The organism is Salegentibacter sp. BDJ18 (assembly GCF_017579965.1).
Classification (GTDB): Bacteria; Bacteroidota; Bacteroidia; order Flavobacteriales; family Flavobacteriaceae; genus Salegentibacter.
Window position 1 is genome coordinate 1 of the sequence record NZ_JAFLQX010000002.1, and the last position, 115,343, is coordinate 115,343.

The 115,343-nt window shown below is 37.5% G+C and carries 101 protein-coding genes, 2 tRNA genes and 2 CRISPR repeat arrays; of the genes, 56 read left to right on the plus strand and 47 right to left on the minus strand.

Annotated elements, in window-relative coordinates:
* Positions 1 to 349: 349 nt before the first annotated feature.
* From J0871_RS00680 to J0871_RS00730, 11 genes are all read right to left on the minus strand, one after another.
* Positions 350 to 1,411, minus strand: coding sequence for an NAD(P)/FAD-dependent oxidoreductase (locus tag J0871_RS00680; RefSeq protein WP_208222769.1), 1,062 nt, complete (start codon positions 1,409 to 1,411; stop codon positions 350 to 352).
* Positions 1,404 to 1,997, minus strand: a complete 594-nt coding sequence (locus J0871_RS00685) for a bifunctional precorrin-2 dehydrogenase/sirohydrochlorin ferrochelatase (protein WP_208222770.1) — start codon at positions 1,995 to 1,997, stop codon at positions 1,404 to 1,406. Before J0871_RS00685 ends, J0871_RS00680 begins: the two co-directional genes overlap by 8 nt.
* Before the next feature lie 7 nt (positions 1,998 to 2,004).
* Positions 2,005 to 2,787 (minus strand): uroporphyrinogen-III C-methyltransferase, encoded by a 783-nt coding sequence (cobA, locus tag J0871_RS00690; protein WP_208223155.1) that lies wholly within the window; start codon positions 2,785 to 2,787, stop codon positions 2,005 to 2,007.
* Positions 2,780 to 4,873: a HEPN domain-containing protein gene (locus tag J0871_RS00695; protein WP_208222771.1), complete on the minus strand. Its 2,094-nt coding sequence runs from the start codon at positions 4,871 to 4,873 to the stop codon at positions 2,780 to 2,782. Before J0871_RS00695 ends, cobA begins: the two co-directional genes overlap by 8 nt.
* 181 nt (positions 4,874 to 5,054) lie before the next feature.
* Positions 5,055 to 5,684, minus strand: coding sequence for a phosphoadenosine phosphosulfate reductase family protein (locus tag J0871_RS00700; protein WP_208222772.1), 630 nt, complete (start codon positions 5,682 to 5,684; stop codon positions 5,055 to 5,057).
* Between the two features lie 66 nt (positions 5,685 to 5,750).
* Positions 5,751 to 6,002: a DUF2061 domain-containing protein gene (locus J0871_RS00705; RefSeq protein WP_075324805.1), complete on the minus strand. Its 252-nt coding sequence runs from the start codon at positions 6,000 to 6,002 to the stop codon at positions 5,751 to 5,753.
* Between the two features lie 128 nt (positions 6,003 to 6,130).
* A complete protein-coding gene (locus J0871_RS00710; RefSeq protein WP_075327842.1) occupies positions 6,131 to 6,547 on the minus strand; it encodes an Rrf2 family transcriptional regulator in 417 nt (138 codons plus the stop codon).
* 95 nt (positions 6,548 to 6,642) lie between these two features.
* Positions 6,643 to 7,806, minus strand: coding sequence for an aminotransferase class I/II-fold pyridoxal phosphate-dependent enzyme (locus J0871_RS00715; RefSeq protein ID WP_208222773.1), 1,164 nt, complete (start codon positions 7,804 to 7,806; stop codon positions 6,643 to 6,645).
* Between the two features lie 22 nt (positions 7,807 to 7,828).
* Positions 7,829 to 8,902 (minus strand): aspartate kinase, encoded by a 1,074-nt coding sequence (locus tag J0871_RS00720; RefSeq protein ID WP_208222774.1) that lies wholly within the window; start codon positions 8,900 to 8,902, stop codon positions 7,829 to 7,831.
* Positions 8,865 to 9,878 carry an alpha/beta fold hydrolase gene (locus tag J0871_RS00725; RefSeq protein ID WP_208222775.1) on the minus strand — a complete coding sequence of 338 codons (1,014 nt, stop codon included), beginning with the start codon at positions 9,876 to 9,878 and terminating at the stop codon, positions 8,865 to 8,867. Before J0871_RS00725 ends, J0871_RS00720 begins: the two co-directional genes overlap by 38 nt.
* Positions 9,879 to 9,963: 85 nt before the next feature.
* Positions 9,964 to 11,256, minus strand: coding sequence for an O-acetylhomoserine aminocarboxypropyltransferase/cysteine synthase family protein (locus J0871_RS00730; protein WP_208222776.1), 1,293 nt, complete (start codon positions 11,254 to 11,256; stop codon positions 9,964 to 9,966).
* Between the two features lie 920 nt (positions 11,257 to 12,176).
* Between J0871_RS00730 and metK the strand changes: the two genes are divergently transcribed.
* The 5 genes from metK to J0871_RS00755 all read left to right on the plus strand — a co-directional run bounded on the left by metK (position 12,177) and on the right by J0871_RS00755 (position 17,441).
* The gene (metK, locus tag J0871_RS00735; RefSeq protein ID WP_208222777.1) at positions 12,177 to 13,433 is read left to right on the plus strand and encodes a methionine adenosyltransferase; all 1,257 of its coding nucleotides are present in this window, start codon (positions 12,177 to 12,179) and stop codon (positions 13,431 to 13,433) included.
* Positions 13,434 to 13,569: 136 nt separating this feature from the next.
* Positions 13,570 to 14,934: an acyl-CoA dehydrogenase family protein gene (locus J0871_RS00740; RefSeq protein WP_208222778.1), complete on the plus strand. Its 1,365-nt coding sequence runs from the start codon at positions 13,570 to 13,572 to the stop codon at positions 14,932 to 14,934.
* Between the two features lie 29 nt (positions 14,935 to 14,963).
* The gene (locus J0871_RS00745; protein WP_075324811.1) at positions 14,964 to 15,893 is read left to right on the plus strand and encodes a glyoxylate/hydroxypyruvate reductase A; all 930 of its coding nucleotides are present in this window, start codon (positions 14,964 to 14,966) and stop codon (positions 15,891 to 15,893) included.
* Between the two features lie 15 nt (positions 15,894 to 15,908).
* Complete coding sequence (locus J0871_RS00750; RefSeq protein ID WP_075324812.1) at positions 15,909 to 16,361, plus strand: universal stress protein; 453 nt, start codon at positions 15,909 to 15,911, stop codon at positions 16,359 to 16,361.
* A gap of 141 nt (positions 16,362 to 16,502) precedes the next feature.
* Positions 16,503 to 17,441, plus strand: coding sequence for a pyridoxal-phosphate dependent enzyme (locus J0871_RS00755; RefSeq protein ID WP_208222779.1), 939 nt, complete (start codon positions 16,503 to 16,505; stop codon positions 17,439 to 17,441).
* 325 nt (positions 17,442 to 17,766) lie between these two features.
* Here the strand turns inward: J0871_RS00755 and J0871_RS00760 are convergent, their stop codons facing one another.
* A complete protein-coding gene (locus J0871_RS00760) occupies positions 17,767 to 18,294 on the minus strand; it encodes a DinB family protein (protein WP_208222780.1) in 528 nt (175 codons plus the stop codon).
* A 150-nt stretch (positions 18,295 to 18,444) separates the two neighbouring features.
* On the opposite strand from J0871_RS00760, the gene J0871_RS00765 reads away from it, so the two are divergent.
* The 3 genes from J0871_RS00765 to J0871_RS00775 all read left to right on the plus strand — a co-directional run bounded on the left by J0871_RS00765 (position 18,445) and on the right by J0871_RS00775 (position 22,627).
* Complete coding sequence (locus J0871_RS00765; protein ID WP_208222781.1) at positions 18,445 to 21,738, plus strand: amidohydrolase family protein; 3,294 nt, start codon at positions 18,445 to 18,447, stop codon at positions 21,736 to 21,738.
* Between the two features lie 115 nt (positions 21,739 to 21,853).
* Positions 21,854 to 22,195: a DUF202 domain-containing protein gene (locus tag J0871_RS00770; RefSeq protein ID WP_075324816.1), complete on the plus strand. Its 342-nt coding sequence runs from the start codon at positions 21,854 to 21,856 to the stop codon at positions 22,193 to 22,195.
* 63 nt (positions 22,196 to 22,258) lie between these two features.
* Positions 22,259 to 22,627 (plus strand): DUF6122 family protein, encoded by a 369-nt coding sequence (locus J0871_RS00775; RefSeq protein WP_075324817.1) that lies wholly within the window; start codon positions 22,259 to 22,261, stop codon positions 22,625 to 22,627.
* Between the two features lie 135 nt (positions 22,628 to 22,762).
* Here J0871_RS00775 and J0871_RS00780 read toward each other — a convergent pair whose 3' ends face one another.
* Positions 22,763 to 23,122: a DUF779 domain-containing protein gene (locus tag J0871_RS00780; RefSeq protein WP_093302822.1), complete on the minus strand. Its 360-nt coding sequence runs from the start codon at positions 23,120 to 23,122 to the stop codon at positions 22,763 to 22,765.
* A 2-nt stretch (positions 23,123 to 23,124) separates the two neighbouring features.
* Positions 23,125 to 24,624, minus strand: coding sequence for an aldehyde dehydrogenase family protein (locus J0871_RS00785; protein WP_075324819.1), 1,500 nt, complete (start codon positions 24,622 to 24,624; stop codon positions 23,125 to 23,127).
* Positions 24,625 to 24,735: 111 nt separating this feature from the next.
* On the opposite strand from J0871_RS00785, the gene J0871_RS00790 reads away from it, so the two are divergent.
* On the plus strand, positions 24,736 to 25,653 hold the full coding sequence (locus J0871_RS00790) for an AraC family transcriptional regulator (RefSeq protein WP_208222782.1): 918 nt from the start codon (positions 24,736 to 24,738) through the stop codon (positions 25,651 to 25,653).
* On the opposite strand, the gene J0871_RS00795 is transcribed toward J0871_RS00790, so the two are convergent.
* A complete protein-coding gene (locus tag J0871_RS00795; protein ID WP_208222783.1) occupies positions 25,650 to 26,543 on the minus strand; it encodes a DUF302 domain-containing protein in 894 nt (297 codons plus the stop codon). The genes J0871_RS00790 and J0871_RS00795 overlap by 4 nt on opposite strands.
* Positions 26,544 to 26,720: 177 nt before the next feature.
* On the opposite strand from J0871_RS00795, the gene J0871_RS00800 reads away from it, so the two are divergent.
* Complete coding sequence (locus tag J0871_RS00800; RefSeq protein ID WP_208222784.1) at positions 26,721 to 27,335, plus strand: deoxynucleoside kinase; 615 nt, start codon at positions 26,721 to 26,723, stop codon at positions 27,333 to 27,335.
* Positions 27,336 to 27,346: 11 nt separating this feature from the next.
* Positions 27,347 to 28,012 (plus strand): sterol desaturase family protein, encoded by a 666-nt coding sequence (locus tag J0871_RS00805; RefSeq protein WP_208222785.1) that lies wholly within the window; start codon positions 27,347 to 27,349, stop codon positions 28,010 to 28,012.
* Between the two features lie 12 nt (positions 28,013 to 28,024).
* Here the strand turns inward: J0871_RS00805 and J0871_RS00810 are convergent, their stop codons facing one another.
* The 4 genes from J0871_RS00810 to J0871_RS00825 all read right to left on the minus strand — a co-directional run bounded on the left by J0871_RS00810 (position 28,025) and on the right by J0871_RS00825 (position 32,706).
* Positions 28,025 to 29,059, minus strand: coding sequence for a phosphatase domain-containing protein (locus J0871_RS00810; RefSeq protein WP_208222786.1), 1,035 nt, complete (start codon positions 29,057 to 29,059; stop codon positions 28,025 to 28,027).
* Between the two features lie 157 nt (positions 29,060 to 29,216).
* Positions 29,217 to 31,676, minus strand: coding sequence for a DNA ligase D (gene ligD / locus J0871_RS00815; RefSeq protein WP_208222787.1), 2,460 nt, complete (start codon positions 31,674 to 31,676; stop codon positions 29,217 to 29,219).
* 3 nt (positions 31,677 to 31,679) lie between these two features.
* A complete protein-coding gene (locus J0871_RS00820; RefSeq protein ID WP_208222788.1) occupies positions 31,680 to 32,456 on the minus strand; it encodes a Ku protein in 777 nt (258 codons plus the stop codon).
* Position 32,457: 1 nt separating this feature from the next.
* Positions 32,458 to 32,706, minus strand: coding sequence for a Rho termination factor N-terminal domain-containing protein (locus J0871_RS00825; protein ID WP_208222789.1), 249 nt, complete (start codon positions 32,704 to 32,706; stop codon positions 32,458 to 32,460).
* A gap of 212 nt (positions 32,707 to 32,918) precedes the next feature.
* Here J0871_RS00825 and J0871_RS00830 point away from each other — a divergent pair, with 212 nt between their 5' ends.
* Positions 32,919 to 33,401 carry a ferritin-like domain-containing protein gene (locus J0871_RS00830; RefSeq protein ID WP_208222790.1) on the plus strand — a complete coding sequence of 161 codons (483 nt, stop codon included), beginning with the start codon at positions 32,919 to 32,921 and terminating at the stop codon, positions 33,399 to 33,401.
* Between the two features lie 185 nt (positions 33,402 to 33,586).
* Here J0871_RS00830 and J0871_RS00835 read toward each other — a convergent pair whose 3' ends face one another.
* The 4 genes from J0871_RS00835 to J0871_RS00850 all read right to left on the minus strand — a co-directional run bounded on the left by J0871_RS00835 (position 33,587) and on the right by J0871_RS00850 (position 40,366).
* Positions 33,587 to 36,022, minus strand: a complete 2,436-nt coding sequence (locus J0871_RS00835) for a sodium-translocating pyrophosphatase (RefSeq protein WP_208222791.1) — start codon at positions 36,020 to 36,022, stop codon at positions 33,587 to 33,589.
* A gap of 113 nt (positions 36,023 to 36,135) precedes the next feature.
* Positions 36,136 to 36,654, minus strand: a complete 519-nt coding sequence (locus J0871_RS00840; protein ID WP_075327845.1) for an inorganic diphosphatase — start codon at positions 36,652 to 36,654, stop codon at positions 36,136 to 36,138.
* A gap of 65 nt (positions 36,655 to 36,719) precedes the next feature.
* Complete coding sequence (locus tag J0871_RS00845) at positions 36,720 to 39,215, minus strand: DUF5686 and carboxypeptidase-like regulatory domain-containing protein (protein WP_243870360.1); 2,496 nt, start codon at positions 39,213 to 39,215, stop codon at positions 36,720 to 36,722.
* Between the two features lie 170 nt (positions 39,216 to 39,385).
* Positions 39,386 to 40,366 carry a pyruvate dehydrogenase complex E1 component subunit beta gene (locus J0871_RS00850; protein WP_208222793.1) on the minus strand — a complete coding sequence of 327 codons (981 nt, stop codon included), beginning with the start codon at positions 40,364 to 40,366 and terminating at the stop codon, positions 39,386 to 39,388.
* Between the two features lie 309 nt (positions 40,367 to 40,675).
* Here J0871_RS00850 and J0871_RS00855 point away from each other — a divergent pair, with 309 nt between their 5' ends.
* From J0871_RS00855 to egtD, 9 genes are all read left to right on the plus strand, one after another.
* Complete coding sequence (locus tag J0871_RS00855) at positions 40,676 to 41,422, plus strand: electron transfer flavoprotein subunit beta/FixA family protein (RefSeq protein WP_208222794.1); 747 nt, start codon at positions 40,676 to 40,678, stop codon at positions 41,420 to 41,422.
* A gap of 96 nt (positions 41,423 to 41,518) precedes the next feature.
* On the plus strand, positions 41,519 to 42,481 hold the full coding sequence (locus J0871_RS00860; RefSeq protein WP_208222795.1) for an electron transfer flavoprotein subunit alpha/FixB family protein: 963 nt from the start codon (positions 41,519 to 41,521) through the stop codon (positions 42,479 to 42,481).
* Between the two features lie 83 nt (positions 42,482 to 42,564).
* Positions 42,565 to 43,188 (plus strand): bifunctional nuclease family protein, encoded by a 624-nt coding sequence (locus J0871_RS00865; protein ID WP_093302808.1) that lies wholly within the window; start codon positions 42,565 to 42,567, stop codon positions 43,186 to 43,188.
* Positions 43,189 to 43,199: 11 nt separating this feature from the next.
* Complete coding sequence (locus J0871_RS00870) at positions 43,200 to 44,900, plus strand: nucleoside transporter C-terminal domain-containing protein (RefSeq protein WP_208222796.1); 1,701 nt, start codon at positions 43,200 to 43,202, stop codon at positions 44,898 to 44,900.
* Positions 44,901 to 44,979: 79 nt separating this feature from the next.
* Positions 44,980 to 45,804, plus strand: a complete 825-nt coding sequence (locus J0871_RS00875) for a thymidylate synthase (protein WP_208222797.1) — start codon at positions 44,980 to 44,982, stop codon at positions 45,802 to 45,804.
* A 32-nt stretch (positions 45,805 to 45,836) separates the two neighbouring features.
* Positions 45,837 to 46,214, plus strand: a complete 378-nt coding sequence (locus tag J0871_RS00880; protein ID WP_208222798.1) for an energy transducer TonB — start codon at positions 45,837 to 45,839, stop codon at positions 46,212 to 46,214.
* Between the two features lie 33 nt (positions 46,215 to 46,247).
* Positions 46,248 to 46,658, plus strand: coding sequence for an energy transducer TonB (locus J0871_RS00885; protein ID WP_243870361.1), 411 nt, complete (start codon positions 46,248 to 46,250; stop codon positions 46,656 to 46,658).
* Positions 46,659 to 46,760: 102 nt separating this feature from the next.
* A complete protein-coding gene (gene egtB / locus J0871_RS00890; protein ID WP_208222799.1) occupies positions 46,761 to 47,924 on the plus strand; it encodes an ergothioneine biosynthesis protein EgtB in 1,164 nt (387 codons plus the stop codon).
* Positions 47,925 to 47,937: 13 nt separating this feature from the next.
* On the plus strand, positions 47,938 to 48,906 hold the full coding sequence (egtD, locus tag J0871_RS00895) for an L-histidine N(alpha)-methyltransferase (protein WP_208222800.1): 969 nt from the start codon (positions 47,938 to 47,940) through the stop codon (positions 48,904 to 48,906).
* Between the two features lie 5 nt (positions 48,907 to 48,911).
* On the opposite strand, the gene J0871_RS00900 is transcribed toward egtD, so the two are convergent.
* Positions 48,912 to 49,997, minus strand: a complete 1,086-nt coding sequence (locus J0871_RS00900) for an aminotransferase class V-fold PLP-dependent enzyme (RefSeq protein ID WP_208222801.1) — start codon at positions 49,995 to 49,997, stop codon at positions 48,912 to 48,914.
* A 63-nt stretch (positions 49,998 to 50,060) separates the two neighbouring features.
* Between J0871_RS00900 and J0871_RS00905 the strand changes: the two genes are divergently transcribed.
* The 5 genes from J0871_RS00905 (at position 50,061) to fabD (ending at position 53,463) form a co-directional block, all read left to right on the plus strand.
* Complete coding sequence (locus J0871_RS00905; RefSeq protein WP_208222802.1) at positions 50,061 to 50,558, plus strand: 2TM domain-containing protein; 498 nt, start codon at positions 50,061 to 50,063, stop codon at positions 50,556 to 50,558.
* Positions 50,559 to 50,561: 3 nt separating this feature from the next.
* A complete protein-coding gene (locus tag J0871_RS00910; RefSeq protein WP_208222803.1) occupies positions 50,562 to 51,044 on the plus strand; it encodes a dihydrofolate reductase in 483 nt (160 codons plus the stop codon).
* Positions 51,031 to 51,882: a fructosamine kinase family protein gene (locus J0871_RS00915; protein ID WP_208222804.1), complete on the plus strand. Its 852-nt coding sequence runs from the start codon at positions 51,031 to 51,033 to the stop codon at positions 51,880 to 51,882. The genes J0871_RS00910 and J0871_RS00915 overlap by 14 nt, the downstream gene beginning before the upstream one ends.
* A 101-nt stretch (positions 51,883 to 51,983) precedes the next feature.
* On the plus strand, positions 51,984 to 52,487 hold the full coding sequence (locus J0871_RS00920; RefSeq protein WP_208222805.1) for a pyridoxamine 5'-phosphate oxidase family protein: 504 nt from the start codon (positions 51,984 to 51,986) through the stop codon (positions 52,485 to 52,487).
* A gap of 94 nt (positions 52,488 to 52,581) precedes the next feature.
* Positions 52,582 to 53,463 (plus strand): ACP S-malonyltransferase, encoded by an 882-nt coding sequence (fabD, locus tag J0871_RS00925; RefSeq protein WP_208222806.1) that lies wholly within the window; start codon positions 52,582 to 52,584, stop codon positions 53,461 to 53,463.
* Between the two features lie 209 nt (positions 53,464 to 53,672).
* Here fabD and J0871_RS00930 read toward each other — a convergent pair whose 3' ends face one another.
* Together J0871_RS00930 and J0871_RS00935 are read right to left on the minus strand one after the other, a co-directional pair.
* A complete protein-coding gene (locus J0871_RS00930; RefSeq protein WP_208222807.1) occupies positions 53,673 to 54,953 on the minus strand; it encodes an amidohydrolase family protein in 1,281 nt (426 codons plus the stop codon).
* A 9-nt stretch (positions 54,954 to 54,962) separates the two neighbouring features.
* Positions 54,963 to 56,096, minus strand: coding sequence for a DegT/DnrJ/EryC1/StrS family aminotransferase (locus J0871_RS00935; protein ID WP_208222808.1), 1,134 nt, complete (start codon positions 56,094 to 56,096; stop codon positions 54,963 to 54,965).
* 191 nt (positions 56,097 to 56,287) lie between these two features.
* Between J0871_RS00935 and J0871_RS00940 the strand changes: the two genes are divergently transcribed.
* From J0871_RS00940 to J0871_RS00955, 4 genes are all read left to right on the plus strand, one after another.
* A complete protein-coding gene (locus J0871_RS00940; RefSeq protein WP_208222809.1) occupies positions 56,288 to 57,535 on the plus strand; it encodes a glycosyltransferase N-terminal domain-containing protein in 1,248 nt (415 codons plus the stop codon).
* Between the two features lie 72 nt (positions 57,536 to 57,607).
* Positions 57,608 to 57,841, plus strand: coding sequence for a hypothetical protein (locus J0871_RS00945; RefSeq protein ID WP_208222810.1), 234 nt, complete (start codon positions 57,608 to 57,610; stop codon positions 57,839 to 57,841).
* A gap of 129 nt (positions 57,842 to 57,970) precedes the next feature.
* On the plus strand, positions 57,971 to 58,270 hold the full coding sequence (locus J0871_RS00950) for a hypothetical protein (RefSeq protein WP_208222811.1): 300 nt from the start codon (positions 57,971 to 57,973) through the stop codon (positions 58,268 to 58,270).
* Positions 58,271 to 58,300: 30 nt separating this feature from the next.
* Complete coding sequence (locus J0871_RS00955) at positions 58,301 to 58,462, plus strand: hypothetical protein (RefSeq protein WP_208222812.1); 162 nt, start codon at positions 58,301 to 58,303, stop codon at positions 58,460 to 58,462.
* 63 nt (positions 58,463 to 58,525) lie between these two features.
* Here the strand turns inward: J0871_RS00955 and J0871_RS00960 are convergent, their stop codons facing one another.
* From J0871_RS00960 to J0871_RS00975, 4 genes are all read right to left on the minus strand, one after another.
* Positions 58,526 to 59,299, minus strand: coding sequence for a LexA family transcriptional regulator (locus J0871_RS00960; protein WP_208222813.1), 774 nt, complete (start codon positions 59,297 to 59,299; stop codon positions 58,526 to 58,528).
* A gap of 78 nt (positions 59,300 to 59,377) precedes the next feature.
* Entirely contained in the window at positions 59,378 to 59,755 is a 378-nt protein-coding gene (locus J0871_RS00965) for a response regulator (RefSeq protein WP_208222814.1), read from the minus strand.
* A gap of 9 nt (positions 59,756 to 59,764) precedes the next feature.
* Positions 59,765 to 62,416 carry a PAS domain S-box protein gene (locus J0871_RS00970; RefSeq protein ID WP_208222815.1) on the minus strand — a complete coding sequence of 884 codons (2,652 nt, stop codon included), beginning with the start codon at positions 62,414 to 62,416 and terminating at the stop codon, positions 59,765 to 59,767.
* 194 nt (positions 62,417 to 62,610) lie between these two features.
* On the minus strand, positions 62,611 to 63,357 hold the full coding sequence (locus J0871_RS00975) for an SDR family oxidoreductase (protein WP_208222816.1): 747 nt from the start codon (positions 63,355 to 63,357) through the stop codon (positions 62,611 to 62,613).
* Between the two features lie 111 nt (positions 63,358 to 63,468).
* Here J0871_RS00975 and J0871_RS00980 point away from each other — a divergent pair, with 111 nt between their 5' ends.
* Positions 63,469 to 64,146 carry a M15 family metallopeptidase gene (locus J0871_RS00980; RefSeq protein ID WP_208222817.1) on the plus strand — a complete coding sequence of 226 codons (678 nt, stop codon included), beginning with the start codon at positions 63,469 to 63,471 and terminating at the stop codon, positions 64,144 to 64,146.
* 24 nt (positions 64,147 to 64,170) lie between these two features.
* Here the strand turns inward: J0871_RS00980 and J0871_RS00985 are convergent, their stop codons facing one another.
* The gene (locus J0871_RS00985) at positions 64,171 to 64,437 is read right to left on the minus strand and encodes a hypothetical protein (protein WP_208222818.1); all 267 of its coding nucleotides are present in this window, start codon (positions 64,435 to 64,437) and stop codon (positions 64,171 to 64,173) included.
* Positions 64,438 to 64,445: 8 nt separating this feature from the next.
* A complete protein-coding gene (locus J0871_RS00990; protein ID WP_208222819.1) occupies positions 64,446 to 64,628 on the minus strand; it encodes a hypothetical protein in 183 nt (60 codons plus the stop codon).
* Positions 64,629 to 64,814: 186 nt separating this feature from the next.
* On the opposite strand from J0871_RS00990, the gene J0871_RS00995 reads away from it, so the two are divergent.
* A complete protein-coding gene (locus J0871_RS00995) occupies positions 64,815 to 65,213 on the plus strand; it encodes a hypothetical protein (protein WP_208222820.1) in 399 nt (132 codons plus the stop codon).
* Between the two features lie 105 nt (positions 65,214 to 65,318).
* Here the strand turns inward: J0871_RS00995 and J0871_RS01000 are convergent, their stop codons facing one another.
* Together J0871_RS01000 and J0871_RS01005 are read right to left on the minus strand one after the other, a co-directional pair.
* Positions 65,319 to 67,772, minus strand: coding sequence for a zinc-dependent metalloprotease (locus J0871_RS01000; RefSeq protein WP_208222821.1), 2,454 nt, complete (start codon positions 67,770 to 67,772; stop codon positions 65,319 to 65,321).
* Positions 67,773 to 67,960: 188 nt separating this feature from the next.
* Positions 67,961 to 68,722, minus strand: a complete 762-nt coding sequence (locus tag J0871_RS01005) for a sterol desaturase family protein (RefSeq protein WP_075324858.1) — start codon at positions 68,720 to 68,722, stop codon at positions 67,961 to 67,963.
* Positions 68,723 to 68,877: 155 nt separating this feature from the next.
* Here J0871_RS01005 and J0871_RS01010 point away from each other — a divergent pair, with 155 nt between their 5' ends.
* From J0871_RS01010 to cas2, 12 genes are all read left to right on the plus strand, one after another.
* On the plus strand, positions 68,878 to 70,644 hold the full coding sequence (locus J0871_RS01010) for a mechanosensitive ion channel family protein (RefSeq protein ID WP_208222822.1): 1,767 nt from the start codon (positions 68,878 to 68,880) through the stop codon (positions 70,642 to 70,644).
* Between the two features lie 279 nt (positions 70,645 to 70,923).
* Positions 70,924 to 72,264 carry a phage integrase SAM-like domain-containing protein gene (locus J0871_RS01015; protein WP_208222823.1) on the plus strand — a complete coding sequence of 447 codons (1,341 nt, stop codon included), beginning with the start codon at positions 70,924 to 70,926 and terminating at the stop codon, positions 72,262 to 72,264.
* 45 nt (positions 72,265 to 72,309) lie between these two features.
* Positions 72,310 to 73,173: an RteC domain-containing protein gene (locus J0871_RS01020; protein WP_208222824.1), complete on the plus strand. Its 864-nt coding sequence runs from the start codon at positions 72,310 to 72,312 to the stop codon at positions 73,171 to 73,173.
* Positions 73,174 to 73,276: 103 nt separating this feature from the next.
* Positions 73,277 to 73,564, plus strand: a complete 288-nt coding sequence (locus J0871_RS01025; protein ID WP_037319485.1) for a helix-turn-helix domain-containing protein — start codon at positions 73,277 to 73,279, stop codon at positions 73,562 to 73,564.
* Positions 73,565 to 73,601: 37 nt separating this feature from the next.
* Positions 73,602 to 74,408, plus strand: coding sequence for a hypothetical protein (locus tag J0871_RS01030; protein ID WP_208222825.1), 807 nt, complete (start codon positions 73,602 to 73,604; stop codon positions 74,406 to 74,408).
* A 148-nt stretch (positions 74,409 to 74,556) separates the two neighbouring features.
* The gene (locus tag J0871_RS01035) at positions 74,557 to 75,066 is read left to right on the plus strand and encodes an ATP-binding protein (protein WP_208222826.1); all 510 of its coding nucleotides are present in this window, start codon (positions 74,557 to 74,559) and stop codon (positions 75,064 to 75,066) included.
* Between the two features lie 525 nt (positions 75,067 to 75,591).
* Positions 75,592 to 75,945 (plus strand): BfmA/BtgA family mobilization protein, encoded by a 354-nt coding sequence (locus J0871_RS01040; protein WP_208222827.1) that lies wholly within the window; start codon positions 75,592 to 75,594, stop codon positions 75,943 to 75,945.
* Between the two features lie 250 nt (positions 75,946 to 76,195).
* Positions 76,196 to 76,456, plus strand: coding sequence for a helix-turn-helix transcriptional regulator (locus J0871_RS01045; protein ID WP_208222828.1), 261 nt, complete (start codon positions 76,196 to 76,198; stop codon positions 76,454 to 76,456).
* Between the two features lie 5 nt (positions 76,457 to 76,461).
* Entirely contained in the window at positions 76,462 to 77,724 is a 1,263-nt protein-coding gene (locus tag J0871_RS01050; RefSeq protein ID WP_208222829.1) for a HipA domain-containing protein, read from the plus strand.
* A gap of 260 nt (positions 77,725 to 77,984) precedes the next feature.
* Positions 77,985 to 82,145 carry a type II CRISPR RNA-guided endonuclease Cas9 gene (gene cas9 / locus J0871_RS01055; protein ID WP_208222830.1) on the plus strand — a complete coding sequence of 1,387 codons (4,161 nt, stop codon included), beginning with the start codon at positions 77,985 to 77,987 and terminating at the stop codon, positions 82,143 to 82,145.
* Between the two features lie 9 nt (positions 82,146 to 82,154).
* Entirely contained in the window at positions 82,155 to 83,051 is an 897-nt protein-coding gene (gene cas1, locus J0871_RS01060) for a type II CRISPR-associated endonuclease Cas1 (RefSeq protein WP_208222831.1), read from the plus strand.
* Between the two features lie 43 nt (positions 83,052 to 83,094).
* Positions 83,095 to 83,439 carry a CRISPR-associated endonuclease Cas2 gene (gene cas2, locus J0871_RS01065; protein ID WP_208222832.1) on the plus strand — a complete coding sequence of 115 codons (345 nt, stop codon included), beginning with the start codon at positions 83,095 to 83,097 and terminating at the stop codon, positions 83,437 to 83,439.
* Between the two features lie 108 nt (positions 83,440 to 83,547).
* A CRISPR array of direct repeats spans positions 83,548 to 85,261; the repeat unit is 46 nt; unit sequence CCTGTGAATCCTAATTAAAAATACAATTCTGAAAGCAATTCACAAC.
* Between the two features lie 30 nt (positions 85,262 to 85,291).
* A CRISPR array of direct repeats spans positions 85,292 to 86,399; the repeat unit is 46 nt; unit sequence CCTGTGAATCCTAATTAAAAATACAATTCTGAAAGCAATTCACAAC.
* Between the two features lie 88 nt (positions 86,400 to 86,487).
* Here cas2 and J0871_RS01070 read toward each other — a convergent pair.
* Entirely contained in the window at positions 86,488 to 86,811 is a 324-nt protein-coding gene (locus J0871_RS01070; RefSeq protein ID WP_208222833.1) for a hypothetical protein, read from the minus strand.
* A 194-nt stretch (positions 86,812 to 87,005) separates the two neighbouring features.
* On the opposite strand from J0871_RS01070, the gene J0871_RS17245 reads away from it, so the two are divergent.
* From J0871_RS17245 to istB, 3 genes are all read left to right on the plus strand, one after another.
* On the plus strand, positions 87,006 to 87,227 hold the full coding sequence (locus J0871_RS17245) for a helix-turn-helix domain-containing protein (protein ID WP_243870367.1): 222 nt from the start codon (positions 87,006 to 87,008) through the stop codon (positions 87,225 to 87,227).
* An 83-nt stretch (positions 87,228 to 87,310) separates the two neighbouring features.
* On the plus strand, positions 87,311 to 88,441 hold the full coding sequence (istA, locus tag J0871_RS01080; RefSeq protein ID WP_208222834.1) for an IS21 family transposase: 1,131 nt from the start codon (positions 87,311 to 87,313) through the stop codon (positions 88,439 to 88,441).
* Positions 88,442 to 88,465: 24 nt separating this feature from the next.
* Positions 88,466 to 89,194, plus strand: a complete 729-nt coding sequence (gene istB, locus J0871_RS01085) for an IS21-like element helper ATPase IstB (RefSeq protein WP_208222835.1) — start codon at positions 88,466 to 88,468, stop codon at positions 89,192 to 89,194.
* A 34-nt stretch (positions 89,195 to 89,228) separates the two neighbouring features.
* On the opposite strand, the gene J0871_RS01090 is transcribed toward istB, so the two are convergent.
* The 9 genes from J0871_RS01090 to J0871_RS01130 all read right to left on the minus strand — a co-directional run bounded on the left by J0871_RS01090 (position 89,229) and on the right by J0871_RS01130 (position 101,374).
* A complete protein-coding gene (locus J0871_RS01090; RefSeq protein WP_208222836.1) occupies positions 89,229 to 89,465 on the minus strand; it encodes a hypothetical protein in 237 nt (78 codons plus the stop codon).
* Positions 89,466 to 89,865: 400 nt separating this feature from the next.
* A tRNA-Leu gene (locus J0871_RS01095) sits at positions 89,866 to 89,950 on the minus strand.
* Positions 89,951 to 89,968: 18 nt separating this feature from the next.
* A tRNA-Gly gene (locus J0871_RS01100) sits at positions 89,969 to 90,041 on the minus strand.
* Between the two features lie 237 nt (positions 90,042 to 90,278).
* Positions 90,279 to 92,870: a DNA mismatch repair protein MutS gene (gene mutS, locus J0871_RS01105; protein ID WP_243870362.1), complete on the minus strand. Its 2,592-nt coding sequence runs from the start codon at positions 92,868 to 92,870 to the stop codon at positions 90,279 to 90,281.
* A gap of 123 nt (positions 92,871 to 92,993) precedes the next feature.
* Positions 92,994 to 94,241, minus strand: a complete 1,248-nt coding sequence (locus J0871_RS01110; RefSeq protein WP_208222838.1) for an ATP-binding cassette domain-containing protein — start codon at positions 94,239 to 94,241, stop codon at positions 92,994 to 92,996.
* A 14-nt stretch (positions 94,242 to 94,255) separates the two neighbouring features.
* Positions 94,256 to 96,088, minus strand: a complete 1,833-nt coding sequence (locus J0871_RS01115) for an ABC transporter ATP-binding protein (protein WP_208222839.1) — start codon at positions 96,086 to 96,088, stop codon at positions 94,256 to 94,258.
* Between the two features lie 82 nt (positions 96,089 to 96,170).
* Complete coding sequence (locus J0871_RS01120) at positions 96,171 to 96,500, minus strand: DUF4377 domain-containing protein (protein WP_208222840.1); 330 nt, start codon at positions 96,498 to 96,500, stop codon at positions 96,171 to 96,173.
* Positions 96,501 to 96,643: 143 nt separating this feature from the next.
* Complete coding sequence (locus tag J0871_RS01125; RefSeq protein WP_208222841.1) at positions 96,644 to 98,038, minus strand: amidohydrolase family protein; 1,395 nt, start codon at positions 98,036 to 98,038, stop codon at positions 96,644 to 96,646.
* A 75-nt stretch (positions 98,039 to 98,113) separates the two neighbouring features.
* The gene (locus J0871_RS01130) at positions 98,114 to 101,374 is read right to left on the minus strand and encodes a S41 family peptidase (protein ID WP_208222842.1); all 3,261 of its coding nucleotides are present in this window, start codon (positions 101,372 to 101,374) and stop codon (positions 98,114 to 98,116) included.
* Between the two features lie 162 nt (positions 101,375 to 101,536).
* Between J0871_RS01130 and J0871_RS01135 the strand changes: the two genes are divergently transcribed.
* Positions 101,537 to 102,103: an RNA methyltransferase gene (locus J0871_RS01135; protein ID WP_208222843.1), complete on the plus strand. Its 567-nt coding sequence runs from the start codon at positions 101,537 to 101,539 to the stop codon at positions 102,101 to 102,103.
* A gap of 32 nt (positions 102,104 to 102,135) precedes the next feature.
* On the opposite strand, the gene folK is transcribed toward J0871_RS01135, so the two are convergent.
* Positions 102,136 to 103,269, minus strand: a complete 1,134-nt coding sequence (folK, locus tag J0871_RS01140) for a 2-amino-4-hydroxy-6-hydroxymethyldihydropteridine diphosphokinase (RefSeq protein ID WP_208222844.1) — start codon at positions 103,267 to 103,269, stop codon at positions 102,136 to 102,138.
* A 106-nt stretch (positions 103,270 to 103,375) separates the two neighbouring features.
* On the opposite strand from folK, the gene J0871_RS01145 reads away from it, so the two are divergent.
* Together J0871_RS01145 and J0871_RS01150 are read left to right on the plus strand one after the other, a co-directional pair.
* Complete coding sequence (locus tag J0871_RS01145) at positions 103,376 to 104,074, plus strand: queuosine precursor transporter (RefSeq protein ID WP_208222845.1); 699 nt, start codon at positions 103,376 to 103,378, stop codon at positions 104,072 to 104,074.
* 101 nt (positions 104,075 to 104,175) lie between these two features.
* Positions 104,176 to 106,869 carry an AsmA-like C-terminal region-containing protein gene (locus J0871_RS01150; protein WP_208222846.1) on the plus strand — a complete coding sequence of 898 codons (2,694 nt, stop codon included), beginning with the start codon at positions 104,176 to 104,178 and terminating at the stop codon, positions 106,867 to 106,869.
* A 135-nt stretch (positions 106,870 to 107,004) separates the two neighbouring features.
* Here the strand turns inward: J0871_RS01150 and J0871_RS01155 are convergent, their stop codons facing one another.
* Complete coding sequence (locus J0871_RS01155; RefSeq protein WP_208223159.1) at positions 107,005 to 107,799, minus strand: DUF2797 domain-containing protein; 795 nt, start codon at positions 107,797 to 107,799, stop codon at positions 107,005 to 107,007.
* Positions 107,800 to 107,908: 109 nt separating this feature from the next.
* Here J0871_RS01155 and J0871_RS01160 point away from each other — a divergent pair, with 109 nt between their 5' ends.
* On the plus strand, positions 107,909 to 109,423 hold the full coding sequence (locus J0871_RS01160; RefSeq protein ID WP_208222847.1) for a GH3 auxin-responsive promoter family protein: 1,515 nt from the start codon (positions 107,909 to 107,911) through the stop codon (positions 109,421 to 109,423).
* A 117-nt stretch (positions 109,424 to 109,540) separates the two neighbouring features.
* On the opposite strand, the gene J0871_RS01165 is transcribed toward J0871_RS01160, so the two are convergent.
* Complete coding sequence (locus J0871_RS01165; protein ID WP_208222848.1) at positions 109,541 to 111,379, minus strand: T9SS type B sorting domain-containing protein; 1,839 nt, start codon at positions 111,377 to 111,379, stop codon at positions 109,541 to 109,543.
* Between the two features lie 131 nt (positions 111,380 to 111,510).
* Here J0871_RS01165 and folE point away from each other — a divergent pair, with 131 nt between their 5' ends.
* Genes folE through J0871_RS01190 form a run of 5 tightly spaced genes read left to right on the plus strand, consistent with a single transcriptional unit; the run spans position 111,511 to position 115,340 of the window.
* Positions 111,511 to 112,188 carry a GTP cyclohydrolase I FolE gene (gene folE, locus J0871_RS01170; protein WP_057482339.1) on the plus strand — a complete coding sequence of 226 codons (678 nt, stop codon included), beginning with the start codon at positions 111,511 to 111,513 and terminating at the stop codon, positions 112,186 to 112,188.
* 37 nt (positions 112,189 to 112,225) lie between these two features.
* The gene (cysS, locus tag J0871_RS01175) at positions 112,226 to 113,710 is read left to right on the plus strand and encodes a cysteine--tRNA ligase (RefSeq protein ID WP_208222849.1); all 1,485 of its coding nucleotides are present in this window, start codon (positions 112,226 to 112,228) and stop codon (positions 113,708 to 113,710) included.
* A gap of 21 nt (positions 113,711 to 113,731) precedes the next feature.
* A complete protein-coding gene (gene yidD, locus J0871_RS01180) occupies positions 113,732 to 113,977 on the plus strand; it encodes a membrane protein insertion efficiency factor YidD (protein WP_208222850.1) in 246 nt (81 codons plus the stop codon).
* 50 nt (positions 113,978 to 114,027) lie between these two features.
* On the plus strand, positions 114,028 to 114,849 hold the full coding sequence (lgt, locus tag J0871_RS01185) for a prolipoprotein diacylglyceryl transferase (RefSeq protein WP_208222851.1): 822 nt from the start codon (positions 114,028 to 114,030) through the stop codon (positions 114,847 to 114,849).
* The gene (locus J0871_RS01190) at positions 114,846 to 115,340 is read left to right on the plus strand and encodes a DUF192 domain-containing protein (RefSeq protein WP_208222852.1); all 495 of its coding nucleotides are present in this window, start codon (positions 114,846 to 114,848) and stop codon (positions 115,338 to 115,340) included. Before lgt ends, J0871_RS01190 begins: the two co-directional genes overlap by 4 nt.
* Positions 115,341 to 115,343 lie beyond the last annotated feature (3 nt).

A 115,343-nucleotide genomic window follows, 5' to 3' on the forward strand; every position in this document is an offset into this window, starting at 1 on the left:
CTTCAAAAATTCATCGTTAAATAAATCCTCTTTTTTCATACTGTGTAAAATTTAAAATTAGACAAAAAAATAACAGGGGTCGCGACCCCTGTTATTTTTCTATTTACACAGTTTATGAGATAGTCCTGAATCAAAAAAAGTATACCTACACGAGGCTATCTACTTATAGCCGAAAACCGTTAAATTTTTAAGGCTCCTTCTCTTCTCAAGGGAAGGTGGCATTCCGTAGGAATGACGGAAGGGTTCAACCTCAACGGCTTAACCACCCCGGCCTACCGGCCACCCCTCCTTAAAAAGGAGGGGAGCTTAATAAGCTTAAAAAAACATTTATTTTATTCCCCCTTCGGGGTTATCCAATACTCTGCACCACTTCTTTTTTGGCTTCTTTTTTACTACCGTCAAATCCGGTTACGCCGCCAACGGTGGTGTATTTAAGCACATACTTTTTATCGGGAAAAATACGGCTGTAAGCACTTTGGCACATAATCGCAGCTTCGTGAAACCCGGAAAGGATCAGTTTTAATTTTCCTTTATAGGTATTTACATCGCCGATGGCGTAAACGCCGGGAATATTGGTTTGATAATCGTAAGAGTTATCAACCTTGATCGCGTTTTTCTCGATTTCAAGTCCCCAGCTTCCAATTGGGCCAAGTTTAGGCGATAATCCGAATAATGGAATAAAATCGTCCACATCTTTAAATTCTTCCCCACGAGCTTCATCTTTATGTCGAATCACCACTTGTTCAAGATTATCTTCACCTCTTAAACCAACCACCTCAGCATTAGTGATCATCTCGATCTTACCGAGTTTTGCCAGTTCTGAAACCCTTTCTACAGAATCCAAAGCACCACGGAATTCAGCTCTACGGTGTACCAAAGCAACTTCAGAAGCAACATCGGCCAGGTAAATAGCCCAGTCTAAAGCTGAGTCTCCACCACCGGCAATCACTACTTTTTTATCGCGATATACTTCAGGATCTTTAATAAAATAAGAAACGCCTTTATCTTCAAAATCGGTAATATTAGCGATTGGGGGTTTTCTTGGCTCAAAAGAACCCAAGCCACCGGCAATTGCTACCACCGGCGCGTGGTGTTTTGTGCCTTTATTGGTAGTTACTATAAAAGTACCGTCGTCCAGTTTTTCCAAAGTTTCTGCGCGTTCGCCCAAAGTGAAGCCTGGTTCAAAAGGTTTTATTTGTTCCATTAAATTTCCAACCAAATCTCCCGCTAAAATTTCAGGAAATGCCGGAATATCATAAATTGGTTTTTTAGGATATATCTCAGAACATTGCCCGCCGGGTTGTGGCAGCGCGTCTATTAAATGCGTTTTTAGTTTTAATAATCCCGCTTCAAAAACGGTAAACAAACCGGTTGGGCCAGCCCCAATTATCAGGATATCTGTTTTAATCATCACTCTTGTTTTTAACTTTTAAAGATTCGGTTATAGAATTCATTTGATCAACTTTCGCCTCAAAATCACCTTTTATATTACTTCGGTATTCATTTAAATTTTCTACCATTTGGTTTACATTTTCGGGTATTACCTCCTCAAAAAATTCACGTAAACGCTTTGCCGCGGTAGGCGATTTTCCGTTGGTGGAAATCGCGATTTTTACGTGGCCTTTATTTACAATGCCGCCCATATAAAAATCGCAGAGTTCAGGTGTATCAGCTATATTCGCAAGCAAATAGCGCTTTTTGGCGTGTTTATAAACTCGTTTATTCAATTTTGCATCGTTGGTAGCAGCAATTACAAAATGACGGTTTTTAAGGTATTTTTTTCTATACCTGCCCTTAGTCAATTTTGCGCCGTGTTTTTTTGCCAGTTCTTCTGTTTCCGGTAAAAACCATTTTGCGACCACTTCTACATTAGCATTCGGACTCGATTTAAACAGGAAATGCAATTTTTCGTGACCCACCTGTCCGCCTCCAACTACCAGAATATTCAGTTTATTGACCTTTAAAAAGACCGGATATAATTCGTTTCTTTCTTCCATAGGCCCCCTAGTCCCCAATGGGGGAATTTTTAAATTCAAACTCCTTGACGTTTTCAAAAACTGCTTTAAGCTGTCCGCTTTCTTTTACTACTTCGCCAATCACGATAATTGCCGGGGCGGTAAGTTGTTTTTCGGCAACTACTTTTTCTATACTTTTAATGGTTCCAAAACCTGATTTTTCATTATTGGTAGTTCCATTCTGAATAATCCCCACCGGAGTATCTTCTTTGCCGTAGTGACTAAAAATGTCCACGATTTCGGCGAGTTTCGCCATTCCCATCAGGATCACCACCGTAGCGGTAGATTGCGCCGCCAGCCTAACATCTTCTGAAAGTTTCTTTTGAGTTGTGGTTCCTGTGATTACCCAAAAACTCTCGGAAGTACCACGTTGCGTAAGCGGAATTCCAACATTGGCAGGTACCGCAATAGAAGAAGTAATTCCCGATACCACCGCGGTTTCCAAACCTTTACTTTTGGCATAATTAATTTCTTCAGATCCTCTTCCGAAGATAAAAGGATCTCCTCCTTTTAAACGAACCACGTGACCTCTTTCCAGGGCATATTTTACAATAAGCTCATTTATTTCGTCTTGAGAATATCTATGCTTATCCTTTCGTTTTCCAACAAAAATATGCTCGGCTTGAGGTGCATATTCCAGTAATTCGCGATTAATAAGGGCATCAAAAAGCACTACTTTCGCATCTTTTAAAGTATTTAGTGCTTTAATTGTTATCAATTCCGGGTCTCCGGGACCAGCGCCTACCACGCTTAGTTTTGGTGAATTATACATTTTGTACCTCCTTTGTTCTAAATGCATCCACTCTTTTTAAGAACAAATGCGCGTCTTCTAAATATTTATTGGCAAAAGCTTCGGTGGGCTCGTGCTTGTTCATTTGATAAACGAATTCTTTAAAGGAAGTCGATAATTCAATTTTACCGGTATCTACAAACAACTCATCAAACTGAGAAATAATTCCCGCCTGGGTATTGGTTTTTACATCCTCAGCAAGTAATAAAGCCTTAGCAGAATTTACGATTGAGGTATAGGAATGATAAATACTATCGGCCCAGGCTTTTCTTTCCAATGCGCTTTTTGCGTTATCAATTTTCTCTTCACTTTCAAATAAAAGTGTTGCGATAAGATCTATAACCACGCCGGCACATTCGCCTACTCCTACAGCTTTTATATATGGCTCTTCGTGTCCCCAATCTACAAATTCGTTTTCTGTAAGGTTTGAGGTATCGGCCAGTTCTTTCAATAAATCGTAGAAATATGTTTTTCCCTGCCGGTCGTAATACTCTGCAAATTTTTCTTCGGAAGTTGAATTTGCTTCAAAGTCATTTAGCAAGAAACGTAGGGCTTCCGGACCTCGTTTACTGGGTATCTTCACCACTTTATCGGCAAATCGGCCCTGGCCATCTCCCAGGGTTCCACCGCCCAATAACACCTGAAGTGCCGGTGCCACTGTTTTACCAACTTTAACCGACATTCCCTGGAAGCCAATCTCAGCCATATTATGCTGCCCGCAGGCATTCATACAACCGCTTATTTTTATGGTAATATCTTTTCCGTTTATAAACTGCGGATATTCTTCTTTTAAAACATCTTCCAGTACATCGGCAATTCCTGTACTGCTGGCAATCCCCAGGTTACAGGTGTCGGTACCAGGGCAGGCTGTGATATCTACGGTTTTATCATAACCGGTATCAGCATATCCCAGTTTCTTTAATTCTGAATAGAAAAATGGCAAAATTTCTTCCCGAACGTGACGAATTAAGATATCCTGTCTTAAACTCAGCCTGATCTCATTTCCGGCATATTTTTTCACCAAATCGGCAAGTTTTCTCGCACCACCGGTATAAAAATCGCCTAGCGGAACACGAATTCCAACTGCAAATAAGCCTTCCTGTTTCTGCGGAATTACATTTGTGCTTTTCCAGGTATTAAAATCTTTCTGATCTTCAATTGTTACTGCGGGAACTTCAACATCCTGAAGCGGCGGTGCAGTTTCAAATTTTTCAACTTCAAATTCTGGATGATTTTTAGAAAGTGCGGTATCTTGTTCGGAAACTAATTCCATAAAGGCATCTTTTCCTATATCCTTTACAAGAAATTTCATCCTGGCTTTTAAACGTTTTGCTCGTTCGCCATACCGATCAAAAACCCGTAGTACACCTTCAATTAATGGAAGGGTTTCTTCCACCGGTAGAAAATCATACAATTCATCAGCGTGTCTTGGTTGAGAACCGAGTCCGCCACCAAGCATTACTTTAAATCCGCGCTTTCCGTCTTTTAATTTTGCGATAAACCCAAGATCGTGAATGTAACTTAAGGCCGTATCCTCATCTGAAGAAGAAAAAGAAATTTTAAATTTTCTTCCCATTTCCTGGCAAATTGGATTTCGAAGAAAAAACTGAAAAGTTCCGTGTGCGTAAGGCGAAACATCAAAAGGTTCGTTTTTATCGATTCCCGCGATTGGGGAAGCAGTTACATTTCTTACTGTGTTTCCGCAGGCTTCACGCAAAGTAATATCGTCTTTTTCTAACTGCGCCCAAAGCTCCGGGGTTCTATCTAAACTCACATGGTGAATTTGGATATCCTGGCGCGTTGTAATATGCAAACGGCCTTTGGAATATTCATCGGAAACATCGGCTATTCTGTGAAGCTGTTCTGAAGTTACTTTTCCAAACGGAAGTTTTATTCGAACCATTTGTACTCCCGCCTGTCTTTGCCCATAAACTCCACGCGCTAAACGCAGACTTCGGAATTTCTCTTCATCGGCTTTTCCCTCACGAAACAACCTGATTTTCTTTTCTAAATCAAGAATATCCTGCTCTACGATTGGGTTTTCTATTTCGGTTCTAAAACTTTGCATTATCGATAATTTTTAAATTGAAACCTGAAAAACAGGTATTAATAAAAAAGTCCTTTTTTGATTTTTTCATTTAAAAGGACTTCCTATATTTTTTTATAAAAAGTTTCCTTTAAGGGCAGCGAATACACATTTTTGAACGGTACATCTCGGTATAGCTCTGCTCTTTTTTCATTGGAATTCATTAAGCGTGGAGACCACATTCACGGTTTTCCAAAACTTTGGTGGGATCAAAATATTTAAACTCGTTTGGCAGTTCATGTTGCTCTAAATAAGTATCCAGTTTTTCATCACTCCAGTGGTAAAAGGGACTTACCTTTAAAATTCCGTCTTTGCTATAGCTTAAAATATCTATACTATCCCTAAAACTGGTTTGGCCCTTTCTAAGATTTGTAAACCAAACATCTGGATTTTGCTGACGCATAGCGCGTAAAAAAGGTTCCAGTTTTACCTGTTTGGTAAATTCGGCGTGCTGCGGATTATTAATATCTGGGATTCCTCCAAAAAGCGCATCTCGGTAAGCAGCAGTTTGCTTTGGGGTGTAAAGCTTAACATTAAGTGATAGCTGGTCTATCACCTGCTTTGCGTGTTTATAAGTTTGCGGGGTATTGTAACCGGTATCGCACCAAATTACTTTTATTACCGGGTCTATCTCTGAAACTGCGTGTAAAATTGCAGCTTCATAAGGTCTAAAATTAGTGGTAATCACCGGCCTGGCCGAATTGGATACTACCCACTGTACAATCTCAGCCGGCGTAATTCCCTTAAACTGCTGGTTGAGGATCTTTAATTCTTTTTCGCTGTACCGTTTCATCTTTTACAAATTTTTTGGCCCTGCCCGAGCCTAACTTTACTCTATATACTTTTCTAAAAAATATTCTTATTCTTTTCCAAAACTTATCATATTCCAAAGCCGCTCGTGGCCAAAATACAGGATCATTTTAGTGACTAATTCTACCGACCCAATGGCCAGTGCAGTTTCAATTTCTCCTGTTAGGACCCACGAAATAACTATGGTATCTACGGTTCCTACAATTCTCCAACTCACTGTTTTTAAAATACTGCGCAAGGGTTTTTCTGAAGTCCTGTCTTTTTTATAAGTGGTTTTAGATTTTGCCTGATCCAGTATCATACTCTCTTTGTTTAAATTCCATTAACCTATCGGATTAGTAGGTTATAAAACAAAAGTAACTTTGTTTTTTTATCAGACCAACTATTAAAGGCCTAAATTTCAGTATTTAACATTTAATTTTTGAATTCTTATTTTTTCGCAGAAATATCAGCTAAAGTGTTATCGCCCAGCACTTTTAATGTGCTATCCCTAACCTGGATCATTAAACTATGAACAGAACAGGCTTCTTCACTGGGGCAATCGTCGCACTTTTCGTAATAATTTAGGCTCACACAGGGCACCATCGCTATAGGACCTTCCAGTACTCTAATTACCGAAGTCATTCGGATATCTTCCGGTTCTTTTATTAAATAATAGCCGCCGCCTTTGCCTTTTTTAGACCCCAAAAATCCCGATTTTCGCAATTCCAGAAGTATGCTTTCAAGGAATTTTTGCGAAATATTCTCACTTTTAGAGATTTCTGAAGTTTGTACCGGTTTTCTATCCCCTTTTTTTGCGATAAACGCCAGGGCTTTAATACCGTATTTAGTCTTTTTAGAAAGCATACTGCGAATATACTTAAATATTGACTTTTTCGCATTTATAATTGAATTCTCTATGGAAAAATCAAAAAGCCCTACGTCTGCTGAAATTACCATAACTAAATTGAGTTTAGAGCCTGTTTTAAATCTGCTATTACATCCTCTGCGTGTTCCAATCCTACTGAAACTCTTACCAGACCTGGCTTTATCCCGGCTTCTAACCTGTCTTCTTCACTTAATTTACTATGCGTTGTAGATGCCGGATGCGTAACAATACTGCGTGTATCGCCAAGATTTGCCGATCTTGAACAAAGTTTTATAGCATCTATAAACTTTCTACCCGCTTCAATCCCTCCTTTAATCTCAAATGAAACAATATTCCCACCTTTTTTCATCTGTTTTTTAGCAATTTCGTATTGCGGATGCGACTTTAAAAAAGGGTATTTCACATTTTCAGCATTGGCTTCGGTTTCCAGAAATAGAGCAACTTTTTCTGCATTTTCACAATGTTTATCTAAACGTACCGCTAAAGTTTCCAAACTTTTAGAAAGTACCCAGGCATTAAAAGGTGACAAAGCCGGTCCTGTATTTCTTGAAAACAGGTATATTTCCCTTATTAAATCGGCATTTCCTACTGTTACACCGCCCAGAACTCGGCCCTGACCGTCAATTAATTTTGTAGCCGAATGTATCACCAAATGCGCCCCAAATTTTATAGGATTCTGAAGCCAGGGCGTGGCAAAACAATTATCTATAATTAATATAAGATTGTGTTTTTTAGCTATTTCACCCAAAACTTCTAAATCCAATACATCTACACCTGGATTAGTAGGTGTTTCAGCAAAAATAATTTTGGTTTCGGGCTTTATTAAACTTTCAATTTTATCAACTTCATTCACATTAAAATAGGAATGCGAAATATTCCATTTTGGAAAAAACTTGGTAAACAAACTATGCGTAGAACCAAAAACCGATCTAGCCGAAATAATATGATCTCCACTATTTAAAAGAGCCGCCAAACTTGAAAAAACAGCACTCATTCCCGTTGCAAAAGCAAAACCCGCTTCTGCTCCTTCCATCTTCGCTATTTTCTCAGTAAATTCTGAAGTATTGGGATTGGTAAATCGGCTGTAAATATTGCGTTCCTTTTCTTCAGAAAATGAAGCTCTCATATCTTCGGCATCATCAAAAACATAACTGGACGTTAGGTACAGGGGTGTAGAATGCTCCTGGAACTGTGTACGTTCGTTTTGTGTTCTAATGGCTTCGGTTTCAAAATGCATAATTGTTGGTTTTGTTGGATTTTTAATTAAGTCTTTGCGATAATTTAAGCACATCGCTAACTACACCGCGCGCGGTTACCGCTGCTCCTGCGCCAGCTCCCTGGATTACCAGTGGCTGGTCGCCATAAGACTCGGTATAAATTTCAAAAATATTATCGGCCCCTTTAATTTGGCCCAGTGCGGTATTCTTAGGTTCAGAAATAAGTTTTGCCTCCAGGTTGGCGCTTCCTACTTCAATTTCCCCAATGTATCGTAGCACATGATCTTTGTTTTGTTCCTTTTTATGCTGAAAAAATATCTCATCCAGCTCCCCTATTCTTCGCTGAAATTCTTCTGCGGAAGTTTGTCCGTTTAATTTTTCGGGAATTAAAGATTGAATTTTAATCTCCTGGAATTCCTTTTCTAACTGAAGCTCACGAGCCAGGATCAATAATTTTCTTCCCACATCGTTTCCTGATAGATCTTCGCGGGCATCAGGCTCGGTATATCCTAATCGTCCGGCTTTTCGCAATACATCAGAAAACTTCTCTTTATTTTCAGAATAAGTATTAAAAATGAAGCTCAACGAACCGGAAAAGACCCCTCGAATTTTGGTTACCTTTTCTCCCGCCTGGTGCAAGCCCTGTACGGTTTGTACAATTGGCAAACCTGCGCCCACATTGGTTTCATAATAAAAATACTTGCCGTGGTAATCTAATTCTTTTCGTAGTTTGTTGTAGAAATCGGCAGAAAGTGTATTCGCAACTTTATTGGCGGCTACCAGGTTAAAGCCATTTTGAATTAACCGAATATAAATTTCAACAAATTCCTTGCTGGCCGTGGCATCTATTGCTATAAGATGTTCCAGGTCGTTTTCTTTTGTAAAATCCAGGATATCTTCCAGTTTATATTTTTCGGAAGATTTTTTAAAATCTTTTTTCCAATTTTCTGAAATTCCTTCAGCATTAAAAAGCGCTTTTTTTGAATTAGCAATCACAGGAATATTTACAGAAACCCCCGAATGCTTTTCCCATTGTTCTTTTGCGTTGAGTAATTGCTGAATTAGGGTACTTCCTACATTACCTATTCCAAACAAGATGATGTTCACTTTTTTCATTTTTTTTATTGTTGGTTTTAAATACGGGTTTTAAAAATCTGGACAGTTGTGAGGCTTCTATTAAAAAAGCATCGTGCCCGTGAATTGATCTTATTTCGTGAATACTTACATTATTTTTAATCAGGGAAAGGTTTACATAAGTTTCCCAATTCTCATCGGCCAGGAAAAACCAGTCAGAATTCACTGTTACAATATGAATATTCCCCTCAATTTTCTTTGCGGCTTCCAGGTAATTACCGCTGCCCTTGCTAATGTCTATGGTAGTTAGCAAGTGGTTCATAAATTTATAGGAAGCCAGTTGAAAACGTTCTTCCAGTTTAACACCATGATACTGCAACCAGCCTTCTACTTTATAACAAGGTTTTATTTCTTCTTTTGTTCTGTTAAATTTCTTACTTAAAGATTGCGGAGTACGATAAAAGGTCATTGCATGCATTCTTGCATCTTTCACGGGCTCTTTAGAATTATTCAGAATTTGCTCCTGCACTTTACAGTTTGCCAAAACCCAATCTGTGGCTTTATAATCTGTGGCAATAGGGATAATATTTTCAGCTAGATCAGGTTTTAAAGCGGCCAGTTCCCAGGCGAGTGCGCCGCCTATTGAACCTCCAATTATGGCAAAAAGTTTTTCAATTTTTAATTGCTGAAGTGCTAAATCCTGGATTCTTGCAATATCTCTAAGCGTAAATTCTTTATAATTTTCAATTAAATGTTCTTTTTTTCCGTTGAAACCATTTCCCGGAATATTAAAAGCCAGAATGCTGAATTTTTCGGTATCAATACATTTTTGAGGTCCCACAATTTTGGTCCACCAGCCAAGCTTTCCCGTAATTTGAGAGTTACCCGTAAGCGCGTGATTTATTAAAACCACCGGCGCCGTTTCCGGGTTTTCACCAAATTGCTGAAAGCTCAAATAAATATCCTGAACCGTTCCCGCGGAATTTTCAAAATCTTTTAAACAGAGTTCCTGAAGCATTTTTTTCGTTTTTTGATTTAGAAAGAGCAAAAGGAAAAAGACTTAACCTGGCTGCTTTTTCCTTTGCCTTTCCACCAACAATAAATTATACCAGAGCTTTTTTCTCAATTTTAGCAAAAGCTTCTTTTAAATCTGTTTTTAAATCTTCAACATCTTCCAGCCCAACCGATATACGAATAAGGTCTTGTGTAACTCCAGCAGTTGCCTGTTGTTTTTCGTCCAGTTGCTGGTGTGTAGTACTTGCCGGATGAATAATTAGCGATTTCGTATCTCCAATATTGGCAACGAGGGAGAAAAGTTTGGTTTCATCGGCTACAACTTTAGCCGATTCAAAGCCTCCTTCAACTCCAAAAGTCACTACACCACTTTGCCCTTTAGAAAGATACTCTTTAGCGAGTTTATTGTATTTACTGCTCTCCAGCCCAGGGTAGTTTACCCATTTTACTTCTTTTTGCTGCTCCAGCCAGGTGGCCAGTTCCAAAGCATTTTGACTATGCTGTTTTATTCTTATTTCAAGAGTTTCTAAACCCTGTAAAATCTGGAAAGCATTGTACGGACTCAATGCCGCGCCGTGATCTCGAAGCCCTTCAATTCTCACTTTTGCAATAAATGCGGCTTCTTTTAAGGCTTCGTGGTAAACAAGCCCGTGATAACCCGGTGAAGGTTCAGTGAATTCGGGGAATTTCCCATTTGCCCAGTTAAAATTACCGGCATCTATAATGGCTCCTCCAAGCGAAGTTCCGTTACCGCTAATATATTTAGTAAGCGATTCAATAACAATATCGGCGCCGTGTTCTATAGGTTTTAGCAAAGAAGGTGTAGCCACCGTATTATCTACTATAAATGGAACTTTAAGCGCGTTTGCTTCAGCAGAAATTGCTTTAAGGTCCAGAACATCAAGCTTCGGGTTCCCAAGCGATTCTACAAAAATGGCACGCGTGTTTTCTTTTGCGGCCTTTTTAAAATTCTCTGGATATTCAGGGTCTACAAAGGTTGTTGTAATTCCAAATCTGGGTAAAGTTACACTTAGTAGATTATAAGTTCCTCCATATAAACTGCTAGATGCTACAATATGATCTCCAGATTTTAAAAGCGTTAAAAGGGTGGTATTAATTGCAGCTGTGCCTGAAGCTGTAACTACAGCTGCTATCCCGCCTTCCAATGCGGCAAGACGTTGTTCTAAAATATCGTTAGTAGGATTATTTAATCGGGTGTAGATATAACCGGGTTCTGCAAGGGAAAAGAGATTGGCAGCGTGATCTGAATTATTAAAAACATAAGAAGTTGTTTGGTAAATTGGTACTGCCCTTGTTCCTCCGTTTTCTTTTGTATCGTGACCTGCGTGTAATGCGTTTGTTGAAAATTTTTGAGTACTCATAATTTCTAATTTTTTAAAGTTTTGCTCCTATTTTGGAAGCTTGATTTGTTGTATTTTGATTTCCGCCTTCGCGGAAATGACAATGTTTTAAATAAAAAAAGTCCCCTTAAGTAGCTATTACCAAGGGGACCTTTTAATTGAACTCTAAACAAACTAAGTTACATTCGGTTTTGGCAATAGCATTTCATGTGTTGCATACACATACACATCATCATAGTGCGCATCATCATTTTATTTATTGCCTTAATCATCATATTTGTTTTTGTAATTCCCGTACGGACGGGAATCTAATTTTTACTAACCTATTTTCTTATTCTGTATTTCCGCCTAGGCGGAAATGACTAAGTTTTAAACAAAAAAAAACCGCTGCGAGTTGGCAGCGGCTTTTTGCAATTTATATCTTTTCAGAATTAAGCAATTGAGCGCGCTGCGGAGGTTTTCCACATCATCATACGCATCATATTGCAAATTATCTGGTACATTTCGTTGTTTTGTTGGTTACAAAGATAAGGGCAGAAATTTTTAATAACCAAATCAAAACTTCACTTTTACGAAAAATAAATTTTTATTCCTTTAAATTGATTAATCAATAATTTAATAGCTGTAAAATTATTTATAATTTATTTTTATCTAAAACACAAACCTAATTAGCTATTTTTCAGAGGTATAAAACTATAATTTTATACGCTACAAATTGAAGTCGATATTTTAAAGTCTTCAACCCTATAAAAAAGAAAGTTAAAGAAAGTATGAGTTTGGGTTATTTTTATACATTTGTAACCGAATTATTAAAGGGAAGGATTTGACTGATTGCAACCCTTTTATGCTTTTTAAAGTATAAGAAAAATGCTAAAGCAGTATCACTACTCCCTTAGCTTTTCGTCAAATTCAACCCGTATTTTTTAAAACAAATTAAAAATATGGCTTATTTATTTACTTCAGAAAGTGTTTCTGAAGGACACCCCGATAAAATCGCCGATCAGATTAGCGATACCTTACTCGATAATTTCCTTGCTTTTGATGAAAACTCTAAAGTCGCCTGCGAAACCTTAGTAACTACCGGCCAGGTGGTACTTGCCGGTGAAGTAAGAAGCGACACTTATTTAGATGTACAAAACATTGCGCGGGAAGTTATTAATGATATTGGTTATACTAAAGGAGCATACAAATTTAGTGGTGATTCATGTGGCGTTATTTCTTTAATTCACGAACAATCCCAGGAAATTTACCAGGGTGTAGATCGTGAAAATAAAGAAGAACAGGGCGCGGGAGACCAGGGAATGATGTTTGGTTATGCCACCAACGAGACCGAGAATTATATGCCGCTGGCTTTAGATATTTCTCACAAAATACTTATTGAGCTGGCCAAATTAAGACGCGAAGGCAAAGATATCCCCTACTTACGTCCCGATTCTAAAAGCCAGGTTACCATAGAATATAGTGACGATAATGTGCCGCAGAAAATTGTGGCCATTGTGGTTTCTACCCAGCACGACGATTTTGATGAAGATGATGATGCTATGCTGAAAAAGATCAAGAAAGATATTCTTGAAATCCTTATTCCGCGGGTAAAAGAACAATTGCCAGAATATGTTCAGAAACTTTTTAATGATGATATTACTTATCATATAAACCCTACCGGGAAATTTGTTATTGGTGGGCCTCACGGCGATGCCGGACTTACCGGAAGAAAAATTATCGTAGATACCTACGGCGGAAAAGGCGCTCACGGTGGTGGTGCTTTTTCCGGAAAAGATCCTAGTAAAGTTGATCGCTCGGCAGCCTACGCATCACGTCACGTTGCCAAAAACCTTGTTGCTGCAGGCCTTGCAGATGAAGTTTTAGTGCAGGTTTCATATGCGATTGGGGTGGTAGAACCTACTTCAATTTCAGTAGAAACTTATGGTACTTCTAAAGTTGACATGAAAGATGGAGAAATTGCAAAAAAAGTAGCACAGATATTTGATATGCGTCCCTGGGCCATAGAAAATCGTCTAAAACTTAGGAGTCCTATCTATCGTGAAACTGCTGCTTACGGGCACATGGGAAAAGAACCAAGAACCGTGACTAAAATCTTTAAAAGTCCATATTCCGGGGAAGTAAAAAAAGAAGTAGAACTTTTTACCTGGGAAAAACTGGACTATGTAGATAAGGTTAAAGAAGCCTTTAATCTCTAAATTTTTAAGCCATAATTACTATTTAAAATACCGCTGTTCTTCAGCGGTATTTTTTTTTGACGTTTTCTTCGGAAAGCTTTAACAACCGGACGCAGTTTTAATTCCTAATTTTAGAATTCCACCAATCAAACACCGTATGTCCGTTTTTAGAAAAGTAAGAAACACCATCAACCTATTAAAGTCGGTTGATATGGATCAATTAGCGAAAATTAATGAGCAGATAGACCTTTCGGAAGCGATGAAAAGTTTAGGCCAGTTAGATGAGCGTCAACTCAAGGGTTTGATGAAAATGTTAAAAACCAAACAGAAAAAAGGCCAAAGTGATCTGCCTCCCATTACCGGCGATTTTTACAATTTAGATCTTAAACTTACAGAGGAGCAGCGCAAGCTTCAAATGGAGGTGAGAAATTTTATGGAAGATGAAGTTCGCCCTTTGGTAAACGACCATTGGAATCGTGCTAAATTTCCTCACGAAATTATTGAGAAATTCAAGAAACTAAATATTACCGGTGTGCCTTACGAAGGTTATGGCTGCCCAAATCTTCCTTTTTTAATGGAAGGTATTATAGCACAGGAAATTGCACGTGTAGATGTTTCTATTTCAACTTTTTTCGGCGTACATAGCGGCCTGGCAATGGGATCTATCTACCTATGCGGAAGTGAAGAACAAAAGCAGGAATGGCTTCCGAAGATGCAAAAATTAGATGCTATTGGTGCCTTTGGATTAACAGAACCCAATGTTGGCTCTGGTGTGGCCGGCGGACTTGAAACTACATGCAAGTTTGACGGTGAAAACTGGATTTTAAACGGACAGAAAAAATGGATTGGGAACGCCACTTTTGCTGATGTAATTATTATTTGGGCGCGGGATGTAGACAGCAACCAGGTTAAAGGATTCCTGGTAAGAAAAGGAAATCCTGGTTATAAAGCAGAAAAAATGGAAGATAAAATGGCCTTGCGAATTGTGCAGAATGCCATTATAACTTTAACCGATTGTGTAATACCCGAAAGTGACAGGTTACAAAAAGCAGATTCCTTTAAAGATACTGCAAAAGTACTTAGAATGACTCGTGCTGGAGTAGCCTGGCAGGCGGTTGGTTGTGCCCGGGGCGCGTATGAAAGCGCTTTAAAATACACCAGGAAAAGAGAACAGTTTGGGAGACCAATTGCTTCTTACCAGTTAATTCAAAATCATTTAGTAGAAATGGTTTCCAATCTTACCGCAATGCAAACACTGGTTTTTAGGCTTTCTGAAATGCAGGATGCCGACTTACTAACAGATGAACACGCATCTTTGGCGAAGGTTTTTTGTAGTATGCGTACCAGGGATGTGGTAAGCCGTGCCCGCGAAGTTATGGGCGGCAATGGTATTCTACTAGAACACGATGTTGCCCGTTTTGTAGCCGATGCCGAAGCCATTTATAGTTACGAAGGAACAAAAGAAATTAATTCGCTAATTGTAGGCCGTGCCATTACGGGATACAGTGCTTTTGTAAGTTAAATATTAACCATTCAAAAATAAAGAATAGAATGTCATTATTAATTGTTAGTCCGGGTAAAGACCCGAAAGCTTGGGTTGAAGCTTTAAAAAATCAACATCCGGGTTTAAATATTTACGTGTATCCAGAAGATCACGATAAAGAAGAGGTAGAATTTGCCTTAACCTGGAATCATCCCCGTGGAATCTTTCAAAATTATCCCAATTTAAAAGTCGTTGCTTCTATGGGCGCCGGGGTAGATCATATTACCAGCGATCAGGAACTTCCCGAAAATATAAAAATCACTAAAGTGGTAGACGATCGGCTGGAACAAGATATGGGAACCTTTGTACTTACCCTTATTCTTGCGCACCAAAGAAATTTACTCCATTACAGGGAAAGCCAAATAAACGAAAAATGGGAACCTGTTTCTTATACTCGCAATAACGATGTAAAAGTTGGGATCTTGGGGATAGGTAACCTTGGGCAAAGCGTGGCCAATAATTTACTAAAAAATGGCTTCCAGGTAATAGGATTTTCCAGGCATAAAAAAGAATTTGAAAACGTAGAAAGCTTTGCCGGAGAAGATGAATTTGATGAGTTTTTGGAGCAGTCTGATATCTTGGTAAATATGCTTCCTTTAACTCCCGATACCGAAAAAATACTCAATAAAGAATTATTCGAAAAATTACCCAAAGGCGCATACGTAATTAATGTTGCCCGTGGTGAACATTTAGTGGAGCAGGATTTACTGGCAAAAGTAGACGATGGCCATCTTTCTGGTGCGGCATTAGATGTATTTTGGGAAGAGCCAATAAGAGACGAGCATCCATTTTGGAAACATCCAAAAATAAGGATAACACCACATATTGCCAGCGTTACTCATCCAAACTCTGTAGTGCCGCAAATTATTGAGAATTATGAAAGATTGCAGGATGAAGAAGAACTTAAGAACGTGGTAGAACGAGATAGAGGTTATTAATTAAAATATCAGCGTATGAAAACTTTCAAAAACATTTTGGTTGCAGTAGATTTTAATGATGCCGTTGGAGAACTTATGGCATACGCTGAAAGTATAGCAGAAAAATTCGGGGCTAAGATCTGGGTGGTTCACGTAGCCGCCCCAGATCCCGATTTTGCCGGTTTTGATGCCGGCCCGCAATATATTAGAGATATGCGAGCCGATGAATTAAGAGACGAGCACAAAGAATTACAGCAAATTCGCGATATGTTTATTGATAAAAATATAGAATCTGATGCGCTTTTAATTCAGGGCTCTACTGTGGAAACCGTATTGCAGGAAGCCAAAAAGCTTAAAGCCGATATTTTAATTGTAGGTACCCACAAACACAGTTTCTTCTATAATCTTTTTGCCGAAAGTGTTTCGGTAGAATTGTTTAAAAATGCCGAAATCCCTGTGCTGTCCATTCCTATTGAAGAAGAAAAATAATTTTCTCTATAATTCAAAATCTTGCTTCTGAAATTAAGCACTAAATTTTTTATTAAATCACTTCAGGATAGATTACTCAGCTGGATTATACTTTTTTACTGAATTAATTTCTTTTAATTTTATTGATTGAAATAAGTCACAATGATCAGTAAAGAAGATTTTACCAAACTACATTTAGAAATTTCACCATACATACACCGCACCCCGGTATTAACTTCAGATTTATTAAACAAATTAGCCAAAACTGAAATTTATTTTAAGTGTGAGAATTTTCAGAAAATGGGTGCTTTTAAAATGCGAGGTGCAACCGCTGCAATCCTGGCTTTAAGCAAAAAGGAACGAGCGAAAGGCGTGGTAACACATTCGTCTGGTAACTTTGCGCAGGCAGTTTCGTTATCGGCTAAAAATTTGGGAATCCCGGCTTATATCGTGATGCCTTCTTCTGCTACACAGGTTAAAAAAGACGCGGTAAAAACTTACGGCGGACAAATTACCGAGTGTGAACCCAACATAAAAGCTCGCGAAACCGCGGCCGAAAAGATTCAAAAAGAAACCGGTGCTACTTTTCTTCATCCTTCAAATGACCTGAATGTAATTTATGGCCAGGGAACCGGGGCAAAAGAACTCCTTGAAGATTTTCCTGATCTGGATATAATTATTACACCCGTTGGTGGCGGTGGACTTATAGCCGGAACCGCGCTGGCAGTAGATTTTTATACTAAAAAATGCAAAACCATTGGTGCCGAACCTTTTGAAGTTGACGATGCTTATCGATCTCTGAAAACTGGAAAAATCGAAACCAATTCCAGCACCAATACAATTGCCGATGGATTAAAAACCCAGCTTGGAGATAAGAATTTCCCTATAATTCAAAAGTTTGTTTCTGAAATTATACGAGTTGAAGAGGAGGAAATTATCAATGCTATGAAACTCATCTGGGAACGTATGAAAATTGTAGTAGAACCTTCCAGTGCGGTGGCTTTTGCTGCGATTTTACGCGAAAAAGAGAAATTTCGAAATAAAAAAGTTGGAATTATTATCTCCGGTGGGAATGTAGATTTAAGTAATTTGCCTTTTTAATCATCATTGAATTGCTTTTTCTGCGAGTTTTTTATACCTCGCAGGTATAATTTCTAATTAACCAAAGACCTACAAGGCTTGCTAAACCTTGTAGAAAATTAAAATGCCGAATCAATAGCGGCATACCGAAAATTTATCGTGAAATTTGAAGTGATGGCACCGTAAAATTTTAGGCTGTTTGAGCTAAATGAATTCCTTAATTTACTTTAATTCCTCTTGCGAGTTCCTAAAATTTAGGTGACGAACGATAAATTTAGATACAGTTTCGTAAGCCTAGATTTTTTGGTTCTTTTTTATCAATGGAAAAAGAACAAGTATATATTATTTAGGACTGTAACGAATCTGAACTATCTTTCAAAACACTCACCGTTACCAAAAGTTGCCCCACGTGTCGCTGACTATGTTCTGCAGCGTGAAAAAGCAATCCGATTATCGTTGAAGGCAGTTCCTTTCTTCCTACCGGTCTATATTCGGTTAAAATATTTTCAGGTGTAATTTTAAGAAAATCGATTGCTTCATTTACTTTTTCCTGAAATTTCTGAACAAGAAATTCTACAGAAATATCGTCATTTGGTTTTCCTTCATCTTTTAAATACCGAAATTGAGATTCAGATAATTTTTTGGCTTTAGCATAGGTTAGCATTCTATCGGTTACTCCGGTTAAATGCTGTAAATGAAATCCAACTGAAGCTCTTCCTGCAGGCTTTTTCCATAGCAATTCTTCAGAAAAATCGATCATATATTTCTTTACTTCTTCGCTAGATTGTAATAAAGCGTGGGCAGCAGGTTGTAGTAAATCTGGAATATCAGGAATTTTTCCCCGTAACCAAACTTCAGGTCTATTTTTATTCATTTTTCAAAAATTAAATTTCAGACAATCTTAAATCAAACTTACTTTAAAAGACGCAATTAGATAAAATAATCTCCAAATATTAAATCCCTTAATGCAATTAGAGCTTTTGAGCTTTTCATAGTATATTTAGCCTCGTTAAAAAATCACACTATGTTTAAAAAATTCCTCCCGGCCTTATTTATTTTATTGGCCGCTCCAAACCTATTTTCACAAGAAAAAGAAGAAGAAAAGAAATGGGACGTAAATGATCCTTATTCTGATGACTGGAACATTAAAGAAGTTCCGCTTAAAACTGATGAAGGCACCTGGATGAATCTTGATGTCTCTCCCGACGGAAAAACCATAGTTTTCGATCTTTTAGGTGATATCTATAAAATGCCAGTTAGTGGTGGAAAAGCAACACTTTTAAGAAGCGGAATGGCTTATGAAGTTCAGCCGCGATTTAGCCCAAATGGTTCTAAGATCTCTTTTACCAGCGATGCCGGTGGAGGCGATAACATTTGGATTATGGATGCCGATGGAGAAAATGCCAGCCAACTTACTAAAGAAAATTTTAGATTGCTAAACAATGCGGTTTGGACTCCAGACGGAAATGCCATTGTAGCCAGGAAACATTTTACTTCTGGCCGTTCTCTTGGGGCCGGAGAAATGTGGCTATACCACATTGGTGGCGAAGGAGGTTTACAACTTACCGAACGTAAAAACGACCAACAGGATGTAAACGAACCCAGCATTTCTCCAGATGGGCGCTACCTTTATTACAGCGAAGATATGTACCCTGGCGGAATGTTTCAGTACAATAAAGATCCTAACAAGCAAATCTATGTTATAAAAAGATACGATTTTGAAACCGGTGAAAACACTACTATTACAGGTGGTCCCGGCGGAGCAGCAAGACCACAAGTTTCACCTGATGGGAAGAAGCTTGCTTTTATAAAAAGAGTGAGAACAGAATCGGTTTTATTTATTCACGACCTGGAAACCGGCGAAGAATGGCCGGTTTATGATAAATTGAGTAAAGACCAACAGGAGGCCTGGGCGATTTTTGGGGTTTATCCCGGATTTAGCTGGATGCCTTCGGGAGAAGAAATCGTTTTTTGGAGTGAAGGAAAGATCAATAAAGTAAATATTGAAGATTATTCCTCTGAAATTATTCCTTTTGAAGTTGAAAACACCATAGAGATTGCAGAAACCCATAGAAGCGAACACCAGGTATTTTCGGAAGAATTCAATCCTAAAGTGATTCGTCACGCGGTAACTTCGCCAGATGGGAAAACCCTTGTTTTTAACGCGGTAGGTTATTTATGGAAAAAATCCTTACCAAACGGAAAACCTCAGCGAATCACCAACGGCGAAAATTTTGAATTTGAGCCCGCTTTTTCTCCTGACGGAAAAGAGATCGTTTACGTTACCTGGAGTGACTCCAAAATGGGCGCTTTAATGAAAGTAGGTTTGAGTGGTAGAAATCCGCAAAAACTCACTTCAGAAAAAGGTATTTATAGAAACCCTGCTTTTTCCAACGATGGCGAACAAATCGTTTTTGTAAAGGAGCGCGGTAACAGTGACCAGGGACAAACTTTTAGTAAAGAACCGGGTATTTATACGATTAGTGCTTCCGGAGAAAATAAAAAGAAGATCTATGATTCCGGAGATTTCCCAATATTCAGTAAAGACGATTCCCGAATTTTCTTTCAAACCGGTGGCGCGCTTATGGGCAGTCTGGAAAAAAGTTTAAAAAGTATTGATCTAAGCGGAAACGACGAGCGTACGCATATCAATTCAAAACACGCCAATAGATTAGTGCCAAGCCCAGATAATAAATGGGTTGTTTTTAGTCATTTGCACCAGGCTTATTTGGCACCGCTTACTATGACGGGGCGACCATTGGATTTAGACAATAACACCAAAACTATCCCGGTAACACAAATCACTAAAGATGCGGGGATGAACCTGCACTGGTCGAACAACAGCCAAAATGTACACTGGACTTTAGGTGACGAATATTTCACTAATAAAGTTTCAGAGCGTTTTACTTTCCTGGAGAGTTCTCCTGATTCTATTCCTGATATTACCGAGGAAGGAACCAAAATCGGACTTAAACTAAAAACCGATATTCCGGAAGGGCAAATTGCTTTTACCAACGCCAGGATTATTACTATGAATGGTGATAAGGTTATTGAAAATGGAAGCATTGTAATTAAAGAAAATAAAATTGTTTCTGTAGGTGAAACTTCCGAAGTAAATATTCCGAATAATGCGAAAGTTTATGACCTGGAAGGAAAAACAATAATGCCTGGAATTGTTGATGCCCACGCGCATATTGGCGCTTTTAGATATGGCTTAACGCCAGAAAAGCACTGGCCTTTATATGCAAATATGGCATTTGGAGTTACCACCGTGCACGATCCTTCGGCTTTAAGTGAAAGCATTTTTAGTATGGCTGAAATGGTAAAAGCCGGTGAAATGGTAGGCCCACGAATTTATTCAACAGGAATTATTCTTTACGGTGCTGAAGGCGATTTTAAAGCAGTAATTAATAGCCTGGAAGATGCTAAATCGGCTTTAAGGAGAACGAAAGCCTTTGGTGCGACTTCGGTAAAAAGTTATAACCAACCTCGCCGTGAACAGCGCCAGCAAATAATGCAGGCGGCAAAAGAACTGGAGATGAATGTGGTTCCCGAAGGCGGAAGCACCTTCTTACATAATATGAATATGATTGTAGACGGGCATACCGGGATAGAACATAATATTCCCGTGGTTCCGGTTTATAAAGATGTAAAAACGCTTTGGGGAAACAGCAATACTGGCTATACGCCAACACTGATTGTAAATTATGGCGGAATAAACGGTGAGTATTACTTCTATCAAAAAGATAACGTTTGGGAAAATGAACGTTTGCTCAATTTCACACCGCGACAAATTGTAGATTCCAGATCAAGACATCGTACCAAACTTCCTGAAGAAGAATATAAAAACGGACCTATTTTGGTTTCAGAAACCGCCAAAGAACTTTCTGATATTGGCGTAAAGGTAAACCTTGGTGCACACGGACAGCTACAGGGACTTGGCGCTCACTGGGAACTTTGGTTACTGCAAATGGGCGGAATGACCAATATGGAAGCTTTACAGGCAGCTACAATTAACGGTGCCGAATATATTGGAATGGGTAGCGAAATTGGATCTTTAGAAGAAGGAAAACTAGCGGACCTGATTGTTTTGGAAGAAAACCCATTAGAAGATATTCGTAATTCTGAATCGGTTATTCACACGATGGTAAACGGCAGATTATATGATGCTGAAACGATGAACGAAATTGGAAATAACCCGAAAGAACGCGGTGAATTCTATTGGGAAGACAACAAATACAATGCAGCTTTCCCGTGGCACGAAAGCACCCAGAGCTTTACCGCTCCCGGTTGTACTTGCCATAGGTTGACTAATTAAAAAACCAAAAAACACAAACTGGATAGTTAAATTTAAGTCTTGCTTAAACAAACCGAATTTGGTAACTTTTAAAGCAAATTAACTATCCAGTTTCTATGCTGAAATATGAAATTTTATGAGAAGGGTTAAATTTGGAAAGCTTTTCACTCACAGAAAGATAGATGAAAGCATCATTCGTGAACATCTGGCGCTGGAAAGAACTAAGCTTGCCAATGAACGTACGTTGTTATCCTATACCCAAGCGGCTATGTATTTTCTTTTGGGTGGTTTGGCATTAATTCAGCTAAAGGAATACGAAGAGATGCATTATATTGGCTATCTGGCCCTGGTCATTTCTGTATTGTTTCTTACTATCGGTATATGGCGATTCATCGTACTAAAAAATAAGATGAAGGATCTTTTAAAGGGCAAAATAGAGTCTTCAGCTGAAGAGGAAGAAGAGCCTGAAAATAATTAATAATTTTACTGAGGTCCAGGGTTTGATATTTTTTTAGAAGCTTCAATTTTTTAAAAACTTCAATTGCAAACATTCACCCATTATTTTCTTCATTTTATAGCTATTGCCGCTATTGCCTGGTTTTACGACAAAAAGAACTGGAAAAGGAACTGGCTTATCTTACTCGCCACTATGGCCGTAGATCTGGACCATGTTTTTGCCAATCCTCTATTTGACCCCATGCGCTGTGGAATTGGCTATCATCCTTTACATTCTCATTTTGCAATTATCGGCTATGTTTTAGGGGTTCTTTTTATTAAAAATAAGCTTCTGAAGTTAATATTCATCGGTTTGCTCTTTCATATGCTTACCGATTTTATAGACTGCCTGTGGATGTTTTCTAAATGCAATGAATGCTATACTTCTTCTGAAATTTATAAGTGGTTTAATTAAATTTTTCAGAAAAATTAAGACATCAAATTTTAGAGTCAAGCCTCGGAGCATTAAATCTCGATTATCGAGTAAAAAAACCTGAAAAACTGAATATTTAGGGTATAAACAGTTTTCAGGCATTGCTTAAGCAACAATTTAAGGGTTTAAATTCTTGTTTTCTTCATCATTCAGCATTCTTGATTTTATTAGAAAACGATAACCGGTAGGAATATCAAGCGAAAAACTGCCACCTCTACCTTTTACAATATCTACAGTTAAATGGGTATGTTTCCAATATTCAAATTGGTCGTGGCTCATATAAAAATTTACACCGCCAACTTCCCCCAGTAGAAAATCATTATCATCAATATAAAAATCCTCTTTTGGCAGTAACATAGGTGAAGACCCGTCGCAACAGCCACCGCTTTGGTGAAAAATCACCTCACCGTGCTGTTGCTTAAGTTCTTGCAGTAGTTTTTCTGCTTCAGGAGTTATTTCTACTCTTTTATAGTCCATTTCTAAAAGAATCCTAATTTATTCTTATCATAAGAAATTAGCATATTCTTGCTTTGTCTATAATGATTCAGCATCATCAAATGATTTTCCCTTCCGAAACCAGATTTTTTGTAACCTCCAAATGGCGCGTGTGCGGGATAATCGTGATAACAATTTACCCAAACCCGCCCGGCTTTTATAGCGCGCGGAATTTGATATAATTGATGCGCATCTCGGGTCCAAACTCCGGCACCCAAACCATACATCGTATCATTTGCAATTTCAATGGCTTCGGCTTCATCTTTAAAGGTGCAAACCGCTACCACAGGTCCAAAAATTTCTTCCTGAAAAACCCTCATTTTATTATGGCCTTTTAAAATAGTCGGCTGAATATAAAATCCGTTGGCTAAATTTCCCTCAAGTTTTGCTGCATCACCACCGGCTAAAACCTCAGCGCCTTCATCCTTACCTATCTTAATATATTCCAGGATTTTCTGATGCTGATCACTGGAAGCCTGTGCGCCCATCATCGTAGACTCCTCAAACGGATTACCCATTTTTATAGCTTTGGTGCGCTCTATCACCCTTTTAATGAATTCATCATAAATATCTTCCTGGATTAAAATCCTGGATGGTGCGGTACAAACTTCACCCTGGTTAAACGCGAAAAGCACAGCGCCTTCAATACATTTATCAAGGAAAGCATCGTCGTGATCCATAATACTATTGAAAAAGACATTAGGCGATTTCCCTCCAAGCTCCATGGTTACCGGGTGCAGGTTTTTTGAAGCATATTGCATAATTAACTGCCCGGTAGTGGTTTCTCCTGTAAAGGCCACTTTATCTACATTTGGGCTGGAAGCCAAAGGTTTCCCTGCTTCAGGACCAAAACCGTGAATAACATTAAAAACTCCCGGAGGTAAAAGATCTGCAATTTTTTCAGCTAAAAATGTTGCAGAAGCAGGCGTTTGTTCTGCAGGTTTTAAAACTACGCAGTTTCCAGAAGCTAATGCGGGTGCCACTTTCCAGGCAAGCATTAATAGTGGAAAATTCCAGGGAATAATTTGAGCAACCACGCCAAGTGGCTCGTTGATAATTAAGGAAAGGGTATTTTCGTTAAGTTCTGTAGCCGATCCTTCTTCTGCTCTAATAGCTGAAGCAAAATATCTAAAATGATCTACCGCCAGGGGAACATCAGCATTCATTGTTTCGCGTATAGACTTCCCGTTATCGGCGGTTTCCATTTGCGCGAAAGTTTCCAGGTTTTCCTGTATCACATCGGCTATTTTATGCAAAATCGCAGCCCGTTCTGAGGCCGAAGTTTTGCCCCATTCATCTTTAGCATTGTTAGCAGCTTCTATCGCGCTTTTTACATCCTTATCGTTAGATCTTGGATATTTGGCTAGTAATTTATTATCTACCGGCGAATGGTTCTCAAAGTATTTCCCATCTATGGGATCCTGAAATTTCCCGTTAATAAAATTGCCATATTTTTCTTTAAATTTTGGTGCTGAATAGCTCATAGAAATATTTTTTAAATTACATTCCTAATATCCCTAATTTTAAGAGTAAATAATTGAACTTTTCTACAAATAAGTATTACATTACTATTAACTTATTAAATTAAACGGGTTTTGAATACCAATATATCAAACTATAATCGCAATTTAAAGCTGAATACTTCTATTGAAAACAGGACGATTTACAGTGCTGATTATGCTGAACTAAACGTTTTTGAAACGCGGCAGGTAGCAGAAAGTGTGAACCTTCAGTTTAGCTTTCCAATTATTGCAAGTATGCTTACGGGAAAAAAAATAATGCACCTGGAAGGAATGAAATCTTTTGATTTTTTCCCGGGAGAATCTGTAGTGTTACCTTCAGATAAAAAGATGGTCATTGATTTTCCCCTGGCCAATTCAAAAAATCCTACGCGATGTCTCGCCCTGGGAATTGATCCCGATAAAATAAAAGAAACGGTAGAAATCTTTAATGAAAACACACGTATAGATTTCGAAAACGATCAACATAGCTTTGATGCCAGCGCGGTACACCTGGCTAATAACCAGCAGGTACAATTTGTGTTAGATCGTATTTTTAGCACTTTCCTGGAAGATGGTAAAGCTAAAGATGCTTTGTTAGATTTAATGGTAAAGGAACTAATTATCAGGTTACTTCAAACTAAAGCAAAAGTAATGCTCCTGGATAATGAAACGCTTTTTGATAATAATAGAATGGCGTTTATCGTAAAATATATGCGAGAACATCTTACCGAAAACATTCAGGTAGATAAGCTGGCAGATAAAGCCTGTATGAGTACTTCAAATTTTTACCGAAGTTTTAAAAATACGCTTGGTGAAAGTCCTATAGATTATCTAAACGGGGAACGAATTAAATTTGCGAAGAAACTAATCCAAAGAACAAATAGCAAGTTTGCCGACATCGCTTATAAGAGCGGATTTAACAATACCAGCTATTTTAACCGTCAATTTAAACGTTTCGAGAAAATAACACCAAATCAATACAGAAAACTGGTTAAAGATAATCTCACTTAATATTTCGCTGCATTTTTACTCAAATTCTCTAAAGCATTTTTCATAGTTTCCAATTGCGAAATATTTTGAGTTAGTTTAAACCTTTTGGCTAAAAAAGCAGGATCGTTATAAGAAATCTTTACTATCCCGGCCTCGTCCCGCCAAACCAGAAATTTAACCGGAAACTCCAGTGCAATTCGGGAGTTCTCCTGCATAATTGGTGTACCAACTTTAGGATTGCCAAAAATGATTAACCTGGTAGAACGTAATCCCACACCCACCTGCTCTGCATTTTTAAAATGATCTATTTCTGAAAAAATTTTTAGATTAGGATTTTCTTCAATAGCAGTGATCAGTCGGTCGTAAGTAGTTTTAAAATCAAATTCGCTTATTTCTGAAATAATGCCTTCATGGGTATCTACTTTAAATTTTCCCGATTTTTTAACCTTTCCTCCTGAAGCTTTTGAAGCCATATCTTTAAGCCCCTTTTTCACCTTAGACAGGTTCCTGACTCCTTTAAATTCAAACCTTGATTTCAGGTAATTTACACTACTGTATGTGACTTCGGTTATATCACCATTTTTATACACCAACATTTTAAGCGGAAGATCCAAACCGGCAAGCTGATCTTTTTGTATAAGTAAACTTCCCTGCTTAGGGTTTCCAAAAATTAGAACACTGGCTTTGTTAAGTTCTAAATTCGCATCTTCGGCATTTGCAGAATGATCTATTTTAGCAAAAAGTGAAAGGGCTTCATTTTGCTTCACCACCGATTCTAATCTGGATACGGTACTTTCAAAACCATACTTACTTTCAGTAATCATAAGATGGTCGTTTTGCTTTTCCTGCGCCGAACCGATAAAAATTCCGAAGAAAAATAAAAAGAAAATAAATTTTAACATTGATGTCATAAGCCGTAATTCTTGTTTTAATTTAATCAAATTTAGGGAGATATAGATTCAATTCCTTTAGCTTTTCAAGATTTATGAGTATTTTGACAGGGTGTAAAATACAGGCCGCCTTAATTCTTGTATCTTTACACCCGCGCTTTTTTAGCGCCCCAAATAACTATCTAATTTAATGAATTTATGCACGTAGCGATTGCAGGGAATATAGGAGCAGGTAAAACCACGCTTACTAAATTATTGGCAAAACATTACAACTGGGAAGCGCAGTATGAAGATGTATTGGAGAATCCCTATCTCGAAGATTTTTATAATAAAATGGAACGCTGGTCTTTTAACCTGCAGATCTATTTTTTAAATAGCAGGTTTAGGCAAATCTTACAAATTCGTGAAAGCGGAAAAAAGATAATACAGGACAGAACTATTTATGAGGATGCCCATATTTTTGCACCAAACCTACATGCTATGGGTTTAATGACCAATAGGGATTTTAAAAATTACAGTTCGCTTTTTGACCTTATGGAAAGCGTGGTGCAGGGACCCGATCTACTTATCTATTTAAGAAGTAGTATTCCTAATTTGGTGTCTCAGATACATAAACGAGGTCGGGACTACGAAAACTCGATTTCAATAGATTATTTAAGCAGGTTAAATGAAAGATATGAAGCCTGGGTACACAATTATACCAAAGGAAATTTGTTAATAATAGACGTCGATAATATTAATTTTGTAGATAACCCCGAAGATTTGGGAGATATTATCAACCGTATTGACGCTGAAATTCATGGTTTATTTTAAATCTATTAAAAATGGAATCAACAAAACTTAAAAGACCAAAACATAAGGGTTCTCCAAAGTTATTTGACAACCCAATTTTAGAAAAACTTACGCACACGCATATTTCTTTTCCGTTGATTATTTTTGGAGTAATTGCTGTGGCATTAATTTACTATGGAATTATTGAAAAAGGGTTTGAAACACCAATAATGGTAGGCCTCTTCGTATCCGGACTTTTCTTTTTCACTTTTGTAGAATATATTATGCACCGGTATTTGTATCATATTCCCGCAACGAGTGAACGTAAAAAGAAGATTTCTTATACTATGCACGGGGTGCACCACGATTATCCTAAAGATAAATCACGATTGGCAATGCCTCCGGTTTTAAGCCTTATAATTGCTACTGTACTCTTTATAATTTACCGGGCAGTTTTAGGCGATTATGTATTCGGATTTTTGGCCGGATTTCTAATAGGATATGCAGGTTACCTGGCGGTGCATTATTCGGTACACGCTTTTAAAGTGCCCAATAATTTCCTAAAAACTTTATGGCACCATCACAGTATTCACCATTATCGTGAATCAGATAGGGCCTTTGGGGTTTCCTCTCCGTTATGGGATCATATATTTAGAACTATGCCAAGAAAAGCGCCTGCAAGTAGAAAAACAGCAGTTGGGCAAAGTATAGATGATTAAATTTTCAGTTTTCTAAATAAAACCATGTTCCCTGACATGTTCTACGGCTTCCTGCGAAGTCTCAACCATTAGCACCGGCGTGGTTTCAAAATTATCTATGATACTGCGTACGCGGCTCATTTGTTTTTTATGCTTTACGCTTCTTAAATAAATTGCCAGAATTCTATCTGGGTACTGGGCAGCGATTTCGGTGTAAATAGATGCATCGTGCTCGCCACTATCACCAATAAGAATAAAATTCATTTCAGGATAAGTCTTTAAAATATTGGCGATCTCTTTTTGTTTATGAGGTTTTTCAGGTTTTATACTTCCATCAAAAGGCGTTCTGAATTTTCGAAGCAAAATTGGTCCCTTCGGGAAAGCATTATGATCTAAAAATAGTTTGAGGTATTCGTATAAATTCCACGGACTGTTACTTAAATAAAAAATAGGATTATTAGGCGTCCCATCTCTACCGGTGTGCAGTTTTTGGTAAAATTCAGCCGCACCCTTTAATGGAATTCTATTATAAGCATTGGTAAGCAGTGAATTTTTTAGCAACCGCAGTTTTAAAAATGAAGTTACGCCGGTGTGCAAAATAGTATCGTCTATATCGCTAATTACTCCATATTCAGCATTTGGATCGGGAATTAAAAAATCTCCTTTAAAAGGATCTTCCAATAATTCTGTCTTTTTTCCTAACGGACCTTTATAAAAAATATCATAATCCAGCCAGCCCTCTTCGTCGGCGTGTTCTGCCAGGTTTTGTTCTATGGTATTATCAAATAAAAAGAAACCTTCGTCATCACTTTGTGTGGTGGCCTGTACTTTTTCCGGAAGACTTAAATCTACCTGCGCATCAGGAATTTCAAACGTATCAAATTGTTTATAAGTGGTTTTTATCGTTTTAAAAATATTCGCATCCTGGGTAATTTTTAAGGGTTCATTATCCAACACGCGCCCTTTTATATAAAGGTGTGAATGGGTTCCATAGCTTCTATAGGGCGTAATTAAAACCTGGTCTATGAGCTTATACCGGCCAGCAAGTTTGCGTAATCTTTTCTTCATTAATTTGCACTTTAAATAAATTTGCCCCCGAGCAACCTCAAGAAGTATTTATAGAAAATATATTTTAATTTCGAGGTAAGCCTGGGAGCTTTCAAGACTCGATTATCCAGTCAATTTAAAAATTATAAAGAAGCCCTGCCCTGCTTTTAAATAAACTTTAGGAAGATTCCAGGTTTTGCATGGCCTTTTCCATATCAATCTCCTCTTCTAGTACTTTGGTAAACAAATCTCCTTTTTTCTGAATTCGCTGCGGCATATCTTTAATGGTAAAATCAAGAATTTTAAGTCCGCTTTTCACTTCTTTCCATTCTAAAGGAGCTGAAACCGGCGCACCGGGTTTTGGGCGTGCGCAATAGGCAGAAGCTAAAGTTTGGCCTCTTCGGTTTTGTAAATAATCCAGGTAGATCTTGTCTTTTCGCTTCTTTTTAGCGCGATCCATACTGGTTATTTTCGGGACTTTATCTGCGATATAATAACACAGCAATTTGGTAAAATCCCGTGCTTCATCATAAGAATAATTTCCGCCCAGCGGAATATAAATATGAAGTCCGCTGGAACCTGAAGTCTTGCAGTAACCTTCTATTTTTGCTAGGTCCATGACTTCTTTTGCGGCCTGGGCAACTTCAATAACCTCTTCAAAAGTATTTTTATCTGAAGGGTCTAAATCTATCACCGTATAATCGGGAAAATCTAGATTTTCCACCCTGGAATTCCACGGATTGATCTCTATACAACCCAAATTAGCCATATATAAAAGCGTGGGCTCATTCTGGCAAAGCAAATACTCAATATCTTTTTCAGAAGATTCCGAATAAATTTCTGTGGTTGCTATCCAATCGGGTAAATTTCCTTCGTTATCTTTCTGGTAAAAGCCTTGTTTTTTAATGCCGTTAGGATGCCGGTGCAAATTTTGCGGGCGATCTTTTAAGTAGGGCAACATGACTTCTGAAACCTGGATATAATAATCTATTAAATCATATTTTCTAAACCCGGAATCAGGCCAGTATACTTTGTCCAGATTAGTAAACGGAACATCTATCCCATCTATTTCCAGGCTTTCTCCAGACTTTCTTTTAGAAGTTGATTTCTTAGATTTATTTTCTTCGGAAGCTTTATTTTCAATAATTTCTTCAGCTGAAATTTCTTCCGGGTCCTTATCTTTTCGCAAAGTCTTAAAAACCGGATGCCTTAATTTACCGGTTTTTGTAATTTCTGAAAACTTTACTTCAGCAATCAAATCGGGGCGCATCCAAACCGGTTCTCTTCCTTTTAAATTTATTTTTCCTGAAAAAGGAGAGGTTTTTCGTTCCCGGCTTTTAAACTTTTTCAACAATGCTTTCTGTTCGTCGTTCGAAAAACCGGTACCGCAATTTCCTATATATTTTAAATCTTCATCTTCATAAGCGCCCATAATCAATGAACCAAAAACAGCACCTTCTGAAGTAGTATATCCGCAAATAAGCACTTCCCGGGTGTTTTCACCTTTTAATTTCAGCCATTTTTCAGTTCTATACCCGGGAGAATAGGTAGCATCGGCTTTTTTGGCGATCACACCTTCCAATCCCAGGTCTATAGCTTTATTATAAAATGCGGTACCCATTCCTTCTATATGATCGCAATATTGGACCAAATCCAAATTTTCCACCACCTCCGGAATTAAACTTTTGCGCTCTAAAAGTGGTAAATTCAGCATAGAATGCCCATTGAGAAAAAGCATATCAAAAACATAAAAACGCAAGGCTCCCGGGGTGTTTTCATTATAATTTTGCAAAGCCTGGAACTGTGGAATTCCCTCTTTATTCAATACCACGATTTCACCATCTAAAATCACATCGTGCTCAATCTGTTCTAAATCTTTAACCAATTTTGAGAACTTAGAATTAAAGGAAATCCCATTGCGGGAATAAAGATCTACCTTGCCGTCTTCAATATTGGCCAGCGCTCTGTAACCGTCCCATTTTAACTCGTAAATCCAATCGGGATCGTTAAATATTTTTTTGCCGGTGGTGGCCAGCATAGGCTTTATAAATTCTGAAGGTTTTATTTTCCTGACTTTCCCTTTAGATTTATCGGAGCTCTTACTTTTAGAAGATTTTTCAGAAAAAACTTCCGCATCATAATCCAGATCGGTAGAAAAATCGTCTTTCTTTTTAATAAGCAGCCACTGATTTTTCTTATCACCGCGTTTGGTTTTTACCAGGGCAAATTCTCCTTTTATCTTTTTTCCGCTAAAAACGATTTTTAGGTTGCCATCTTCCCATTGTTCTTCAAGATTATCATTGGTTTTTGAAGCGGCTTTAAAAGTTCCTTTATCCCAAATTTGCATTTCCCCGGCACCATAATTTCCTTTAGGAATTGTGCCTTCAAAATGTAGATATTTTACGGGATGATCTTCGGTTTCTATGGCAAGACGTTTGTCTTTCGGGTTCATGGAGGGACCTTTAGGAACGGCCCAACTTTTTAAAACGCCTTCCATTTCCAGGCGTAGGTCGTAGTGCAGGCGCGTAGCCTCGTGCCGCTGAATAACAAACCTTCCCCGGTTTTCGGTAGAAAAATCGGCACCGGGTTCTGGTGTGTTATTAAAGTCACGTTTCTTTTTATAATCTTCTAAACCCATCGCTTAGGATGCTTTAGATTTTTTCTTTTTATCTAAACTGGCTTTTAGTTTAGCCATAAGATCTTTGGCCTGGGTAGGTTCATCTTTAAATTTTTGCGGCTTCGGCTTTTTACCGGTGCTCTTTGATTCAATGATCTTCATTAATTGATCGTTATAAACATCTTTAAACTTATCTGGATCAAATTCTGTAGTGTACTGTTCTATAAGGGAAATAGCCATATCTACCTCTTTTTTGGCGACTTTAGTTTTTGGCAACTTCAGGTCTTTGGTTTCCCTAATTTCATCTGAAAATCTTATTACGTGAAGTACCAAAGCTTTATCGTAAACACCAACCAGGCTTAAGTACTCTTTTTGGCGCATTACAAAAGTAGCCACGCCCAGTTTCCCGGTTTTTTTCAAAGCATCGCGGAGTAAATTATAAGATTTACCGCCTTCTTTTTGAGGTTCCAGAAAATAGGGCTTTTTATAAAGAACTTCGGCCACATCATCTTCGGCCACAAATTCTTCAATATCTATAGTTTTACTCTTTTTAAGGTTCGCATTTTCAAAATCCTCTTTCTCGAGTACAATATAATCTTCATCCTTTTTAAAACCCTTTACAATATCTTTCCACTCCACTTCTTTCCCGGTATCTTCATTCACACGTTTATACCTTATGCGGGCATTATCGTGCTTATCCAGCATATCCAAATCCAGTTTTCTACTTTCTGAAGCAGAATATAATTTTACCGGTATAGAAACCAGTCCGAAGCTAATAGAGCCATTCCATATAGATCTCATTCTAGTGGTTTCTAAGGGCTTTAATTAACTCATCTTTACTCATATCACTTCTACCTTCAATTCCAATCTCCTGGGCTTTCTCATAAAGTTCCTCTTTAGTACGTTCTTCGTATTTATCGGCTTTTCCTCCTTTTTCACCAGAGTTAGAATCGTTTGCAATTCTCGCGGCTTTAGATTTGCTCATTCCTTTATCGCGAAGTTCCTCATACTGTTCATCATTCTTAATTGATGGTCCATGATCTTTAGCCATAATATTCAATTTTTGGTTAATAAAAAAGTTTCCAATTAAAATTAAGGGAATTACCGCGTAAGCTTAGTTGTAGCTTTGTTAAAATTAAAATGAAGATTACTTGCTTAAAAAATTTAAGGAATAAACAACAAAGCTTTATCACTCATTTAACTTGCTCCAGTTCAGTTTGCTTATAAATTTATCTAACAATTTTAACCATTAAATATTTAATTATGAAAAAGTTAGAAGATCTATTTGAGCACCAATTAAAAGACCTTTACAGTGCCGAAAGCCAGTTAGTAAAAGCTTTACCGAAAATGGCAAAAGCTGCAAATGATGAAAAACTGAAAAAGGCTTTTGAAAATCATTTGGAAGAAACCAAAGAGCACAAAAAACGATTGGAAGAAGTTAGTAAAGATTTAGGGTTTAAACCAACTGGCGAAGAATGTAAAGCTATGAAAGGCCTTATTGAAGAGGCAGAGTCTTTTCTAAAAGAAGATGCGGAAGATGATGTGAGGGACGCCGGTCTTATCGCAGATGCCCAGCGGGTTGAGCATTATGAAATTTCAGGCTACGGTACCCTGGTGAGATACGCCAAAGAATTAGGCCATAAGGATGCAGCAAAAACATTGCAGAAAACCCTTGATGAAGAATACACTGCAGATGAAGACTTAAACAAGCTCGCTGAAAAACGCGTAAATAAAAAGGCTAAATAGGTCTATTTAAAAGAAAAGAGGCTGTTTGATTTTCTCTGTTTTCGCCAAGCGTCCCGACGCTTCGGGATTGTTTCAGCTTCTAACATGAAGTAAATTATAATCATGTTAGATCCTGAAATAAATTCAGGATGACGTTTTATAAGGATTTCAAACAACCTCTTTTTATTCTATAATCCGAAAAACGATCAGACTTTATCTTTTAAATCCTGTACTTGTTTTTCAACTTCAGCTTTAGTACCTGTAAAGGTTTTTTGCTGAACTGTGGTTTTCCCTTTTATCGTGGTGGTTATCCTCACTTTTGCAATGGTTTTATTTCCTTCCGAAGTCATATTTACCTGAATTTCTTCTGAAAGATTTTCAGCTACATCTTCGGCATTTATATTTTGTTCCATCTCTATAGAAGCCCCTTCGTTAGGAATATCGCCTTCGGTATGGCCTCCAAGAATTGGTGCGATCACCAAACCAATTAAACAGGTTAATTTTATTAAAATATTCATCGAAGGTCCTGAAGTATCTTTAAAAGGATCACCAACGGTGTCTCCGGTTACTGCCGCTTTATGTGCCTCAGAACCTTTGTACGTCATTTCCCCATTAATCATTACTCCTGCTTCAAAAGACTTTTTAGCATTATCCCAGGCACCGCCTGCATTATTCTGAAAAATTGCCCAAAGCACTCCGCTTACCGTAACCCCGGCCATATAACCTCCAAGCATTTCAGCGATCAATACATTTTCATATCCAAAAAGCATTGGGATAAGGGCGATCGCGATAGGGAAACCAATGGTTAAAACTCCTGGAAGCAGCATTTCTTTTAAAGCCGCTTCAGTAGAAATCGCCACACATTTATCATATTCAGGTTTCGCGGTTCCTTCCATAATTCCGGGAATAGTTTTAAACTGTCGTCTAACTTCTTCCACCATTTTCATCGCTGCTTTCCCAACAGATTTCATTGCTAATGCCGAAAATACGACCGGCACCATTCCGCCGATAAACAACATCGCTAAAACTGGAGCTTTAAAAATATTGATCCCGTCTATTCCTGTAAAAGTCACATATGCAGCAAAAAGCGCAAGCGAAGTAAGTGCTGCTGAAGCAATCGCAAAACCTTTCCCTGTAGCCGCGGTAGTATTTCCTACGGAATCCAGGATATCTGTACGTTCTCTAACCTCAGCGGGAAGTTCACTCATTTCAGCAATTCCACCGGCATTATCGGCTATAGGGCCAAAAGCGTCAATTGCCAATTGCATTGCCGTAGTCGCCATCATTGCAGAGGCTGCTAGCGCAACACCGTAGAAGCCGGCAAAAGCGTAAGATGCCCAAATTGCAATTGCAAATAATAAGACGGAAAGAAATGTTGAGATCATCCCGGTAGCTAAACCGGCAATAATATTGGTTCCGGCACCCGTACTTGAGTTTTGTACGATAGAAAGCACCGGTTTTTTACCAAGACCTGTATAATATTCTGTTACTGCTGAAATTACACCCCCAACAACAATTCCTACTAAACAGGCGTAAAACACCCTGATGGATGAAATATCCATATATTCAAAACCTTCGGCTCCGCCAACAAAAAAGCCCATAGTTAGGGTTTCTTTAGGAAGCATCCAGGTTACCAGAAAATAACTGGCCACGGCTACAAGAATTATAGCTGTCCAGTTTCCAATATTTAAAGCTTTCTGAACCTCAGCTTCTTTAGCCGAGTTACTGCTAATTTTCACTAATAAAGTTCCGATTATAGAAATGATAATTCCCGCACCTGCAATAGCCATAGGTAATAAAATAGGGCCAATTCCACCAAATCCGGAATCAACGATATTTCCACCCATATCTTCAATAATGTAGTTTCCTAAAACCATCGCCGCAAGAACGGTGGCTACATAACTTCCAAAAAGATCGGCACCCATTCCGGCTACATCTCCAACGTTATCGCCCACGTTATCGGCAATGGTGGCAGGGTTACGAGGGTCGTCTTCAGGAATTCCTGCTTCAACTTTACCTACTAAATCGGCTCCAACATCGGCCGCTTTAGTGTAAATACCGCCACCCACACGGGCAAACAAGGCTATAGATTCGGCACCCAAAGAGAAACCGGCAAGGGTTTCCAGGACTACCGTCATTTGTGTAGTATTTGTCCATTCGCCTCCCATGAAATAATGAAAGAAAAGAATAAAAAAACCAGTAAGTCCCAATACGGCAAGACCGGCAACGCCAAGTCCCATGACGGTACCGCCACCAAAAGAAACTTTTAATGCTTGCGGCAAACTTGTTCTGGCCGCCTGGGTGGTTCTAACATTGGTTTTGGTAGCGATTTTCATTCCCATGTTTCCGGCAAGGGCAGAGAAAAACGCACCAAAGATAAAAGCAACGATAATCAGGTAATGCGTGGTTGGCACTACATAAGCAATAGCAGCTAGTGCAATACTGGCTCCTACTACAAAAAAACTAAGTAATTTATATTCTGCATTTAAAAAGGCGAGCGCCCCTTCGTAGATGTGTGAAGAAATATCTTTCATCTTGCCGTCTCCGGCATCCTGTTTTAAGACCCACGAACGTTTGGCCCACATAAAAACAAGGCCAACGACTGCAAGTATTGCAGGCATATAAATCATCATTGATTCCATATTAATTGTTAAGTTTTAGTTAATATGGCTAATGTAGTAAATCAATGATAATTAAAAAAGCAATAACTTTTTAAGGTTATTGCTTTTAAATTATCAAAATTATATGATTGAAATTAAGGTTGTATTCCAAACTGGCCTTTATCACCATCAAAATTCTCAAAACGCTCTACACATTGTTTTATAATTTCTCGAGCTTCTTTTGCATCGCCCCAACCACCAACATCTACTTTTTTCTTCTCAAGATCCTTATAAACTTTAAAGAAATGTTCAATTTCTTTAACCATGTGACCGTTCAATTCATTTAGATCATTCAATCTATTCCAAATAGGATCTGAAACCGGCACACAAATAATTTTCTCATCGGGTCCTTTTTCATCGGCCATGTGGAAAACGCCAATTGGCTTAACTTCCATTACTACTCCAGGGAAAGTTGGTTCACTTACCAACACCAGGACGTCTAATGGATCACTATCCTGCGCAAGGGTATTTGGTATAAAACCGTAATCGGCCGGGTACATCATAGAAGAAAAGATCATCCTGTCGTAACGGACTTTCTTTAGCTCAAAATCGTACTCATATTTGTTTCTACTCCCCTTTGGGATCTCTATTAATACATCAAAACTTTCTGACATTTTTCTTTCTTTTTTCTCATTTAAGGGCGGCAAATATAGTGAAAATCAATATTAATTCGGCGTATTTAGAAGTGAAAACCAAAGGAAGCTGTTACCGCAAAAGACCGCGACTCTGGAACATCAAAATAATTTCCTCTAAAATGAGCTTCAATACTTAGAAATTTAAGAATATTTCCTACTCCAACGCTATATTCATAATAAGGTGCTTTATTTGGTGCTCGCAGCGGAATTCCGGACGCATTTAAAGCTTTATTTTCTTCTGAAATTTCTCCCCAAACCGCTCTGGCGCCTATCAATTCCCGTAAATTTAATTCTCGTAAAACCGGAATTCGGGCAAATAACCGTCCATTGAAATTATGATCAAAATGCGCGGAGACATAAGTATCGGTTACAAATTCATAGAAATTAAGCACGGGAAACGAATTATACATAGCGAAATAAGTTTGGTTTCCCGGCACCACGTTTAAAAGTCCCAACGGAACTTTCCCAAAGGTTTTTCCGGCTTCCAAACTGGCATTTGCCCTCCCAAACCCTCCAATCTTAAGTGGCTGATCGTAAAAAAACTGTACTTTCTTGTAATTGAAATCGCTATTTAATACGTTTTTTAAACCCAATGTGTAATTAAGGAAAAAGGTAGGGAATTCCTCTTCGTTCACTACATTTCGTTCAACCCCAAATCCTGAAGTTTGCCTGCCGGGAGTATACGTGAACGTGGAAGAAATTTCGGTTTGTTTTATGATTGAAGCAGTTTCGGTTCGAGCTTCATTAGTATAATAATCTAAACTAAACGCCGGCGAGGCCGAACTTAACTCGCGGTAAGAAGCACCAAACCGAACATTAAAATTATACCAGGGCTCAATTTCAAGATTTACGGTACTTAAATCTATATTACTCAATTTATCGTTATCGCCCACGCTTACCAAACCAGATGATGCCAAACTGCGACCCAAAACATCTGTTGTATTATTGGTTAAGCTTGCGCCCAGTTGTTCTATATCGCGTCTTTTTCCGCCAGATATAATTAGGCATGACTTTGAATCTAAAAGCCATTTTCCGGAAATTCCATATTTAAATTTATCATCTTTAAAACCATAGGCTAAATAACCTTCAATTCGCCAGGGATCGTGCTGTCCAAAATAAGTTCTACCACCCACCCGGGTTCTAAAGCCTTCTACCTGATTATAATCGAACAAAGAATAAACAGGACCAAAATCCCAGCCGTTAAATTCTACATAACCAGATTCTGCGATGGTGGCGATATCGTAAATTCTATTAAAGGCGGGAACATTGGTTAAGCTATCCAGCATCACATAAATATCTTCCTCTTCCTTATTTAGCTCTTCCAGACGGTTTTCTTTCCAAAATTCCTGATCCCGTTTATAGACCTCTGCGTTGAATTTATAAGCTCGCTTATCGTAAAAATCTTCTGCTTTCTTTATGTTGAATTGATATTCCCCAAAAACCCGGGTACGTTTTGCGTAAACTCCTTTTGAACTTTCTTTTTTTGTTAATGAGAAATTAGCCTGGAAATAATCTTTAGAAATCAGAAAAACAGAATCGTTTAGCACTTCAAATTCCTGTTCTATATACAGTTCTTTTACCCAGTTTATATTGGCATCACGCGAAGCTTCAAGATTAATTTTCTTTACCGCCCAGGTAGTATCGTTTACCCAAAAATCTCCTTTAAAAGTAAGCTCGCTCTCGCGCCGTGGATAATAAATAATATTGTAACACCATTTATCTTCTATATAAGTACTATCGTTCAATACATAATTATAGTTGTTGATACCGGTTGTGGAAAGCGGACTTACAAAACTCTTATCAAAAACCTTGATATAATTGTTGTAGACATTATATTCATCATACACATCTTTTACCGCAGCAATTAGGTTTTGATTTTGCTCAAATCCGGAATTCTTATTTCCTAAAAGATCTTCGCGTTTTTCATTTTCAATATTATCGCCATAAACCTTGGAAACCGATTCATTAATAAAAACAGGAAGAATGGTTTTCCCCGAAATTCTATTGGTATCAGAATAGTCAAAAATGAATTCCATACCATTAAAAACCGGGTTTTTCACTACAGAGCTATCAATCCCATCTAAATCGAATTCCAGCTTTTCGTATTTTTTATACTCATATTGTTTAAAAGCAGAAACCCCATTATCGCGTTTATTTTCCCAGATCTTCTTTAGAATATCTATAGCGGGATTATTCTTTTTTGAAGTTTTTCCCCTAACTATTTTTACTTCACCAAGACTGGAAGCCTCTTCATGTAATTCAATTTCAAGAGATAGATTGGTTTTGTGCTGAAGCGGGATTATTTCAGTTTTATAACCGATAAAAGAAATTTTGAGTTCGGTATGGTTATTTTCACTTTGCAAATAGAACTTCCCGTTTTCACTAGAAGTGGTTCCTTCCGAAGAATTATTAAAGATCACATTTACAAATGGAAGTGCTTCGCCGTTTTGGTCTTTAACCACACCGCCAACTTTGGTTTGTGCCATAAGCATGGTACAGCACATTAATAAGAATAGGGAAAGAAAATTTGCTTTCGTCATCTTCATTCTTCAGGGCAAAAAAAAACTTCATCGAATCAGCATCCGATGAAGTTTCAAATTTATAAGGATTTTCTATCTATTTGTAAGTTTGTTCCAATAATGGAATTACTCACAGACTTATAATTAGCTGACTGTTTATTACTAATTTTTGCGTCCAGCATCATGCTGGTTTAGTCAATATACATAACCTGTTTCACTGCTTTAATTACATCGTCGCTGTTTGGCAACCATTCTTTAAGCAATACAGGAGAATAAGGTGCCGGAGTATCGGCAGTGTTTATTTTTACAATTGGCGCATCTAAATAATCAAAAGCCTTGGATTGCACCTGGTAAGTAATTTCAGTAGCAATATTTCCAAAAGGCCAGGCTTCTTCTAAAATCACCAAACGATTGGTTTTCTTAACCGACTCTAAAATGGTCTCGTGATCCATTGGACGAATTGTTCTAAGATCTATGATCTCACAAGAGATATCGTCTTCCGCTAATTTATCAGCTGCTTTGTAAGCTTCTTTTATAATTTTTCCGAAAGAAACAATTGTTACATCGCTACCTTCTCTTTTAATATCGGCTTTACCAATTTCAATTACATACTCATCTTCAGGAACTTCTCCTTTATCACCATACATTTGCTCGCTTTCCATAAAGATCACAGGATCGTCATCTCTAATTGCAGCTTTAAGCAAACCTTTAGCATCGTAAGGGTTTGAAGGAACAATAACTTTTAAACCCGGGCAGTTAGCAAACCAGCTTTCAAAAGCCTGCGAGTGCGTTGCACCTAATTGACCTGCAGAAGCGGTTGGCCCTCTAAAAACGATGGGAATATTAAACTGCCCACCACTCATTTGCCGCATTTTGGCCGCATTGTTTATTATCTGGTCAATTCCAACTAAAGAGAAGTTAAAGGTCATAAATTCAATGATTGGCCTGTTACCATTCATTGCTGAACCTACTCCAATTCCCGAAAATCCAAGTTCAGCAATTGGGGTATCTATTACGCGCTCAGGGCCAAACTCGTCCAACATACCTTTAGAGGCTTTGTAAGCACCATTATATTCTGCTACTTCCTCGCCCATTAAATAAATAGACTCGTCTTTTCGCATCTCTTCGCTCATCGCTTGCTGAACGGCTTCCCTAAATTGAATTGTCTTCATTATATGCTATACTATTTATATATCTTGAAAGAACAAAAATAGTAATTCAATAAAGTTTTCACCACTAATAATCCACAAAAATTTGCAAGCAGGCTATATCAATTAAAAATACACGCCTTTCAATTAATAAATAAGGAATTTTACTATTATTTTATGCTGTTAAATTATATTATTTGCTGTTTATTTAAGAATTCAATAAAATTTCAAGAATTAAAATTCCTGAATTTTATTATGCGTGCATAGCATTTTCTGAATTAAATTATGTAACTTCGTAAACGAAATCGTTATAAATTTAAAAAACTCGCTATAATGAAAATATTAGTATGTATTAGTCATGTTCCTGATACTACCTCAAAAATCAATTTTACCGACGGCGATTCGAAATTCGATACCAACGGAGTGAATTTTGTAATTAACCCAAATGATGAATTTGGACTTACCCGTGCCATGTGGTTTAAAGAAAAACAAGGCGCAAGTGTAGATGTAGTAAATGTAGGTGGCGCTGAAACTGAACCAACTTTAAGAAAAGCCCTGGCTATTGGAGCCGATAATGCTATAAGAGTAAATACTCCTGCAACCGATGGTTTCCAGGTAGCAAAACAATTGGCAAAAGTTGCTAAAGAAGGTGGTTACGACCTTATAATTGCTGGCCGCGAATCTATTGACTATAATGGTGGAATGGTACCGGGAATGCTTGCCGCAATTCTTGACGCTAACTTCATTAATACCTGTATTAGTTTAGAGGTTGAAGGTGATAAAGCTACAGCAATTAGAGAAATAGATGGTGGTAAAGAAACCTTAACCGCTTCCCTTCCATTAGTTATTGGAGGACAAAAAGGTTTGGTTGAAGAGAGCGATCTTAAGATTCCAAATATGCGTGGAATTATGCAAGCCCGTAAAAAGCCGCTTAATGTTGTAGAACCCGATGAGGCAACTACTCATACCGAAGCTGTGAAGTTTGAAAAACCAGCTCCAAAAGGAGATGTAAAACTGGTAGATCCTGAAAATCTTGATGAATTGATAGATTTACTTCATAACGAAGCCAAAGCGATATAAATTAGAAAATAAAATTTCCGCTTTTATTAAAATAAATGTGGAAAGGAGTATAAAATAGATTTCCGCATGCGCGGAAATGACAAAAAAATAAATAATATGTCAGTTTTAGTATATACAGAAACCGAAGATGGCAAGTTTAAAAAAGCTGCTTTTGAAGTTGCTTCTTACGCAAAAGAAGTAGCCGGTGGCGATGATGTAGTAGCGGTAAGCTTCAATGCAACCGATGCTTCTGAACTTGGCCAATATGGTGTTAGCAAAGTGCTGAACATCCAAAATGATAAATTAAGCAAATTCAACGCTGAAGCTTATGCCGATGCCTTGAAACAGGCTGCAAAAAAAGAAGGAAGTAAAATAGTTGTAGTAAGCCAAAGTGCGAACAGCAAATATGTGGCTCCACTTTTAGCGGTACACTTAAATGCCGGTTATGCCTCTAACGTAATGGCAGTACCAGAAAGCACAGATCCTTTTACAGTAAAAAGAAGCGCTTTTACCAATAAAGCTTTCAACTTTACCAAAATCACTACAGATGTTAAGATCGTGGGATTATCTCAAAATGCTTTCGGCTTAAAAGAAAATGCAGGAGATGCTACTGTTGAAGATTTTTCACCAGAATTAAAAGAAGGTGATTTTACTGTAAATGTAGAATCGGTAGATAAAGCAAAAGACAAGGTAACAATCGCCGATGCTGAGATCGTAGTTTCTGGTGGCCGCGGACTTAAAGGTCCGGAAAACTGGGGAATGATTGAAGAAATGGCCGATATACTTGGTGCAGCTACTGCTTGTTCTAAACCCGTAAGTGATATGGGCTGGAGACCACATAGCGAACACGTTGGGCAAACAGGAAAACCTGTAGCTTCTAACCTTTATATTGCTGTGGGAATTTCTGGCGCTATTCAGCATTTAGCCGGAATTAACGCTGCCAAGACTAAAGTAGTGATTAACAATGATCCTGAAGCACCTTTCTTTAAGGCCGCAGATTACGGTGTTGTTGGTGATGCTTTTGAGATCGTACCTAAGCTAAACGAAAAACTAAAGGAATTTAAAGCGAAAAACGCATAATTTTTATAACTTGCACCCCTTAAAAGGGCTGTCTAAATACGGTGAAAGTCCTGCTTTAGACAGCCCTTTTTAATTGATGATATATGAGTTTAGTGCGCCTTAATATTAAAGGAATTTCTTATAGTCAAACCCAGAACGGAGCTTACGCTTTAATCTTAAGCGAGGTAGAGGGAGAACGTAAACTTCCCATAGTTATTGGAGCTTTTGAAGCGCAATCTATTGCGATTGCCCTGGAAAAAGAAATTAAACCTCCACGCCCGTTAACCCACGACCTTTTTAAAAATTTTGCCGACAGGTTTGAGATCACCGTTAAACAGGTAATTATTCATAAACTGGTAGATGGAGTTTTTTACTCCAGCCTTATTTGCGAACGCGATAAGATTGAAGAAATTATAGATGCGCGTACCAGCGATGCTATTGCTCTAGCGCTAAGGTTTGATGCTCCTATTTTTACTTATAAAAATATTCTTGATAAAGCTGGAATTTTCCTAAAAGGAGATGAAGCAGAACAGGAAGCCGCAGAAAAGCAGGAAGAGGAAATAATTTCTGAAGAATTACTTCCAGATGATATTGATATAAAATCTGACGATACCAATTACAAAAAATTATCTTTAGACGAACTAAAAACTTTGCTCTCCCAGGCCGTAAATAATGAAGATTACGAAAAAGCGGCACGTATACGGGACGAAATCTCCAAACGCAAATAATGCCCGACTTTATGAATAAAACCTGGTTTTGCCTGATTTTAGTTCTATTTAGTGTGACCAGCACTTTTTCTCAAGACATTTCAAAAACCTGGACTTTAGACCAAAACCAGCAGGAAGCTTCACAGGAAAACTTTATTAATGGCAACACCTTAAACTTAGACGAGGGAATATTTAGCTTCATTAAAACCGATGATACGCTTGCCAGGGGAAATTATATTTTTCAAAATAAACTGCTCGTATTATTTTACAACACCCCTAAGGATAGTATTGTAAATTACCGCGTTTCTACGCTTACAGATTCTAGCCTGGCAATTAACCACGCCAATAGAGAATTTCATTTTAAGGATACCTCATTTAATGATCCAAAAGAGGTAATCCCGGCACCAATGGTAAAAGAAATGATTCCCAGTGCGGGACTTTCAGTTAGCAGTATTGCCCGTGGAGCTTTAGGAATGCTCACCTTGCTTATTATCGCTTTCTTATTCAGTAATAATCGTAAAGCCATAAACTGGAAAACAATTGGTATTGGTCTTGGAGCCCAATTATTATTAGCAATTGGAGTTCTAAAAATTACTTTTATCCAGAATATATTTGAATTCGTAGGAAATATCTTCGTGCTAATCCTTGATTTTACCGCCGCAGGAAGTGAATTCCTCCTGGGGGGAATGATGGATGTCGATAGTTTCGGCTTTATTTTCCTTTTCCAGGTTTTACCCACCATTATTTTCTTTTCAGCATTAACCTCGGTGCTATTTTACCTGGGCGTTATCCAAATTGTAGTAAAGGGAATGGCGATGATTCTTACCCGGTTATTAGGAATTTCGGGAGCCGAAAGTTTAAGTGTAGCTGGTAATATCTTCCTGGGACAAACCGAAGCACCCCTCATGATTAAAGCTTACCTGGAACGAATGAACCGTTCTGAAATTTTACTGGTAATGATTGGTGGTATGGCAACGGTGGCCGGTGGTGTACTCGCCGCGTATATTGGTTTTTTAGGTGGTGACGATCCCGAACTTAGACTTCAATTTGCAAAACACTTATTGGCAGCATCGGTAATGGCGGCGCCGGGAGCGATTGTAGTTTCCAAAATATTATATCCACAGCAGAATAAAATTAATACTAACGTTGATGTTTCTTCAGATAAAATCGGCTCCAATATTCTTGATGCCATTGCCAATGGAACTACAGAAGGTTTAAAACTTGCCGCCAATGTAGCAGCAATGCTTTTAGTATTTATTGCATTTATCGCGATGATTAATTATATATTGAACTGGACAGGTTCCTGGACGGGTATAAATGCATTTTTAGCTGAAAACACCCCTTATTCAGGATTTTCCCTGGAAGCTATTTTAGGAACCATTTTCGCTCCTTTAATGTGGCTTATTGGCGTTGCAAAAGAAGATATGATGCTTATGGGGCAATTGCTGGGAATTAAACTGGCCGCAAGTGAATTTGTGGGCTACGTTCAGCTGGCCGATCTTAAAAATACCGCAAACGCGCTTAGCCTTACCTACGAAAAATCGGTAATTATGGCGACATATATGCTATGCGGATTTGCAAACTTTGCATCAATAGGAATCCAAATTGGAGGAATTGGCTCGCTAGCACCGGGGCAAAGAAAAACTTTATCTGAATTTGGGATGAAAGCTTTAATTGGCGGAACTATTGCATCGCTACTTTCGGCAACAATCGCCGGAATGATCATTGGATAATTTATAAAAATACCTTTCAGAATTTTATTTAAGAAGCTTTTGCTATTTTTGCAAAACTAATCTTCTGCACCCTAAACTTATGAAACAATATCACGAGCTTTTACAACATATTTTAGATAACGGAACCGATAAAGGCGATAGAACCGGCACGGGCACAAGGAGTATTTTTGGGCATCAGTTACGGTTTGACCTTAGTGAAGGTTTCCCAATGGTTACCACCAAAAAACTACATCTTAAATCTATTATTTATGAATTACTGTGGTTTTTAAAAGGTGATACCAACGTTGAATATTTGCAGGAAAACGGGGTAAGAATTTGGAATGAATGGGCCGATGAAAATGGTGATCTGGGCCCTGTTTACGGTAAGCAATGGCGTAACTGGAATGGCGAAGAAATAGACCAGATTAAAGAAATTATTGAAACCCTGAAAAAGAATCCCAATAGCAGGAGAATGTTGATTTCTGCCTGGAACCCTTCTGTTTTACCAGATTCTTCTAAATCTTTTTCAGAAAATGTAGCGAACGGTAAAGCTGCCCTTCCGCCCTGCCACGCTTTCTTTCAGTTCTACGTGGCCGATGGAAAACTATCCCTTCAGCTTTATCAAAGAAGCGCCGATGTTTTCCTTGGGGTACCTTTCAATATAGCTTCCTACGCGCTTTTAACAATGATGATGGCGCAGGTTTGCGGTTACGAAGCAGGAGATTTTATTCACACCTTTGGTGATGTTCATATTTACAGCAACCATATGAATCAGGTAAAATTGCAGCTTTCCAGGGAGCCAAGAGCCTTACCAATAATGAAAATAAATCCTGAAATAAAAAATATTTTTGATTTCGACTATAAAGATTTTAAATTAGAAGATTATAATCCGCATCCCGGCATTAAAGCAAAGGTGGCGGTGTAACCCAAAATAATTTAATTAAAATTTTAAAGTTTATGAAAAAGTTAATGCTTATCGCATGTTTTGTAATTGGAGGCTTAACCAGTGCCCATGCACAACAAACTTCGCCGGTTTGGCCGGGTTGTGAAGATGCCGAAGACGTAAAAGCCTGTTTTAATCAACAACTCTCACAACACGTAAGAGAAAATTACGAATACCCGCAAACCGAAGACGGTGATTATATTCGCGGCAAAGTAAAAATCTCTTTTACAATTACAGAAGAAGGAAAAGCAGTAGTAAATTCGGTTGACGGTCCTGAACCTAAAGTAAACGCTGCCGCTAAGAAAATGATAGAGAAAATTCCTGATATGGAACCTGGAACTTTAGAAGGCGAACCAGACGACCGTAATTTTACCGTGCCTTTTAATTTCTAGAGAACCAGTAAGGAAACCCACATCCCCCAAGCTATGAAAAAATTAATGTTTTGCTTCTTTCTTTTAACCGGCAGTTTTGCATTTGCTCAAGACGATATAAATGTAGAAGGAAATACGGTTACCGTACGAGAAAAAGCACCGGTATGGCCTGGGTGTGAAAGTAGTGAAGACCTAAAAAACTGTTTCAACCAAAAATTAATGGAACACGTTAAAAACAATTATAAATACCCAAGAAATGATAAAGGGGAATTTATAAGAGGAAAGGTTGTAGTAAAAATGCACGTAGACGAAGAAGGGAAAACGGTGGTAAATTCGGTAAAAGGTGATCAAAAACCGGTAATCGCAGCTGTAGAAAATATGCTGAAAAAGATTCCCGAAATGAAACCGGGAACCCGTGGCGGAAAACCTACAAAAATAAGTTACACCCTTCCATTAAATCTTTAGCAAGCAAGTTATACTTTAACTTGGCCTTAACTAGCGTTGGTTTCAGACCGCAAGAAAAAATTGTAAATTTGAGTGGTACCCAAAAAAGTACCACTCTTTTTTATGCAGTCACAAGAACAATTACTCGATTTTTTTAAGAAAACCAGGGCACATTCTGAATTGATTTGTTCCTTTCTGGAAACCGAAGATTATGTGGTACAATCCATAGAAGATGTTTCTCCTCCAAAATGGCACCTTGGCCATACCACCTGGTTTTTTGAAGAATTTGTTTTAAAACCCAATGCTAAGAATTATAAACTTTTTGATAAGAATTCAGCTTACGTTTTTAATAGTTATTACGAAAGTGTTGGCGATAAGGTAATTCGCACCAATCGGGGAAATTTATCGCGTCCCACCGTTGCCTGGGTTTATGAGTACCGAAACTATGTATCAAAGGCAATGCAGAAATTTCTAAAAGAAGAGAAAATTTCAGAAGAACTTTGCGGGGTAGTAGAAATTGGTTGCCACCACGAGAAACAACACCAGGAACTTTTATTAACCGATATTAAATATATTCTTGGAAATAATCCTTTATTTCCTGAATATAACGATCAATTTAAAGAGAATCCTATCCAGGATTTTAAACAGGAATGGATCTCTATTTCTGAAGGCGTTTACGAAGTTGGCCATAAAACCGATGATTTCTGCTACGACAATGAACAAGGGGTTCACAAGGTTTACTTAAACGATTACCAAATTTCAAACAAACTGGTTACCAATGCCGAGTTTATAGAATTTATAGAAGCCGGAGCTTATAAAGATGTTTTGCTTTGGCACGCCGAAGGTTGGGATTGGGTAAACAATAACAATATTGAAGCGCCTTTTTACTGGCATAAAATAGATGGAGAGTGGCATCAATATACATTAAACGGACTTACAAAACTAGTGCCTGAAGCCCCATTAAGTCATATTTCCTATTTTGAAGCTTTTGCATTTGCCCAATGGAAAAACTTAAGATTATCCACCGAATTTGAATGGGAAACCGCACAGCAATATTTTAACTGGGGCGCCCGCTGGGAATGGACAGAAAGCGCCTATTCCCCCTACCCTAATTACACTAAACCCGAAGGTGCACTTGGCGAATACAATGGTAAATTCATGGTAAGTCAAAAAGTGCTTCGCGGTTCCTCAGTTGCCACATCACCAAATCATTCCCGCCCTACTTATCGCAATTTTTTTCATCCACATTTACGCTGGCAATTCACCGGCTTAAGATTGGCTAAATAACCAACAAATTTAAATGAAAACCACACCAACCACATTTCAGTCGGCTTTTGAAGAAGACGTGTATAAAGGCTTAACCAGCTTTCCGAAATATTTACTTTCAAAATATATTTATGATGAAAAAGGAGATAAACTTTTTCAGCAAATAATGGCGATGCCAGAATATTATCTCACCAATTGCGAGTTAAATATTCTGGAAAAACATAAATCGGCTATTGCTGAAATCATCAATAAAAAAGGCGGATTTGACCTTATCGAACTCGGCGCCGGAGACGGGAAGAAAACCAAAGTTTTATTGAAAGAACTGGTAGAAAAGGAATACGATTTTAATTATTTACCTATAGATATTAGTCAGAGTGTTTTGGAAGAATTGGAAAATTCTTTAAAAAACGAAATCCCCGAAGTGAATGTTAAAATCCAACAGGGCACCTATTTTAAAACCCTGGAAAACCTGGCCGATTATAGTAGCCGCAGGAAGGTAATTTTAGTTTTAGGCTCTAATATTGGAAATCTTTTACACGAAAACGCCATTGAATTTCTTCGGAATATTCAGGAAGCAATGTCATCAGAAGATATGCTTTTTATGGGCTTTGATCAGAAAAAAAATCCTCAGAAGATTTTAGATGCTTATAACGACGCAGCCGGTATTACGGAAGCTTTTAATAAAAATTTATTGAGCCGAATCAATAAAGAATTAGATGCAAATTTTAATCCCGATAATTTTATTCACTGGGAAACCTACGATCCCGAAAGCGGAACTGCAAAGAGCTTTCTTGTAAGTAAGGAAAATCAAAAAGTGGCTATCAATAAAATGGATTTAGAAGTGAGTTTTGATGCCTGGGAAAGTATTCATACCGAAATCTCTCAAAAATATGATGATGCAGTGGTAGAATGGTTAGCCAAAGAAGCCGGATTAGAAATTCAAACCAGTTTTGAGGATAGTAATAAATATTATAAAAATTATATTTTCAGGAAAAAAGTATGAAAATTTCAGATCCCAAAATTCCTCAATTCCTTTAAAAGCACATTCAGCTCTTTTTCAGTATTAAAATAATGAAAACTCACGCGTATTCCTTCTCCGCGTTGTGAGACAATAATTTGTTTGCTTCTTAGGTATTCAAACAATTTATTGTTGCCTTTTATATTAAAGATAGATGAATGTTCAGCGCGATTTACCACGCTTTCTTCCAGGAGATTCATTTTGGTAAATTCAGATTTAGCTTTGCTACTTAAAGCCTTAATTCTCGATGAAATTTCAGCTATTCCTATCTTTTTAATCAGTTTTAAAGCTTCGGCCAAACTTCCATAATTCAGCGTATCCTGGTGGCCGGGCTCAAACTTTCCTATAAAATTTCCCTCGTGAGCTTTATATTTTCCCTGTAAAGAACCAAAACCTAAAGCCTTTGGAGCAATCTTTCCTTCCACTTCTTTTTTAAAGAGCATAAATGCATTTCCATACCCGGCGTTTAGCCATTTATAGGTGCTGCAAATTAGAATATCAATAGCACTCTCATTAAAATTATAAGCTTCAGTGCCGCAAAACTGGGTTCCATCGGCTATAAATAATGTTTCAGGATATTCCTTTTTTAGGTTTTGAAGAAATTCCAGGTTTATTTTAATTCCGTTGATGTATTGCACAATACTGAAGGCAAAAAAATCTGGTTGTTGGTTTTTAAAAGCTTCAGTGATATTCTTCTCTAAATTTTCATTAATTTCAGCATAAGAAATTTCAAAATTCCTGGACTCTACCGCCCAGTTCAGTGAAGGATAATCATTTTTTAGCAGTAATGCTTTTTGAGGTTTTTCAAGCCCTTCCATTAAAGTATTAAATCCGTAAGAGAAATTGGGCACTAACGCTACCTGAGCAGGCGGGCAACCAAAAGTTTCGCCAACAAGCTCCCGGGTTTTGCTTAAAATCCCGTCTTGCTTCTCTTTAAAAACGCTTGCTCCAAGAAGAAAATCTAAATCGTGATTTTGCCTGAATTCCCAAACTGCCTCCGGCAATAACCCAGAAGCCGCGGTATTTAAATAGGTGTACTGTTCTAAAACTGGAAAGCCTTTTCTTAAAATCTCCATAATCCGCTGCTAATTGTTAACAAAAACTGTAAATTTGGAATAGACACTAAAGTACTTCTAATTATGTTTTCTAAAAAGAAAAACACTTCCAAACTCGATGCAGAACAGCGTGAACTCTATGAGTACGCCCGCAAACGTACGTTACAAAAAAAGAGGTTGTTTCAACATTTTATTATATTTCTCATCGGCGCCGTTTTTCTCATCGTTTTAAATGTTGGGATTGGCTACAAGGAGAATTTTATGCCGCTTGGCTATAATTGGTTTGTTTGGGCCATTTTACTTTGGGCATTTATCTTATTAGCGCACGTTTTTAATGTGTTTATCACCAATAAATTCCTGGGCAAAGAATGGCAGGATAAGCAAATGGCGAAATTAGTACAGAAACAGAAAGAAAAAATTGCCAAAATGCAAACGCAGGTTGAGAAAGATTTTCCTGCAAATCCGCCGCAAAAAGAAACTACCCAAAAACCAGAAAATACGCCGGAATTAAAAAGCGGAAACGAGCGTTTTAAACCAAAGACTAACGATCCCGAAAAGCCAGATCAACCATACAATACTTAAAATATGATAACAATGATTGCCGCTGCCGCGGAAAATAATGCGCTGGGAAAAGATCAGGATTTGGTGTGGCACCTGCCAGACGATTTTAAGCGTTTTAAAAGACTTACTACCGGGCATCACATTATTATGGGAAGAAAAACTTTTGAAACTTTCCCTAAACCACTTCCTAATCGCACCCATATTGTAATTACCCGAAAAGATAATTATCTAAACAAAGATGCCACCGTGGTTTCTTCTTTAGAAAAAGGGCTGGAATTTGCCAGAAAAGATGATCAGCCTTTTATAATTGGCGGAGGTGAAATTTATGAATTAGGAATGGATGTGGCCGATAAAATTGAGCTCACAAGAGTGCACGGTACTTTTGAAGCCGATACTTTTTTTCCGGAAATAGATGAAGAAAAATGGAAGTTAATAGCTGAAGAATTTCACCCAAAAGACGAAAATCACGATTACGCATTCACTTATCTTACCTATGTTAGAAAATGAAGCGCTGCATAAACTAGCAGAAAAAAATAATCTTAAAAATCCAAAATTCAACCGACTTACAGGCGGTGATATTAATGATGTTTTTCTTATTACTGCTGAAGGAAAAAAGCAAGTTGTAAAAATAAATAATGCTGAAAAATTCCCTGGAATGTTCGCGGCCGAAAAAGCGGGACTGGAAGCACTACAGCAACCAAATGTAATTGATGTTCCCAGCGTATTAGGACTTGGCAAAATTGGAAATACCGCATATTTACTTTTAGAATACAAGGAAAGTACCGCGAAATCCTCCACATTCTGGACTGATTTTGGGAAGCAAATGGCTGCTTTACACAAGACCACTTCCAAAGAATTTGGATTTCATCAGGATAATTATATTGGGAGTTTACCCCAACAAAATAATAAATCAACTTCAGCTGCAGATTTTTATATTTCAGAACGCCTGGAACCTCAATTGAAACTAGCAAAAGACAAAGGCTATGAGCTTGGTGTCACTAATTCATTTTTCAGAAATATTTCAGCAATAATTCCAGATGAAAAACCTTCGTTAATTCACGGTGACCTTTGGGGAGGCAATTATTTGGTTAATGAAGAAGGAAATCCCTGCCTTATAGATCCAGCCACAGCTTTTGCTCCAAGGGAAATGGATCTTGCAATGATGAAACTATTTGGCGGATTTGATAATCAACTTTTTGAAGTTTATAACCAGGAATTTCCGCTAGAACCCGGTTTTATAGAGCGAATTCCGCTTTGGCAACTTTACTATTTACTGGTTCATCTCAATCTTTTTGGCGTAGGTTATAAAGCTCAGGTTACCAGCATACTTAAGCAATTCGGTTAATTTCACAATTCTTAACAGCCCCTGTTATTCTTTTAGGAGTTTATTAGCGCAGATAGGCACAGATACTCATTAAATTCAATTTCCAACTTAAACTTAAAAAAATGAGTACTGAAAATTTAAATAAGAATGAGGCTTTAGACAAAATGAAGTCTATGGTGAAAGATATTAAAACCTGTATGTTTGTTACAGATTTTGGCAACAAACCCTTAAGCGCGGTGCCAATGACGACCAAAGAAGTAGATAAGGAAGGAAATCTTTGGTTTTTTAGCAGGTTAGATAGCGATCACAACGGTGATATTGCGAAAGATAATGACGTACAATTGTTATTTAGTGATACCTCAGATATGGAATTTATAAGCATTTACGGGAAAGCCACTATAGAAACCAATAAAAATGTTTTAGAAGAATTCTACGGAAAAATGGATGACGCCTGGTTTAATGGGGTAGATGATCCTAATTTAACCGCAATAAAAGTAGTTCCAAAAGAAGCTTATTTTTGGGATAACAAGCAAAATAAATTTGTAACCTTTTTAAAAATAGGAGCGGCAGCAGTAACCGGTGACAAAAAAGGAGATATTGGAGAAAAAGGAAAATTGAATCTTTAGATTTAGAAATTCTCAAGGAAAGACCTCGTAACAGCGCATTTGTTATGAGGTCTTTTTTATTATTTCTATTTTAGCCGAATCTAAATTGAATATTATGAACGCATATATTTTTCCCGGGCAGGGAGCCCAGTTTTCAGGAATGGGATTAGACCTTTTTGAAAAATCTACCAAAGCACAGGATCTATTTAAAAAAGCCAACGCAATTTTAGGTTTTTCAATTACCGATATTATGTTTGAAGGTACTGCTGAAGACCTCAAACAAACCAGGGTTACACAACCAGCCGTATTTTTACACTCAGTTATTTTAAGTAAGGTTTTAGGCGAAGATTTTAAACCAGATATGGTTGCCGGACATTCCCTGGGTGAACTTTCTGCACTCGTGGCCAATAACACCCTTTCTTTTGAAGACGGATTAAAGTTGGTTTATAAACGTGCTATGGCAATGCAGCAAGCCTGCGAATTAGAACCTTCTACTATGGCCGCTGTTTTAGGCCTAGAAGATGAAGTTGTTGAAGCTGTTTGCGCCGAAACAGAAGGAATTGTAGTAGCTGCCAATTATAACTGCCCGGGCCAATTAGTGATTTCGGGAGATATAAAAGCGGTTGAAGCTGCTTGTGAAACTTTAAAAGAACGCGGTGCCAAAAGAGCAATGATCTTACCTGTAGGCGGTGCTTTCCACTCCCCATTAATGGAACCAGCCCGACAAGAACTTGCTGCTGCAATAGAAAATACAAGCTTCAATACCCCAACTTGCCCAATTTATCAAAACGTTAGTACCTTTGCGGTAACCGATCCCGAAGAGATTAAGAAAAACCTGGTTTTTCAATTAACCGCACCGGTAAAATGGACGCAAAGTGTTCAAAATATGATAAAAGATGGCGCCACTAATTTTACAGAAGTAGGTCCCGGAAAAGTTTTACAGGGCCTTGTGAAGAAAATAGACCGACAAATGGAAACTGCTTCAGCTTCTATATAGGACTGATAAATTTCATAAATAAAAAAGGAATTTTTTAGAATTACTCGTCATCCTGAAACAAGTTCAGGATGACGGTCGAAACTTGGATTTCAAGAGACCGGAGAAAATTCCTGAAAATAAAAAATCCTGAAGTTGTGAACTTCAGGATTTTTTATTCCTATGTAGCTACAGACAAACCTTCTCGACTCCGCTCAAAGTGATAAAGGAATTTACTTTTTATAGATCTTCCCTTCTTTCATTACAAATTTCACTTCTTTTAAAGTCTCAATATTTTCGGTGGGATCTTCGTCTACTGCAATAATATCGGCATAAAAGCCTTCAGCAATCTGACCAATTTCATCCTCCATTTTTAAAATTTTAGCTGCCGTAATTGTAGCACTTTGAATTGCTTCTATTGCCGGCATTCCGGCTTCCGTCATATAAACAAACTCCCGTGCATTTTCACCGTGTTTAAAAACTCCGGCATCAGTACCAAAAGCAATACCTACTCCCCTTTTATAGGCGCGCGCAAACATATCCTGAATTTGAGGTCCAATTTCCTTTGCTTTTGGTACTACGAGCTCAGGATAGTAATTTTCAATTTCGGCATTTTGAGTCACCTCTTTCCCAGCTGTAATTGTTGGTACCAGGTAAGCATCGTGTTCTTTCAATAAATCCATTGTTTCGTCGCTCATCTTTGTACCATGTTCAATGGTTTTTACACCGGCTCTAATGGCGCGCTGCATTCCCTCATCACCATGGGCGTGTGCTGCTACGTGAAAATCATAATCATTGGCAGTTTCTACGATTGCTCGTATTTCGTCTTCGGTAAACTGCGGATTTGAACTGCTTTTAGCTACACTTAGAACTCCGCCGGTAGCTGTAATTTTAATTAAATCGGCGCCATTTTTGTAACGTTGCCGAACAGCTTTTGCAGCATCTTCAGGACCGTTAACCACACCTTCTTTTGGCCCGGGGTCTCCGGTTAGTTCCTTATTCATTCCGTTGCTGGGATCGGCGTGACCTCCTGTAGTTGCTAAAGATTTTCCGGCGGTAAAAATTCTAGGACCTTCAATTTTTCCTTTATTTATAGCATCGCGAAGCGCTATATTTACCCCGCTGCCGCCTAATTCCCTAACTGTAGTAAAACCGGCCATTAGCGTGGTTTTAGCAAAACCAACCGAGTTAAATGCCGCATCTTCTGGATCGTTTATAAAACGCTCCATATATTTTTGCGGATTTGTTTCACTTTCCAGATGCACATGCAAATCGGTTAGCCCCGGAAGCACGGTTTTATCACGTAGATCTATTAGCGAATCATTCTCGCTCTCGGGATTTACAAATCCGTTTTCTATACTTTTAATCCTTTTTTCAGAAACAATTATTGTTTTTTCAGTTAGTACTTTTCCTGATTTTATATCTACCAATTTCCCGGCCTGTATGTAGAAATCCTGCGCCTGAAGCCCTGCAGATAAGAATATTCCGAAGCAAAAAATTAAAAGTTTTTTCATATTAAAATTTTAAGTGTTTAAAAAATCCTTGATGGTAGCGGTAATATACTCAATTTGCTCATCATCCAATTCGGTATGCATTGGTAAGGAAAGTACTTCCTGAACCAATTGATTGGTTACCGGGAAATCGGCTTCATTATATCTTGAATCTGTGTAGGCTTTTTGCTTATGTAGGGGTATTGGATAATAAATTCCGAATGGAATTCCCTTCTCTTGCAGGTGCTTTGCCAGGGCATCACGTTTTCCGTTTTTAATTTTCAAGGTATATTGGTGATAAACGTGAGTATCTTCTTTGTCTAGTAGTACCGGTGTAATTATATCTTCATGGTCTTTAAAAGCTTCAGAATATTTATTGGCAGATTTTCTTCTGGCTTCATTATAAGAATCCAGTTTTGGAAGTTTTGCTCGTAAAACCGCCGCCTGCAAACTATCTAACCGGGAATTAACTCCCACTACATCGTGATGATAACGCTCGTACATACCGTGATTTACAATTCCTCGAATAGTGTGCGCCAAATCATCATCGTTGGTAAAAATAGCCCCACCGTCACCGTAGCAACCTAAGTTTTTAGAAGGAAAAAAAGAAGTAGCACCAATATGGCCAATTGCACCGGTTTTTTGAGTTTCGCCGTTTATAAAATGATAATTCCCTCCAATGGCCTGCGCGTTATCTTCAATTACATAAAGATTGTGCTCTTTGGCAATTTCCATAATCGCATCCATATTGGCAGCCTGACCAAAAAGATGAACCGGAACAATAGCTTTGGTTTTTGGAGTGATTGCCTTTTTTATGGCTTCGGGGTCTATATTAAAACTATCGGGTTCAACATCTACAAGCACGGGGGTTAACTGAAGAAGCGCTATCACCTCAACGGTAGCCGCAAAAGTGAAATCGGCAGTAATTACTTCGTCTCCCGGTTTTAGATCAAGACCCATCATCGCAATCTGTAGGGCATCGGTCCCATTGGCACAGGGAATTACGTGCTTAACCTGGAGATATTCTTCTAAATCTTTTTGAAATTGCTGAACTTCAGGACCGTTAATAAATGCCGCATTTTCTATCACTTCCTGAAAAGAAGAATTTACCTGATCTTTTATTCCATCATATTGACCTTTAAGGTCAACCATCTGTATCTTTCTCATCTATCTATATTTTTTCTTCCCAATTTTAAATTAGCAGAGACTAAAAATTCTATTCATATTACTGCCAATATTTGGGACCCGCATAATGCCGGTTTCATGTATTTTTTTAGAGTCACGAAAATACGAAATAAGCTCCCTATTGCCAATCAATTTTAATTAAAGACCTATTTTCGCATAAGAAACAAGTTATTTTGAAGTCACTTTACAACTTAGCTACGAAAATTGCCGAAAATGCATTACCGCTGGCCGGCAGGTTTAATCATAAACTCAAATTGTTTACCGAGGGCAGAAAATCGGTTTTTGATAAATTAGAGGCTGAAATAGATCCTGCTTCCCAATACTTATGGTTTCATGCGGCTTCCCTTGGCGAATTTGAACAGGCTTTGCCCATTATTGAAGAGGTAAAAAAGGAATTTCCGAAGTATAAAGTATTGATTACTTTTTTTTCTCCTTCGGGTTACGAAAACAAAAAAAACCATCCGCTGGCAGATGTAATTACCTATCTGCCGCTGGATACCCCGGGCAACGCAAAACGATTTCTTGAGCTAGTTAAGCCAAAAATTGCATTTTTTATTAAATATGAGATCTGGCCAAATTTCTTAACCGAATTGGGTAACCGAAATATTAAAAGTTTACTGGTTTCCGGAGCTTTTAGAGAAAACCAAATATATTTTAAACCTTATGGCGGACTTATGCGGAAAGCCCTCTCAAGATTTGATCATTTTTTTGTGCAAAATGAAGCTTCAGTAGAATTACTTAAATCTATTGGTTTTAATAATATTACCCTAAGCGGTGATACGCGATTTGATCGCGTATCAAGGCAAATACAATATGATAATAAGCTCGATTTTGCCGAAGAATTTATAAATAATGAAACCTGCCTCGTTGCTGGAAGTACCTGGCCTGAAGATGAAGAAATCTTGCTTCCATTTATCAATAAAACCTTAGCCGAAATAAAGATAATAATCGCACCTCACGAGATTAAGGAAGAAAAAATCAAGGTGCTGGAGCAAAAAATTAAGAAGAGAACTATTCGATATTCAAAAAAGGAAAACCACGACCTGGCAAATTTTGAGGTACTAATTTTAGACACTATAGGTTTGTTAGGCAAGGTTTACAGTTATGCCAATATTGCATATGTAGGCGGCGCCGCGGGAACTTCGGGACTTCATAATATTTTAGAACCTGCAACCTTCGGAATTCCTGTTATTATAGGGAAGAATTATAAAAACTTCCCGGAAGCTATTCGGTTAAGACAGCTTGCCGGTTTATTTTCAGTAGAAAATTCTTCAGAATTTAACGAGGTATTAGTAAAGTTAGTTGCCAATAAAGACTACAGAGAAAAAACCGGAATGATTGCCGGACACTTTATTAATAGTAATACCGGGGCTACCCAAACCGTGATTAATTACCTAAAGCGCTTACCCGGGTTTAGCTAAAGTTTCCTAAAAAATAAATACAGCTAACATTTATATTGTAATTTCGACATATAAATTAATAAACTAAACATTATGAAACGAGTACTTATTACTGGAGTAATTTTACTGTTTACCGCTGTGAGCTTTACCTCCTGCCGTGAAACTACAGAAAAAGAAACCGTGGTTAGGGAAGTTGAAGTTGAAAAAGAGGAAACAGCAGAGCCTGAAGAAGAACGTAAAGGAATTTTGGAACGTGCCGGCGAAAAAGTAGACGGGAAGGTAAATGAAGAAATAGACGAAGAGTTAGATAAAATTGACGATAATTAAACAAAAGCAATAAAACAAGCTTAAAGGAAGTGTTTTCGTGATTTTTTATGAAAATTTTAATATTATTTCTGTTAAAATCCACTTTTACATTTCTAATTTTGCTTTAACAAACTAGAAACAACCAAATTTATGAAACGATCAATTTTAATGCTCGCTATGTTTTTTACCCTTAGTACAGCTTTTACTTCCTGCCGTGAGGTTAATGAAGAAGAGAACGAAATGGAAATGGAGGGTGAAGAAATGGAAAGAGAGATGGAAGGCGAAATGCACGATATGGAGGATGATATGGATCATGTTGGAAACGACATTGAAGACGCCGCCAACGATGCCGGTGATGCTGTAGAAAATGCGGCCAACGAAACCGGTGAAGCAGTGGAAGATGCTGCCAACGAAGTTGAGGATGAAGTTGAAGGTAACGACGACTATTAATTCTATTAATAATTAACTAAACTTAGAACTATGAAAAAATTAATTTTAATGTTCGCTATTACCTTTAGTACCGCTGCGGTTTTTACTTCTTGTAGAGAAGAAAAATCTGGTGTGGAACAAGCTGCAGACGATGTTGAAGACGCTGCAGAAGATGTAGGAGATGAAGTAGAAGATGCTACAGACGACATGTAGGATCTAACAAATTAACCAACCAAAGAAAAAATCCTTTTTGATTAAATTCAAAAAGGATTTTTTTTATGCTTGTTTTTTAAACGATTTTAGTTCCCGTTTAAGATCTTCCATAGATTGCTTTAATTCTCTAAAAAGTCCGCTTTCTGAAGGGTTATCTAAGTTAAAGGTAAGTTTAGAATTTACCTGCCAGAGTTCCTGGATTTCATTAATATTTACTTCTATAGGAAGATATTCTTCATTTAATGAAATTAAAAGGACTTTAGAAGCATCGGGTAGTTTTTGAAGTTTTTTAACCAGCACAGAATCCTGTAAAACCACCACATAAATTTTATTATTACTCGCCTGGTCTAAATCTGGTACCGCTTTAGCCAAAACCCATTCTTTGGGATAATAATTGGGTAACATACTATCTCCTTCAATTTGAAACCCACGATAGGTGGCGTTTCTAAATTCCGGCAGAGGAATATCAAATGCCGGTAATTGCTGGTACCATTCTACATCCTGAACGTTATGAGGATAACCGGCAGCCGCTTTTTGGTTTACCATTACCATATTTTCATTATCTGAAGAATCTACGGTAACAACCTTAGGGCTTACATCGCCTTTGCTTAACTGTAAATACTTTTGACCACTCTGCCCAAACAGCCATAAAGGGTTTATTCCAAACTGACTTAAAAGCTCGGCGACCACTTTTCCAGAAAGTTTGGTACGCCCGCGTTCAATATCGGCTGTTGAGTTTTTTATCCCTAAAAGTTCGGCAAATTCAGATTGGGTAAAGTTATTTTCTTCCCTTACTTCTTTAAAATGTTTGATGTCTATAGATGGAGGCTGGCCCATAATTTCTAATGTTTAGGAATTTATCCAATATTAATCAAATATATTGGATAAATTCCATATTTACAAAAGAAATGTATTCTATTCGTTTTGTGCGGCAAGTATTTTTTCTATCTTTTCGGTAAGGTCTTCTACTTCAAAAGGTTTTGCTATAAAATCGTTAGCTCCTGCATCTTTACATTTTGGGCCGGCATCGTGCAAGGCCGACATCATAAGAACAGGAGTTTTTTCAATCTCGGGATTTTTTCTTATTCCGGCGCAAACATCGGTGCCATCAACGCCAGAAATTAACATATCTAAAAGTACGATATCTATATTCTCCCGCTGGATTAATTCTTCAGCCAATAATGGCTTTTCGGTTACAATTACTTCATAACCGTAAAATTCCAGTAATGTTTTTAACATTTCACCAATTCCCGAATCATCATCTACAACCAGAATCTTTGTATTTTTCTGCATATTTATATATTAAGAGGTAATTTGCGCAGCGTCCAGAATGAATGAAAATTCTGAACCTTCGCCTAATTTACTTTTCACTTTTATTTCTCCATTATGTCTTTCCATAATTTCATTCGCCAAATATAATCCTATACCAAAACCTGAATATGTCTCTTCACTTTTAACCCCTACTCTATAAAATCTTTTAAAGATTTTTTTATGGTTTTCGGTACTAATTCCAATACCGTAATCTTTTATAATTACTTTTATTTTATCGCTGGCTTTCTTTACGATCTTTACATTAATATTGAGGCTGCCAGGTGAATATTTTATGGCATTTATTATTAAATTAATAATTACCTGCCCAATACGATCCCTATCTGCCACTACCATAGCCTGCACTTCACTTTCCAGGTCTATTTTATGCTGTGTATTGGTATAATTTATATCCTGAATAGTTTCGGCAACCAGTTCATTTAAATTGAATTCTTCCTTCTTTAATTCCAACTGATTTTCCCGTATCCTGGAGAGATCCAGTATTTCTGAAATTAATCTTGTTAATCTTGAAACCTGGTGATTTATACGTTCTAAGGAAGGTTTTAGTGGCAGGTTGGAAGCTTCTGCTTCCTCCTGTTTTTTAAGTAAACTTAATAATAATTGTACATAACCTTTTATAGAAGTAACCGGTGTTTTTAACTCGTGACTAACCATTTTAAGGAATTCTTCTTTGCGTTTTTCCTCTTCCTTAATTTTATCGATTTCGGTATTTGCGGCAATCCACATCTTTATGGAACCATCGTCTTCCTTAACCGCTTCACACCTGCTTAGATGCCAAATATATTTTCCTTCTTTATTTTTTAAACGCAGTTGCATTTCAAGATCGCAGCCGGTGTCAAGGCAATTTTCCCAGGCTTCTAAATACGTTTGTTTTTCATCGGGATGAATAAATTCTACCCAGCCAATTTTCTTAAGGCTTTCACTCGCCTGGCCTGTAAAATCTAACCAGTTTTTATTGAAATAAATATCATTTCCACGGGCATCGGTTTTTGAAACCATTCCCGGCATTAAATCGGCCATTTGCCTAAAATGAAATTCACTTTCTTTTAATAGCATTTTAGACTTCACAGATTCGGTTACATCTATTGCCATATTTAAAATCCCATAGATCTCCCCGTTTTTATCCCGAAGAGGTTTATAAGTAAAGTTGTAAAAACCTGTTTGCATTTCACCATCTATAAGAAGATCTACTTTATCTTCTTTTCCCCAATAGGTTTCGCCGGTTCTATAAACATTTCTAAGTAATTCTAAAAAAGGTTGTCCGTCTAACTCGGGAAGAGCCTGGGCTAAGCGCTTTCCTATAACCGAAGTATCTTTTCCCCAAAGTTTAAGCATGGCATCGTTAGCCAGCTCAATATTCATATCTATCCCGGTATAAATAGCGGTTGCTACCGTAGCTTCTTTTACAATTCCCTGCATGCGGTGTTCTTTTTCCCGCACCAGGTTTTCTTTTATTTTTTCGTCGTGTACATCTATTACCGTACCTATCATCCCCTCATATTCCCCGTTTGCGTCAAATCTGGGGCTTCCTTTATCTATAACCCAACGGTAATCCCCTTTTGCGCTTTGAAGCCTAAAGGTAGAGCTGTATGGTTTTCTTTCTTTTTGCGCTTCAAGAAAACTTTCTTTAGCTCCATCACAATCTTCAGGGTGAATTGTTTCCAACCAACCAAAAACCTTTGCAGCTTCCACTTTTTGACCAGTATAGGAATACCAATTTTTATTTAAAAAGGTACTTTCTCCCTGATCATTGGTAATCCAAATAATTGCAGGAACAGCATCAATAACTTCTTTTAACCGGTCTTCATTTTCTTCAATCTTTTTACGAGCCAGGACCTGCTCGGTCACATCAATAGCATGGACAAAAACGCCATCTATTTTACCTTTTTTATTCCGGGTGGGTTCATACACAAAATTGAGGAATGAATTTTTAAACTCTCCCTTTTTGTCCTGAAGATTAATTGCAAGCTCGTTACCAATATATGGTTCACCTGTTGAGTATACGGTATCTAAAAGATCTATAAAACCTTGATTCCCTACCTCTGGCAGGGCTTCTTTTACCGTTTTCCCTATAATATTCCTATTACCAATTAATTTAAGATAATTCTCATTTGCTACTTCAAAAGTATGCTCGGGCCCTCTAAGAATACAAATTGCAGCTGGCGCATTAGAAAGAATATTGTCTACAATTCTATTAAAAACTTTTTCCTGACGGGATAACCTGCCAGTTGATTTAAGCCTTTTAAAACTTAGAAGAATTAACGGGTTTGTAGCTGGCAGCGAAAGTAAAGAAGCATTTACAGAGAATTTCTTTTTTATGTTTTCTGAAAATTGTAGCGCTACAATTCTATCAGAAATAGATTTTTCTCCATTTTGAAGCTCTTCCAAAATTTCTCTAAATTCAGTAGTATCTAATTGTTTCTGATTAAAATTAAAAACTGAAACCCCTTCCTCATTTTCACTAATTTTAAATTTTTTCTCAAAATTAGCATTATATGCCACTACATTTTGCTCTACAGTCAATACCAATAGTGGTTCTCTAACGGTTTTAAGTAATCCATCGGCATAATTTTTAAGATTGGCTAATTCCTCTTTAGGAAGTTTAGAGGTGTCAGATTCTACCATAAATATTATCTAAATCTTCAGTTTAAATGTGCTAAATTAAAGCCACTAAATTACTATTTTAAAACAGCAATTTCCTTTTCTATTTCTTATGAAAATCATAAAGTTATAGCTCATAAAAAGGAGAAACAAACTTCCATAAAAAAACCGACGAAAATAATTTTTCATCGGTTCTTAAGCAATTAATTTAAAAAGAATTATTGCGCTAAATACCCACCATCAATAGGATAGTAAGCGCCAGTAGCAAAAGACGACTTTTCGCCTGCCAGCCATAAAAATAACTGGGCTACTTCATCTGCCTCTCCCAATCTCCCAATTGGGTGTGCATTTACCAACTGTGATAACAAATCTTTATCTAAATCTTTTAACATTGGGGTATTTATAAACGCAGGGCCAACAGAATTTACCCTTATACCTTTGGCAGAATATTCCAGGGCTGCAGATTTTGTTAAACCTACCACCCCGTGTTTTGCCGCAACATAAGCTGCCGAATTCGCAAAACCTACGCTTCCCAAAATAGAAGCCACATTTATAATTGAACCTTTACCATTTTTAAGCATTTCTGGAATTTGATACCTCATCCCGTAGAAAACGCCCGAAAGATTTATAGCAATTACCTTATCCCAGCCTTCAACCGGATATTCGCCAACGGGGTGTTGTGGCCCTCCCACTCCCGCATTATTCACTGCAATATCTAATTTACCGAATTTCTTTACTGCCTGATTAACAATGTTTTCAGAGTCCTGGGCTTTAGAAATATCTGCCTTAAAAAATACAGCTTCTCCACCATCCTCATTAATTTTCTTCGCCAGTTTCTCTCCTTTTTCATTATCTATATCGGTTAGAAAAACCCGGGCACCTTCCTTTGCAAAAAGCAAAGCTGTACTTTCTCCAATTCCCGACGCTGCTCCGGTGATGAGCGCTACTTTACCTTTTAATTCCATGGCTTGATTATTTAAATTAAACAGCTTAAAATTAGCCTTTTAAACACCAAAATAATATGAGGAATATCAGGGAATAATATTTTAAGTAACTTGGCTTAAAATTGAGTACAAATGAAAAGCTTAACCTACCTTTTATTAATTTTAATTAGTTTTAATTTCGTCACGGCCCAGGATAAAAAGCTACCGGAAGGCTTTATTTACCTCAAAGAGAAAATACCTGATATTAAGCTTGATATGCGATATGCCGGAAGTAATAATTTTATCGGAAAACCGGTAAACGCCTACCAAAAGCCCGTAGCCATTTTAACCGAAGCGGCTGCAACTGCACTCCAAAAAGCTCAAAAAGATTTAATGGCAGAAGGTTATTGTTTCAAAATTTTTGATGCATACCGTCCGCAAACAGCGGTTAATCATTTTATTGAATGGGCTAGAATTCCTGCAGACACGCTTACCAAACAAAAATTTTATCCAAATGTTGCCAAAAAAGACCTGTTTCAGCTAGGTTACATCGCTACTAAATCGGGGCATTCCCGAGGCAGCACTGTAGATCTTACTATTATTAATATCCAAACCGGAGAGGAGTTAGATATGGGAAGTGGTTATGATTTCTTCGGGGATATTTCTCACCACAACACAAATAAAATCACTAAAGAACAAAGAGCTAACCGTTCGTTATTGAAGCGAATAATGATTAAAAATGGCTTTCGGCCCTATCCCGAAGAGTGGTGGCATTATACCTTAAGAAATGAACCATATCCTGAAACTTATTTCGATTTTCCGGTACAATAGATTTTTAGGTGATTAAGTCTTAAGTTAAATCGCATGAGGTCTTTCACCTTCTTCTAATTCTTCCTTAAATTCAAAATTAAAGGTGTTTCTTAAAACCTCCTGGTCTAAAATTTCGGAAAGCTCCTGAGTATCTAAAAATTTATCATAGTAACCAATAACCCTACTGTATTTTAAAGCTCGATTTTGGTCTGGTTCATACATAGAAGCACTTAGTATAACTACATAAATAGAATTTTTATATTTAAAATCTTCAAGAAAATCCAAAACATCCCAGCCATTTACCCGTGGCATATTTAGATCTAAAAAATAAGTTTTAAATGCTCTGAGTTTGCAGTTTGTTTTAGGTGATCTATTAATTCGCCACCCTGCCAGAAGCCTTTTATTGGGCAATTCACTAATTTCTTTAAACTTCTTAATTCTAACTTTAAAATAAGTGAATTGTCTTCGGCTAGTAAAATTTCATACCTGGGGGGCTTCTGCATATGCTCGCTTTTGGAGCTAAAGTTTATAGGTAACTTTAACGCCATAAAGATACGCTGTAAAGCTTCCTTCGCAATAAGAAAAATGCAATATTTATGAGGTTAACCAAAGAAAAATAATTGGTAATCCTATAAAATTAAAATTCATTATGAAATTTTAGTATTTTCACTAAAATTTTTGTTGGATCAATGAAGATAAAATTAGACGAGGAGAACAGGCAGCTAAAAATTGATGATAATATCAAAATCACCTATTGGATGCTAAAATTCGTGATGTTTACAAATATATTTCAAATGTTACTCCGGGTTTTTAAAACTCCGGTAGCCAACTGGGATTTTCTCACCTGGCTTTGGATTCCGATTGGTCTCGTGTCGCTTTTTACATTGTATTATTTCACTAATCTTAGCACTAAAGAAGTGATTCCTTTAGATGAAATTCAGCATCCTATTCTAAAAAATTTCTTCGGAAGAAAACGCTTAAGCCTAAAACTTAAAAACGGCAAAGCAAGACATATTCCAACCCATTCGATTAAAGAAATGGAACAAATTCAGAAATTTATAAACTCATCACAGAAAGCAACAACTTAGATTCTAAAATGATCCCGAAGCGTCGGGACAGAATATTGAGCAAAAAATAAAACCCCGAAAAACGTTTACGCTTTTCGGGGTTTCTATGGATTTTGCTGCTAAAAATTAAGATTCTACATCTAAGGCAGCATCTATCCTGGCGATTAAATCTTCCCAGTGATATTGAGTCAATGAATGATTCACTCCAGATTTTCTACGATTTATCTCACGCTTTAATGTTTGCATTTCACCGCGCATAAGAGGTAAAATATCAGATTTCAATAAAGCTTCGTTATCTTCAGCATTTAATTTTTTAAGATATTCTGAAGCAATATCTACATAAGAACGCTGAAGGTTTCTCCGGTAAGCATCAACCTTATTTCGATTATAAAGTTCGCTGAAAATACCTTTTCGTAAATCGCTCATTAAATTCACCGCGGAATAGGCTTTATCACCATTTACTTCTTCATTGGAGATCATTCTGTTTAAACGATCTTCATCCAGCAAACTACTTAAGGTACGAGTCTGCAAATTCTGCACTCGTTCTATAGCTCCCGAAGCTTCAATTCGGTTTAAAATTTCCTGGTTAAGCAACCAATCTGGTGTTGTGAAAGCCTCTTTAACTAAAAAGTTCACAGCTTCTTCCTGCTTTTCCTTCGGAACATTTTCATAAACCACGCCATCCTGATTAGAGGTTTTACGAGTTTCGTAAACCCCGCCAACATTGGCGACCACGTGAGAAGTATAACCGCGCCACATATAAGTTAACTCTCTGTACACTTCTTCAAGATCATCATAACCATAACCGTCTTTGGAAGTCCATTCGATTAAGTTTGGCACTACTCTTTTAAGATTCGCCAATCCGTATTCACTGGCTTTCACCTGGTCATCTCCCAAACTTTCTCGCTGCGATTGTGGATCTACCCCACCATAACCATTTCCAAATTCATACCATGGATTTCCAGCTTTTTCCAAAATCCATTCATCTAATTTTTCTTTCTCTGCTTCGGCAGACTCGGCTTCAGGCAAATATCGGTAACCCCAATTAATGGCATACAAATCGTAAGGCCCCATCATTCGAATATATCTTACTCCTTCGTCTTCCGGTTGCGCAACGTAATTCACCCGTGCATAATCCATAATTGAGGGCGTTAAACCATATTTCTGGGTAAATTCTGCCGACCTTAAAGAATCTGTTGGGTAAGCTGAACTTGCTTTCATATTGTGTGGCAAACCAAGTGCGTGGCCAACTTCGTGCGCAATTACCATACGCATCATTTCTCCAATTTCAGATTCCGGGGTATTTAAAGTCCTGGCATCTTCGGTTTGGGCTCCGGCTTCAATCATATACCTGTTTCGGTAAGAACGCAAATGATTATGGTACCAAATAATATCACTCTCGATAATCTCACCTGTCCGCGGATCGGTTACCGAAGGCCCCACCGCATTCCTGGTAGTACTGGCTACGTAACGAACCACCGAGTAACGCACATCTTCAGGGCTAAATTCCGGATCTTCTTCTTTGGTTGGCGGATCTTTAGCAATTATCGCGTTTTTAAATCCTGCTTCTTCAAAAGCTACATTCCAGTCCTCGATTCCCTGCTTAAAATATGGGCGCCATTTTTCAGGCGTGGCAGGATCTAAATAATAAACTATAGGCTCTTCAGGCTCTACCAGCTCACCACGTTTGTAAGCTTCAATATCTTTAGGCACTAATTGCCACCTGCGAATCAATTCATAATCATCGGCTTTCAATTCTTCCGAATTATAATCATATTTATCTATGGTAAACCAACCTACACGAGGATCTGCAATTCTTGGCTGCATCTTATCGTCTGGCAACAAGATCATAGATTGGTTCATCATCATAGAAATAGTCCCGGCCTGGTCGCGTGTGGGCGGCTCTTCAGCCTCGTACGTCATTACGTGTTTTACCTCTACGTTCTTTGGATAGGAATTTGCAGACTCGATATAAGATCTGCTCTGGTCCAGTTTCTTTACTTTATAACGTTTCCGAAGAGAAGAAGAAAGTCCGTTGATGGCCTGCACCTCGTTTTCAAACAAATCACCCACCTCAATTACCACACTTGTAGAATCTGCGTTATAAGTTTCAATTTCTGAACTAAAGAGAATTGGAAAATAATTATTGGCCTGCACCGATTTGTAAATAGGCGATTCTTCATCGCTCATATTTTCAAAACTAATCACCTTTACATCAATATTTCCTTTTCGTTTCGTCCAGCGCACCACCTGTTCATTTACTTTAGAACCGGCATTCACATAACCGCCGCCATAACCATCTGGCACACCGGCGATACGGCTTACCAAAAGCATATCTTTATCCAGTAAATCTACCGGAATTTCAAAGTAAAGTTTATCATCTACAAAATGTGTTGTAAAAAGTCCTTCATCAGATTCAGCTTCTGAAGTGATGACTTCATCGTAGGATTTGAGTCTGCTTGTAGATTTTTTTGAAGTGTTTTCAGCCGACTTCTCTTTACTACTAAAAACAGATTTCTCACTTCCGCAGCCAGCTGCAAGTATTGCGGCCAACCCCAGAATAGGTAATTTTCTTATCATGAATTTTTTATTTTGGCTTCAAGATAAGGAAACCTGAGAAAATGTTTGAAATATAGGAAAGGAAGAATTGTTATTTATAAATAAATCAACCGTTGAACTGAACATGTTTCAAATTCTAACAGGACTAAAATACCCATAACTTAGATCCCGAAACAAGTTCAGGATGACGGGGAAAAGTTCTTAGCACCTTATTCCGAAGAAATTTTTGAGTTGCTTTCGGTATTCATCCATCTGTCCCAGAAAGTGAAATAAAGTCCGAAATTAGTTTTAAACTCGGCGTGATGAAAATGATGGTGCGTGGCACCAATAAACATTTTTCCGAAGCGGCTATTCATAAAAGCTTTAGGATAAATTTCAATATCCAAATGATTTATCACGCTGCTAAGCGTCATAAAAATCAAATAAACACCAATCACAATGGGATGAACGGGCAGAAAGAGTAGAATTACCGGAACTACTATAGCTTCTAGCAGCGATTCCCACGGATGAAAGGAAAAAGCCGTCCATGGGCTGGGCACTAAACTATCGTGATGCACTTTATGAATATTCCTAAAAACTTTTGGCTTGTGCATCCAGCGATGCACCCAATAATAATAAGTTTCGTGAAGCAGAGAAAGTAAAATAAAACTGGCCGGTAAATACCATAATCCAAATTTATCTAGCTCCAAATAAATTGCAGTAAAGCCTTTTTGCCAAAGAAAATAGGTAAGCGCGCCAAAAAAGCCAAAAATCACCGATGACCACATGCTCCAGTAAATTTCCTTTTTTAACTGCCCTTTTCTAAAACCACGTTTACTTAACCTTTTATTGCTGAATTTTTCACTTTTCAGTCTATAATAATACCAGTAGAATATTCCCGCAGAAATTAAATATCTTAGAAAAACCGCGGCAAAAAAGATAAGCACACAAATAAAGAAAAGCCCCGGGTTATTAATTTCGAAGAAAACCATATTAACCGAATGTAGCGAATAAGAGCGTTATTTGGAAATCAACTTTTCAGAAAATATTCTTAAACTTTAAAGAATTTAATTACCCGTAAGGTTTGTAAAACCTTATAATCTTTACAATTTAGTATCTTCGGTTTAACTTAGCCAATTTCCCAGTTATGAAGAGAGAATTCAAGCCTTTTTATGTAAAATTCATATTCTTAATCGCTTTCCTATTCATTAGCAGTATACCTGCTAACGCCCAGTTTCCGTTAGGGAATAGTCAAAATAATGAAGCTGATGCCCAGGAAATTCCTGAAGATATTTTAGGCAGAAGAACCCCACGTGGTACGGTAACTGGGTTTATAAATGCTGTGGCCGGGCAAAATTATAATCGCGCCTCGAGATACCTCAATTTCCCGGGAAATATTACTTCTGAAGAAGAGAAAGAACGGGTGGTCCTGGTTTTGCAACGCCTATTTGACCAAAAGGGAAGTATGCTCCCCTATTATCTAATAAGCGATGATTCCAAGGGGAAAACCGATGATGATTTTGAACCAAGACTGGAGAAAGTAGGAAGTGTAAGCCCTGACGATGAATTGATTGAGATTTTTCTAAAACGGCACGATGATGAAACCGGAAATGGAATCTGGCTTTTTTCAGCTGAAACAGTCGAAGCCATAAGTTCGGTTAGCCTTCAAAATTCGGCTTTTGTAGACCAAATAATTCCGGGGTTTCTTAATAAATATCTTTGGGGTGGTGTACCTGCCGGACAATGGATTGTAGCCTTGTTACTTATTGGGTTAAGTTATCTCATTTCTTTTTTGATTATTTCTTCAATAATTTTTCTATTAAAAAAACTTTGGAAAAGGATTAGAGAAGAGCCCATTTCAGGAATAATTACCGCGGTAAAACTTCCCTTAAAATTATATGTAGCCGTTTGGATTTTTGTTGCGTTTTCAAGAAACCTGGAACTATCTATTATTTTACGCCAAAAATTTAGTGCTATCACTATTATAGTTGGTATTGTAGCTGTTCTTATTCTCCTCTGGCGACTATCAGATTTTATAGGAAAATTTAGTCAGGAAAAAATGTTATTACGCGGAAATCCGGCAGGAGTTTCAATAGTATTATTTCTGCAGCGGGCGGCTAAGATTGCTATTGTTATTTTTGGTATAATATTTAGTTTAGGCGCAATTGGCATTGATGTAACTACCGGTTTGGCCGCCCTGGGAATTGGTGGTATTGCTCTTGCCCTGGGAGCTCAAAAAACGATAGAAAATTTTGTGGGAAGTGTGACCCTAATTGCCGACAGGCCCATTCGTGTTGGCGATTTTTGCCGGGTGGGGCAAATCACGGGAACAATTGAAAAAATTGGTATTCGGTCTACCAGAATTAGAACTTTAGACCGCACCGTAGTTACCATTCCCAATGGAGCATTTTCATCTGACACGATTGAGAATTATGCCCACAGGGACAGGTTTAGATTTATAAGTGTTTTAAATTTTAGATACGAAACATCGCCAGATCAGCTACGCTATTTACTTACCGAATTAAGAAAAGTGCTTTATGCGCACCCTAAGGTCTATGAAGAGCCGGCTAGAATTAGGTTTATTGGTTTTGGAGCCCATTCACTGGATATTGAAATTTTTGCCTATTTGGAAGCTAAAGATTATAATGGATTCCTGGAAATTCGTGAAGATCTCATGCTAAGAATGATGGATGTTGTAGACCGTAGTGGTACCGATTTTGCTTTCCCATCGCAAACTATTTACTTCGGAAAAGACCAGGGACTTTCTAAAGAAAAAACTGCTGAAGCAGAAGCCGTAGTTGATAACCTGAAGAAAGAAAGAGAAATGCCACTTCCCCAATTTACCCGCGAACAAATTGACGCATTAAAAAACAAATCCAGTTACCCACCTGAAGGTTCGAGTACATCTATTTAGAAAACTGAGCATTCAAAAACAAAAAAGCCTTGAAAATCAGATGATTAACAAGGCTTTAAGTACTCGGGACGGTAGTGTTACCTTAAAATTTTATGTTCGTTTCCGATATCTATAAAAACCAGTATAAGCTTAGTAAAATCAACAGCTTCCGGCAATATGTTGTCCCTGGATAATTAGATATGGATTGCGTTAAACTCTTTTATATTCTTCCTTGTGCGTACATTTTGCGTACAACAAAAATGAATATGTCTTATCTTTATATTTATTCAATTTATCCTTATGGCTACAATATATTTTCTTTACCGTTCCAAGAGGCAATATGCTCCACTTACAGTGCGCCTACAAGATAAGGATAAAAATCACAAAAAGTTTCAATTTGAAGCTAAAACAGAGTTGGAGGTTTCACAAGAATATTGGAAAACTACAAGGCATAAAAGGCGGGGTTTAGATGCAGTTGACAAAAGAAAAATAGCCGAAGTTAATTCAAAACTGTCCGAATTAGAAGACTTTGTTCTTTCTAAGTATAAGAAGCAAAAACCCAAACCTGAACAGAAAAGTTGGCTTAAAGAAATTCTTATTAATTTTTACAATCCAGAGGAAGATGAACACGAAGATGATGAAATTAAAAGTGATTTAATAACAGATTGTATTCAAGAATTAATAGACAACGCTCATACCCGAGAAAACGCTAGAGGAGGCCTGGGAATCTCTTTAAGTAGGGTTAAATCCTATAAGAACCTTTTGAACGTTTTCAAAAAGTACCAAGGGAGTAAAAAGTATCGAGTGAAAGATGTAAATATCAAATTTGGTAGAAAATTTTTGGATTGGCTGCTCAGTTCACAAAATTATTCTGAAGGTTATGCCAGAAAAAAAATTGATGATCTCAAGTCAGTCTGTGCAGATGCTGAAATAAATGGTTTAGAAGTTAGTCATCAACTTAAGAAGGTTAAAGGAGGGAAAACAAAAAATGACTACATCATTTATTTAACTCCGGATGAACTTCATAGAATTGAAAAGGCAGAATTAGAATCTGATAGCCTTAAGAATGTTAGAAAATGGCTTTTATTGGGTTGCAATATTGGTCAAAGGGGAGGTGATCTCCTCCGCCTATCGAAAGATAATTTTATTACAAGAAACAGCTTGGACCTAATTGAACTGAAACAACAGAAGACAGGCAAAAATGTTACTATACCTGTGCTTCCTACTACCAAAGAAATTTTAAAAGAAGGACTACCCTATCCATTAGCCCTTCAAAATTTTAATAACGATTTAAAAATTCTATGTAAAACGGTTGGAATAAATTCACTTACAGAAGGAGCTAAAATAGTTATGCTTGATGAAAATGGTGAAATACTTGAAAAAGATGAAAAAGGCAGGTATAAAAAGAAAGGCACTAAAAGGAAAATAACCGGCACTTTTCCCAAACACGAATTGATTACTTCTCACGTATGTCGAAGGACTTTTGCAACTAACCAATACGGTATAATTCCCACACCATTATTAATGAGAATCACCGCACATAGTACGGAAAAAATGTTCTTAGGATATATAGGAAAATCTGCTATGGATAGTGCCCAGCAAATAGCAGATTTATACGAAAAACTGGCGGCTAAAAGTTGATTTTAATTAAATGGAAATTAATGTGGATCATATCAATCTAAAAATATGAAGCCGAAAAATATTGAATATAATCAGTTACAGCTACCAATTTTAAAGTTATGCTCCTTAAAGGAATTTCTGGAAATCGATATCAATTCCGCATTTTATGATTTTTATTTTAAGAAAGCCCACGGAAGATATTTTAAGGTTGATATGGAAATCTTTATGAGGGATCTGTATTACGATATTCTAATTTTCATCAATAATTATAAAGTTCTACCCTACCAGGTCAAGGCCTATTTTAATACTACTTATAAAAGACCTCTTTTCTATAAAGGAGTACCATTACAAACAAAAGAAAAATACCACTTCCTATTATTTGAAGCTGTTGTTCAGCAAATAACAGGAGTCTTAGCTGTCGATAAAAATTTACCGAGCTTACCCATACAAAGTCAAACCCATCTACTTGCTGAATATGATTTTATTCAAGCTTTTCATAAAAAACTGGAGGAATTTCATCTTCCAGAGAAGGATAATATTATCACCGAATTTTTCACCTTCCATAATCCGCTACCACAATATTCCCAACAGGACACTTTAGATTTGAAAAAATCTATAATCAGCCTTGATAAATATTCTAAAGTAAATAGTATTCTACAAGACCGAGAATTGAAAGAAATCCGCGAGGAAAATCGTATTAAATGGCTGGGTACTCCTCTCGAACTGGCCGAGTTAATTAAAGCACTTATCCAGGCTAAAAAAATTAATGGCGGATCCGAAAAAGAAGTATTTGATTTTTTTCAGCAACTATTAGATTTACCTTTTGACAAGCGTGAAAAACTTCAATCTATAAGAAAACGTTCCACAGACTTAACACCCTTAATTCACGAGCTGGAATTCCATTTGAAACAATGGATAAACCGATCTTAACTTAAGAAAAAGTTAAAGTTATGACGTACTAACGACATAGTATGCCAATGGTATGCCATGAGATTTTATTGATTTGCATTGTAAACCAAAAAAACACAATGTAATGAAAAAAGTTATCCAACTTCACCAGACTACTCCTGAAGAATTAGTAAACGTTATTCTACTTGGAGTGAAGAAAGAAATTGAAATCCTTAAAAAAGAATTTCGCCCAAAGGAACCGGAAGAATACCTCACAAGAACTGAAGTTTCTAAAATGCTTAAAATTGACCTTTCAACTGTACACCACTGGACCAAACGGGGCAAACTGAAACCATATGGATTGGGACGACGTGTGTATTATAAGCGAAGCGAAATTGAACAGGCACTTATAGATTTAAGCCCGATCCATTAGAACCGATTTTCTCAATCCACTTATAAATTTTATTCCTATGAACGGATATGAATTTTCAAGGGCGTGGTTTGATTTTAGTTTTAATCATCCTAACAAGGTTAAACCGGTCCATACCGCTATTTATTTTTTTGCCATTGAACGCTGCAATAGGTTAGGTTGGAAAGAAAACTTTAGTTTTCCAACCGACCTGGCAATGGAAGCTTTGGGAATTAAGAATTATAAAACTTATATCCGCGCCCTTGAAGATCTCGTGGATTGGAATTTTATTCAATGGATACAGAAAAGTAAGAACCAGTATACTGCTAATGTCATTGCTTTGGTAAAAAACACCAAAGCACCACCCGAAGCATTAAACACAGCATTGCACACAGCAGTGTCTGAGCAATGCTCAAAGCAAGTCCGAAGCATTGCGAGTATAAATAAACAATTAAACCTTAAACTACAAAACATTAAAACTTTAAATAAAAAAGAATTTCTAAAAGTGGATAAATCTGAAATTCCAGAAAACTATCTGGGCTATTTCAACTGGGCATTTAAATTTCAGCAACTCTTTTTAAAAAATTTAAAAAATAAAGGTGCACCAACAAAAAATGTAGACCAGGCGGGATTCGAGGATTGTTTGACACCAATTCGGTTGATGCTAGAAAAAGATGGTGTTTCAGAAGAACAACTTCAGGTTGCTTATGAGTTGCTAAATGGTTCTGAAGAATTCTGGAAAGGAATAATCCTAAGCACCCAAAAACTCAGGGAGAAAATTGGGCAGTTAATTGCTCAAGGAAATAAGCCGATGAGACTTAAAACAATGGACTTACAGGTTCAGCATAAAATTCAGAGTTATGACTAGCACCCAGTTTCCAGATATAATATCCAAGTCAATTGTAAAAAATAGGCAACCTGACTTTAAACGAACTCTGGTTAGCAAACAAGTGTTTTGGAGTTTATTTCGCACTCAGTATCCCGAATTCCAAATAACACAAGAAAACCAACTCGTAGTGTTCAGTATTTTCCAGTATTTCCTACAACAGCCTAATTTTAATGAGTTTGATATCATAAAAAATAAACCAGGACTTGACAAAGGATTGTTGGTGTATGGAGGTTACGGCGTAGGAAAATCCACGCTATTTGATGCCATTCATAACATTGGTAGAATAATTCTGAAGCAAACCCGAAGTACACAACTTTGGTTCCCCCAGATTTCGACAGTTCATTTACTGACCCGGTATTACGAATCGCAACAGAATAAAAACAGCAATTTTAAACTGGAAGATTATTACCGCGGAAAACTTTACCTGGATGATGTGGGTAAGGAAGATAAAGCCTATAACAGGGAAGAGATCATCGGAAAATTACTTTATGAAAGACACCGGCGAAGATTAAAAACTTTTGTGACTACCAATGAAAATCCATCAGCTATATCGGCCCGGTATGGACATCATATTGGAGACCGTCTGCCGGAAATGTTTAATATCATCAAATGGGAAGGGAAAAGCTGGCGAGAATGATTAGTACTAAAAAGTCCTCACCACATTTTCCACGCCTTCGCAAAAGCTACAGCTTAGGAAAAAAAGGTTCGTCCAAAAAGAGGATTCGGAAGTAAGCCAAAAAAGAGTTTGATAGCCTGATTTTAGAAGCTCAGAACTAGAAAATGAATCAGGGAAATAAGATTACAGCTATTAACTTTTTTGACTTACCTCCTATACATCTTTTGAACTTAAAATTTTCAACTAAAGTAAATCATTTTAATGATACAGGGATTTTTTAAGTGGCTTATAGTGTTCAATAAAAGTTTGATTTTGAAAATTAAGACAACTCATAAAAGCTGTTTAAATTCTAGTAGCGTAGCGAAAGGAATTTGAATAGCAAGAGGGTAACCTGCTAGCGCAAGGTTATGTTTTTCAAATTCCTGTTATTCAGTTGTTTACAAATTAAAAAGACGTGAAAATATCCACCCCGGTGGATACACCCCTCTGGTAGGCTCTTTAAAATCGAGATGGCTGTAGCCAGTAAGTATTGAAATAGTATCCATTATGACAAAATCAAGGCTTCAAGTAAAAGCAAGTACAGCAAAAAGATTTCGGGAGTTTTCCAAAAAGAATAATAGTAACCAGTCCGAAACTTTAGACTTGATTCTCGACTTTTTTGAGAAAAATAATCTCTCTCCTTTTGAGACCTTAGTTCCTTCAAAAGTGAGCCTTGAACAACTTATTAAAAAAAGAATAAATGCAGTAATCGCCCTTTTGAAGGATATGGAAAAGAATAAAATAAACCCAACTTTAGCCATTTTACAATCCCTAATAGAAGCTGCAGATCCCAAAAATAATTACGAGAATCGGAAAAGGGATTACGAGGAAGACGATACACATCCTGATTTTTATAAATAAGAACAATGATTCTTAGTTGGTGGCTAATGCTGTTAAATAGATCCAATGAAAGAACCACAATACTATGCGCCCTATGCTGTTTTTACTTAACGCTTAACTTCCCGTACACTATAAAAACAGCATAGGATCCGGCGCAAGGTTAGTTATGGTAGATGTGGGGCAAAGAATAGAATAAACCTAATTATTAAGTTTACTATAATACACATAATAGCATTTTTGGTTATATTTGTTTAATATAACATACATTAGGATGGAATTAATTACTATAAAACAAACCAAAGAAGAATTGGGCAAATGGTGCAAAGTTCAAAGGGATCGTTTTGAATTAAGCCAGCAACAATTGGCAGAACAATTGGGAATATCCCGGTATACCATTCAGAAATTTGAAAGCGGAAAAAATTCAACCATCGATACTGTTTTAAAAATTGCGCACCATTTCGATGATTTGGAGAAGTTTTATAATGGTGTAAAAGCCTATAATGATCAAAATACTAATCACTCCTTATATTAACCATTATGGCTAAAAATACTATCCTAAATGTAAAGCTATTTAATAAGGAGGTTGGAAAGTTAGGTTACGATTTAGATAAACGTAAAAGTTTCTTTCAGTATAATCCGAAATTTTTAGAAACAAATCAATTACAAAACATTTTCCCGTATATCATTAAACGAATAAAACCTGTACAGGTATTCTCTGAATTTGAAGGAAATACTTTCAAGGGACTCCCCCCAGCCATAGCTGATTCTCTTCCAGATATGTTCGGGAATATTATTTTTAAGGAATGGTTTGAAGCTAATAATAAAGATAAAACCAAACTTACACCCCTTGAACAACTAACCTATGTTGCTAATCGCGGTATGGGGGCTCTAGAATATGAACCGGCCCAGAATATTCCCAAAACTTCAGCAATTGACCTTGAAGAAATTGTTAGTGTGCTAAAACAGGTTATAGATCAAAAAGAGCAAACCTCAGAAAAGAATTTTGATAATCTCGCTTTATTAAATATTTTTAAAATGGGAACCTCTGCCGGTGGTGCCAGGCCTAAACTTTTAATTTCCGAAAACATTGAAACAGGAGAGATTATTCCGGGAGATATTGTTTCCTCTAAAGATTACAAACATTACCTGGTTAAGCTTTCTTTAAATGAGGATGGTTATAATAAAGAAGTAATAGAATATGCTTACTACAAGATGGCTAGCGCTGTAGGAATAACAATGATGCCTTCTAAACTCATTAACGATAAACATTTCACCACGCTGAGATATGATAGGCAAAATGGAACAAAACAACACGTTTTAACCGCAAGCGGACTGACCGGATGGGATTTTCAAAAACCAGAGAACTCATCTTATGAAAATCTTTTCAAATTAGCTCTGGACTTAAAAGTACCCTACAATGAGATTCAGGAGCTTTACAAGCGAATGGTTTTTAATCTGGTCTTTGCCAATATTGATGATCACCTTAAAAATCATTCTTTTATATATGATAAGAATTCTGACAAATGGAACCTTGCTCCTGCTTATGACCTTACCTACCCATTAAACGTCGATTTTAATTATCATAAAGTGAGTCGTGCACTGTCTATTAATAATAAACGTGATAACATTCAGCAAAAGGATTTACTTGGATTAGCAGAAGAATTTTCCGTGAAAAACCCGAAAGGAATTATTGAGAAAGTCCAGGAACAGATTTCTAACTGGCCGCAAATAGCAGAAGAAATAAATATTCCTGCTTACGTTGTAGAAAAAATCTCCAAAGACTTCAAAACATTTATTTAACTACGGGCTTTCCCTTATTTTTTATAGGAAATCATAATTATTTTTAGTAATTATGTTAATATAATTGACTTACCCTACTATTCCAAAAAGTGAAAGCGACCCGTTAAGGCCGCTTTAAATGTTTTCACAACGGAATAATCCTTATTGTGAATTGCTTCAAAATTGTCTAACAAGTATAAAACAAATATTTGAATTGTACAATGTGGATTTCCGTAAAGGGATAAAACTTGTATTAATTAACTTACCGAAAATCATAATATATGAAACGAATATTAGGCTTGGATTTGGGAATAGCATCAATTGGTTGGGCAATTATAGATGAAGCCGAAAGTGAGAAAGAAAATTCTTCAATTATTAAAACTGGAGTTCGAATAGTTCCATTAGGCGATAACTTAAAAATAGTAGATAAAAATACAGGCAAAATTTCCGACTCCCGTAATCCAATAGAAGAGTTTGCTGCAGGAAAAGGTTTATCTCCCAATGCAGGAAGAACGAAGAAAAGAGGAATGCGCAGAAACCTCCACCGTTATAAAATGCGCCGTAAAGCCGTTGTTGAAATATTGGAACAAATTGGTTTTATAACAAAAGAAACATCTTTAACAGAAACGGATAGCAATTCCACTTTCTCTACTTATAAACTGCGTGCAAAAGCAATAAACGAGAAAATATCTAAAGAAGAATTTTCCCGGGTATTATTAATGATAAACAAAAAAAGAGGTTATAAAAGCAGTCGAAAGGCAAATAACGAAGAAGAAGGTCAATTAATAGATGGTATGGGAGTCGCTAAAACACTCTACCATAAAAATATGACTCCCGGCCAATACTCCTATCAATTATTAAAGGAAGATAAGAGAGTGTTGCCCGACTATTATCGATCTGACTTACAGGAAGAGCTTGAAGCTATTTGGAATTTTCAAAAAGTATATTATCCCGAAGTTTTAACGACTGATCATTTAGAAGGATTAAAAGGTAAAAATAAAAAAGCAACCTCAGATTATTTTGAAAAGACTCTTGGAATTACAAGAGCTGAAAATAAAGGAACAGATAAAAAATTACAGCATTACGAATGGAGAAATAAAGCTCTTTCTGAAAAGATTGATATTTCTGAAATTGCATTTATTTTAACAGAAATCAATAACCAGATTAATCAGTCTAGCGGATACTTAGGTGCCATTGGTGACAGAAGTAAAGAGCTTTATTTTAATAATTTAACTGTTGGACAATACCTTTATAATCAACTTGAAGAAAATCCGAATACTTCCCTTAAAAATCAAGTTTTTTATCGTCAGGACTATATTGATGAGTTTGATACCATTTGGACAGAACAGGCAAAACATTACCCAGAATTAACAGATAACGTTCGTGTGGAACTTCGGGATATTACTATTTTCTACCAACGACGCCTAAAATCACAAAAAGGTTTAATTAATATTTGCGAATTTGAAGGTGTTGAGCGGGAAATAGAAATTGATGGTGAATTTAAGAGAAAGCTTGTAGGTCCACGTGCTGCGCCAAAATCTTCTCCCGTTTTTCAGGAATTTAAAATCTGGCAAAATATAAATGCCATTCGTATTACCAAAAAAAATAATGAATTGGAGGTTTATGAATTGGAAGAAGAGACCAAAAACCTACTTTTCGAAGAGCTAAACTGGAATGAAAAAATGATCGATAATCATTTTTTAAAATGGCTCTTTAAAGATTCAGAAAACACCGCCAAAGATTGGAAACTAAATTTTAAGCAGCTGGAAGGCAACCGAACTAATTCAGCAATGCTAAATGTCTATAAAAAAATATTAGAAATTGAAGGTTATCCTTTGGATTACAAGAACCTGTCTCCTGCAAAAATGATTCTGAATATTAAAGAATGTTTTGAAGCGATTGGAATTCGTTCGAATATTCTGGACTTTGACACTACTCTTTCAGGCAATGCATTTGCCAAACAGCCATCTTATGAACTTTGGCATTTACTCTATTCATATGAGGATGATAATTCACCAACTGGAACGGCTGCTTTGCTAAATAAGCTTGTAGAAAAATTTGGATTTAAGAATATGCATGCACAATTCTTAATAGGGATTACTTTTCAAAAAGACTATGGAAGTCTTAGCGCCCGGTCAATGAGAAAAATTCTTCCATATTTGAGGGAAGGAGCCTTGTATGATGAAGCCTGCTTAAAAGCGGGATATAACCATTCCTGTTCTATTACCAAGGCTGATAATGAAAACAGAAAATTAAAACCAGAGCTTGAAATTCTCAAAAAAAATAGTCTGCGAAATCCAGTAGTTGAAAAGATTTTAAACCAGATGATTAATGTGGTTAATGCCATAGTGAAAGATCCCGATCTGGGCAGACCCGATGAAATTCGAATTGAACTTGCACGAGAGTTGAAAAAAACTGCTCAGCAACGTAGTGAAATGACCAAACAAATAGCAAAAGTCACTAAAGATTATGAAGCAATAAGGGCTTTGCTTAAAAAAGAATTTGGCTTGCCCTATGTAAGTCGTAAAGATTTAATTAAATACAGACTGTATAAAGAGTTAAAAGCTACGGGATTTAAAACACTTTATTCAGGAACGTATATCAAACCAGAAGAACTCTTTACCAATAAATTTGATGTGGAACATATTATCCCTCAAGCTTTATTATTTGATGATTCTTATTCGAATAAAACCCTCGAATTACGCGATGTAAATTTGGAAAAAGGAAATGAAACAGCTTATGATTACTGTGAACGCAAAGGTTGGTTAGATAGCTTCAAAAAAAGAGTAGAAGAAATTTATGCCGCAGGGGATATAAAATATATGAACCGCAAAAAGTTATTAATGACCAAGGCAGAAATTCCTGATGGTTTTTTAAATCGTGATTTAGGAAACTCAGCTTATATTGCCCTAAAGGCAGCACAATTACTTCTGGAAATCACAAAGAGTGTTTCATTATCTTCCGGCACTATAACCTCTAAACTAAGGGAAGATTGGGGATTGATTGATGTTTTAAAAGAATTAAATTTTGAAAAGTACAAATCTCTAGGACTTACCTACACCATTGAAAACCGCCACGGGAAAGAATTGACGCGTATTAGTGAATGGACTAAACGAAACGATCATCGCCATCATGCTATGGATGCGATAACCGTAGCTTTTACCCGTCCGGCCTTTATTCAGTACTTAAATAATATGAATGCTCAAAGTGTCAAAAAAGGTTCGTTTTATGGAATAAAAGAAAAATACACTTTTCGCGATAAAGAAGGAGGCAGAAAGTTTGTAAAACCCTTTGAAAATATTCGCGAAGAAGCAAAAAAACATTTAGAATCGATTCTAGTTTCCCACAAGGCCAAAAACAAAGTTGTTACCAAAAATAAAAACAAAATTAAGATTGAAGGGAAAGGAAACTTTGAAACAAAAATCGAACTCACCCCCAGAGGGCAACTTCACAAAGAAACCATTTATGGTAGTTCTAAAAAATATACCACTAAACTCGAAAAAGTAGGCGGTAATTTTAATCAAGACAAAATTGCAACGGTAGCCCAACAGAAATATCGTGATGCTTTACAAAAACGCATTGAAGATAATGACAATAACCCTAAAAAAGCGTTTACAGGTAAAAATAGTTTAGCAAAAAACCCAATAAGATTAAATGAAAATGGCGCAGTATTACCAGAAAAAGTAAAAACGGTTCAACTGGAAAACCAGTATACTATTCGAAAAGATATTACTCCCGATCTAAAAATTGATAAAGTTATAGACAAGGGAGTCCAAAGAATACTACAGGATCGATTAGAACAATTTCAAGGAAAACCAAAAGAAGCTTTTTCAGATTTGGATGAAAATCCTATCTGGTTAAACGAGGAAAAAAAAATTGCATTAAAACGGGTTACAATTTCAGGCATAAATACTGCAGAGTCTTTACATAATGCCAAGGATCATTACGGAAATGAATTAAAAGATGAAAACGGCAATTCTATTCCTACTGATTTTGTTAGTACAGGAAACAACCATCACGTTGCAATTTATATAGATGAAAAAGGAAATTTACAAGAGGAAGTTGTTTCCTTTTACGAAGCAGTTATTCGCAAAAACTTAGGGCAGCCAATAATAAAAAAACAACACGAGAATGGATGGAAGTTTATATTTACCATGAAACAAAATGAAATGTTCATCTTTCCGTCAGAAGAGTTTAATCCTCAAGAAATAGATTTACTGAATTCGGCTAATAAAAGTATAATCAGTAAAAATCTTTTTAGAGTACAGAAAATTGCAACTAAAAATTATATGTTTCGACATCATCTAGAAACACAAATTTTAGATAAAAATGAGACTAGAGACCTTACTTGGATTCATATTAGAAGTGCTAATCCTCTTGATGGTATAATAAAGGTAAGATTAAACCATCTTGGAGATATAGCTCAGGTAGGTGAATATTAACAACACAAAATGATCAAACGAAGCCTCTTTTTTAGCAATCCAGCCTACTTAAGTACTAAAAACGAACAGCTAGTAGTCTCTTTTCCTGAAGAAGGAAAAGAAGATAAAACCGTTCCCATTGAAGATATTGGAATGTTAGTTCTGGAAAATCCGCAGATCACGTTGACCAACGGACTAATCACTAAACTCATTCAAAATAAAGCAGCGGTAATAAATTGCGATAAACAGCACCTACCCTGCTCTATTTTGCAACCCCTTGTTGGGCATACGGAACAAACCGAACGTTTTTCGGCGCAACTCAGTGCTAGTTTGCCATTAAAGAAAAATTTATGGCAGCAAACCATTAGTGCTAAAATCAGCAACCAGGCGCAGCACCTTTTTCGCAGGAATAAAAACCATAAAAAACTGGCGCGTTGGGCGGGAGAGGTGAAAAGCGGCGATACTGAAAATCACGAAGCCGTTGCAGCCGCTCATTACTGGCAGAACCTTTTTGACATAAAAGGATTTACCAGAAATAGGCACGGGGATCCTCCCAATAACCTTCTTAACTACGGCTATGCGATTCTACGAGCAATTACTGCAAGAGCGCTAATTAGTTCCGGCTTACTGCCAGGTGTGGGAATCTTTCATCATAATAAATACAATGCGTTTGCCCTGGCCGATGACATTATGGAACCTTATCGTATTTATGTAGATGACCTGGTGTATGAAATGGTGGTTGCGGAAAAGAATATTGACGAATTGACTACAGACTTGAAATCCCAACTTCTAAAAATTCCTGCTTTAGATGTTTTTATTGATGGTAAATGGAGCCCATTAATGGTAGCTCTTAGTAGGACGACTAATTCACTTTACGAGTGTTTTGCCAATCTAAGCCGAAGGATTCTTTATCCAGTTTACCAGTAATAATATCCGGGTTCGAAAAAGTTGAAAATTCAATAGTAACTATATGGATGAAAAATTTTCACGTTTAAATCAGTATCGAAGCATGTGGGTATTAGTATTTTTTGACCTTCCAACGGAAACCAGAGTAGAACGAAAAGCAGCGGCCCGTTTTAGAAAAGACCTCCTTGATGATGGATTTGGAATGTTCCAGTTTTCTATTTATACCAGGTTTTGCGCCAGCCGAGAAAATGCAGATGTACACACCAAACGAACCAAGAGAAACCTCCCCAAAAAAGGAAAAGTATGCATCATGCAAATAACCGATAAACAATTTGGTATGATTGAACTTTTTCACGGAAGAAAGGAAACCGCCCCTGAGGCTCCTACCCAACAACTTGAACTTTTTTAGGATTACAAATCTACTATTGAATGCAGTTAAAACACCTCAAAAGCTTGTAGTTTTTTAATTCTAAGAGCCACCTTAAAAAACAGGATACCAGCCTTTTATAGCGGGTATCCTGTGAATCCTAATTAAAAATACAATTCTGAAAGCAATTCACAACCAGAAGAAAAGAATCCTAATCTAATTCACGCCTGTGAATCCTAATTAAAAATACAATTCTGAAAGCAATTCACAACGTGTTGGAAAACCACCGCCTGCACCTTCGTCCTGTGAATCCTAATTAAAAATACAATTCTGAAAGCAATTCACAACTACTATTTCAGGCAACACGCAGGGCTAAAACCTGTGAATCCTAATTAAAAATACAATTCTGAAAGCAATTCACAACTCCATGCCGTTTCGGTTTGCCTCTTTGTAGCCTGTGAATCCTAATTAAAAATACAATTCTGAAAGCAATTCACAACAGTTAGGTCAGATTCAACCCAGTTCTTCAACCTGTGAATCCTAATTAAAAATACAATTCTGAAAGCAATTCACAACTTGAACAAGGTCAGCGTCTTGAATCAAGAACCTGTGAATCCTAATTAAAAATACAATTCTGAAAGCAATTCACAACTACAACTACCTTGGTACTCTTAGTTTTGATCCTGTGAATCCTAATTAAAAATACAATTCTGAAAGCAATTCACAACTACGAAGTTAAAGTGAAACCAAAATTAAACCTGTGAATCCTAATTAAAAATACAATTCTGAAAGCAATTCACAACAAGGCTTACCGTGGTAGAATCAGTTGCCTTCCTGTGAATCCTAATTAAAAATACAATTCTGAAAGCAATTCACAACATGAAAGCCTGGTTAAATCACGAGCATTTGCCTGTGAATCCTAATTAAAAATACAATTCTGAAAGCAATTCACAACCCTAACGATTTAGATAAACTTTAGAATATGCCTGTGAATCCTAATTAAAAATACAATTCTGAAAGCAATTCACAACTAAAACGGTTGCTGAAATAATGGAAATAGACCTGTGAATCCTAATTAAAAATACAATTCTGAAAGCAATTCACAACCGCTTGGCTTAACGGAATACGAGTACCTAACCTGTGAATCCTAATTAAAAATACAATTCTGAAAGCAATTCACAACGTCGACGGCGCTATTATTTCGGTCGCCCTGCCTGTGAATCCTAATTAAAAATACAATTCTGAAAGCAATTCACAACATTGTTATGATGCTTTTTGTAATGGTAATACCTGTGAATCCTAATTAAAAATACAATTCTGAAAGCAATTCACAACTATTTTCACTCGGTAGACATTTCGAAAATCCTGTGAATCCTAATTAAAAATACAATTCTGAAAGCAATTCACAACTACAGAGATTAATATTAAAAATGAAGTAGCCTGTGAATCCTAATTAAAAATACAATTCTGAAAGCAATTCACAACATTGTTATGATGCTTTTTGTAATGGTAATCCTGTGAATCCTAATTAAAAATACAATTCTGAAAGCAATTCACAACTAACAGCTTCAAACAAACAAGAAGCATCTACCTGTGAATCCTAATTAAAAATACAATTCTGAAAGCAATTCACAACTTTGAAAGAGATAGATATAAAGCTTTGCAACCTGTGAATCCTAATTAAAAATACAATTCTGAAAGCAATTCACAACTATTTCTAAGTTTTCACCGCCTTCTTTTAACCTGTGAATCCTAATTAAAAATACAATTCTGAAAGCAATTCACAACGTACTTAGATTTGTTCCAAAATTGTTATAACCTGTGAATCCTAATTAAAAATACAATTCTGAAAGCAATTCACAACTCAGGACTTGCGGTTATATCGTATTCTTTTCCTGTGAATCCTAATTAAAAATACAATTCTGAAAGCAATTCACAACATTACAATTGGAACGCCCACATAATCCCTCCTGTGAATCCTAATTAAAAATACAATTCTGAAAGCAATTCACAACATAGCCGGTTGAATTGTAGTAATACCAGGACCTGTGAATCCTAATTAAAAATACAATTCTGAAAGCAATTCACAACTTGAGCAGGTAGAATTCATAAGACAAAACCCCTGTGAATCCTAATTAAAAATACAATTCTGAAAGCAATTCACAACCCTGGCATTTAAGTTTCTTAAATTTCCCCACCTGTGAATCCTAATTAAAAATACAATTCTGAAAGCAATTCACAACGATAAGTTCCGTAATCTGTAACTAAAGGATCCTGTGAATCCTAATTAAAAATACAATTCTGAAAGCAATTCACAACTTCAAGTGTAGGCTTTAATGAGGGTAGGTACCTGTGAATCCTAATTAAAAATACAATTCTGAAAGCAATTCACAACAGCACAACTCCGGCAATATCACTATTGCCTCCTGTGAATCCTAATTAAAAATACAATTCTGAAAGCAATTCACAACACCGGCAACGGATTTGAATATTGATTCACCCCTCTGAATCCTAATTAAAAATACAATTCTGAAAGCAATTCACAACAAATTTTTTATATTGTATAAATGAATTAAGCCTGTGAATCCTAATTAAAAATACAATTCTGAAAGCAATTCACAACAAGGCGACACTTATGGCCCAGGATGGCACGCCTGTGAATCCTAATTAAAAATACAATTCTGAAAGCAATTCACAACTATCGACGCTCTTAGGTTTCCTGTTCTATCCCTGTGAATCCTAATTAAAAATACAATTCTGAAAGCAATTCACAACCCGTCAAAAACTGGTTAAAAAACTCATTGGCCTGTGAATCCTAATTAAAAATACAATTCTGAAAGCAATTCACAACATTACCGATGCAAGCATATCGTTGGGCCTACCTGTGAATCCTAATTAAAAATACAATTCTGAAAGCAATTCACAACTACCAGCAGGTTCTTTTATTGTAGGAGACCCTGTGAATCCTAATTAAAAATACAATTCTGAAAGCAATTCACAACCGAAGCATAAGGCACGCTTTTATTTTCAAACCTGTGAATCCTAATTAAAAATACAGAATCATAGCGATATTTATAGTTCTATTTTCCATTATATCCGTCTTTTAAGCTCAAATATAGCTCTTTCTCGCTCTCGGGCTTTTCCTACTCGAAGCGCATCTACCAGTGCCAATAGTTCATATAGAACATTATCTTTTAAAGCAGCTTCCGGAGCTGAAGAATATATAGGTATTATACTTTGTCCTCTCAACATTCCTTTACCAGATGGCCAAACATAATTTTCACTACTTTTTATTTGGTCCCTTAAAGGAGCAGCTGAGTGAGAAGTTGGAATACCCCGTACTACCGGTCCCGGTTTTTGTGGAAAAACATATTTTAATCCGAATTGCAAAAAATCAAGGAAAGCCAGTTTCATTACTTTTTTTCCTTTAGGTGCAAAAAACGGTCATAGTATACCACCCTGGCCGGATTAAAGTGAACCACCTTGGCCGGGTCAAACTGAACCACTTTAGCCGGATGAAAGTGAGCCACTAAAAAATCGATTCTATTTGTATGGAACCAAATGTCTTTTTTTTGTAAAAAAAGACGATGGCCAACAAACAAATAGATATGCGAAAAGTAAAACAGATTTTTAGGTTGTACAGCCAGGGCGTCAGTAAACGCCAGATAAGTTCAAGGTTGGGTTTATCACGCAACACCATTACTAAATACATCGCTTTTTTTCAGCGTTACCAGTTTACAAGCTACGAGGTCTCTGCCATGACCCTAGAAGAGTTACACAAGCTTTTTAAGTCAGATCAAAAGCCAAAGAGCGTGTATATATTAATATAATACTATCCCACATTTCAATTTAAAAGTATACCACTTATTACCAACTTGAACGTCCAACCAGAGACGTTCGGAAAATGATAAGCATGTATACAAAACAGGAAATAATATTAAAGAGTCATCGTGAAGGCAAAAGCCAACGATTGATAAGCAAAGAGCTTGGAATCAGTAGAAAAACCGTAAGAAAGTATATTACTGAATTTGAAGCTCGATTACAGTCAGGGTCGCCCCCTCAAGAGGCCATTACTGAGTATTTGTCAAATCCGCCGATCTACCATCGAGAGAAGCGTAAAAAATTAAAACTTACTGTAGAAGTACAGCAGGCTATCGATGAGCTGCTGGCAGCCAATGAAGAGAAAAGGCTGCAAGGACTTCGAAAGCAATTGCTTAAAAAATGTGATATTCATAGTCTATTACAGGAGCAAGGTATTGATATTGGCTACACTACCGTCTGCAATTACATTAAAGAAAAACAAGGAAAGACAGCGCCCAAAGAAGCCTATATACGCCAGGAGTATATTCCAGGAGCGGTCTGTGAGTTTGATTGGGGAGAAATCAAGCTTTATATAGACGGGAAGCTAACTCGCTTCCACCTGGCTGTTTTTACAGCCGCTTACAGTAACTATCGTTTTGCTGAAATTTATCAGCGTCAGGATACCCTGGCCTTTATGGAATCCCACGTAATTTTTTTCGAACACCTGCAAGGGGTTTATAAGGAAATGGTCTATGATAATATGCGGGTAGCGGTATCCAAATTCATAGGACCTCACGAGAAAGAACCTACTCGCGCCTTGTTAGAACTGCGTGGGCACTATCATTTTAGCCATCGTTTTTGTAATAGCTATCGCGGTAATGAAAAGGGTCATGTGGAACGCAGCGTGGAATATATCCGACGTAAGAGCTTCGCGGTGAAATGCCACTTCACGGATGTGGAAGAGGCCACAGCCTGGCTGCATACTAAAATAGCAGCCCTGAATAATACCAGGCAAAAACTCACCGGAAAGACGGCCTGTTTAGGTATACTACACCTAGCAAAGAAGGTAGGAAACCTGCGCCTGGATAATGCTTGTAAAAGAGCTTCTGATTACGGGGCATATAATTACAACATTATTGATCGCATCCTTAAAAAAGGCTGGGATAATCTCGATGAAAACCTCGAAGAGGAAATAGTCTTGCCCGATCACAAGAACATCCGGGGAGGCCATTACTACAAATAGAAAGAAACCATTAAAACCAAGTATATGAATACGCAAACCTTAGAACAAATGAAACAATTAAGGCTCCACGGCATGATCAGGGCCTTTAGCTCCAGTTTATCCCCGCAGAGCGTGGATTACACTAATGATGAACTTATAGCTTATCTCATTCAGTCTGAATGGGACGATCGCCAGAACCGAAAGGTAGAACGCCTAACTAAAACAGCCCGCTTCAGGTATAGCGCCGTTATGGAAAATATCGATTATACTCACGACCGGAATATCGATAGAAACCAGATACAACGTTTTGCAACCTGCGACTTTGTAACACAAAAGGATAATATATTAATCACAGGAAGCACCGGGGCAGGAAAAAGTTATATGGCATCAGCCATAGGCCATCAGGCTTGCTCATTAGGCTTCAAAACGATGTACTTCAACACTTCTAAGCTCTTTACCATGCTTAAAACATCCAAGGCTGATGGCTCTTATTTAAAGCAGGTAAATAAGATAGAAAAACAGGATCTACTCATACTTGATGACTTTGGACTTAAAGGTCTGGATAATATTAACAGGCACTCCCTGATGGAAATTATTGAAGATAGGCACGGAAAAAAATCTACTATAATAGCCTCCCAGTTACCGGTAGAGGCCTGGCACGAGATTATTGGAGAACAGACCATTGCAGATGCCATATTGGATCGTTTAGTTCATACGGCTCACAGAATAGATATCAAAGGGGAATCAATGAGGAAAAAACTTAAAAATAAATAGTAAATTTAACCACAGTAGAATTGATTTTGCGCACTTAGTTTGCTATGCTCACTTTCATCCGGCGCACGTGGTTCACTTTGACCGGCTCATCCACTTTAGGATCTAATAGACCTGAATATTTAGAACGGGCTACTGATTCACTCACTTCAGATTGACTCATTCCTAAAGCCTCGGCTACATATTTTTGTTTCCAGGTGACATCATCAAGACTAATAAGCTTTAACAGCAATAATATATCCTGAGGTTTCATATGAATATTTAATCCTTTCATTAAGTATATTGTATATCGCGATATGCAATATAAAGATTAAGGCTAATAATATCTCCATTTTAAAATTGCATTTATCGATCACGATACTCAAAAAAATTACAAGTATTTTAAAATGTAGCCTTTATAAAATAGATTCTCGAGGAGTCATAATATTTAATGTAATTTTTCACTATTTGTTGTTATGCGATGTTATCTAATGTTATTTGTGAGTTTTTGTAAGTAGAAATATTAAAGCAAATTATGTTAGTGTGATTCAATAATAAGATCGGAAAAATCTTACAGAAGAATGTTAAAATAGTGAATCTGATATTTTTTAACATTTTGCGTACAATTCAGCGTACAAATCTAATATCTAAAAACAAAAAAGCCTTGAAAATCAGTCGATTAACAAGGCTTTAAGTACTCGGGACGGGACTTGAACCCGTACGGACACATTGTCCATTGGATTTTAAGTCCAACGTGTCTACCAATTCCACCACCCGAGCGTAGTAATTTTATATATGAGCGAAAAACGGGATTCGAACCCGCGACCTCCACCTTGGCAAGGTGGCGCTCTACCAACTGAGCTATTTTCGCGTATTTAAAAGAACTTCCACGTTTAACGTGGCTGCAATAGCGTATTGCGGATGCAAATTTAATATAAATCTTATAATGTCAAAGGCTTTTTATAAAAAATAAGGAAAATTTGAAATAAAAAATTCCTTCAGTAATTCTTGTCTAAAGTTTATAAACTACAACTCATTGTTTACCAATACTTAATAATCTATTTACCTTTTTTATTACTTAAAACCCATAAACGAAACTGGAAACTACCTAAGCTTTGGCTTTAGCCTTTTCTTTACCAACCAGTGTCCTTTTAATCTCATTAAGCTTCATTAGTGCCTCTACGGGAGTAAGCGTATCAATATCTATATGCAAAACCTCCTCTTTTAATTCCTGCAAAATTGGGTCATCCAGGTTGAAAAAACTAAGCTGCATCTCTTCTTCGGCCGATTTCTTTAAAAGCTCACTGGAATCTTGCATTTTATGCGATTTTTCGAGCTTTTTAAGGATCTTATTAGCGCGATGTAAAACCTGTTGCGGCATTCCGGCCATTTTGGCCACGTGAATTCCAAAGCTATGCTCGCTACCTCCCGGCACCAGTTTTCGAAGAAAAAGTACATTATCTTTCAATTCTTTTACCGAAACGTTGAAATTTTTGATCCGCTCAAAAGTATCGCACATCTCATTGAGTTCGTGGTAATGAGTAGCAAAAAGTGTTTTCGGTTTTGCGGGATGTTCGTGTAAGTATTCACTTATAGCCCAGGCTATGGAAATCCCATCGTAAGTACTGGTACCACGACCTATTTCATCTAAAAGCACCAAACTTCTGTCAGAAATATTATTCAGAATACTGGCGGTCTCGTTCATTTCTACCATAAAAGTAGATTCGCCCATAGAAATATTATCACTGGCACCAACCCGGGTAAAAATTTTATCTACTAAACCTATATTTGCCGCTTTTGCAGGTACAAAACTTCCCATTTGTGCCATTAAAACAATAAGCGCAGTTTGTCTTAATATAGCCGACTTACCACTCATATTTGGCCCGGTGATCATAATCACCTGCTGGTTTTCGCGATCTAAAGTAACATTATTGGTTACATAAGATTCGCCAATAGGCAATTGCTTTTCAATAACCGGGTGCCGGCCTTCCTCAATATTTAAATCGTGATGTTCTTCAATTTCCGGCTTGCAATAGTTTTCGGCTTTGGCTTGTTCAGCAAAAGAGCACAAGCAATCTAACTGGGCAATAAGTTGAGCATTTTGTTGTACCGGCTGAATATAATCGTTAATCCAAATTACCAGCTTGCCAAAAAGTTGCTGTTCCAGGTGCAAGATCTTTTCTTCAGCCCCTAAGATCTTCGCTTCATATTCCTTTAATTCTTCGGTAATATACCGTTCGGCATTTACCAGGGTTTGCTTTCTAATCCAGCTATCGGGAACTTTATCTTTATGCGTGTTGCGCACTTCAATATAATAACCGTAAACGTTGTTACTGCCTATTTTTAGCGAAGAAATACCTGTAATTTCGGTCTCCCGTTTCAGCATATTATCAAGGTAATCTTTTCCTGAAAAAGCTATTTTTCTAAGCTCATCCAGTTCTTCCGAAAACCCTTCGGCTATACAATTTCCTTTTAAAATATTTACCGGCGCATCTTCGTGTAAACTTTCGGTAATTTTACTTCGCAAGACTTCGCAAGAATGCAAATTATCACCAATCACCTTGATGGCTTCATTTTTACTTTTCAACGCGAGCTCTTTTATAGGAATAATAGCTTGTAATGAATGATTAAGCTGAATTACCTCTCGTGGAGTTACCTTCCCTGTAGCAACCTTAGAAATAAGTCGTTCCAGGTCACTTATCTTTTTAATGTTTTGCTGAATTTCAGCTAAAACTGAAGGATTTTCGAGTAAAAACCCTACCACCTCGTGGCGCTTTTTTACTTTCTCGGCATTCTTTAAAGGCAACGCCAGCCAGCGTTTTAATAATCTCCCGCCCATTGGCGAAATAGTTTTATCAATCACATCCAATAAGGTCACCGCGTTGGCCGCGTTAGAATGATACAACTCCAGGTTCCTAATCGTAAACCGGTCCATCCATACATATTCCTCTTCTGCAATTCTGTTTATTGAGGTTATATGCTGAAGTTTTCGATGCTGGGTTTCGGCTAAATAATGTAAAATAGCACCCGAAGCGATAATTCCTTCTTCCAAATGCTCGATTCCAAAACCTTTTAAAGATTTAGTTTGAAAATGTTCATTTAAGGTTTCGTAAGCAAAATCCTGTTTAAACACCCAGTCTTCCTGGTAGAATGTATGGAAATCTTCTCCGAAGATCTGCTTAAAATCCTTCTTATTTTTCTTCGGAATCAAAACCTCACTGGGGTTAAAATTCTGAAGTAATTTATCTATATATTCTGAATTTCCCTGGGCTGTTAAAAATTCACCGGTAGAAACATCTAAAAACGAAACTCCAAAGATTTTCTTTCCGAAGTGAATAGCGCATAAAAAATTATTCGATTTACTCTGAAGTACCTCATCGCTTAAAGCCACACCCGGAGTCACTAATTCGGTCACACCTCGCTTCACGATGTTTTTGGTCATTTTAGGATCTTCTAATTGATCGCAAATGGCCACCCGTTCTCCGGCTTTTACTAATTTTGGCAAATAGGTGTTTAAAGAATGATGTGGAAATCCGGCAAGCTCGGTACGCTCGCTCCCATTGTTCCTATTGGTGCAAATAATATTTAGAATCCTGGCTGTTTTTACCGCGTCTTCCCCAAAAGTCTCATAGAAATCACCCACACGAAACAAGAGCAAAGCATCTGGATACTTTGCTTTAATAGCATTGTACTGCTTCATTAACGGGGTAACTTTAGGGGATTTTTTGGCTGTCAAAATTTTAATTTTTATTTCCCGCTAAAGTACAGAATCCCATATTTTAAAGGAAAATTATCTCTGGAAGTTATTCAATTTTTTCCACAATTATTCTACAAGTATTTCCCCTTTAGATCCATTTTCTGATGGAATTAGATGGTAAATGGCCTTTGGCTCCAGACCTTTCTCTTTTCTATGCGAAACAAAAATCACCGCGGTAGTACTTTCCCTGACAATTAAATTAATGAGCGAAGTGATTTGCAGCGCACTTTTATCGTCTAAGGAGGTTGTGGGTTCGTCTAAAATAAGTAAAGGCGGATGCTTGATCATCGCCCTACCAATAAGAACCATTCTTTTATGAAGTTCAGATAATTCAGTAAAAATCTTAGCTGATTTATCTTCTAAATTCAAGGTTTTTAGCCATTCTTTAGCTAACCTGATTTCCCTATCACCTGGTTTTTGGTATAAGCCTACGCTATCTACCAAACCTGAAATAAGCATCTCCAAAACAGTATTTCTTCGGTTAAAAAGTTCGGTAAGCGCAGGCGAGAAATACCCGATTTTCTTCTTGATCTCCCATACACTTTCACCACTGCCTTTTTTATTTCCGAATAAGTATAAGTCTACGCCATAGGCTTTGGGATTATCGCCGTAAATCATAGAAAGCAAAGTAGTTTTCCCTGAACCATTGGGCCCGGTAAGTTGCCAAAAATCTCCTTTTCTAATTTCCCAGCTAATATTTTCTAAAACCGGCTTTCCCTCATAAGAAACTGAGACATTTTTCATTTTTACTAATATATCTGGCACGCCCTGGAATTTTACTGGTGCCGGCGGAATATTTCTTATTTCTGAAAAATTAGTTTCATTATTATTTTGCTGGAATTCTGAAACCTCAAAGATTTCGACAATTTGTTCGTTTTCGACTTTCAAGATTGAATCTAAAAAAGGCAGTAAATCTTCTTTTCGATTAAAGAGCTGAATAATTACAGTAGTTTCAGAAATACGCTGCAGGCTTAACTTTAAATCAGATACCGAAGTTCTATCAAGACTATCAAAAGGATTGTCCAAAACCAGAAAATCAGGTTCCTGACTGAGTAAATATTGTAGCAAAGCTTTTCTTTTCTCCCCGCTGGAAAAAGTTCGTAAGGAACGATTTTCATTCAAAATCAAAGCAGAATTCCCGTGTTTATAATCTTCTTCAATAAATTTATTTAAAACCGATTCGGAAAAAAGCAGGCCTTTCTTTCCTTGCAGTTCCTTTAATTCTTCTGGAGGATTTCCTTTTAAAAGTTGCGGTAGCCATTTCCCCAGTAGAGAAAAGTCGGGTGTAAAAATTGCGTAATGATTTAAGCTCATTGTTTAAAGATCTCTTATTGATATCCCTGCGCCTGTAGGTTGAACAATTCGGCATACAGCTTATCGTTTTTCATCAATTCCTGATGAGTTCCAATTTCAAGTACGGCGCCGTTTTTTAAAACCATGATCCTATCGGCTATTCTTACTGTGCTGAAACGATGCGAAATAATTACCGCTGTTTTCCCCTCGGTAAGCTTAATAAATCGGTCAAAAGCTTCGGTTTCAGCGCGGGCATCTAGCGCCGAAGTGGGTTCATCTAAAATTAAAACCTCTGCATCTTTCATATATGCACGGGCAATCGCAATTTTTTGCCACTGCCCACCCGAAAGATCTTTTCCCTGTTTAAAGCGTTTCCCTAATTGCTGATCGTAACCTCGCGGCATATCAGAAATCACCTCGTTCGCCAGACTTTTTTGCGCAGCGCTGTCAATTCGATTTTGATTACCAAGTTCTCCAATTTCGCCCATGGCAATATTTTCACGAAGCGTTAATTCAAACTTTACAAAATCCTGAAAAATCACTCCGAAGTATTGCTGATATTGGGATTGATTATATTCTTTAACCGGAATATCATCGAGTAGAATCTCACCTTCAGTAGGTTCATAAAACCGAAGTAATAATTTAATAAGCGTGGTTTTCCCGGCCCCGTTTTCTCCTACAAAGGCCAGTTTTTCTCCTGCTTTTAATTCAAAATTGATGTTTCTAACCACCCAGGCTTCAGATTTAGGATATTTGAATCCGACATTTTTAAATTCAAATCCTTTTTTAATTTTCTTTGGAAGCATTAGTTTTTCTTCCGAAGTTTCATCGGAATATTTAAGGTCCAGAAATTCAAAATAATCCTGAAGGTAGAGTGCACTTTCGGTAATTGCGGTAAAGCGGGTAAAAAAGCCCTGTAATTTAGATCGAAGTCTGTTAAAAGAACCCGATAGGAAAGTAAGATCACCAAGTGTAAAAATTCCCGCTACGGTTCTAAAAACGATTAAAAGATAAGCGCCATAATAGGCTCCTGTACCAATCACGTTGAAAACTGAACCCCAACCGGCACGCTGTTTTGCCAGTTTTTTACTCATTAAATAATAAGTATCGGAAAGGTTTTTAAATCGGTTTGCCAGGTAATCTGAAAGCCCGAAGAGTTTTACCTCTTTTGCCGTTACATCACTGGCGCCGACGTAGCGCAAATAATCCAGCTCCCGACGTTCTTGCGTCCAGCTTCTGGCCAGGGAATAACTGGTGCCACTAAATTTGATTTCATTTATAATTGTAGGAACTACCGAAACCACCAGTAAAATTATTAGCCAGGGTTCAAAGGCGACTACCCCAGCAAGTAAAGTGAAAATTACCACCAAATCTTCAGCCTGGGTAAGAATATTAGACATTAACCCAACCCTACCGGTGGTTTGCTGCCGGGCGCGTTCCAGTTTATCGTAAAACTCAGAATCTTCTAACTGATCCAAATTTAATTCTGAAGTTTTTTTAATGATACGAACCGAAGTATCTATACTGTATTGGTCTCCCAACAAACCATCAGTCAAACTAATCGCCCTACTCATTAGATCTGATAAAATAGCCAGACCGAATTCTGCTGCTACCAGCAACCATAACCTATCAAGGTCTTTTTCTTCGGCCGCAATTTGTAAAACCACCTCATCAATAATCAATTTCCCTACAATAAGGATAACAACCGGTAAAATGGCGTTAATGGTCCTTGCCAATACATTAGCGTAAAACAGCAAAGGGTTTACTTTCCTGATTTCCTTAAAAAATCTAGGTACAAATTTTAAGGATGCAAAACTTCCTTTAAAACTGACTTTATTGGCTTCTAATGACTTTTTAGATCTGGGCAAGAATTATTTTTTCTTTGCAAGTTAGCTAAGATTTGAAAAAGATAGTAGTAATAAAAAAGAAGAAACCATGAAGATCTTCAATTTAGACCTTTTCCTTAGACATTATCCTTATCAGTCGATATGAAATTGAAGAACCATCCATAGGCGGTTTTTTTATTTTCTTCTTTTTCACTTTTAAATGATAAATATAACCGGGCTCATAATCAAAGCCTTCTATGCTGTCTTCATAATAAAAAAGGCTCCAGTTATCTGTACCTATTTGGTCCCCTTCCTGCACCAGTAAGCAATTTCCTTCCCTTTCTCCCACACATTCTTCGGTATAGCTATTCACAACCATATCTACCACTCTTATATCATCGCTAAAGCTAATACTTAGCAAAAACACCAAGCCTATAAGTCCACCCTGTATCATAACATTCCATTTTTACCCTATTAAAGATAAGCGATTGTATGATTTGCGAACTGGGGTTTTTCCCTTATTTATACTTGAAAATTGAGTTTCGAAAATAATAAGTCCTAAATAGTTAATTATGTTGAATTGTACAGCTGAAGCTATTATTTAATATCCTGAAGCATTTTTCCCAAATCTTCACGGGTAAACACCTTACCGCTTTTTATTACCGCTGTCATTTCCTGTAGATTCTGCAAATTTTCCAGAGGATTATTTTCCAAAAGCAAGAGATCGGCTACTTTTCCTTCTTTCACACTTCCATATTTATCTCCAAGATCCAGAAATTCAGGACCGTTAATTATAGAAGTTTTTATAACCTGGGCATTGCTTAAGCCTGCTCTAGAAAGGGCATTTAATTCCCCGTGCAAAGATTCGCCGGGGTAAACATAAGAATTAAAGGCTCCACAATCTGAACCAGCTAAAAGCTTAACGCCAGCATTTTGCAAGGGTTCTATCATTCGCACACTTATTTCTTCCATTTTTTCCCGCATCTTACTACCGGAAGCTTTTGCTCGTTTTGCTCCTTCTATTCTGCCCTGATAAGTTTTTTGAATTCCGGGGCCAATGTAGTTTAGCAATGAATCCTGCTGGTGATCTACATCCAAAATTTCTGAAAGGGTTTTACCTATATAAAGTGTGGGAGTTATATATACATTTTCCTCACTCAAATTTTCAAAAACCATTTTGGCAAGATCGGGATCGTAAGTGTCTATTAATGGTTCTATCATTCCGTAGCCAAGATCGAGTTTAGTAAGGCTATCAGCGGCAGGAGAACAGGCTTTTAAAGGATAATACATATGTTCGGCACCATCAAGGCCAAGGGATACCGCTTTCATGAAATCGGCGCTCATCGGCATATGGCCGGTGACTTTTAGCCCACGTTTTTCGGTTTCTTTAATGATGTTGTAATAATTTTCAGCGGAAAGATTTCCATCATAAGTCTTTACATAATCTACCTCAAATTTTTCCAGTGAATCCAGGGCTGCGACAATCTCAGCTTCGCTAGTGACTTTAATAGAACCCGGCCAGGCCGGCTTGTCACCATCCAGCTTGGGACCCGAACTAAAAATTCTGGGTCCGTCTAAATCGCCATTAGCAATTTGATCTCTCCATTCCATTACACTCGGAGTGATATCTCCGCCGGCATCCCTAACTGTGGTAATTCCATAGACTAGAAAAAGTGGCAATAGTTTTTTGTTTTCTTCTACCAAAGTATCACCACCTCTAAAATGAACGTGATTATCCCAAAGTCCCGGCATCACAAATTTACCGTTGGCATCAATAAGTCGATCGGCAACAAATTTCTCATTCTCAATACTTTTACGAACCTCAACAATTTCACCATCAGAAATAAAAATTGATTGGTCTTTGCTTAGACTTTCACTCTCTACATCTATAATTTGAGCATTATAAATAACAAGATCGTAGGCTTTGACTTCTTTATTCTTGCAAGATGACAGGGTAATTGCTAGCAGTAAGAAATAAGTGAGTTTATTCATTTTTATAAGACTTTTAGACGGGAACCTGGTAATTCAAATTCCCGCTTTCTAAATTTAAGTTTAGTCGTAAGAATTTTAGTTGTCGGTGTTATCAGGATACACAGGAGAAGCAACTTCTCCCGGTGGGTTTGCTTCCAGCAGCTTTAGCACAATTTCAATAGCCTTTTCCAGTTGAGGGTCTCTACCTTCAACAACCTCTTCTGGCCATTGTTCTACTTCAACATCTGGCGCCACTCCTTCGTTTTCTACACTAAAGCCTTCTTCGGTATAAAAAGCAACATTTGGTGCGGTAACAGAGCCGCCATCTATAAATTCAGGATAACCCAATACGCCCACCAGGCCGCCCCAGGTAGTTTTTCCAACGATAGTTCCAAGATCAAATTTTCTGAACATCCACGGCAAATAATCACCTCCTGAACCTGCAGTTTCATCGGTAATCATCACTTTTGGCCCCTGTATAGATGCACTTGGTGATTTTAAATCTTTTCCGTAGCGAAACTTCCAATGTGCCTGCTCTGGTTTTTTGAGAATATCTATAACATAATCTGCCAGCTGCCCACCACCATTAAAGCGTTCGTCTACTATAATGGCCTGTTTATTTGCCTGCGGAAAGAAATAGCGTTTAAAGTACTCATGTCCCTCCGTGGCAGTATTTGGCACATAAACATAGGCAACCCTGCCATCGGTAGCTTCGTGAACTTTTTGAATATTGCCTTCTATCCAGTCGCGGTTTCTTAGGGCCATTTCATTTTCTACCGGAGTAACTTTAACCTTTCGTGAATTTTTCATATTTGCATTAGGTCCCACAGTGAGCATCACGATTTTACCGGCCGTATTTTCAAAGTATTTATATATATTATCACCGGCCTTTAGCTCTTCTCCATCTACTGCCAAAAGATAATCGCCTTCTTTCACATCTACTCCGGGTTCGGTAAGCGGAGAACGTAAATTAGGGTTCCAATTGAGTCCGCCATAGATTTTCTCGAACCTATATCTGTCATTTTCTATGCTGAAATCTGCACCAAGGAGACCTCCTTTTACAGTTTCTTTAGAATGAAGCCTGTCACCTCTACCGGAAAACCGATGATGTCCAACTCCAAGTTCACTAAACATCCATTCCATCACCCGGTAGAGGTCGCTTCGGGAAGTCACATCTCCTATAAAAGGCTCATATTTTTCTTTCATTTTATCCCAGTCTACGCCGTGCATTCCGGGATCATAGAAGTAGTCTCGGTTTACTCGCCAGGCCTCATCAAAAATATTTGGCCATTCAGCTACAGGATCTATTTTAATCTGAATATCGCCGGTATTAAGCGTTCGTTTTTCTTCAATTTTATCAATCTCAGCGATGCCCCATTTTTCTTCTGCCTTATAAAGTATCTTTTTTCCATTGGCAGATATCTCGTAAGAAGTGGCAGGCATTATCTCCTTATTCTCCCTTTCCTTAAGATCATACATATTTAAACCTCCTTTATTCTGCTCATGAGGAGGATAAGCTAAATAATAGAGGTTTCCTTCTTTTGGCGAGCTTAGGTTAGCATATTTACCGGCGGGAAGCGGTACATCTACGATCCTGTTTTCTATTCCCTCGAAATCGATTTTTAAATCGGGAACTTTTACTTCCTTATTTTCTTCTTCAGCTTTCTTCTTTTTTTCTTCTTCCTTTTCGGCTTGCTCTATTTTTTCAACATCATTTTCTCTGGCAAATGGAGATTCTACATTCTTCTGTAAAGTCACCAGGTAAATAGAACTGGTCATTTCCATATCCTGATTGGATTGATCAAACCAATTCACAACCGGCCCGGCATCTGTAGAAGCTAACATATAAAGATATTTTCCGCTGGGATCAAAAACCGGACTTGAAACACTGGAAAAACCATCGGAAATAGCATAGGATTTATCCTCTGAAAGCGAATACACATAGGCCTGTTCAAAACTGGTGCCTGTGACGATGGTATAACTTATCCAATTAGAATCGTGAGACCAGCTACCAAAAAGGTCCCTAAAAACTCCCGGTATATATCGTTCATCCTGAGAAACTTTGGTCACTTTTCCAGAATCTATGTTGAGCACATAAAGATTACGACCATTATCTACAAAACTTATTTTCTTACTATCTGGCGACCATTTTGGATAAGCATAAAAACCTGCACCATCAAGTTTAAACTTTTTAACTTCTTCTTGCTCACTTTGATCCTGAACGTGCAGCGCATACTCCCCACTCTCATCACTAAAATAAGCGATAAATTTTCCATTTGGAGACCACACAGGGTCTTGTTCATGTACTCCTGAAGTTTCGGTTATATTAACCACATCACCTTTTTCAGCGGGCACCGTTACTATTTCTCCTCTAAAATCCATCACCACCCTTGCGCCGGTAGGCGAAACAGAGGCGCTACGGATATATTCATCGCCCTTTACAAAGCGTGGGCGCAGTTCAAGAAGATCTGTCGCGATCCCTACCTCGATTTTTTCGGTAGTATCGCTTTCCGGATTATAGGTATGCAGATAACCTGCCTGTTCAAAAATTATTTCCTCTTTTCCTGCGGAAAGATCTAAAACCGGAAAATCTTTAAAATTGGTATGTTGGGTGATTTCTTTGGAATTCATATCATAACTGTACAAATTGAATTCGCCATTCCTATCACTTCTGAAATAAACTTTATCACGCAGCCATTGAGACCTGGTATCGTTGCTTCCGCTTTCAGGCTTTGGAATTTCGGTAACAGAATGGTCTTTGGTGTTGTAGATCCAAATGCGGGAAGCAGTACCACCACGATAATATTTCCATTGATTAAAAGCTTCAAAAAGTGGCGTATAAGCAATGTATTTTCCATCGTCTGAATAATCTGCCCAAAAGGCATTTGGAATCTCCAGTTCTTTAACCTGGCCACCCTTTACTGAAACCTCAAAGAGTTTCATATATCTATTTGTAAAAACACTACGCTGAGAACCAAATAGAACAGCAGAACCATCTGGTGTAAAACCGCGAACCAGGTCGCTTCCGGGATGCCAGCTAAGGCGCTCCGGTACTCCACCATTAGTAGGAACTACATATACATCGGTATTGCCGTCATATTCAGCGTTAAACGCTATCAAACTTCCGTCTGGGGAAAAAACGGGGTTAGACTCAATTCCATCATCCACCGTGAGACGGTTAGGGGAGGAACCATCTTTATTCGCCACCCAAAGATCTTCGGCATAAATAAAAGCGATTTGAGAATCACTCATCGCGGGTTTCGAAAGTAATCGGGTATCTTCTTTATTAATATCCTGGGCTGCAAGAGTAAAAGACAGGAATAAAAAAAGTAACAGGGAAGTAGATTTAGTCATCATATTAGAGGAATATTTTATCATTTACTAATATAAAACTAAAATGTAAATAACCTATGAAACCTGTAATTACGAAATATTCGAATTAAAAATCTCTACTAATTAACACCAGTCTTTTTAAACATAAATTAATTTATTCCTCGCATTCTTATTAATTTTGCTGCTATGGAAAACCGAAAATTAAAAAACAGCGAACTGGACCGAAAATCTATTGAAGAATTCAAGGAAGCTGAAAAGACACCAATCATTGTGATTCTAGACAATATTAGAAGTTTAAATAATATTGGTTCGGTTTTTCGTAGTGCCGATGCTTTTCTAATCGAAAAAATTTATCTCTGTGGCATAACCGCGCAACCTCCGCATAAAGATATACAGAAAACCGCTTTAGGCGCAACCGAAACCGTAGCCTGGGAATACTTTGAAAATACGCTGGAGATAGTCGAAAAACTTCAACAAGAGCAAACAAAAGTATTTTCAATTGAACAGGCTGAAGGCTCGGTGATGCTAAATAATTTTAAAGCCCAACCGGGTGAAAAAATCGCCGTGGTTTTTGGCAACGAGGTAAAAGGCGTACAACAAAAAGTGGTTTCGGCGAGCGATGGGATTATTGAAATCCCGCAATTGGGTAGTAAACATTCATTAAATATTGCAGTTAGTGTGGGCGTTGTGCTCTGGGATTTGTTTTCAAAAATTTCTCACAATAACAGGGAGCAATCTTATATGAGCCATTAAACCTTTATTCCCCTTTGGGGGCCAGGGGGCTTTTAGTGGGCTTTTCTTATTTCTTCCAGAATTGAAAGATAATCGGCGCGGTTATTCACAAAATCTTTCCCTGAAATATCTATGATCTGCACCTTCATATTGGTTTGGGTTTTTATAAAATTCAGGTAGCTTTTATTGATTTCCACTAAATAATCGGGCTGAATATTTTGCTCGTAATCACGACCACGAGCCTTGATATTTTCCAGCAATCGATCTGTATTCTGGTAGAGATAAATATATAGGTCGGGCTTTACCAACTCCTTATACATTAAATGAAAAAGCTTGTGATATAAAGCATATTCGTCTTCGTGCAGCGTGATTTTAGCAAAAATCAACGACTTAAAAACATCGTAATCTGAGATCACAAAATCTTTAAAAAGATCATATTGCGCCAAATCGTCTGATAGCTGCTGGTAACGATCGGCCAGGAAAGACATTTCTAACGGAAATGCATATCGCTCTTTGTTCTCGTAGAATTTTGGTAAAAACGGATTGTCTTTAAATCTTTCTAAAATGAGTTTCGCGTTAAAATCTTCGGCAACCATGGTAGAAAAACTGGTTTTCCCGGCTCCAATATTTCCTTCAACCGCGATATAATTCAGTTTATTTAAATTGAAGGCTTTTTTCGGAATTTCAAGCTTTTCAGGAATCGCTTTTATTTCTGAATTGTCTTCCACCCGTTTCAGTAATTTTTCAATTGAGATTTTAAAAACTGGATGATTTTCCTTGGCAGCGATATCGGCCAACGGCAACAACACAAATTTTCGGTTTTGCATTGCAGGATGGGGCACTATTAGATCTGTGGTTTCTAAAATTTCATCTTCAAAAAGAAGAATATCCAGATCCAGGCTTCGGTTTTGGTAATTTTTAGCATCAGAGCGCACCCGGCCGGCATCAGCTTCAATCTTCAATAATTTCCGAAGAATTTCTTCCGCAGAAAATCTGGTAGAAACGGCAATACAGGCGTTTAAAAAAGCATTGCCCTCAAAACCCCAGGCGGGTGTTTCATAAATTTGCGATACCTGTAGCACCTCACCAATTTCTAAATATATTTTATGCAGTGCATTTTGAAGAAGCTCAAAGCGGTTACCCACATTGCTTCCCAGGGCGATATGTACTATTTTTGGGGAATTCAAACTAACTGAAGAAAAATTATTAAAGCTTATCCTGTAAATTTCACAGCAAATTAAGTAAAACAAAATCACATACCCCTAATTTTGTAAGAAGACTTAAAAAATAAATTTGGCTAAACTTTTACTGAAAGACAAACTCGCGGCACAACGCATATATTTAATATTGGCCGGGCTTTTTATCGCCTCTTTGGTTGTTTCGAACCTAATATTTCAGAAATTTTTTAGCTGGGATTTTTTTGGGCTCTATACGTTTGAAATTTCTGTGGGAATTTTACCATATCCGGTTACTTTTTTGATCACCGATATTATTAGCGAGATCTACGGTAAGAAAAAAGCCAACCAGGTAGTAACCACCGGAATTTTTGCTTCGTTCTTTTCTTTATTGATAGTCTACACCGCAGATGCAGTGCCGGCGACCGAATGGTCCCCAATAGGCGACGCTTTATTTACCAAAGTATTTGGCGCGACTACTATTGCCGTCTTTGCCTCTATGGTTGCCTATCTTTTAGCGCAGTATATAGATATTCAATTGTTCCATTTTTGGAAAAGATTGACCAAAGGAAAACATTTATGGCTTCGGAATAACTTTTCTACCTTTCTGTCACAGTTTGTAGATACGTTTTCGGTCTTGTTTTTGCTCTGTAGTTTTAATAAAATTGAATGGGATTTATTTGGCGCACTTTTACTTAGCGGTTTTTTATTTAAAGTAATTGTTGCCGCGCTGGATACGCCCCTGCTCTATGCTTCGGTCTTTGCTTTTAGAAAGCGCTTTAATCTGAAGCAGGGTGAAGAACTTGAATATGAATAGAAATTAAACCAGCAGGCTGCTGGACCCAAAAATGGGTAACACACAGGATATTATTATAAGCCTGTTTCTAATTCCAGGATTGGGATAAAAATTTTTAAGAGATGAAAAAAGCATTTAAAATAATTGGTATTGTATTGCTGGTAATTGTAGTATTACTGGTTGCCGCGCCGTTTTTGTTTGAATCACAAATAAAGGATTACGTGAGAAGAACTGCTAATGAGAGTGTGGATGCGCAAGTGGAATTTAGCGACATCAGTCTTAGTTTTTTCAGGAGTTTTCCACAAGCTACGGTGGTAATTGAGAATTTCAGCGTGATCAATAATGAACCTTTTAAAGGCGATACGCTTGCGCTTGGAGAAGAACTACAGTTGGAAATGTCTATTAAAGAATTATTTAAAAGCGCCGATGAACCTAAAGTTCTGGACGATATTAAGATCAATAATACTTTTCTAAATATTAAAGTTGATTCGCTGGGAAATGCCAATTACGATATTGCGGTTAAAGATACTACTACTGTAGCTTCCGATTCAGCTTCAACAGGATTTAGTTTCAATCTTAAACATTACGAGATCAATAATTCCCGCGTAAAGTATTTAGATGAAGGCCAAAAACTTTTACTCGATGTAGAAGAATTAAACCACCAGGGAACCGGGGATTTTTCTTTAGCTGAAAGTGAACTGGATACCAAATCTAATGCTTTGGTTTCATTAGATTTTGAAGGCGTAAATTATTTAAACCGAAACAAGGTTTCTCTTGATGCCGTGATCCAAATGGATTTAGAGAATATGCGCTACACCTTCCTTGAGAACGAAGCAATGATCAATCAGTTGCCTTTAACTTTTGAAGGATTTGTGCAGGTAAATGAAGACAATAATGAGATAGATCTAAGTTTCCAAACACCTTCTTCAGACTTTAAAAACTTTCTAGCCGTAATTCCTGCGACCTATGCAAAAAACATTGAAAATGTAGAAACGAGCGGAGATTTTATTGTAAACGGGAAAATCCAGGGAATTGTAGATGAAACTTATATTCCTAAAATGGATATTAAAGTGAGTTCAGATAATGCTTCCTTTAAATATCCAGATCTTCCAAAAAGTGTCCAGGACATTAACATAGACCTCCAGATATTAAACGAAACCGGGATACTTGAAGATACTTACCTCACTTTTGATAATGTAACCTTCAGAATAGATCAGGATAAATTTGCCACCAACGGAAGCATAAAAAACCTAATGGCAAATATGTTAGTTGATATGGCGCTGCAGGGGACTTTAAATTTAGCGAACCTGGACCAGGCTTATCCGCTGGAACTGGAACAGGATCTCAACGGAATTTTAACCGCCGATGTTACCACGCAATTTGATATGACTTCTATTGAAAAAGAACAATATCAAAATGTAAAAAGTAGCGGTACGGCAAGCATTAGAAACTTTAGTTATAAATCGCCTGAAATTCCTAACGAGGTAAAGATCGCTAATGCCAGATTGAATTTTAATCAGGGTAATGTTCGCGTACCTGAATTAAAACTTACCACCGGGCAAACCGATATTACAGCTTCGGGAAATATTGAAAACCTAATGGGCTTTTTGTTTACAGAACAAAATTTAAAAGGAAATTTCAATGTAAATTCTAATGTTTTTGCCATCAACGATTTTATGATCGCTGAAACCAAAAGTCAATCTCAGAGCGAAACCAAAACAGAAGATACTCCGGGAGAAATTTCTACTCCGGGTACTAATGAAGCGGTGAAAATTCCATCGTTTTTAGATACTGAAATTGCCTTTAATGTAAACACGGTAATCTATGATAACCTTGAACTTAAAAATGCAAAGGGAACAATAATTCTGCGAGATGAAACCGCTACTTTACAAAATATCACTACCGATATCTTTGGCGGAAATATCAATTTGGCAGGAAATGTTTCTACTAAAGGAAGCACCCCAACTTTTGATATGGACCTGGCGCTAAACGCACTCAATATCGCAGAATCTTTTAACGGATTGGAGATGTTACAGGGCCTCGCACCGGTAGCCCAGGCTTTACAGGGTAAATTACAGACCAGTCTTAAGTTAAACGGTAATTTAAATAACGATCTTACTCCGCAATTATCAACCCTTGCCGGTAATGCACTGGCTGAAATACTAACCGCAGAGGTAAATCCTGAAAAGCTTGCTTTACTTTCACGTTTAGACCAGCAGTTAGACTTTATAAATTTAAAAGATATTGACCTGGACAAATTAAAAACACGCCTAACCTTTAATGATGGAATGGTGCAAATTGAACCCTTTAATTTTGATGTAAAAGGCGTAAATGTTGAAGTTTCCGGGGGCCACGGCTTTGATATGAATATGAACTACAACCTGAGCCTGGATGTACCTGCAAGAATGCTGGGTAGTCAGGAGGGTAATGCGCTTAGCAGATTAAGTGGAGATGAACTTAAAAATATGGTAGTAGCGCTGCCAATAGGTTTAAAAGGAACTTTTCAAAATCCGCAGATAAATATAAATATGGAACAGGCGGTTAGTAATCTTACTCAGAAAATTGTTGCAAAACAAAAAGAAAACCTTAAAGAACGCGGGCAGGATGCAATTAGAGATATTATTAATAAGCAAACCGGCGGAAATCAAAAGCCACAAAATGATAGCATTACTTCTCAGGATTCTACACAAACCCAAACTCCAAAAACTGACCAAACTCCAAAAAGTCAGGAAGAGCAGGTTAAAGATGCTGCCCGGAATATTTTAGGCGGAATTTTAAAGAAAAATCAGAAGAAAAAAGATACTACCAGCAACTAAAAATAGAACCCTCACAGTTTCCAAAAAAACTGGGAACTATGAGGGTTTATTATATTATATCTTCAGGAATAAACTTTTCTAAATGTTAGATACTGAAATACATTCAGCATAACGTGCTTTCACAGCTTTATTAAATTAAAGCACACCCAACTCCACTACAAAACCTTCGTGGGCGCGAACATTGAAAACGGTACCGTCTTCAAAAATTAAATACTGGCCTTTAATTCCTTTTAAAACTCCTTCGTAAAATGGGTTTTTACCAAGATTAAGCGTCTTTATTTTCTTAGGAAATTCCAATACTGGAAAATCAATTTCCAGCTCCTTTCTATCAGCCAGGTAATATTCTTTGGCTTCATCTGGAATAAAATCCTTTAGCTTATCGCGTTCTTCAGCAAGATTCAGATCTAAAACTTCATTGGTCAACATTTTGCGCCAATTGGTTTTATCAGAAACGTGACTTTTTAAGGCTACTTCAGTAATTCCCGCGAGATATCTATTGGGCACCTCAACAATTTCAATGGCTTCGTGCGCTCCCTGGTCTATCCAACGGGTGGGAATTTGGGTTTTTCGGGTTACCCCAACTTTTACATTGCTGGAATTTGCTAAATAAACTACATGAGGTTGTAATTGCGCTTGTTTTTCAAAATCCAGGTCGCGATCTTCTTCATCTAAATGGGCTTTACTAAGTTCGGGACTCATAATCCAATCTCCGGCTTGTGGGATAGAAGTAAAACAATCGTAGCAATACCCCTGGCGGAAAATTTTCTTTTGCAATCCACAATTTAAACACTGAAATCGAAGAAAATTAAGGCTTATTTTCTTCCCGAGAATCTGGTTCATATTAATAAAGTCGTCTTCAAAAATGAGGTAATATTGCACCTTATCGGTGATCTCGGTTCTCATTTTTCTAAACACCCCTTCGTATCTCATCTTTTTTTCCCTATTTTTAACCGAAGTTGATTTGTAAGCTTCGAAGTTTAAATTAATTTTAGCCAGCCAAACAGCTGAAGCATTGTCAGCGATAAAGATATAAAGAATAATGCCAATTCCATTAGTAAACTCCATTGCTTCGTGGTTCCTCAAGAAGCGAATTCATCAAATGGAGTTGTTTATAAAATACCCTCACGAAGTTCAGGACGAACTACTTAGACATTTGCTTTCTAAAGCAAAAAATACCGAAATTGGCAAAAAGTATGGCTTTTCAGAAATTAAAAACCACAACCAGTTTGCGAGCCGGGTTCCTATTCAACAATATGAAGATTACCAGGCTTGTATAGAACGCAGCCGGCAGGGAGAAACTAATATTTTTTGGCCTACGCCTATAAAATGGTTTGCAAAATCCAGCGGCACCACCAGCGCTAAAAGCAAGTTTATTCCTGTTAGTGAGGATTCCCTGGAACATTGTCATTATAACGCAGGCAAAGATTTGCTTTGCATGTATTTAAATAACAATCCTCAATCCCAGTTATTTACTGGAAAGAGTTTGAGGTTAGGTGGCAGTAAAGAGATTTACAAAAATAACGGTACGGCTTACGGAGATCTTTCGGCGATTTTAATTGCCAACATGCCATTTTGGGCAGAGTTTAGCAGCACGCCCAGCAACGAAGTTTCCCTGATGAACGATTGGGAAATAAAAATGCAGGCGATTGTTAACGAAACTATTAAAGAAAATGTGACCAGCCTGGCCGGTGTACCCAGTTGGATGCTGGTTTTACTCAATAATATTTTAGAAACCACAGGAAAAGAAAATCTATTTGAGGTTTGGCCTCACTTAGAAGTTTATTTTCACGGCGGGGTAAGTTTTGATCCTTACGCCCCGCAATACCAAAAGATTCTACCCAAAGAAGACTTCAGGTTTTATGAGATCTATAATGCTTCTGAAGGATTTTTTGCCTGCCAGGACCAGAATGATTCCAAAGAATTATTGTTAATGCTGGATTACGGAGTTTACTATGAGTTTATTCCTATGGATAGTTACGGAAGCGAAAATGAAAAAGCAGTTCCCCTGGCCGAAGTTGAAACCGGGAAAAATTATGCGGTGGTAATAACCACAAATGCAGGTTTATGGCGCTATAAGATAGGCGATACCGTTAAGTTCACTTCTACCAGCCCTTATCGTATAAAAGTAACCGGAAGAACCAAGCACCATATTAATGTTTTTGGGGAAGAATTAATTATTGAGAATGCTGAAGCAGCTTTAAAAAAGACTTCTTTAGTTACCAATTGCGAAATTGTAGATTATACCGCAGCGCCTGTTTTTATGGAAGGCAAAGAAAAAGGTGCGCACGAGTGGATTATTGAATTTAAAAATCCGCCACGGGATTTTGAGAAATTCAAATACGAACTCGATTTGGCATTGCAACAGGTAAATAGCGATTATGAAGCAAAACGTTATAATAATATGACGCTGAATATGCCTAAAATTCACCAGGCACGCGAAAAATTATTTTACGACTGGCTTAAGAAAAATGATAAACTGGGCGGGCAACATAAAATCCCGAGACTTTCTAATTCCAGAAGTTATATAGAAGAATTGTTAGGGATGAACAGATAAGCACTTCATAATTGCCCGATGCTTCGGGATTGTTTCAGCTTCTAACCTGGTTTAATTTCCAACATCTTAGATCCTGAAACGGGTTCAGGATGACGTTCACAACTTTCCGATGGCCATTTATCTTTTCAGTGTAAAATTGGCGCCAAAATGATCGTTGGCACCATCTTTTTCAAATTCAACTCTAAACCAATAATCGTCTGCGGGCAAGGTTCTACCATTGTAGGTGCCGTCCCAGCCTGCGCCTCCGGGAGTTAACTCTTTAATCAGTTTCCCATAGCGGTCAAAAACATAGAGTTTTTTAATCTGAATTTCAGCAGTATTTTCAATATTCCAGGTATCATTATAACCATCAGAATTTGGTGTGAAAAAACGCGGATAACCAACCAGGTAGAATTCTTCAGAAGTTGTAATTCCGCAGCCATTTATTTCTCTGGCACTAATAGTATGATTTCCTGGGTCTAAATTCCTAAAAACTGCACTTTCTTGCCAATTACCGTTATCAGCACGATATTCATAAGTGGTTTCATTTCCTGGCCCAGGAATTGCTTCGGCACTAATTATATAACCGCCGGTAAAATCACTTCCTTCAATCTCTACCTCAACCGTTTCGGGGCGGGAATAAACAAGTAAAGTAGTGTTAAATTCTATAGAACAGCCGGAGGGATTATCGGTCACAATAAGACTTACACTATTAAAATTTGGAGTTACAGCAAAATTCAACACCGCTTCGGTACTAATTGTATTCCCCCCCGCTATCCACTCGTAAGTATAATCGGCACCTAGATCTTCGCCTATTCCCTGGTTATCTAATACAGTCCCGTCTAAATCTACACAGATCACGCTTTCTTCCGGCAGAAAGTTTTCCGGCACAAAAGTTAATTCTACATTGAAAATGACCTCGTTTGAAAGACAGCCACTTTCTATTCCTTCTACCTGAGCAACAATTTCCCGGGACTCTTCTACCGGGAATGCAGTGGGATTAGAAATAGGATTTTCAGCTTCAAGCTCTTGGATAGATTCATAAAAATTCACCCTGTAATTTTCTTCAGCGGTATTTCCATTAAGAATTTCGACTGAGGCAGCACTTAAATCTATAGCGGTTCGAATGGGATCACAGATGTAAAGATCTGCCGGGACAGAAGCTACGGGCTCACTATAAAACGTAACTTCAATTTCATCTTCATCAGCCTGTCCCGTAATATTTTCATATACAATCACCTTATAACGTCCAGAATTTGTTATGGTTAAGGTAGGATCTTCCTCATTAGCAATTATCTCGAAATTGTTTGTGGTGTTATCAAACCTAAACCATTCGTAGCGCTCTACCCCATCTGTAGTAGCATCTAAAGTTGTTTCATCTTGTCCGCATAGAAACCTGTCTGGCCCTAGCACTTCGTCTAAAATCCCGCAATCTGTAGAGCCGGAATTAGGCTGATTTGCATTGGTTTGCCGTAAACTTATAAATCCGGGAAGCTCTTCATAATTAGTAATTAGAACCACGTAAACTTCTCCGGCTTCGGCATTGAGTATATTCATTTGTTCTACCGTATCGGGCTCATAGCTACAATCCACAATCTTTTGTGCGCTTAGAGATTCATCTTCACAATAATTATCTGTTCGCTCAAACGGCCCCCAAACAATATAATCTACATCATATTGCGAACCGCTACCATCTTCATTTTGAAACTGTGAAATATTAAATCTCAAGTCTCCCGTTTGTTCAACTTGCAAATAAAACCAGGCGGGATATGGCTGAGAAAGTAAACATCCATAATCTGGACCGGGCTGACCGTTAGCCTGATTACTGTTATTTATATTAGAATTAGGAAATACCAGCTCTTCATTACCGGCACAAAAAGGATCTAAACTTTCGCAAGAACTACCCTGGCCAAAAACCACCTGAATACTTCCGTAAAGAAGAAAAATACAAAAGATAAGTAGGGATCCTTGTTTCATAATAGGTTTAAGAACTTACAAAATAATAAATATCTATTTAATCCCAGTCTTTTATGATTACATAAAAACCTATTAAATATGTATCTTTGCAAGCCAAACAATCGGTTTACGACTATTATTGTAAAAACGGTATGAAAATAGACAAAATTTTGAATGAAATTGATGAGCAGGGAGATGCACATGTAGGAAGCAGTGCAGAAACCCCTATTCGTGAAGATGCTTTTGAACTGAGTGATATTGAAAAAGTAGCGCTCATCAATAAAGATGTAAAACATATTATGGAAACTTTAGGCCTTGATCTTACAGACGACAGCCTGAAGGGAACTCCACAAAGGGTGGCAAAAATGTTTGTAAATGAGATTTTTGCAGGATTAAATCCGGAGAGAAAACCCATTGCATCAACTTTTGAAAACAAATATAAATATGGCGAAATGTTGGTAGAAAAGAATATCACCGTGTATTCTACCTGCGAACACCATTTACTTCCTATAGTTGGAAAAGCTCACGTGGCCTATATTTCTAAAGGGCGCGTTATCGGGCTTTCAAAAATGAACCGAATTGTAGATTATTTCGCGAAAAGACCACAGGTACAGGAGCGAATGACGATGCAAATTGTTCAGGAGCTACAAAAAGCTTTGGGTACACCAGATGTTGCTTGTGTAGTTGATGCCAAGCACCTTTGTGTGAACAGCCGCGGAATTAGAGATATAGATAGCAGCACCGTGACCAGTGAATTTGGCGGAGCTTTCAAAGAACAATCTGTAAAAAGAGAATTCCTTGACTATATAAAATTAGACACTACTTTTTAAAAAATTCTATTTCTTAATAATCAACAACTAACTATCTATGGCGCTATACCAGGAACAAAGCTTGAAAATGTACAATTCTATGACGGGGGAAAAAGAAGTCTTTAAACCCATAAACGAAGGAACCGTTGGAATGTATGTTTGCGGCCCTACTGTTTACAGTAATGTTCATTTAGGTAATTGCCGAACTTTTATCTCCTTTGATCTTGTTTTTCGATACCTGAAGCATTTGGGATATAAAGTAAGATACGTTAGAAATATTACCGATGCCGGTCACCTTGAAAATGATGCCGACAGTGGAGAAGATAGAATTGCCAAGAAAGCACGATTAGAACAAATAGAACCTATGGAAGTAGTACAACGCTACACCATAGATTTTCATAATATCCTGCAGAAATTCAATAACCTGCCGCCAAGTATAGAACCTACGGCTACCGGCCATATTGTTGAACAAATCGAGATCATTAAAACCATTATCGAAAAAGGATTTGCCTACGAGGTAAACGGTTCGGTTTATTTTGATGTAAAGAAGTTCAACGAAACCAACCATTATGGTAAGCTAAGCGGAAGGGATATTGATAATATGATCGCCAATACACGCGAACTTGCCGCACAGAGCGATAAGAAGAATCCGCAGGACTTTGCACTTTGGAAAAAAGCCGAACCACAGCATATTATGCGCTGGCCTTCGCCTTGGAGCGATGGTTTCCCTGGCTGGCATTTAGAGTGCACCGTGATGAGCACAAAATATTTGGGGGAAGAATTTGATATTCACGGCGGCGGAATGGATCTTAAATTCCCACACCATGAATGTGAAATTGCCCAGGGAGAAGCCGCTACCGGGAAAAACCCGGTTCATTACTGGCTACACGCCAACATGCTTACTTTAAACGGTAAGAAAATGGCTAAAAGTACGGGCAATAATATTCTTCCTGAAGAAATTTTCTCTGGAAATAACAATGTTCTAGACAAACCATTTTCACCGAATGTGACCCGATTCTTTATGCTTCAGGCCAATTACCGTAGCATCCTGGATTTTTCAGATGAAGCACTAAAAGCAAGCGAAAAAGGTTTTAACCGATTAATGGATGCTTATCACGCTATAGATGAGCTTCCGGTTGCAGATAAATCGAGCGTAGATATTAAGAGCTGGAAACAGTCTTGCTACGATGCGATGAACGATGATTTTAACAGTCCAATTCTTATTGCAAAGCTTTTTGATGCGGTTAAAATGATCAATAACATCAAGGAAGATGCTGCTAAAATCACTGCTGAAGATAAAGAGGAACTGCAAAAAACAATGTCAGCTTTTATGTTTGACGTGTTAGGCCTTGTAGACAAAGTTTCTGAAAATAATGATACTTCAGATAAGCTTACTTCAACTGTAGAATTACTTATCAAACTTCGGGCTGAAGCAAGAAACAACAAGGATTTTGCTTTAAGTGACCAGATAAGAGATCAATTACAAGAAATGGGTATTCAGCTTAAAGACGGGAAAGAAGGCACTACTTTTACTATCAAGTAACTAATAAAAACAGGAAAGACGATGCTTAAAAAATGGTTGGCATATCCGTTTATCCTGTTGGTGAAGTTTTACCAGAATTTTATTTCCCCACTTACACCGGCAACCTGCCGTTATACCCCAACCTGCTCGCAATACAGTCTAACCGCTTTACAGCGTTTTGGTGTTTTTAAAGGTGGCTGGCTTAGCTTAAAACGCATTTTTAGCTGCAACCCGTGGGGAGGAAAAGGCTACGACCCGGTTCCTAAAAAAACAGAAACCAAAATATAGGGCAACTACTTGCAAATATGTATCTTTACCCTACAAATCAATTTTAATTTATGCTTTTTAACGCGATCACCTGGAGCCCTTCAGAAGGTTTAGACTTAGGTTTTTTCACCCTTCACTATTACAGTTTAATGTTTTTGATAGCCTTTGGACTGGGCTGGTACATTATGAAAAGCATTTTTGTAAGGGAAAAAGTCTCGATAGAAAAGCTGGATTCGCTTTTTATTTATACGGTGCTGGCAACGCTAATAGGCGCCAGATTGGGACACGTGATCTTTTATGATTGGGATTACTTTCAAAATCATTTATTAGAAATATTCTTACCGGTTCGCTTTGAACCAGAATTTGAATTTACCGGCTTTAGAGGCTTGGCCAGTCACGGTGCGGCGATAGGAATTATCATCGCCATGTATCTTTACCGAAAACGCGTTTTAGACAAACCTGTACTTTGGGTTTTAGACCGAATTGTACTTCCGGTAGCCAGTGGAGCTATTTTTGTAAGAATAGGGAATTTTATGAATTCTGAAATTATAGGAAAACCAACCAATTCAGATTATGGGGTGATTTTCGCAAATTTAGGAGAAACTTTTCCGAGGCATCCGGCCCAATTATATGAATCTTTTTGCTATTTACTAATCTTTATATTGCTATGGTTCTTATACTGGAAAACCGAAAAACGCCATAAAGTAGGTTATCTTTTTGGCCTTTTCCTGGTTTTACTTTGGACGGTAAGATTCTTCGTTGAATTTGTGAAAGAAGCCCAGGTAGAAGAGCGCACCACTTGGTTATTAAATACCGGGCAATGGCTTAGTATTCCGTTTATTATAGCCGGACTGTACTTTATGTATCGTCCTACCAAACCCAGAACCGTATGATACGTAAATCCATAATTTTATCAGCGCTTATAGCGGTTTCATTCTTATCTTCCTGCAAGGACGATAATACTGTTGAAGAACCTATTGAAACCGAAGAAATTACGTTCACCAAAGAAGGCGAAGCAACCTTGCTGAAACCTAATGGAGATACGATAAAGCAAATTGATATAGAAATTGCCGATAATACTTACGAAAGAGAAACGGGTTTAATGTACCGTGAGAGTATGGAAGACGAACAGGGAATGCTTTTTATTTATGAAAATGAAGCACCACGGGCCTTTTATATGAAGAACACTTATATTCCTTTAGACATTATATATTTCGCTTCAGATAGTACGGCGGTTAGCTTTCAAAAGAATGCGCAACCGCAAGATGAAACTTCATTACCCTCTGGAGAACCGGCCCAATTTGTCCTGGAATTAAACGCCGGACTTGCAGACGATTGGAATATTGAAGTGGGTGATAAGTTAAATTTTGAGCGAATAGATTAGGAA

Coding starts and splice junctions, on each gene's coding strand:
- J0871_RS00680 (WP_208222769.1), bottom strand. CDS start 1,411: ATGATTAAAACAGATATCCTGATAATTGGGGCTGGCCCAACCGGTTTG.
- J0871_RS00685 (WP_208222770.1), bottom strand. CDS start 1,997: ATGGAAGAAAGAAACGAATTATATCCGGTCTTTTTAAAGGTCAATAAA.
- cobA (WP_208223155.1), bottom strand. CDS start 2,787: ATGTATAATTCACCAAAACTAAGCGTGGTAGGCGCTGGTCCCGGAGAC.
- J0871_RS00695 (WP_208222771.1), bottom strand. CDS start 4,873: ATGCAAAGTTTTAGAACCGAAATAGAAAACCCAATCGTAGAGCAGGAT.
- J0871_RS00700 (WP_208222772.1), bottom strand. CDS start 5,684: ATGAAACGGTACAGCGAAAAAGAATTAAAGATCCTCAACCAGCAGTTT.
- J0871_RS00705 (WP_075324805.1), bottom strand. CDS start 6,002: ATGATACTGGATCAGGCAAAATCTAAAACCACTTATAAAAAAGACAGG.
- J0871_RS00710 (WP_075327842.1), bottom strand. CDS start 6,547: ATGCTTTCTAAAAAGACTAAATACGGTATTAAAGCCCTGGCGTTTATC.
- J0871_RS00715 (WP_208222773.1), bottom strand. CDS start 7,806: ATGCATTTTGAAACCGAAGCCATTAGAACACAAAACGAACGTACACAG.
- J0871_RS00720 (WP_208222774.1), bottom strand. CDS start 8,902: ATGAAAAAAGTGAACATCATCTTGTTTGGAATAGGTAATGTAGGAAGT.
- J0871_RS00725 (WP_208222775.1), bottom strand. CDS start 9,878: ATGCTTCAGGAACTCTGTTTAAAAGATTTTGAAAATTCCGCGGGAACG.
- J0871_RS00730 (WP_208222776.1), bottom strand. CDS start 11,256: ATGAGTACTCAAAAATTTTCAACAAACGCATTACACGCAGGTCACGAT.
- metK (WP_208222777.1), top strand. CDS start 12,177: ATGGCTTATTTATTTACTTCAGAAAGTGTTTCTGAAGGACACCCCGAT.
- J0871_RS00740 (WP_208222778.1), top strand. CDS start 13,570: ATGTCCGTTTTTAGAAAAGTAAGAAACACCATCAACCTATTAAAGTCG.
- J0871_RS00745 (WP_075324811.1), top strand. CDS start 14,964: ATGTCATTATTAATTGTTAGTCCGGGTAAAGACCCGAAAGCTTGGGTT.
- J0871_RS00750 (WP_075324812.1), top strand. CDS start 15,909: ATGAAAACTTTCAAAAACATTTTGGTTGCAGTAGATTTTAATGATGCC.
- J0871_RS00755 (WP_208222779.1), top strand. CDS start 16,503: ATGATCAGTAAAGAAGATTTTACCAAACTACATTTAGAAATTTCACCA.
- J0871_RS00760 (WP_208222780.1), bottom strand. CDS start 18,294: ATGAATAAAAATAGACCTGAAGTTTGGTTACGGGGAAAAATTCCTGAT.
- J0871_RS00765 (WP_208222781.1), top strand. CDS start 18,445: ATGTTTAAAAAATTCCTCCCGGCCTTATTTATTTTATTGGCCGCTCCA.
- J0871_RS00770 (WP_075324816.1), top strand. CDS start 21,854: ATGAGAAGGGTTAAATTTGGAAAGCTTTTCACTCACAGAAAGATAGAT.
- J0871_RS00780 (WP_093302822.1), bottom strand. CDS start 23,122: ATGGACTATAAAAGAGTAGAAATAACTCCTGAAGCAGAAAAACTACTG.
- J0871_RS00785 (WP_075324819.1), bottom strand. CDS start 24,624: ATGAGCTATTCAGCACCAAAATTTAAAGAAAAATATGGCAATTTTATT.
- J0871_RS00795 (WP_208222783.1), bottom strand. CDS start 26,543: ATGACATCAATGTTAAAATTTATTTTCTTTTTATTTTTCTTCGGAATT.
- J0871_RS00800 (WP_208222784.1), top strand. CDS start 26,721: ATGCACGTAGCGATTGCAGGGAATATAGGAGCAGGTAAAACCACGCTT.
- J0871_RS00805 (WP_208222785.1), top strand. CDS start 27,347: ATGGAATCAACAAAACTTAAAAGACCAAAACATAAGGGTTCTCCAAAG.
- J0871_RS00810 (WP_208222786.1), bottom strand. CDS start 29,059: ATGAAGAAAAGATTACGCAAACTTGCTGGCCGGTATAAGCTCATAGAC.
- ligD (WP_208222787.1), bottom strand. CDS start 31,676: ATGGGTTTAGAAGATTATAAAAAGAAACGTGACTTTAATAACACACCA.
- J0871_RS00820 (WP_208222788.1), bottom strand. CDS start 32,456: ATGAGATCTATATGGAATGGCTCTATTAGCTTCGGACTGGTTTCTATA.
- J0871_RS00825 (WP_208222789.1), bottom strand. CDS start 32,706: ATGGCTAAAGATCATGGACCATCAATTAAGAATGATGAACAGTATGAG.
- J0871_RS00830 (WP_208222790.1), top strand. CDS start 32,919: ATGAAAAAGTTAGAAGATCTATTTGAGCACCAATTAAAAGACCTTTAC.
- J0871_RS00835 (WP_208222791.1), bottom strand. CDS start 36,022: ATGGAATCAATGATGATTTATATGCCTGCAATACTTGCAGTCGTTGGC.
- J0871_RS00840 (WP_075327845.1), bottom strand. CDS start 36,654: ATGTCAGAAAGTTTTGATGTATTAATAGAGATCCCAAAGGGGAGTAGA.
- J0871_RS00845 (WP_243870360.1), bottom strand. CDS start 39,215: ATGACGAAAGCAAATTTTCTTTCCCTATTCTTATTAATGTGCTGTACC.
- J0871_RS00850 (WP_208222793.1), bottom strand. CDS start 40,366: ATGAAGACAATTCAATTTAGGGAAGCCGTTCAGCAAGCGATGAGCGAA.
- J0871_RS00855 (WP_208222794.1), top strand. CDS start 40,676: ATGAAAATATTAGTATGTATTAGTCATGTTCCTGATACTACCTCAAAA.
- J0871_RS00860 (WP_208222795.1), top strand. CDS start 41,519: ATGTCAGTTTTAGTATATACAGAAACCGAAGATGGCAAGTTTAAAAAA.
- J0871_RS00865 (WP_093302808.1), top strand. CDS start 42,565: ATGAGTTTAGTGCGCCTTAATATTAAAGGAATTTCTTATAGTCAAACC.
- J0871_RS00870 (WP_208222796.1), top strand. CDS start 43,200: ATGAATAAAACCTGGTTTTGCCTGATTTTAGTTCTATTTAGTGTGACC.
- J0871_RS00875 (WP_208222797.1), top strand. CDS start 44,980: ATGAAACAATATCACGAGCTTTTACAACATATTTTAGATAACGGAACC.
- J0871_RS00880 (WP_208222798.1), top strand. CDS start 45,837: ATGAAAAAGTTAATGCTTATCGCATGTTTTGTAATTGGAGGCTTAACC.
- J0871_RS00885 (WP_243870361.1), top strand. CDS start 46,248: ATGAAAAAATTAATGTTTTGCTTCTTTCTTTTAACCGGCAGTTTTGCA.
- egtB (WP_208222799.1), top strand. CDS start 46,761: ATGCAGTCACAAGAACAATTACTCGATTTTTTTAAGAAAACCAGGGCA.
- egtD (WP_208222800.1), top strand. CDS start 47,938: ATGAAAACCACACCAACCACATTTCAGTCGGCTTTTGAAGAAGACGTG.
- J0871_RS00900 (WP_208222801.1), bottom strand. CDS start 49,997: ATGGAGATTTTAAGAAAAGGCTTTCCAGTTTTAGAACAGTACACCTAT.
- J0871_RS00905 (WP_208222802.1), top strand. CDS start 50,061: ATGTTTTCTAAAAAGAAAAACACTTCCAAACTCGATGCAGAACAGCGT.
- J0871_RS00910 (WP_208222803.1), top strand. CDS start 50,562: ATGATAACAATGATTGCCGCTGCCGCGGAAAATAATGCGCTGGGAAAA.
- J0871_RS00915 (WP_208222804.1), top strand. CDS start 51,031: ATGTTAGAAAATGAAGCGCTGCATAAACTAGCAGAAAAAAATAATCTT.
- J0871_RS00920 (WP_208222805.1), top strand. CDS start 51,984: ATGAGTACTGAAAATTTAAATAAGAATGAGGCTTTAGACAAAATGAAG.
- fabD (WP_208222806.1), top strand. CDS start 52,582: ATGAACGCATATATTTTTCCCGGGCAGGGAGCCCAGTTTTCAGGAATG.
- J0871_RS00930 (WP_208222807.1), bottom strand. CDS start 54,953: ATGAAAAAACTTTTAATTTTTTGCTTCGGAATATTCTTATCTGCAGGG.
- J0871_RS00935 (WP_208222808.1), bottom strand. CDS start 56,096: ATGAGAAAGATACAGATGGTTGACCTTAAAGGTCAATATGATGGAATA.
- J0871_RS00945 (WP_208222810.1), top strand. CDS start 57,608: ATGAAACGAGTACTTATTACTGGAGTAATTTTACTGTTTACCGCTGTG.
- J0871_RS00950 (WP_208222811.1), top strand. CDS start 57,971: ATGAAACGATCAATTTTAATGCTCGCTATGTTTTTTACCCTTAGTACA.
- J0871_RS00955 (WP_208222812.1), top strand. CDS start 58,301: ATGAAAAAATTAATTTTAATGTTCGCTATTACCTTTAGTACCGCTGCG.
- J0871_RS00960 (WP_208222813.1), bottom strand. CDS start 59,299: ATGGGCCAGCCTCCATCTATAGACATCAAACATTTTAAAGAAGTAAGG.
- J0871_RS00965 (WP_208222814.1), bottom strand. CDS start 59,755: ATGCAGAAAAATACAAAGATTCTGGTTGTAGATGATGATTCGGGAATT.
- J0871_RS00970 (WP_208222815.1), bottom strand. CDS start 62,416: ATGGTAGAATCTGACACCTCTAAACTTCCTAAAGAGGAATTAGCCAAT.
- J0871_RS00975 (WP_208222816.1), bottom strand. CDS start 63,357: ATGGAATTAAAAGGTAAAGTAGCGCTCATCACCGGAGCAGCGTCGGGA.
- J0871_RS00980 (WP_208222817.1), top strand. CDS start 63,469: ATGAAAAGCTTAACCTACCTTTTATTAATTTTAATTAGTTTTAATTTC.
- J0871_RS00985 (WP_208222818.1), bottom strand. CDS start 64,437: ATGCCACGGGTAAATGGCTGGGATGTTTTGGATTTTCTTGAAGATTTT.
- J0871_RS00990 (WP_208222819.1), bottom strand. CDS start 64,628: ATGCAGAAGCCCCCCAGGTATGAAATTTTACTAGCCGAAGACAATTCA.
- J0871_RS00995 (WP_208222820.1), top strand. CDS start 64,815: ATGAAGATAAAATTAGACGAGGAGAACAGGCAGCTAAAAATTGATGAT.
- J0871_RS01000 (WP_208222821.1), bottom strand. CDS start 67,772: ATGATAAGAAAATTACCTATTCTGGGGTTGGCCGCAATACTTGCAGCT.
- J0871_RS01005 (WP_075324858.1), bottom strand. CDS start 68,722: ATGGTTTTCTTCGAAATTAATAACCCGGGGCTTTTCTTTATTTGTGTG.
- J0871_RS01010 (WP_208222822.1), top strand. CDS start 68,878: ATGAAGAGAGAATTCAAGCCTTTTTATGTAAAATTCATATTCTTAATC.
- J0871_RS01015 (WP_208222823.1), top strand. CDS start 70,924: ATGGCTACAATATATTTTCTTTACCGTTCCAAGAGGCAATATGCTCCA.
- J0871_RS01020 (WP_208222824.1), top strand. CDS start 72,310: ATGAAGCCGAAAAATATTGAATATAATCAGTTACAGCTACCAATTTTA.
- J0871_RS01025 (WP_037319485.1), top strand. CDS start 73,277: ATGAAAAAAGTTATCCAACTTCACCAGACTACTCCTGAAGAATTAGTA.
- J0871_RS01030 (WP_208222825.1), top strand. CDS start 73,602: ATGAACGGATATGAATTTTCAAGGGCGTGGTTTGATTTTAGTTTTAAT.
- J0871_RS01040 (WP_208222827.1), top strand. CDS start 75,592: ATGACAAAATCAAGGCTTCAAGTAAAAGCAAGTACAGCAAAAAGATTT.
- J0871_RS01045 (WP_208222828.1), top strand. CDS start 76,196: ATGGAATTAATTACTATAAAACAAACCAAAGAAGAATTGGGCAAATGG.
- J0871_RS01050 (WP_208222829.1), top strand. CDS start 76,462: ATGGCTAAAAATACTATCCTAAATGTAAAGCTATTTAATAAGGAGGTT.
- cas9 (WP_208222830.1), top strand. CDS start 77,985: ATGAAACGAATATTAGGCTTGGATTTGGGAATAGCATCAATTGGTTGG.
- cas1 (WP_208222831.1), top strand. CDS start 82,155: ATGATCAAACGAAGCCTCTTTTTTAGCAATCCAGCCTACTTAAGTACT.
- cas2 (WP_208222832.1), top strand. CDS start 83,095: ATGGATGAAAAATTTTCACGTTTAAATCAGTATCGAAGCATGTGGGTA.
- J0871_RS01070 (WP_208222833.1), bottom strand. CDS start 86,811: ATGAAACTGGCTTTCCTTGATTTTTTGCAATTCGGATTAAAATATGTT.
- J0871_RS17245 (WP_243870367.1), top strand. CDS start 87,006: ATGCGAAAAGTAAAACAGATTTTTAGGTTGTACAGCCAGGGCGTCAGT.
- istA (WP_208222834.1), top strand. CDS start 87,311: ATGTATACAAAACAGGAAATAATATTAAAGAGTCATCGTGAAGGCAAA.
- istB (WP_208222835.1), top strand. CDS start 88,466: ATGAATACGCAAACCTTAGAACAAATGAAACAATTAAGGCTCCACGGC.
- J0871_RS01090 (WP_208222836.1), bottom strand. CDS start 89,465: ATGAAAGGATTAAATATTCATATGAAACCTCAGGATATATTATTGCTG.
- mutS (WP_243870362.1), bottom strand. CDS start 92,870: ATGAAGCAGTACAATGCTATTAAAGCAAAGTATCCAGATGCTTTGCTC.
- J0871_RS01110 (WP_208222838.1), bottom strand. CDS start 94,241: ATGAGCTTAAATCATTACGCAATTTTTACACCCGACTTTTCTCTACTG.
- J0871_RS01120 (WP_208222840.1), bottom strand. CDS start 96,500: ATGATACAGGGTGGACTTATAGGCTTGGTGTTTTTGCTAAGTATTAGC.
- J0871_RS01125 (WP_208222841.1), bottom strand. CDS start 98,038: ATGAATAAACTCACTTATTTCTTACTGCTAGCAATTACCCTGTCATCT.
- J0871_RS01130 (WP_208222842.1), bottom strand. CDS start 101,374: ATGATGACTAAATCTACTTCCCTGTTACTTTTTTTATTCCTGTCTTTT.
- J0871_RS01135 (WP_208222843.1), top strand. CDS start 101,537: ATGGAAAACCGAAAATTAAAAAACAGCGAACTGGACCGAAAATCTATT.
- J0871_RS01150 (WP_208222846.1), top strand. CDS start 104,176: ATGAAAAAAGCATTTAAAATAATTGGTATTGTATTGCTGGTAATTGTA.
- J0871_RS01155 (WP_208223159.1), bottom strand. CDS start 107,799: ATGAGATACGAAGGGGTGTTTAGAAAAATGAGAACCGAGATCACCGAT.
- J0871_RS01160 (WP_208222847.1), top strand. CDS start 107,909: ATGCCAATTCCATTAGTAAACTCCATTGCTTCGTGGTTCCTCAAGAAG.
- J0871_RS01165 (WP_208222848.1), bottom strand. CDS start 111,379: ATGAAACAAGGATCCCTACTTATCTTTTGTATTTTTCTTCTTTACGGA.
- folE (WP_057482339.1), top strand. CDS start 111,511: ATGAAAATAGACAAAATTTTGAATGAAATTGATGAGCAGGGAGATGCA.
- cysS (WP_208222849.1), top strand. CDS start 112,226: ATGGCGCTATACCAGGAACAAAGCTTGAAAATGTACAATTCTATGACG.
- yidD (WP_208222850.1), top strand. CDS start 113,732: ATGCTTAAAAAATGGTTGGCATATCCGTTTATCCTGTTGGTGAAGTTT.
- lgt (WP_208222851.1), top strand. CDS start 114,028: ATGCTTTTTAACGCGATCACCTGGAGCCCTTCAGAAGGTTTAGACTTA.
- J0871_RS01190 (WP_208222852.1), top strand. CDS start 114,846: ATGATACGTAAATCCATAATTTTATCAGCGCTTATAGCGGTTTCATTC.